The organism is Streptomyces sp. NPDC001100, from assembly GCF_053598575.1.
In genome coordinates, this window is record NZ_JBSFKO010000001.1 from 338119 (window position 1) to 453461 (window position 115343).

The following is a 115343-nucleotide window of genomic DNA, read 5'->3' on the forward strand; positions in this document are numbered from 1 at the left end:
GTGAGGTGAGGTGAGACCTGGACCGGCGGTCGGCCGTCAGCCGCGCCGGTCCACGTACTCGTAGACCGTCCCGTCCGGATGGACCGCGATCAGGTTGCGGCCCACCGGTGTCGCCAGCGGGCCCGCGACGACCCGGGCACCGAGTTCGGTGAGGAGGGTGTGCGCCTCGTCGACGTCCTTGACGGCGATGGTCGCCGAGACCTTGCGCAACACCTCCAACTCCGCCTCGGGCCCGCTCATCAGCAGGAAGAACCCGACCGCGGCCACCGACACCCCGCCGCGCTCGAAACGGAGCGCCGAGGCGCCCGTGAGGCGTTCGTAGAAGGGGACGGCGGTCTCCAGGTCGTCGACGCAGATACGCAGCGTGGCTCCCAGAATGTCCATACGGACGAGCCTAGTTGGGACGGCCGGGCCGTGGTGATCCTTTCGGACGATCCCGGCCCGGTCGCCCCGTCAGACGGGCTTGCGGCAGAGGATCTCGCCGTGCAGCACGGCGAACCAGCCGTCGTCCTGCTTCCCCCACTCCCGCCAGGCGTCGGCGATGGCGCGCAACTGCTCGGTGGTCGCGTGGCCGCCCTCGGTCGCGACCGCCGCGTACGAGGACGCGACCGTGCGGTCCGCCCACAGACCGCTCCACCAGGCCCGCTCGTCCGGAGTGTGGAACGTCCAGGTGCTCGACGTGGCCGTGATGTGGCTCAGCCCCGCCCGCATCGCCCACGATTTGAGACGGCGTCCGGCATCCGGCTCGCCCCCGTTGGCGCGGGCCACCCGCCGGTACAGCTCCAGCCAGTTCTCCAGCCCCGGTACCTCCGGGTACCAGGTCATCACCGCGTAGTCCCCGTCCCGGGCGGCGATGAACCCGCCCGGCTTGGTCACCCGCACCATCTCCCGCAGCGCCTGCACCGGATCGCCCACGTGCTGGAGCACCTGATGGGCGTGGACCACGCAGAACGTGTCGTCGGGGTAGTCCAGGGCGTGGACGTCGGCGACCGCGAAGTCGACGTTGGTCAGGCCGCGTCCTTCGGCGGTGGCCCGGGCCTGGTCCAGGATGCCCGGTTCGCGGTCGACGCCCGTGACGGAGCCGTCCGGGACCAGGGCCGCCAGGTCCGCGGTGATGGTGCCCGGACCGCAGCCGATGTCCAGGATCTTCATGTGGGGCTTCAGCGAACCGAGCAGGTAGGCGGCGGAGTTGGCGGCGGTTCGCTGGGTGTGCGAGCGCAGTACGGACTCGTGGTGCCCGTGCGTGTAGACGGCGGTCTCCTGTGGCTTCGGCATGTCTCTACCTACCCCTTCGCGTCTTCTTCGGCGTAGGCAGAACGGTACGCGCGCATGTCGAATGATGAGATCTGCGTTTTACGATGTGGACTGACGGGTGATCAGGGATTCGGTGAGCGGCCGGTACACCGTCAGCCCCTCCGGCAACTCCTTCAACGTCAACTCGCCCTCCACGTCCGTGACTTCACCGTCGTAGGCGAGGAGCGTGCCGGGCGACAGGCCGGTCAGGCGCAGGCGGTGGACCTGGGCCGCCGCGTGGGCGGGGGATCGGGTGAAGGGGCCGGCGAGGGCCGCCGCGAGGAGGCGCAGCGCGGGCCTGCGTCCGCCGTGCACGATCCGGACGTCGAGGCGGCCGTCCGCCAGGTCCACCCGGCGGCCCGAGGCGATCCCCTTCCGGTGGTAGGTGCCGTTGCCGGCGAACAGCATCCACAACGGGCGGGTGCGGCCGCCGAGTTCGGCCTCCAGCGGATGCCGGTCCGCGCGCAGCACCCACAGCGCCGCCAGCACGCCCGCCGGCCAGCCGCCGATCCGCGGTGCCCAGCGCTCCCGCTCGCGCACCAGCTCCGGGTAGACGCCCAGGCTCAGCGTGTTGAGGAAGACGCCCCGGGTGGTGCCGGACGTGAAGCGGCCGACGTCCACCCGGACGGCGTCGCCCTGCCTGACCGCCCGGCCCAGATCCCGGGGACCCTCCACACCGAGGTCGTAGGCGAAGTGGTTGAGGGTGCCGCCGGGGAGGACCGCGAGAGGCAGGCCGTGACGCAGGGCGACCTCGGCCGCCGCGTTCACCGTGCCGTCGCCGCCGCACACCCCGAGGACCCGGGCACGGGCCGCCGCCTTCTCCAACTCGCCATGGATGTCGGCCGGTTGACAGGCCACGACCTCCGCGCCGGGCAGCACGTCGGTCAGTGCGTCCGCCTTGTCCGCGGTGCCCGACGCCGAGTTGACCACCATGACCAGCCCCGCACCGTCCTCCAGCGCAGGCACCTCCGCACGGGCCCGGGCCGGCGGCACGATCCGCCCACGGGTCGGCACCATCGCGCGCACCGCGAACGCCGCGCACGCCCCCAGCGCGGCCCCGGCCAGCACATCGCTCGGGAAGTGGACACCGGTGTAGACGCGGGACAGGGCGACCGACACGGCGACCGGGGCCACCACCGCGCCCCAGGCCGGTGACTCCAGCGCCACCCCGGTCGCGAAGGCCGCCGCCGACGCCGCGTGACCGGACGGGAACGACGTGGTGATCGGCTGCCGCTTCAGCCGGCGTACCAGGGGCACGGGGTCCAGGGCGGGCCGGTGGCGGCGCACGAACCGCTTGCCGATGGTGTTGACGGCGAGGGAGGCGGCGCTCAGCGAGGCGATGCCCCGGGCGGCTGCCCGTCGGGCCCGCGGAGTGCGGCTCGCGGCCACCGCGGCGGCCGTCGCGAACCACAGCACACCGTGATTGGCACTCCGGCTCAGTCGGGGCAGCACGGGCTCACCCGCGGGCCAGTTCCGCTCGGCCGCGGCCTCGAAGAGACGGGAGTCCACGGAGTGCAGCCATGCGCGCAGGGCGTGGCGGCCGGGAAGGGGGACCGTGAGGTCGACGTCGGGGCTCATGCGGTGCCGGGTACCCTGAAACGGCCGTTCGCTGCCCGGCGGACCGTCGGCGAACCGGTCTCACCGTCGGTGGACCGTTCCATCGGAGGAACCCCCGTATGCGCCTGCTCCTCGTCCGCCACGGTCAGACCACGGCCAACGTGGACTTCCTCCTCGATACGGCGATCCCGGGCGCGGGGCTGACCGACCTCGGCCGCCGACAGGCCGCGGCCCTCCCCGCCGCCGTGGCCGGCGAGGACATCGAGGCCCTCTACGCCTCCACCCTGATCCGCACCCAGCACACCGCCGCCCCGCTGGCCGCCGCCCGTGGCCTCGACGTCCGCGTCCGGGACGGCATCCGCGAGCTGACCGCCGGTGACCTGGAGATGCTGCCCGGCGACCGGGAACCCGGCCACGAGTACATGCGGATCGTGTTCGCCTGGGCGTCCGGTGACACGGAGCTGCGGATGCCCGGCGGCGAGAACGGCGTGGAGGCCCTCGCCCGCTACGACGGCGTCGTCGCCGAGGCCGCCGACAGCGGCGCCCGCACCGTCGCCATGGTCAGCCACGGCGCCGCGATCCGGATGTGGACGGCCGCCCGCGCCGACAACGTCGACGTGGACTTCGCCGCCGCCCGCCCCCTCGACAACACCGGCATCGTCGTCCTGGACGGCTCACCGGCCGACGGCTGGAAGGTGCTGTCCTGGGCGGGCGCGGCGGTGGAGACGCCCGGGCCGGACACGGACGCGGGTCCGACCGGACAGCCGCTCGACGAGGACCAGAAGCCGTAACGAGGCCCCCGCGGGCACAATAAGGGTTTGCCCGGCCGCGAGGCCGCCCCACAGAATGCGTGGTCATGGGACATCTGGAAGCCGCACACCTCGAGTACTACCTCCCCGACGGGAGGCCGCTCCTGGGCGATGTGTCCTTTCGGGTCGGCGAAGGCGCCGTGGTCGCCCTGGTCGGGCCCAACGGCGCCGGCAAGACGACCCTGCTCCGGCTGATCTCCGGCGAGCTGAAACCGCACGGCGGCACGGTCACCGTGAGCGGCGGCCTGGGCGTGATGCGCCAGTTCGTGGGCTCCGTACGCGACGAGAGCACCGTACGGGATCTGCTGGTGTCGGTGGCCCCGCCCCGCATCCGCGCGGTCGCCGCCGAGGTCGACAAGGCCGAGCACGCCATCATGACCGTCGACGACGAGGCGGCCCAACTCGCCTACGCGCAGGCCCTGTCCGACTGGGCCGAGGTGCACGGCTACGAGTTCGAGACCCTCTGGGACATGTGCACCACGGCCGCGCTCGGAGTGCCGTACGACAAGGCGCAGTTCAGGCAGGTCAGCACGTTGTCCGGCGGTGAGCAGAAGCGGCTCGTGCTGGAGGCGCTGCTGCGCGGGAGCGACGAGGTGCTGCTGCTCGACGAGCCCGACAACTACCTCGACGTACCCGGCAAGCGCTGGCTGGAGGAGCGGCTCAAGGAGACCCGCAAGACGGTCCTGTTCGTCTCCCACGACCGTGAACTCCTCGCCCGCGCCGCCGAGAAGATCGTCTCCGTCGAGCCCTCGCCGACCGGCGCCGACGCCTGGGTGCACGGCGGCGGCTTCGCCACCTACCACGAGGCCCGGCGCGAACGCTTCGCCCGATTCGAGGAGTTGCGCCGCCGCTGGGACGAGAAGCACGCCCAGCTGAAGAAGCTCGTCCTGAACCTCCGTCAGGCCGCGTCCATCTCCCACGAGTTGGCCTCCCGCTACCAGGCCGCCCAGACCCGCCTGCGCAAGTTCGAGGAGGCGGGCCCGCCCCCCGAGCCGCCCCGCGAACAGGACATCACCATGCGCATCAAGGGCGGCCGCACCGGAGTAAGGGCCGTCACCTGCAAGGGACTTGAACTGACGGGGCTGATGAAACCCTTCGATCTGGAGGTCTTCTACGGCGAACGCGTCGCCGTCCTCGGCTCCAACGGCTCGGGCAAGTCGCACTTCCTGCGCCTGCTCGCCGGCGACGACGTCCAGCACACGGGGGAGTGGAAGCTCGGCGCGCGCGTCGTGGCGGGACACTTCGCGCAGACCCACGCGCACCCCGAACTCCAGGGCCGCACCCTCCTCGACATCCTGTGGAAGGAGCACGCCCAGGCCCAGGGCCCCGCCATGTCCCGGCTGCGCCGCTACGAGCTCACCGGCCAGGCCGAGCAGAGCTTCGACCGGCTCTCCGGCGGCCAGCAGGCCCGCTTCCAGATCCTCCTCCTGGAACTCCAGGGCGTCACCGCCCTGCTCCTCGACGAGCCCACCGACAACCTCGACCTGGAGTCCGCGGAAGCCCTCCAGGAAGGCCTTGAGGCCTTCGACGGCACGGTCCTCTCCGTCACCCACGACCGCTGGTTCGCCCGCTCCTTCGACCGCTATCTGGTCTTCGGCAGCGACGGCAGGGTCCGCGAGAGCACCGAGCCCGTGTGGGACGAGCGGCGGGTGGAGCGCGCACGGTAGGTCCGTGCAGTGCGGAGGCCGCGGGGCCCGAATGTTCGTAGAGTGGTCTCAGGACCGTGAGACTCGACGAGCGGGGCACACCATGACCGGAGTCGACCCTGCGCGCCTGGACGACTCCCAGCTCATGAAGGAGCTGGAGACCATCCACCGCACGCGCCACGACACCCTGCTGTACGGCTCGAACGACGCGCTGCGCGCCCACAACGACCGCATGGCCCGGCTGGAGGGCGAGTACCTGCGCCGCCATCCGCGCCGCCTCGTGGCCCCCGGCCGCACCCGGCAGGGGGCACGCGAGCGGGAGTGACGCGGGTTTGTGCCTTGAGGTCGGGGGCAGGCGAACCACCAGCGCTGGATCGCAAACGCGTTCCCACCGGTGACCGTCCAACCCGGAGCATGCTCAAGGGAGTTGTGACGCACCATGCCCACTCGCATCAACAGCAGGCGACGTTCCCACCCCGACACACCCGACACCGCGGAGGCGTTCCGCACCCTGGTCACGCTGCCGCCCGGCCCGCAGCACGACACCGTCCGCGAACACATCGTGGAGGCCTGGCTGCCCATGGCCGACCGGCTCGCCGGACGGTTCCGCAACCGGGGCGAGAACACCGAGGACTTACGACAGGTCGCCGCCCTCGGCCTGGTCAAGGCCGTCGACCGCTACGACCCCGGGCGCGGCAACGCTTTCGAGAGCTACGCCGTACCGACCATCACCGGCGAGATCAAACGGCACTTCCGCGACCACATGTGGACGCTGCACGTGCCGCGCCGGGTGCAGGATCTGCGGAACCGGGTCCGGGTCGCCGGGCAGGAACTGGCGCAGACGGTGCCGGGGCGGCGGCCGACCGTGACGGAACTCGCCGCGCACGCGTGCCTCTCCGAGGAGGACGTGCGGGCCGGTCTGGAGGCGCTGGAGAGTTTCAGCGCCTTGTCGTTGGACGCGGAGGCCTCCGGCGGTACGGACGGGTGGGCGTTGGGGGACGTACTCGGGTCCGCCGATCCGGCGTTGGACGTCGTGGTGGACCGCGAGGCCGTGAAGCCGCGGTTGGCCGCGCTGCCCGAGCGGGAGCGGGAGATTCTGTACCTGAGGTTCTTCGGGGACATGACGCAGAGTCGGATCGCGGAGGAGTTCGGGATCTCGCAGATGCACGTGTCCCGCTTGATCAGCCGGTGTTGTCGGCGGATTCGGGAACAGGTTCTTGAGGACGCCGCGTAGGGGTTGTGCGTCGGCTGCAGGGCTGTGGGGGCCGGTCGCGCAGTTCCTCGCGCCCCTGTACGAACTCGCCCGGTGTTCACTCGCTCGGGTCTCGCCGCGCGCGGCTCTCTCCTGACCGGGCTTCGATGGTGTTGCCGCCGTCCTCGGTCTAAGGAGCACCGCTCATGCGCCGCACCGCACTCGCCCTGTCCGTCGTCGCTCTTGTCGGGGGCGCCGCCGGACCGGTCGTGGCCGCCGATCCGGCCGCCGAGGTCAGTCCGAGCAGCGTGCGGGCGGGTGGGAGCGTCACCGTCTCCGTCACCTGCGAGGGGATCGGGGGGACCGCGGCCGACACCGTCGACGCCACGTCCCAGGGTTTCGACGGCGGGACCGTCCAGCTGCAACGCGTGCCCGGCAACGACGACCGGGCCGCCGGAGCCGCTTACCGGGGGACCGCACGGATCTCCACGGACGGGGTCGAGCGCGACGCCGCGTGGACCGTCGACGGGACCTGTCCGGCGCCGCCCGGCGGCCAGGGCAAGCCGTGGAGTGCGACCTTCAGTGTCGAACACGGTGGCGGGGACGGACAGCGGCCGTGTCAGGAACCCCGGGGCGATTCCTGCGCCGGTGCCGCCGTGATCGAGCGCGGGGTGCGGGCCGGGGAGGGCGGCACCTTCACCGACTCCGTGCCGGCGCTGGTCGCCGGCGGTGTGCTGATCGCGGGCGCGCTCGGCGGCGCCGTGTACCGGCTGCGCAGGCGGACGCCGGGACACTGAGGGCACGACGAGGTCACGGCACGGCACCAGGGACTTGCGCGGAGGCACCATGCGGCAGGCGGACGCGGTAGGCCAGGGACCCGTCCGCTACGGGCCGGTGCTCCCCGACGACGGACTGCCCGTCCTGCCGGAACTGGCCGCCGTCCTCGCCGCCGCCGCGAGCCGCACCGAGGAACAGCCGGTCGGCGGAGCCCCCGCACTGCTGGAGGCCGCCGGCGGCTACTTCGAACGCCGGGGCCTGCCCGCCGAGCCCGCCCGCCTGGCCGCCGCCCCGGGCGCCCCCGCACTGCTGGTCGCGCTGACCGCAGCCCTCGGCGGCGACGTCCTGGTGCCCAGACCCTGCGCCGCCTGGTGGGCGCCGTACGCCCGGCTGCTGGGCAGACCCGTGTTCCATGTGGGCACTCCGGCCGAGTGCGGCGGGGTGCCCGACCCGTACGCCCTGCTGGAGACCGTGCGCAGGGTCCGGGACGAGGGCGGTGACCCGCGGCTGCTGGTGCTGTCGGTCGCCGACGATCCCACCGCCACCGTGGCGCCGCCCGAGGTCATGCACGAGACCGTCGAGGCCGCCGCGGGCGAGGGCCTGCACCTGGTCAGCGACGAGACCTGGCGCGACACCCTGCACGCGCCCCGGCGCACCATGCTGCTCAGCCCCGCCGAGATGCTGCCCGAGCGGGTCACCGTCGTCACCGACCTCGCCGGCGCGCTCCTCCCGTCCGGCTGGCCCGCCGCCGTCGCCCGCTTCCCCGCCGGCCGCGCCGGGAACGCGCTCCACGCGCGCGTGCTCGACGTCCTCACCGCACTCGGCGCCCGGGTCGCCGCACCCGTCGCCGCCGCGGCCGCCCACGCCCTCGGCGAACCCGCACCCGTCGTCGCCCGCCGCGACACCGCCGTAGCCCTGCACGCGCGCGTGGCCGCCGCCGCGCACGCCGCCGTCACCGGGGCGGGCGCGTTCTCCCGGCCGCCGCAGGCGGGACGCCATCTGTACGTCGATCTCGGGCCGTTGCGCCACGCGCTCACCCCGCAGGGGGTGGGCGACGCGCAGGACCTGGAGGAGTTCCTCACCGCCCGGCTCGGCATGCCCGCGCCGGGCGGCCACCGCTTCGGCGACGACCTGGGCGCGCTGCGGGTACGGCTGTCCACCGGACCACTGCTGGGCCGAACCGACGAGGAACGCGCGGAATGCCTCATGTCACCCGTGCCGTTGGAACTGCCACACGTGCAACGCGCGTTGATGTCCTTGAGGTCGATCTTCGACGATCTCCGCGACGACGCTCAGCGATGGGAGCCTCCTCGATGACGCAGCAGTCCGAGTCGACCACGACGAGTACGACGACCCCGGACGCCGACCGTACGGCGCCCCTGTCCCCCTTCACCCCCTCGTCCCCGCCGCTCGCCGAGCCCCGCCCCCTCGGCGAGCGGCGCGTGTGGCCCCGGACCTTCCACGACCGGCTCACCGCCCCGCTGCCCGGCCTCAAGGCGATCGCCCGCTTCGCCCGCGAGGGCTCCGTAAGGCCCCGCCCCGAGGGGCTCGCCGACATCCCCCGACTCCCGTTCGCCCCCGAGCCGTTGCCCCGGGTCGACTCCCTGACCGTCGCCGTCACCTGGGCGGGACACGCCAGTTGGGTGGTGCAGATCGGCGGCCTGACGATCCTCACCGACCCGGTCTGGTCCCGCCGCATCCTCGGCACCCCGGCCCGCATCACCCCCGTCGGCGTCGCCTGGGAATCACTCCCGCCGATCGACGCCGTCGTCATCAGCCACAACCACTACGACCACCTCGACGCCCCCACCCTGCGCCGACTCCCGCGCCACACCCCGGTGTTCGCCCCGGCCGGCCTCGGCAGCTGGTTCCGGCGCCGCAGATTCACCCGCGTCACCGAACTCGACTGGTGGGAGGCGGCCCGACTCGACGGCGTACGGCTCGACTTCGTCCCCGCCCACCACTGGTCCAAGCGCAGCCTCACCGACACCTGCCACTCCCTGTGGGGCGGCTGGGTGATGACGGCACCGGACGGACAGCGCGTCTACTTCGCGGGCGACACGGGCTACGGCCACTGGTTCTCGCGTATCGGCCGCCGCTATCCGGGAATCGACCTGGCCCTGCTGCCCATCGGGGCCTACGACCCGCGCTGGTGGCTGAGCGACGTCCACTGCGATCCGGAGGAGGCGGTGCGGGCGGCCCAGGACTTGGGCGCGCGCCGGATGGCCCCGATGCACTGGGGCACGTTCGTCCTGTCGGCGGAGCCGGTGCTGGAGCCGCTGACGCGGGTCAGGGCGGCTTGGGAGAAAGCCGAGTTGGCCCGAGAAGACCTGTGGGATCTACCGGTGGGCTCTTCAAGAGTCCTGGGATGAGGTGCTTTTGGGGGCGCGGGGAACTGCGTGACCAGCCCCCACCGGCCCGCACCCCGCAACGAACCCTCACCCGGCAGCCCGAACCCGCTTCCAGACACCGGGCGCCGCGCTGATCACCACGGTCAGCGCGACCGCCGCCACCACACCCTCCCAAGGCTCGGGGAACAGGGAGCCCCCGAGGATGCCGATCAGCTGGTACGTCACGGCCCAGGCCAGACACGCGGGCGCGTTGCCGCGGGCGAACCGGCGGATCGGCCACTCGGCCAGCAGACAGGCCAGCATCACCGGGATGCGGCCGGCCGGCACCATTCGGGACAGGATCAGCACCGTCACCCCGTGGTCGGCCAGCTTCTTCTGGGCCTGCTCAAGACGGTCCTCCGGAGCCCGCGCGCGGAGCGCCTCCAGCCAGCGCGAGCCGTTCTTCGACCCCATCCCGCGCCGCCCCAGCCAGTACAGCGTGATGTCCCCGAGGAACGCGGCCAGCGAGGCCGTCACGAACACCAGCGCCAGCGCGAACGGCGCCGTCTGGTGGAACGCGACCACGGCCGCCGAACTCACCAGCGCCCCCGTCGGGATCACCGGCACCAGCGCCCCGAACAGCACCAGCAGGAACAACGTCGGGTAGCCGATGGCCTGTTGAGTGGACTCGGGCGAGGTCGTCGTGGTCGCGGACAGCGCGTCCGCGAGCCAGCTCACCGGGCGACCTGCGGACGTACGCTCTCGCCGTGCCCGAGCCGGTGCACGGCCACAGCGGGCGCCACTTGGGCCGCGATCCGCACGAACTCGTCGCCCGGCGTGTGGAATTCGTGCGGGCGCACCGCGTCCATCCCGATCGGCCAGTACGTGCCGTAGTGCACCGGCACCGCACTGCGCGGCGCGAGCCGCACCAGCGCCTGGGCCGCGCGCCCCGCGTCCAGATGCCCCTCGCCGAGATAGGGTCCCCAGCCGCCGACCGGCAGCAGCGCCACGTCGACCGGCCCGACCTCCTTGGCCATGTCGTCGAACAGCCCGGTGTCCCCGGCGAAGTAGGTGCGCGCCTCGCCCTCGACGACGTAGCCCAGCGCGGGGGAGCGGTGCGGACCGACGGGCAGCCGCCGCCCGTCGTGCCGCGCGGGTACGGCCCGTACCACCAGGTCACCGACCATCGTCCGGTCGCCCGGGGACACCTCGTCGATCCGCAGCTGCCGGAGCCGGCGCAACCCGGGCACCGCGCGGAGTGCGCCCCGGGGCACGAGCAGGCGCGTGCCCGGGGCGAGGGCGGCGAGCGAGGGAAGGTGCAGGTGGTCGGCGTGCAGATGGGAGACGAGCGCCAGGTCCGCGCGGTGGGCCCCGGGCGGCGGCACCGCGCCCCGGCGGCGTCGTAGGTGCGCGAGCCGGCGGGCGAACAGGGGGTCGGTGAGGACGCGTATGTCCGAGTCCTCGATCGTGCAGGTGGCGTGACCCCACCAGGTGATCTCCACCGGCACCTTCTTTGCCTCCTTCGCGCGACTCCCCCGAAGCCTACGGGCAGGAGTAGGGTCGGCGGCGAAACCCGGAGGTGAGGGGGACGCCATGGGACAGGTACGCGGTGCCTCCGGTATGCCCTCGCGGGTCAGGGTCACGGCGATCGCCAGCCTGACACCGCTGGAGGAACTGGACGAGGACCCCTTCCTGGTCGACTCGCGCAGCCAGCACGCCATGTGCGCGCGCTGGGCCGCCGACCACGGCTATGTGATCGCCCGCGAACTCCTGGTGCGTAAACTGCGCCCTGACCACTGCGCCCTGTGGGACGGCGTCCGCCCCGGCCTCGACCTGTTCGTCGCCCCCAGCCGCCGGGTCCTGGAGAGCGCGCTGTCCTCCGTGGAGGAGTTCACCGACGAGTGCGCGCGCCGCGGGGTGCGGATCGAGACGGTGGGCAGCGCGGAACCCTCCTACGACGCCCAGGCCAAGGCCCGCGTCCACCGGCGGCTGTCGATGCCCACGGCCGGCTACGACGGCCGCTGACCCAGGGGTCCCCGCGTCCCGTATGACAGGCTGGGGACAGGCCCGCCAGGTCGACGGGCCCGGGACGTGAGGTGTACGGGGCGTGGGCGGAGGGCGTTGGCGGCGGCTCGCCAGTCAGGTCGGGCGGAGCATCGCGGTGTGGGCCGTCTCCACGGTCACCATGCTGGTGCTCGCCGGGATCCTGCCGGACTTCCAGCTCCAGTCCGCGGACGGCGACAGCGCCACCCGGATCGCGGTCACGGCCGCGCTCGGCGCCGGTGCCTTCGGTGTGCTGTCGGCCCTGGTCTGGCCGCTGCTGGTACGCCTGTTGCTGCTGGTGCCCGCACTCGTCCTCGGCCTCCTGGTCTTCGTCCTCAACGGGTCGCTGCTGCTGATCGCCCTGCGCATCAATCCGGACGGCGGCCTGCGCGGCCAGGTCGCCCCCGAGACCGCCGTGGTCGTCGCCGCCGTGATGTCCGCCGTGGCTTCGGCGACCGGCGGTGCCCTGGCCGTCCGCGACGACGACGCCTACCGCCGCCGCCTCTACCGCCTCGCCGACCGCCGCCGCAGAGCCCTCCCGCCCGGCCCCTCCTCGCCCGGCACCGTCTTCCTCCAGCTCGACGGCGTCGGCCACGACGTCCTGCTCGACGCGATGGAGAAGGGGCTGATGCCCACGGTCGCGCGGCTCCTCGGCGGCCCCCGCCCCACCCACCGCCTCACCCCCTGGCGCACCGACTGGTCCAGCCAGACCGGCGCCAGCCAGCTCGGCATCCTGCACGGCTCCAACCACGACATCCCCGCGTTCCGCTGGTACGAGAAGGACACCGGCGAGGTGATGGTCTGCAACCGCCCGACCAGCGCCGCCGAGCTCCAGCGCCGCGCCATCGAGCACACCGGTGACGGCGGCCTCCTCACCGTGGACGGTGCCAGCCGCGGCAACCTGTTCAGCGGCGGCGCCGACGAACAGGCCCTCGTGCTGTCCATCGCGATCCGCCGCCGGGGCCGGGAGAACCGTTCCCGCGCGGGCTACTTCGCCTACTTCTCCGACCCCGCCAACGCCGTCCGCACCGCGATGTCCTTCGTCGCCGAGGTCGGCCGCGAGATCGGCCAGTCCACCCGCTCCCGCCTCACCAGGCAGCGCCCCCGCGTCAAGCGCGGCGGCCTCTACCCCCTCGTCCGCGCCTTCGCGACCGTCGTGGAACGGGACGTCGTCGTCGCCGCGGTCATGGGCGACATGCTGGCCGGCCGCACCGCCGTCTACGCCGACCTCGTGGCCTACGACGAGGTCGCCCACCACTCGGGACCGCACAGCCGCGACGCCGCCAAGGTCCTCCAACGCCTGGACCGTTCCATCGCGTTGATCGAGAACGTCGCCGAGCACGCCCCGCGGCCGTACCGCATCGTCGTCCTCTCCGACCACGGCCAGAGCCCCGGCGAAACCTTCCAGGGCCGCTACGGCCTCACCCTCGGCGACCTCGTGCGCGCGGGCTGCGGGCTGCCCGTGCCGCGCCGGGCCCGCCGCACCCACAGCGGCGCCGAGGCCCGCGCCGCCGTCCGCGCGGCGCTGCGCAGGCCCGCCAAGGACGGCGACGAGCGGCAGGTCCACTCCGGTCGGCACTCGGAGCCGATCGTGCTGGCCTCCGGCAACCTGGGCCTGGTCTCCTTCCCGGACGTGCCGCACCGCATGACCAAGGAGGAGATCGACGCCCGCCACCCGGCACTCCTCACCACCCTCGCCAACCACCCCGGTGTCGGCTTCGTCCTGGTGCGCAGCGCGGAGCACGGCGGAGTCGTCCTCGGCGCGCACGGCGCGGAGCTGCCGGTGGCCGAACTCGACGACAAACAGGACCCGTTGGCGGACTTCGGCCCCGGCGTCGCGGACGCCGTCCGGCGCACCCACTCCTTCCCGCACACCGCCGACATCATGGTCAACTCCTGGTACGACCCGGCCGAGGGCGAAGTCCTTGCCTTCGAGGAGCAGATCGGCTCGCACGGCGGCCTCGGCGGCTGCCAGGGCAGGCCGTTCCTGCTGTCGCCGCGCACCCTCTCCGCACCGGTCGAGGACGGCGAGGACCTCGTCGGCGCCGAGCACGTGCACCGCGTACTGCGGCGCTGGCTGCGGGAGTTGAACGGCCCCCAGGTGCCGCTGGCGGCGGGGCCGGAGGAGCGGGTCGCCTGAAAATGGGCTGCGGCGGGCGGTTCGTGAGCACACACTGTTCGAGTCTCCCCACCCCGAACCTCCTTCAGGAGCCGCTGCCTTGCAGGCTGCCGTCACCGTCACTCCCGCCCGGATCCCCGAACTGCTGCTGGGTCTCGCGACCGTCCGCCCCGTCTTCCTCTGGGGCGCGCCCGGCATCGGAAAGTCCTCCCTGGTAAGGGAGTTCGCCCAGTCGCTGGGACTGGAGTGCGTCAGCCTGCTGGGCACCCAGCTCGCACCCGAGGACCTGATCGGCGTACCGCAGATCCGTGACGGACGGTCGGTGTTCTGCCCGCCGGAGGCCATCGCGCGCGACGAGCCGTACTGCCTGTTCCTGGACGAACTCAACGCGGCCACACCGGATGTGCAGAAGGCGTTCTACTCGCTGATCCTGGACCGCCGCATCGGCACCTACGAACTCCCCAAGGGCTCCATCGTGATCGGCGCCGGCAACCGCGCGACCGACAACGCGCTGGCCCGCCCGATCGCCTCCGCGCTGGTCAACCGGCTCACCCACGTCCACCTGGAGGCGTCCCCGAAGGACTGGCTCACGTGGGCCGCAGCCAACGGCATCCACCCGTGGATCCTCGACCACCTCACCGACCGCCCCGATCACCTGTGGTCCAAGCCGCCGAAGACCGAGGAGCCCTTCTCCACGCCCCGCTCCTGGCACATGCTCTCCGACGCGCTCGGCTCCTTCGGGCCCGACCTCGACGAGGACACCCTCAAGGTCGTCGCGCACGGCACCCTGACGCCCGCGCACGCGGTCGCGTTCTGCGGCTACGTCAAGATCGTTCGCAGCCGCTTCGGCATCGAGGCCGTCCTCAAGGGCGACGCCCGCTGGCCCGGCCGCACCGAGGACCGCGACCTCCTCTACTACCTCGCCGAGTCCTTCCGGGGCCGCCTCATCAAGGAACTCCCCGCCAGCAAGGACCACTTGTCGGCGAACGGCCGGCAGACCGCGTACCGCGCCAAGTCCCTCCTCGTCCAACTCGCCGAGATCTCCGTCGAGGTGGCCCAGAGCGTCATCGCCTCGGACGACGACGGCAACCCGGTCCTCCCGGCCTGGTTCCTGGTGGAGGCGGCCCGGGACATGCCCCGGCTGGTGGAGGCACGCCGGTGACACACGTACCTGGACTGGCGTTGCGGGCACCGGAGTTCGGCGCCGCACAGATGCCGGAGGCCGGCCCGTGAGCCGCACCCGCAAGAAGGACCCCGAGAAGAAGAAGCCCGACCCGGCGACCGAGGCCTTCACCGCCGGGCTGAAGCTCGTGTGGGCCAACCCCGCGCTCGCCGCGATCGACTTCGAGCTGTGCCGGGAGGAGGACTGCCGGGCCGCGCCCCGCGACGGACTCGTGCTCGTCAACTCCAACGGGTATCTCCACGCGCACCCCACCCGCCTCGCCGAACCCGCCGAATGGGCCTGGGCGATCGCGCACGCGCTCATCCATCTCGGCTTCGGCCACGTCCCCGGCGCCAACGGCGAGCGCGAACAGCCCGACCGCTTCGACCTCGCCGCCCGCTGCGTCGTCGTCAACCGCTTCCTGCTCACCTTCCCCATCGGCCGCACCCCCGAGGACCTGCCCGCCGCCTACCCCTCGGGCGACGAGGAACAACTCGCCGCCCGCTGGCGCCGCGACGGCATCCCGGCCGCCTACGAACACTGCGGTACGGCAGGCGGCGCCCCCGACCAGCGGCTCGTACCGTGGCAGGGCTGGCCCGGGAACCCCGTCGACTGGCAGATCGCCTTCGCCGGCGCCCTCACCCGCACCATGTCCGTCGCCATGGACCTCGCCGGCGGCCGCCGCGACTCGATGTACGGCGGCCCCACCCGGCTGCAGCCCTGGGAACGCGCCCTGAGCTGGTTCGTCTCCCACTACCCGCTGCTCGGCGGCATCGCGGCCGGGATCACCCTCGTCGCCGACGCCGAACTCGCCCGCGCCCACGGCATCTCGGTCGCCGCCGTCGACACCGAGGCCGCCGAGATCTACATCAACCCGCTGCGCCAGTTCGACGCCGAGGAATGGCGGTTCGTCCTCGCCCACGAGATGCTGCACGCCGCCCTGCGCCACGGCGACCGCTGCGGCACCCGCGACCCGTTCCTCTTCAACGTCGCCGCCGACTACGTCGTCAACGGCTGGCTGCGCGAGATGGACATCGGCACGATGCCCGAAGGCCTGCTGTACGACCCGGAGTTGAAGGACCTCTCCGCCGAGGAGGTCTACGACCGCATCACCGCCGACCTGCGCCGCACCCGCCGCCTGGCCACCCTGCGCGGCAAGGGCACCGGCGACATCCTCGGCGGGCCGCTCGGCAGCGCCCGCGACTACGTCGACCTCGACGAGTTCTACCGGCGCGGCCTCGCCCGCGGCCTGGACCTGCACCAGCAGCACGAACGCGGCTTCCTGCCCGGCGGGTTGGTCGAGGAGATCCGCGCCCTCAGCCACCCGCCCCTGCCCTGGGACGCCCAACTCGCCCGCTGGTTCGACGAGTTCGTGCCCAGACCGGAACCCGTACGGTCGTACGCCCGTCCCTCGCGCCGCCAGTCCTCCACCCCCGACATCCCGCGCGCCGGCCACTATTTCCCGCCCGAGGAGGTCGCCCGCTGCACCTTCGGCGTCGTCCTCGACACCTCCGGCTCCATGAACCACAGCCTCCTCGGCAAGGCACTGGGCGCGATCGCCTCGTACGCCGAGGCCCGTGACGTACCGGCCGCCCGGGTCGTGTTCTGCGACGCGGCCCCGCACGACGCGGGCTACGTGCCGGTCACCGACATCGCCGGCCGGGTGCGTGTGCACGGGCGCGGCGGGACCGTACTGCAGCCCGGAATCGACCTGTTGCACCGCGCCGACGACTTCCCGCCGGCGGCGCCCGTCCTCGTCATCACCGACGGCTGGTGCGACGTACTGAGGGTGCGGCGCGAGCACGCCTATCTGATTCCGCAAGGTGCTCGCCTGCCGTTCACCCCCCGTGGACCGGTCTTCCGGGTGCGCTGAACCTGAATGTGATCGGATGGCTCCGAACGACATCCGCTTCGAAAGGAATCACCGTGGCAACCACGCGCACCGCACACACCGTCTGGGAAGGCGAACTCATCAAGGGCAGCGGCGAGGTCACCTTCGACTCGTCAGGCATCGGTGTGCAGCCGGTGACGTGGGCGTCGCGCGCCGAGCAGGCCAACGGCAAGACCAGCCCCGAGGAACTGATCGCCGCCGCCCACTCCAGCTGCTTCTCCATGGCGCTGTCGCACGGCCTCACCGGCGCGGGCACCCCGCCCACCCGCCTGGAGACCAAGGCCGACGTCACCTTCCAGCCCGGCGAGGGCATCACCGGCATCCACCTCACCGTCCGTGGCGAGGTCCCCGGCCTGGACGCGGCCGGCTTCGCGGCCGCCGCCGAGGACGCCAAGAAGAACTGCCCGGTCAGCCAGGCGCTCGCGGGTACGACGATCACGCTGACGGTCGAATCCGCCTGACCCCGGCCCCCCTCGCGCACCTCGATGCCGCACCCGGAAAACGGGTGCGGCATTGACTTTCCGCCACTCAAGTTTTGTGCTGGAGATCGGGCAGCGCCTGGCGGAAGGGGACGGCTATGGGACGAGCGGTCGGGATCGATCTGGGGACCACGAACTCGGTGGTCGCGGTGCTGGAGGGCGGGGAGGCGACGGTCGTCGCCAACGCCGAGGGAGCGAGGACCACACCCTCGGTGGTGGCCTTCGCCAAGAACGGCGAGGTATTGGTCGGCGAGGTCGCCAAACGGCAGGCCGTGACCAACATCGAGCGCACCGCGCGCTCGGTGAAGCGCCACATGGGCAACACCGACTGGCGCTTCCCGGACACGGGCGCCATCGACGGAACGCGGTACCGCGCCCAGGAGCTGTCCGCGCGCGTGCTGCAGAAACTGAAGCGGGACACGGAGGCCTATCTCGGCGAGGACGTCACCGACGCGGTGATCACCGTCCCCGCCTACTTCGACGACTCCCAGCGCCAGGCGACCAAGGAGGCCGGCGAGATCGCGGGCCTCAAGGTCCTGCGGATCATCAACGAACCGACCGCCGCCGCCCTCGCCTACGGCCTCGACCGCGGCGAGGAACAGACCGTCCTCGTCTTCGACCTCGGCGGCGGCACCTTCGACGTCTCCCTCCTGGAGATCGGCGACGGCGTCATCGAGGTCAAGGCCACCAACGGCGACACCCACCTCGGCGGCGACGACTGGGACCAGCGGGTCATGGAGTACCTGGTCAAGAAGTTCCAGGGCCAGTACGGCATCGACCTCGGCAAGGACAAGATGGCGCTCCAGCGGCTGCGCGAGGGCGCGGAGAAGGCGAAGATCGAACTCTCCTCGGCCGCCGAGACGACGATCAACCTGCCCTACATCACCGCCTCCGCCGACGGCCCGCTGCACCTCGACGAGAAGCTGACCCGCGCCCAGTTCCAGGAACTCACCGCCGATCTCCTCGACCGCTGCAAGACCCCCTTCCACCAGGCGGTCAAGGACGCCGGCGTCAAACTCTCCGCCGTCGACCACGTCATCCTCGTCGGCGGCTCGACCCGGATGCCCGCCGTCACCGACCTCGTCAAGGAACTCACCGGCAAGGACCCGCACAAGGGCGTCAACCCCGACGAGGTCGTGGCCGTCGGCGCCGCCCTCCAGGCCGGAGTCATCCGCGGCGACGTCAAGGACGTCCTGCTCCTCGACGTCACCCCGCTGTCCCTGGGCATCGAGACCAAGGGCGGCATCATGACCAAGCTCATCGAACGCAACACGACCATCCCGACCCGGCGTTCGGAGATCTTCACCACCGCCACCGACAACCAGCCCTCGGTCGGCATCCAGGTCTACCAGGGCGAACGCGAAATCGCCGCGTACAACAAGAAGTTGGGCGTCTTCGACCTCACCGGCCTGCCGCCCGCCCCGCGCGGTGTCCCGCAGATCGAGGTCGCCTTCGACATCGACGCCAACGGAATCATGCACGTCTCGGCCAAGGACCTGGCGACCGGCCGCGAACAGAAGATGACCGTCACCGGCGGCTCCGCGCTCCCCAAGGACGACATCGACCGCATGATGCGCGACGCCGAACAGTACGCGGACGAGGACCGCAGGCGCCGCGAGGCCGCCGAGACCCGCAACCAGGCCGAACAACTCGTCTACCAGACCGAGAAGTTCGTCCGCGAGAACGAGGAACGCATCCCGGCCGACACCCGGTCCGAGGTCGCGGCGGCGGCCACCCAGGTCAAGACCCTCCTGGAAGGCGAGTCCGACACCGCGGAGCTGCGCACCGCCGTCGAGAACCTCGCCACCGTCAGCCAGCGCATGGGCCAGGCGATGTACGCCCAGGCCGGCCAGCAGTCCCCGACGGAGCAGACGGGGCAGACGGAGACCCCCACGGAACACACCTCACCCCAGGAGGAGGAAGGCGTCGTGGACGCGGAGATCGTCGACGACGAACGAGAGGCGAAGGGCGGCGCGGCGTAGACGCTCCGCCGGAGGAGCAGCCCGGGCCGTCGCTCGCCTGCGGCATCGTCGTGGCCGGTCGCGCAGTTCCCCGCGCCCCTTCGGGGCGCTGCTCAGAGGTCCGTCTTCTCCCATTCCTGCCGCTCCGGCCGCGGCAGGGTGACGCACACGGCGTCCAGGACGGAGGCGTACGGCGTACCGAAGTCGGCCAGCCGGGCACGGAGTCGATCCAGCGCGGTGCGGTACTCGGTGAGCAGGTCGAGGTTGCCGGTGCGGGACGTGAACTCCAGGACCGCGGGCAGGAAGTCGGGCAGCTCCACACCGGTGAACTCCAGCCCGTGGGCGCGGTACAGCTCCCGGAAGCCGACCAGGGACATACCGTGCCCACGGCTGTCGCCGCCGTGCCACCGGCTCAGGTGCAGGCTGTGCCGGTTCTCGGAGCCGAAGACCTCGACATAGTGCGCGGCCAGCTCCCGCGGCGGCGTGAGGGCCGCGTGGTCGGCGAACTCCCGCAGTTGCGGCGCGGCTTCGCGCAGCAGCGGGAGCCGGGCGCGGAAGTCCTCGTCCGGGTAGGTCAGGCAGAGCGCGGCGGCCTGGTACAGCACGGCGTCCGAGGGCATCAGGCCTCCAGCGCGTGGACATGTGCGGCGGCGAGTCCGATGCCCCCGGCCCGGGAGGCTACAGGATCCTGTATACGATATTCCGCGGCTGTCTCACGGCCCCTGTCCGGCCCGGCGGCCGGTATCCACGTGTCCGTCACCTGCGCTCCCTTGCTCGCCCGTGGTGTCGAACCTAGGGCGGGGCAGGGGAGCGCACCCGTTCACGGCAGCCGTACGGGTCAGAACCCGCAGACGTACGGGTCGTGGCTCTCGGGTGGCACGGGCCGTACGGGTCAGCCCTTGCGGGCGACCCCGCCGTAGACCGGCACGATGCCCTCCGCCTGGGCGGCCACGTCCTCCGCCTCCGGGCGCCAGCCGTAGACGGCGATCACGCCCGGCCCGAGCAGCTCCAGGCCGTCGAAGAAACGTGAGAACTCGGCCAGCGAGCGCGGGTAGAACGGGGTGCCGCTGCGCCGGAAGTGCTCGGCCGCCTTGGCGATGGCCTCGGGGCTGAGATCGGGGGTGACCTGCGACAGGGTCAGGTAGCTGCCCGGGGCGAGGACGTCGACGTACCGCTTGATCAGGCCGTACACGTCGTCGCCGGCGGTGTCGTCGCCCAGGTAGTGGGTGAGCGCGACCAGCGACAGCGCGACCGGCCGCGTGAAGTCGAGGGTCTCGCCGGCCAGCCGAAGGATGGTGTCCGGGTCGCGGACGTCGGCGTGCACGTACTCGGTGCTGCCCTCGGGCGCGCCGTGCAGCAGCGCCTCCGCGTGCCGCAGCACGATCGGGTCGTTGTCCGCGTACACGACCTTCGCGTCCGGGGCGACACTCTGCGCCACCTGGTGGAGGTTCGGCTCGGTGGGGATACCGGTGCCGATGTCCAGGAACTGGCTTATCCCGGCCTCGGCGGCGTTCCGCGTCGCCCGGTGCATGAACCGGCGGTTGGCCCGCGCCCCGCGCACCGCCGTGCCGTCCGAGGCGAGGATCCGGCGCGCCAGCTCCTCGTCCACCGGGTAGTTGTCCTTGCCGCCGAGCCACCAGTCGTACACCCGCGCCGGATGCGGCCGGCTGGTGTCGATACGGGTGGGCGCGGCTTCGGATCCGGTCATGCGGTGTCGTCTCCTCGGGAGTTCGGGTCGGTGTGCCGGGCCGCGCTGTGCCGGGAACGTCAGTGCCGGGAACGTGCTGGGTGCGGGCCGTGCTCAGAAGGTCTCGCGGTACTCCCGCAGGATCTCCTTGGTGCGCTGTGCGGACGCGGCGTGCGCCGTCATGTGGTCGAGGACCTCCAGATGCGCGGACACCTCGGTACGGGAGTCCAGATACAGGGCGCCGGTCAGGTACTCGGTGAACACCATGTCGGGCAGCTCCGGTTCGGCGAAACGGAACAGCGAGAACGGGGCGTACGTCCCCGGGTGCGGGCCGTTCTCGAACTCCGCGACCTGGAGCGTGACCCGGTCGCGCTCGCCGAACTCCAGGAGCTTGTCCAGCTGTTCGCGCATCACCTCGCCGCGCATGCTCACCGGACGCCGCAACACCGTCTCGTCCATGATCACCCACAGGTGCGGCGGACTGTCCCGCTCCAACAGCCCCTGGCGCGCCATCCGCAGGGACACATGCCGCTCGATGGTCTCCGGACCGGTCTGCCCGATCGTCCCGGCCTCCATCACGGCACGCGCGTACTCCTCGGTCTGCAACAGGCCGGGCACGAAGTGCGGTTCGTACGAACGGATCAGCCCGGCCGCGCCCTCCAGGCTCACATAGAGGCTGAACCACTCCGGCAGCACGTCGTGGAACCGCTGCCACCAACCCGGCTGGTTCGCCTCCTCGGTGAGCGCGACGAACGAGTCCGCCTCCTCGTCGGAGACCCCGTACGTGGTCAACAGCATCTGTACGTACGGCACTTTCAGCGCGACCTCGGCCATCTCCATCCGCCGTACGGTCGCCGGAGCCACCCGCAGGACCTGCGCGGCCTCCTCGCGTTTGATGCCGGCCGCCTCGCGCAACTCCTGGAGCCTTCTGCCCAGCACTACTTGACCCACGGTGGGCGCGGGCCGCCGCTCACTCACGCCACGCCTCCCCATACGCGCCGAAGTCTGGAGGCAGTGTGCCATGTTCCGGCCATTGTCTCAGCGGTTCGGGGATGATCATCCGTCAGTCTCCCCGCCCGCGCAGGTACTTGGCCGTCGCCGGATCGGCCGGGAGGAACGTCTCGATCGCCAGCTCCGAGACCGTCACGTCCATCGGAGTGTTGAACGTGGAGATCGAGGAGACGAACGACAGCACCCGGCCCTCGTGCTCGATCCGCATCGGCAGCGCGAAGTACGGTACGGAAGTGGCCGGTTCGGCGTCGTCGCCGGCCGCCTCCGGCACCGGATACGCGGCGACCTCCTCGTACAGCGCCCGCAGCGGCTCGGACCGGTGCAGGGCGATCTGCCGCTCCATCTGTGCGAGGAGATGCCCGCGCCACTCACCCAGATTGCGGATGCGCGGCGCCAGCCCCTCGGGGTGCAGTGTCAACCGCATGGCGTTCAGCGGCGGTTGGAGCAGCAACTCCGGTACGCCGTCCAGCAGCATGGTGATGCCCCGGTTGGCCGCCACGACGTCGTACACGGCGTCCACCACCAGCGCCGGATACGGCTCGTAGCCCTGGATCAGCCGCTCCAGACCCTCGCGCAACGCGCCCAACGCCGGGTCGTCCAACGGGGTTTCCGGATAACGAGGGGCGTAACCGGCGGCCAGGAGCAGGGAGTTGCGCTCCCGCACCGGCACCTCCAGATGCTCGGCCAGCCGCAGCACCATCTCCTCGCTCGGCCGCGACCGCCCCGTCTCGACGAAGCTGATGTGCCGCGCCGAGGAATCGGCCCGCAACGCCAGCTCCAGCTGACTGACCCGCCGCCGCTCCCGCCAGGCACGCAGCAACGGGCCGACACCTTTGCCCGCGGAGGTGCCGGTGCCGGTACCGGTTGCGACGATGGTCATACGCACGACCGTAGTCGAAGCGGCCCGCCCGTGAGCGGACCGAGGAACCCGTCCGGGGGAGCCGCCCACCGGACTCACCCGGGGGCACTCGTCTGACCAGGCACGCAACCGGCCGTCTGTGGCACGCTGAAGTGGCCGAAGAGGAACCCGACCTCCAGGAAGGACCGAGGCCATGCCCGTCGCACCGCTGTCGCAGAAGGAGATCGAGGACCGCCTCGCGGAACTCCCGGGCTGGTCCGCCGACGCCGACCGCCTCACCCGCACCTACCGGCTCGGCACCCACTTCGCGGCCACCGCGATGGTCGTCCACATCGCCCAGGTCCAGGAGGAACTCGACCACCACTCCGACCTCACCCTCGGCTACAACACCGTCTCCCTCACCGTGAACACCCACAGCGTCGGCGGCGCGATCACCGACCTGGACTTCCAACTCGCCCACAGAGTTCAGGACTTGGCCCCGGGCCACGGCGCTGCCTGACCGCACGGGACAGGTGGGGGTGACAGCGCGTGCTCGACTACGACAAGGAAGCCGACGCCTACGACGCGACACGCGGCGGCGAGCCCCGTGCCGCCGCCGCCGCGGAAGCCGTACTCGGCCTCGTCCCGCAGGCTGCCCGCGCCCTGCTCGACGTGGCCTGCGGCACCGGCATCGTCACCCGCCGCCTGGCCGCCGCCCGCCCCGGCCTGCGGGTCACCGGCCTGGACACCGCACCCGCCATGGCCCGCACGGCGGCGACCCGGCTCCCCGGCGCCGTACTCCTCGCCGACAGCCGCGAACTCCCTTTCCCCGACGGGGCGTTCGACGTCGTCACCACGATCTGGCTGCTGCACCTCGTGGCGGGCCCCGAGGACGCCAGGGCGATCATCGCGGAGTGCGCGCGGGTGCTGCGACCGGGCGGCGTGTACATCACCACGGTCGACAAGGCCGCCGCCCACGACGTCGGCAGCGACATCGACGCCGTCCTCGCCCCCCGCCCACGCCGCCCCGCCCAGGACAGGACGGACCACGTCCGCGCCCACGCCACCGAGCAGGGCCTGCACCCGGCGGGCACGGCCCGTTTCCGCGGCCACGGCCAGGGCCGCAGCCCCCGCAGCACCACCGCGGACCTGCGACGCGGCTGGTTCACCATGCTGCCGCCCGGCGAACCGCTCACCGAACGGTTCGCCGAGCGACTGGAATCGCTGCCCGACCAGGAACTACCGCGCGCGGACCCCGAGTTCACCGTCCTGGCCTTCAGGAAGCCCGCGGCCGGGTGAAGTCCATCGTCCAGTTCGTCACCCAACTCGCCCCGCCGTCCACCGAGAACGCCTGCTCCCAGCGCGCGCCGCTCGCGGAGACCCCCGACCACACGAACCGCACCCGCACCTCCTTCCCGTCGTGCGTGTCGTCGCCGTAGAACTCGCCCCGGTCGCCCTCGAACCGGCCCGTCACCGGCGGGAACAGCTTCCCGCTGCGGCTCGACGACCAGTTCAGGGACCACAGTTCGGTCTCCCGGTCGAAGAGCCGCAGGGTCAGCCCCTTCGACCCCAGATACGGCATGTCGATCTCGTCGACGTTCGCCGCGCCGTCGAACAGCGGCCGGCAGTGACTGACCCCGGTGAACTCCTCCCAGCCGCTGCCGGGTTGGAGGAAGTCGGTGAGACGACGGTTCACGACCTCCCACTCGCCGTGCAGGAAGTCGAAGTCGCGCGGGCTGCTCATGAGCGGTCTCCCGTGGTTCCGGCGGGCAGGGTGTCCGCCAAGTAGGCGTCGAGGTCCGGGACTTCGGGCGCGAGCAGATGTCGTACCCAGGCGTCCCGCTCGTGCAGGATCGGCGGCAGTTCCCAGACACAGCCGATCCACGGCAGTTCGGGAGTGACGAAGTGGGTGGGGTCCAGATCGGGACAGCCGAGCACCGGCTGGCCCGCCGACGCGCCCCGGAAGTGCAGGACGTTGTCCCACACCCAGCTGTACGCGTTCAGATAGGCACCGTCGTCACCGCCCCGGTGCAGCACGACGAACGTGGCAGGGGGAGTGCCGGCCGGCTCGGGCAGCAGCTTCGGCAGGATCGCGTACGCCGCCGCCTCCACCTCGGGCGCGATCCCGGCCGGGTCGGCGGTGACGTGGTAGCGCTTGACGCGCCGCCCGGCCACCTCGATCGGCGGTGGCACGGTCAGCAGTTTCTCCGTGAAAGGCATGACAGGACGCTAGGACCGCTTCACTGACATCCTGTGTCAGTGAAGTCCAGCAGACTCCTCTCGATCCTGCTCCTGCTCCAGACCAGGGGGAGGATGACCGCCGCCCAGCTCGCCGAGGCCCTGGAGGTCTCGGTCCGCACGGTCTACCGGGACGTCGAGGCCCTGAGCGCGGCCGGTGTCCCGCTGTACGGCGACGCGGGCCACGACGGCGGCTACCGCCTCCTCGACGGCTACCGCACCCGCCTGACCGGCCTCACCACGGACGAGGCCGAGGCCCTGTTCCTCGCGGGGGTGCCGGGACCGGCCGCCGAGCTGGGCCTGGGTCCGGTCCTGGCCGCCGCCCAGCTGAAGGTCCGCGCGGCCCTGCCGGCCGAACTGCGCGAGCACGCCGACCGGATCAGCGGCCGGTTCCATCTGGACGCGCCGGGCTGGTACGCGGACGCCGACGACACACCGTTCCTGCATACAGTCGCCGACGCCGTATGGCACAACCGCGTTCTGTATGCGATCTACCGCCGCTGGCGCGAGCCGACCGACGTGGAACGCCGACTGGAGCCGTACGGACTCGTACTGAAGGCGGGCCGCTGGTACGTCGTGGCCGGCCCCGGCCCGCGCACCTTCCGCGTCGACCAGATCCTCGCCCTCACCACCTCCGACTCGGCCGAGGAGTTCACCCGCCCCGACGACTTCGACCTCGCCGCGTACTGGACCGCCCACCAGCAGGACTTCCACGACCGCCTCTACCGCGGCGAGGCGGTGGTCCGGCTGGCACCCGGCGCGACCCTCGCCCGGGCGGTCCCCCTCGACGGACAGCCGGAACAGGACGGTTGGACCCTGATGTCGGTCCCCATCGAGTCCGTGGACCACGCGCACGGAGAGTTCCTGCGCCTCGGCGCGGACATCGAGGTCCTCTCGCCACCCGAACTCCGCGACCGGATCGCCCGCACGGTCGCCGAACTGGCCGAAAGATACGGCAACCTGCTCACCGGCAGCGGCGACTGAGGGCACGGAACCCGTCCGTCCTCCCAGGAGGTACGTCGCGTGAGCTACCCGCACCCGCACATGCGCCCGCACCCGCAAGTCCGCCCGCATCCGCGCCCGCCGCACCGGTCCCGCGGACGAAGGGCCGTACTCTCCGCACTCACCGCCGCCGCGGCCCTGGTCCTCGCCGGACTCACCAGCGGCACAACCGCCCAGGCCGCCACCGCCCGCCAGGTCGAGGCCCTCGACCGCGGGGTCGTCAGCGTCCACACCGACAGCGGCAACCTGGTCAGCTGGCGCTGGCTCGGCACCGACCCCGACACCGTCTCCTTCAACGTCTACCGCGCCGGCACGAAGGTCAACTCCGCCCCGATCACCGGCTCCACGAACTACTTCCACGCCGGCGCGCCCGCCCAGGCCGACTACACGGTCCGCTCGATCGTCGGCGGCGTCGAACAGACCGACTCCGTCCACGCCGTCCAGTTCCGCACCGGCTACAAGGACGTCCCCATCACCCCGCCCGCCGGCGGCACCACTCCCGACGGAGTCGCCTACACCTACGAGGCCAACGACGCCTCCGTCGGCGACCTCGACGGCGACGGCCGGCTCGACTTCGTCCTCAAATGGCAGCCCACCAACGCCAAGGACAACTCCCAGTCCGGCTACACAGGCGACACGATCCTCGACGGGATCACCCTCGACGGCACCCGCCTGTGGCGCATCGACCTGGGCCGCAACATCCGCTCCGGCGCGCACTACACGCAGTTCCAGGTGTACGACTACGACGGCGACGGCAAGGCCGAGGTCGCCATGAAGACGGCCGACGGCACGGTCGACGGAACAGGCACGGTCATCGGCAACTCCTCGGCGGACTACCGCAGTTCAAGCGGCTACGTACTGTCGGGCCCCGAGTACCTGACCATGTTCAACGGCCTCACCGGGGCGGCGATGAGCACCGTCGACTACGTCCCGGCCCGCGGCACGGTCTCCTCCTGGGGCGACTCCTACGGCAACCGCGTCGACCGATTCCTCGCCGGCACCGCCTACTTGGACGGCAGCCGCCCCTCCCTGATCATGGCCCGCGGCTACTACACGCGCACCGTGATCGCCGCCTGGGACTGGCGGGGCGGCGTCTTCACCCGCCGGTGGACCTTCGACACCAACTCCTCCACCAACACCGGCAAGGGCTACGACGCCCAGGGCAACCATCAGTTGGCGATCGCCGACGTCGACGAGGACGGCAAGGACGAGATCGTGTACGGCTCGATGGCCGTCGACGACAACGGCGCCGGCCTGTGGACCACGAAGAACGGCCACGGCGACGCCATGCACGTCGGCGACCTCGACCCGTCCCGCCCGGGCCTGGAGGAGTTCAAGGTCGACGAGGACTCCTCGAAACCGTCCTCCTGGATGGCGGACTCGAGGACCGGCGCGATCATCTGGTCCACACCCGCCAACGGCGACAACGGCCGTGGCGTCTCCGGGGACATCTGGGCGGGCAGCCCCGGCGCCGAGTCCTGGTCGGCGTCGGAGAGCGGCGTCCGCAACCCCCAGGGCACCGTCGTGTCCACCCGCAAACCCTCCAGCACCAACTTCCTGTCCTGGTGGGACGCCGACCCGGTACGCGAACTCCTCGACTCCACCCACATCGACAAGTACGGCACGACCGCCGACACCCGCCTCCTGACCGGCGCCGACGTCCACTCCAACAACAGCACCAAGGCGACCCCGACCCTCTCCGGTGACATCCTCGGCGACTGGCGGGAAGAGGTCGTCTGGCCCACCACGGACAACACGGCCCTACGGATCTACTCCACGCCGTACGAGACGACCACCAGGATCACGACGCTGCTCCACGACACCCAGTACCGCACCGCCCTGGCCTGGCAGAACACTGCATACAATCAACCGCCCCACCCGAGCTTCTACATCGGCGACGGGATGCCCACGGCACCCCGGCCGACTGTCTACACCCCATGAGACAGGCGGCTGCGCGCCGAGTGCGCGCAGCTGCCCTCTCCGCCTCCCTCAGGCGACCGTGCAGGCTTGGTCGCCCACTTTGAACGACGCCGGCCTCGTATTCACCCCCGACCAACTCCCCGTGAACCCGAACCCCACCGACGAACCGGCCGCCACCGTCCCGTTCCAGCTCACGTTCTTCGCCGTCACCGCCGCACCCGACTGCGTGTAGTCGGCGTTCCACAACTGGCCGATCTGCTGCCCGTCCGTGAAGGACCAGCCAAGTGACCAACTGCTCCAGGCGGTCGAGCCGGTGTTCGTGAGCTGCACGTCGGCCTGGAAGCCGCCCGTCCACTGGTTCGTGATCCTGTACGTGACGGAGCAGGCACCGGTCGGCGTCGGATCGGTACCCCCACCGCCGCCCCCGCCACTGCCGGCGTCGGAGGAGTCGCCGTAGACGATCCCGCGGCCGTTCGTCGACACATACACCCGGCCGTACACCCGCGGGTCACCGGTGATCGCCGCACCCGTCCAACCCCACTGGTGCGCATCATCGTTGATCCGCGTCCAGCTCGCCCCCTTGTCGGTCGAACGGAAGATGCCCCGCACACCGCCGATCTTCGCGCTGGTGTAGAGCGTCTGGTACGAGGCACCGGTCGCCGCCTTGCCGAAGCCGATCGTGTCGGCCTGGTCGACGTTCGCGAGCCTGGTGAAGGTGGCGCCGCCGTCCGTGGAATGCCACAGCCCGTACGCCCCGTCGCTCGCCCCGCCCGCCAGCCAGACGTCTCCCTTCGTCCCGGGCAGCGCCTTGAACCGCACGCTGTCACCGCTGGGCAGCGCGGTCGCCGCCGATGCGGTGAAGGTCGCCCCGCCGTCCGAACTGACGTAGAACTTCCCGGACTTGAAACCGTAGAAGGTCTTCGCGTCGGCCCGGTCCGACTCGACGACCGCGCCCGCCGGGATACCGCTGGACGCCGACCACGACGAACCGAATCCGGCCGTGTACTGCACCCCCGCGCCCGCCGGACTCCACACGAACCGGCTCCCGTCGGCCGCCGCGGCCACCGTCCCGCCACCGCTCACGCCCGAAGGGTCGCTCCCCGCGAACCAGTTGGCGCCGTTGTCCGTCGAGAACGCGATGTGCGGCCCCGAGTCCAGATTGCCGACGCGCACCACCGTGTTCGGGTTGGTCTCCGCGAAGTCCAGACTCGTGGTCGTCGTGAAGTTCGGCGAAGTGAACATCATCGAGGGGACCTTGGTCAGATCCGTGTGCCGGAACCCGCCGATGTCGCCCAGCGCACTGAGGAGTTGGGCCCCGCCGGACGGGGGAGCGGCGAGGTCCTCGACGGCCGTCTCCTCCAGCCCCTGCACCATGGGCTTCACGGTGAACTGGCCGCCGCTGTCCCAGTTCGTCAGGTTCTCCGTTCCGTAGAGCGTCGCGCCCGTCCCGTACATCATCCGGTTCGAGTCGAACGGGTCGATCTCCAGCGACTCGGTCATCCAGCCGAGTTTCGGGGCCTGTTCGGGCGGCGACGGATTCGCCCCGAAGGTCAGCCAGGGCGAGGACGAGACATCGATCGTGTAGCGGTTCGACCGGTTGGGATACGACGTGTAGTCCCAGGCCTTCGTCCAGGTGCCCCCGCTGTCCGTGGAGCGGAAGATCTGCGTGTCCGGCCACCAGGAGCTGTACGCCGTCGCCATCACGGTCCCCGGATGCTGCCGGTCGACGGTCAGACCGCTGAAACCGTAGTAGGTGTCGGCCTCCGCGACCGGGCTGACGTTCGTCCACGTGCCGGTCGCGGTCGAGTACCGCCACACCTGACCCTTGCCGCCGTCGTACGGACCGCCCTTGTCGCTGTATGCGATGTACAGATAACCGTTGACCGCATCCAGTACACCCTTGTGCGCCAGATACCCCGTCGGCTGCCCGGCCACCCGGCTCCAGGTCGCCCCCGCGTCCGTCGACCGGTACACGGCGTTGGCCTGGTCGGCGACACCGACATAGATCGTCTTCGTCGCGCTGCCGGACGTACCCGTCGACTCGTCGAAGGTGACCCACACAATGCCCTGGTTGTCGTTGGCGTAGCCGCTCGTGTCGGTCGGATCCTGTACGTAGTTCCCGACGTTGGGGAAGTTCGTCACCTGCGACCAGGTGACCCCGGAGTCCGTGGACCGCCACAGCCCCTTGCCGCTGGGCGCGCCCAGATACAGCACACTGTCCTTGTTCGGATCGACCGCCAGCCGCTCGCCCATGCCGCGCCCCGGCATGTTCCCGCCGAGCTTGAACGGCAGATCGGTCTTCTGCCAACTCGCGCCCCGGTCACCGGACCTGAGCACGGCCCCGTTCGTGGAATCCCAACTGTTCGTGTACGTACCGACGGCCGCGTACACCTTGTTCGGATCGACCGAGTCGGACGCGAGACTCACCACACCGGTGTGCCCCCACTCGTCCCACCCGACCGAGTCCAGCAACGGCGTCCAGGTCTTGGTCGCCTCCTGCCACCGATAGGCACCGCCGATGTCGGTACGGGCGTAGGCGAGGTTCTTCTCCTTCCTGCTGAAGACGATGCCGGGCACGAACCCGCCACCGTCGATGCGGGCGTTGTGCCAGGTGTAGGTGTCGGCCGCGAGTGTGGTTCTCGGCGCACTCGCGGCGAGGGCGAACGGGCTGCCCGCCAACAGGCCTGCGGCGAGGGCGAGTACGGCCGTGAGGATGCGGGTTCTTCGCACGAGGGAGTCCTCTCCTTGCGGGGTGGAAAGGCGCGAGGACCGGGCGACCCCCAGTGCGGGTGGGGGCCGCCCGGCCGGTGGGTCCCGTCGTCAGGTGACGGGACCACGCACGCGGAGCCTTCAGGCGGTTCCGTGGAAACACGGGCGGCTACAGCGCCCCGACAGGGGCGCTGGGAACTGCGCGACCAGCCACAACGGACCCGCAGCCGAAGTTCCGCCCAACCCGCGGAGCGCCTCGCGGGGACTATTCGAGAAGCTCCGCGTACGAACCCATGGCCAAGGCGACATCCGCCTGCGCCCAGAACCGGTGATACGTGAAGACGGGCGCGGCCCCGCCCGCCAGATAGCTCTGGATCTTCGACCACGCCGGATCGTTCTTGTAGAAGGACCGCAGCGAGGCGAACGTGGAAGCGGAGTTGACCGCGTCCCCGTTCGGCATCGTCCCGCTCCACCCGCTCGGCACATACACGCTGTCGTCGAACCGGTTGTAGTCCGCGCGGGTCTCCGGCACGGCGATGCCCAGGCTGTCCTGGTAGTTGCTCCACATGCCGTCGAGCAGCGCCTTCGCCGTCGTCTTCGCCGCGGCGGAACCGGACTTCGCGGCGTAGTACGTCAACGTCTTGGCATAGGCGGCGGCCACGCCGACGTCATTGGTGTAGTCGGCGACCGTGACGTGAAGTCCCGCATTGGCACCGGGACTTGACGCGTTCCAGGTGTCGGGCTGCCCCGACCACTGCAGCGTCGAGGGGATCAGATACGTGCCGTCCGGGTTGATGGTGGTCTTGGACAGCGCCCACGCGACCCACTTGTCGAGGACCGCCTTCGCGCTCGCGTTCCCCGTCTGCTGGTAGTACTCGGCGACCCGCTCCATCGACCACGCCTGGAAGCCGAACCACTGGTTGGACGGCGGGTCGTGGTAGACGGGCTGCTGGTCGTAGTACATGCCGTAGAACGTCGACGTCCCGGCCGGCGGACTCGCGTACCGGCCCTGCCAACTGTTCGTCGCCCCACCGGCGATGGCGCCCTCGCTCGACTGCAGCCAGCGGTAGAACTCCAGCTGCCGGGTCAGCGAGGTACCCCAATCCGCCGCACCCGTCGCGGACTTGGGCTTCAGATCCGCGTACGAACTCAACGCGTAGGCGGCCAGGGGGTTTTGATAGCCCCCGTGCACATGGCTGGACCCGATGCGCCACGCCCAGCCCGCGCTGGTGTCGTTGGCGCCGCCCCACGCGTAGTACCAGGACAGCAGATAGTCCGAGGCGTCCTTGCCGGTACCGGCCGGACAGGTGGACGGTCCGACACAGTTGCCGATCTTCTTGAAGTACTTGTCGTACATGGCGTAGCGCAGATAGTCGCCCATCTTGGCCGCCTTGCCGACGGTCGCGGAGACGTCGGCACCCTTGCCCTGTTCCTTGGCCCAGGTGTCCGCCCAGTACGCGGCCTGCACGGCCCGCGCGTCGGCGTCCGGGGCGTCCGTGTACTTCCACTGCTTGGCGTACGAGGAGTCACCGGTGAAGAGGTCCAGGTACCCGTTCGTACCGCCGTACTTGAAGGCGTCGCAGGTCGGCTGCGGCACCGTTTCCCACACGGACTCCTGCGGTCCGCGCTGGAAGGTGTTGATGTACGACGGCCCGCTCGCCGTCGGCCCCGCCTCGCACCCGCCGCCCGGCGTATCGCCGTAGCCGTAGGTGTTGTCGACATCCTCCAGCCAGTGCATACCGTAGACATCGTCCGTACCGTATGCGGTCTTCAGTTCACCGGCGATCGGATCCGATCCCACCGCCACCGAGGTGTCGAGCTTCGCCGGATACTCGTTCGGGGTGTCCAGCTCGGGCGCGTACGTCGCCGGTTTCGAGGCGTTGTAGAAGGAGTTCGTCGGCTGGTCGGCGTGGGTGGGGATCATGTACTTCTCCATGAGGGCCCAGGCGCCGTTGAACTTCGACCAGTCGCCCGTCACCTTGCCGTACATCGCCTGCAGCCACAGCAGATAGCTGTACGCCTCCGACGTCGTCTCGTGCCCCTGGTCCGGCGCCTCGACGATCAGGGTCTCCACCGAGTGGTAGGGGATGCCCTGCGGCGAGAAGTAGCCGTTCGCCGGGTTGGTGATCTTCCCGTAGAGGTCCAGGAAGCGGGCGTCGTACGCGTTCGCCGCCGCCAGCTCCGTCGCCGTGACCGTCGCCTTGGTGAACCCCGTCGCCGTCGAGTCGAAGGACGCCGAACCGGTGCCCGACGCGTCGGCCGTGAGGGTCACCGTCTGCGCGGTGTTCCAGTTCGACGGCGTGAACGTGAGCGACGCGCCGCCGGTGACCGACAGACCCGTGTTGCCGCTCGCGCGGGCCGTCGCGACCGTCACGTTCGACGACGGCTGAGAGGACAGCGACACCGCGTACGTGCCCGACTTCCCCTGCTGGACGCCCAGTTGGGTCGGCGAGGCCACGATCGCGGGTCCCGAGGCGACCGTGATGCCGACCGGCGTGGACGCACCCGACGCCCCCAGGCTGTCGTACGCCTTCGCCACCAGCGAATGACTGCCCACGGTCAATCCAGAGGCCGAGAGCGAGTACGGCGCACTCGTGTCCGTGCCGAGCAGCGTGGTGTCGTCGTAGAACTCGACCTTGCTGATCGTCGCGTTGTCGGCCGCCGCCGCGGTCGCCGCGAGCGGGACCGCGGCCCCCTGTGTGTAGATCGCGCCCGCGCTCGGGCTGGTCAGCACGGTGATCGGCGGCTGATGGGCGCCGGCGCAGGTGGTGCCGTTGATCGCGAACGAGGTGGGCGCGGTGTTGGTGCCGCTGTAGCTGAACTGCGCGCCGGTCGAGACGGCCGCGCCCGCGGCAATCGTCCCGTTGTACGACGCGTTCGTCACCGTGACCGCGCTGCCGGACTGGGACCAGGTGCCGTTCCAGCCGTTGCTGAGTTTCTGATTGCCCGTGTAGGCGTACGTCAGGGTCCAGCCGTTGATCGCGTCCGTACCCCGGTTGGTGAGGGTCAGATCCGCGGTGAAGCCGGAGCCCCAGTCATTGGTCTTGTAGTCCACGCTGCACTGAACTGTCGCCGCCTGAGCGGGAGTTGTGCCCGTCGCGAGCATCGAGACGGGAAGCGCGAGGGCCGCCACGACGGCGGTCCACAGTCGCCGCGTCAAACGGCGTCTCCTTCTGGGGTGCATGTGCTGGTTCCTCCTTGCGGCTCGGAGAGGTGGGGGCGGAGCAGCAACAAGCCTTGAACCAGTGGGAGCGCTCCCATCGTGGGGACGGGGGTGAGAGCCGTCAAGGTGCTTACGGAGTCGAAAAGATTTCGACAGGCGTGGGGTGAGGGAAAGTCGGCGAAAGTCTGTGACTCCCCTGTCCTTTACCGTCACTTGGCGCTACCTTCCTGGACACCAGTGGGAGCGAATCCGTCAGTCGACGCGTCCGTGCGACGCGTCCGAGCTGCAAGGACTCGCTCATGCGACACCCCCCGCGTTCAATCCTTTTAGCCGTCGCCGGCGCGACCGCCCTTGTCGGGGCCATGGTCGTTCCGGTCGTCACGGCATCCGGCGCCACCCCCGCGTGCACGGTGGAGTACTCGGTCACCAGCCAGTGGGACACCGGATTCCAGGGCGCAGTGCAGATCACCAACAACATGGCACCGGTGAGCAGTTGGAGCCTGAGCTTCGACTTCGCCGGCGGCCAGAAGGTCACCCAGGGCTGGAACGCCAAGTGGTCCCAGTCCGGCACGACGGTCACCGCGACCAACGAGAGCTGGAACGGCTCGCTCGGCGCCGGCGCGAGCGTCGGCGCCGGCTTCCTCGCCAACTGGTCGGGGAGCAACGCCGTACCGTCCGCGTTCAAGCTCAACGGCACCACCTGCAACGTCGATGCGGAGCCGACACCACCCACGTCGCCGCCACCGACCTCACCGCCGACCGGCGGCACCGCACCCGCGCTGCACGTCTCCGGGAACAAGCTCGTGGACGCCGCAGGCGCCAACCGCCGTCTGCTCGGCGTCAACCGGTCCGGCGGCGAGTTCATGTGCGTGCAGGGCTATGGCATCTGGGACGGCCCGGTGGACGACGCGGCCGTCGCGGCGATCGCCGACTGGAAGGCGAACGTGGTCCGCATTCCGCTCAACGAGGAGTGCTGGCTGGGTCTTTCGAACATCAAGCCCGAGTACGCGGGCGCCAACTACATCGCCGCCGTCAAGGACCTGGTGGCGAAGGTCGAGGCGCACGGCATGACCCCGATCGTCGAACTGCACTGGACCTACGGCCAGTACACCGGCAACTCGGCGGGCTGCTCCGACGTGCACGCCACCTGCCAGAAGCCGATGCCGGACGCGCAGTACACCCCGTCGTTCTGGTCCTCGGTCGCCAGCACCTTCAAGGGCGACCAGGCCGTCGCGTTCGACCTGTTCAACGAGCCCTACCCGGACCGTGCCACCTCCACGACCACCCAGGCGTGGCAGTGCTGGCGCGACGGCGGCACGTGTCCCGGCATCGGGTACGAGGTCGCCGGTATGCAGGATCTCGTCGACTCCGTACGGTCGACCGGCGCCAAGAACGTCATCATGGCCGGCGGGCTCGCGTACTCGAACGACCTGAGCCAGTGGCTGGCCTACAAGCCCACCGACCCGACCGGCAATCTCGTCGCCGCATACCACGTGTACAACTTCAACACCTGCGCGAGCGAGAGCTGCTGGAACTCCACACTCGCCCCCGTCGCGGCCCAAGTGCCCTTGGTGGCGGGGGAGATGGGCGAGAACACCTGCTCGCACGCCTTCGTCGACCAGGTCATGAAGTGGTTCGACGACCGCGGGCTCTCGTATCTCGGCTGGACCTGGAACACCTGGGACTGCTCCGCCGGTCCGTCCCTGATCTCCGACTACACCGGTACGCCCACCGCGTACGGCATCGGGCTGCGCGACCACCTGCGCGCCCTCAACGGATAGGCGCCCCACGCACCAACAGCGCACACCGAACAACGCACTTCACAGCACCCGCAACCAACTTCCTTACCAGACAAGGAAACCCGCACTCATGAGCCGTACCAGAACAGCGTTGCTCGCTGCCTTGGTGCTCGTCGCCGGGGCCTCGGGGACGGCGGTCGCCGCCACCCCCTCCGCGGACGCGGGCATCGCCGCGATCCCCTGCAGCGTCGACTACAAGGTGCAGAACCAGTGGGACACCGGTTTCACCGCCGCCGTCACAATCACCAACAACTCGGCAGCCAAGTCGAGTTGGGCCGTGAAGTGGTCGTACGCCGGCAACCAGAAGGTCACCAGCGGCTGGAACGCGAAGATCAGCCAGAGCGGTGCCGCCGTCACGGCGGCCAATGAGACCTACAACGGGAGCCTGGCGACCGGGGGTTCGGTCAGCTTCGGCTTCAACGCCTCCTACAGCGGCACCAACGCGCTCCCGACCGCCTTCACCCTCGACGGCGTGGCCTGCAACGTCGACGACGGCAGCGGTGGGGGAGGCGGCGGTGGCGGCACCGATCCCAGCGGACGGGTCGACAACCCGTACGCGGGCGCCAAGGTGTACGTGAACCCGGAGTGGTCGGCGAAGGCCGCCGCCGAGACCGGCGGCAGCCGCGTCTCCAACCAGCCCACCGGCGTCTGGCTCGACCGTATCGCCGCCATCAACGGTGTCAACGGCGGCATGGGCCTGCGCGCCCACCTCGACGCGGCGCTCGCCCAGAAGGGCAGCGGTCAAGAGGTCGTCCAACTCGTCGTCTACGACCTGCCCGGGCGCGACTGCGCGGCCCTCGCCTCCAACGGCGAACTCGGCCCGACCGAAATCGGCCGCTACGAAAGCGAGTTCATCGACCCGATCGCCGCGATCCTCGCCGACAGCAAGTACGCCTCGCTGCGGATCGTCACCACGATCGAGATCGACTCGCTGCCCAACCTCGTGACCAACACCGGCAGCAAGGCCACCGCCACCCCGCAGTGCGACACGATGCTCGCCAACGGCAACTACGTGAAGGGCGTCGGCTACGCGCTGAACAAGCTCGGCGCGATCCCCAACGTCTACAACTACATCGACGCCGGACACCACGGCTGGCTCGGCTGGGACGACAACTTCGCCCCCTCCGCGAACCTCCTCTACCAGGCCGCCAACGCCGAGGGCGCGACCGTCAACGACGTGGCCGGCTTCATCACCAACACGGCCAACTACAGCGCCCTGAAGGAGAACAACTTCACCATCAACGACAGCGTGAACGGCGTCTCGGTGCGCCAGTCCAAGTGGGTCGACTGGAACCGCTACGTGGACGAGCTGTCGTACGCCCAGGCGTTCCGCAACCAGTTGGTGTCGGTGGGCTTCAACTCCGGTATCGGCATGCTGATCGACACGTCCAGGAACGGCTGGGGCGGGTCCGCCAGACCGACGGGCCCGGGAGCGACGACCAGTGTGGACACCTACGTCGACGGCGGACGCTACGACCGCCGCATCCAGGTCGGGAACTGGTGCAACCAGTCCGGCGCCGGTCTCGGCGAGCGTCCGCAGGCCGCCCCCGCGACCGGGATCGACGCCTATGTGTGGATGAAGCCGCCGGGCGAGTCCGACGGCTCCAGCACCGCCATCGCCAACGACGAGGGCAAGGGCTTCGACCGGATGTGCGACCCGACGTACACGGGCAACGCCCGCAACGGCAACAACATGTCGGGCGCGCTGCCGAACGCCCCGCTGTCCGGGCACTGGTTCTCGGCCCAGTTCCAGCAGCTCATGGCGAACGCGTACCCGCCCCTGTAGATCGCATACGGAAAGCGTCCACAGTAGACGCAGACGGTGATCGCGTAACGCATCGCACATGGCATACAGCCCTCCCCCGCGCCCGCAACCCAGAGCAGGGCGCGGGGGTCCGCCGGGATCAGCCCTTCCCCGCCAGCCCCCGACGGATCGCGAACTCCACCGCCGAGTAGTCGCCGTCCGGACGGTCCAGCTCGAAGGGGACCGCAGGATCCAGCGGTGGCTGTGCCAGGAAACGTGGCCGGGTGCCGTGGTTCGGCTGGGCCGCGTGGACCAGGAAGGGATGGCACAGGTACACGTCACCGGGGCTGCCGGTGGCGTACGCGAGCGGGCGGTGGGCGGTGGCCTCGACCAGTTGCGGGGCGATCTCCAGACCGGACACCCCCGCCTCGCCGTACGGTTCCAGGAGCGGTGGCACATCGAGGTGGGAGCCGACACGGATGCGGGTCGGGGCGTTGTCCTCGGCCACCTCGGTGAACAGGAACAGCATCAGCAGTGCCCGGTCCCGGGAGCGCAGGTTGACGTACCCCCAGGTCTCGCCCTCGGGGGTGTAGCTCCCGTCGATGTGCCAGCCGGCGTCGTCGGGTTCGTCCTCGTGCGGGAAACGCAGCGGGAAGGCGCCCAGGCCGTAGCGCGTCGCCCAGCGTCCCTCGCCGACCAGGAGGTCGAACGCCTCGTGCAGGGCGGGGGAGTTGGCGGCCGCGGCGAACGGGCCCTGCCCCATGCCCGGTACCCAGACCACGGGGTCCTTCCAGGTGCCCGGGTGGTCGGGGTCGTAGCCCGTCTCCCGCCACAGCAGCCGCGCGCAGTCGGCGGCGACGCGCGGCGGGAAGGCGCCCTCGATCTTCACGAACCCGTCTTCGACGAAGCGTTCCAGCAGCAGGTCGTCCATACGGGCATGCTCGGCGACCGACGACCCCCGCCGCACCCCATTTTCGGTGCCCCACCTTTTGCCGCTTCGGCAACGGATGTGGCCCTCGGACGGTGCGTCGGCGCAGGCTGACGGCACCCGGACGAGAGGCTGACCACCATGGCGCACGAGCACGATCACGACCACAAGTCCTGCCAGAACCCGGACCATCGGAACGACCACGACCACGACCACGACCACGACCACGACCACGACCACGACCACGACCACGAGCAGGACCGCGGGCCCGGCGTGGGGCAGGACCACGAGCCCGGCCCGGGCTACCACCGCCACGACCACACCGACATCGACTGGGCCGTCATGGGCCCGCTGCTGGAGTCGCAGGCGGAGCTGTTCGCGCCGCTGTACGAGCGGGCCATGGCCTGGCTGGCGAAGGAGCGGACCGATCCGGGGCTGATCGTCGACGTGGGCAGCGGGCCGGGTGTGGTCGCGTGTCTGTTCGCGGAGACGTTCCCGGGCGCCCGGGTCGTGGCCGTCGACGGTTCCGCACCCCTCCTGGAACGGGCCCGTGCCCGCGCCGAGCGGCTGGGCCACGGTGACCGCTTCGGCACGTTGACCGGTGAACTGCCCGATGTCCTCGGCGAGTTGGAGTACCCGGCGGATCTGCTGTGGGCCAGCCGCAGCCTGCATCACCTCGGTGACCAGCGCGCCGGTCTCGCCGCGTTCGCGCAGCGGCTCGCCCCGGGAGGCACCCTCGCGATCATGGAGGGCGGGCTGCCCTCCCGGTTCCTGCCGCGCGACTTCGGCATCGGCCGCCCGGGCCTGGAGGCGCGGATCGACGCGATCGAGGCCGAGTGGTTCGCACAGATGCGTGCCGACCTCCCCGGCGCCGTCACCGAGACCGAGGACTGGTCGGCCCTGCTGACCTCCGCGGGCCTGAAGTACACCGGCAGTCGCAGCTTCCTCCTCGACCTGCCCGCCCCGGCCCCGGACCGGGTCCGCGCCTATGTCGCGGCCTGGCTGACCCGGGTCCGTGACGTCTACGGCGACGCCCTGGGCGCCGAGGACCGGGCCACCCTCGACCGGCTGGTCGACCCGCAGGACCCGGCCGGTGTGCACCGGCGCGCCGATGTGTTCGTGCTCGCCGCGCACACCGTGCACACAGCGGTGCGGCCGGTGTGAACGGCCTGTGATCTCGGCGGCTTGACTTCGAGAGTGCTCAAGATGATGAACTGCACCTCCGGAAACGCGGAGTTCACCGAACCACGGGGGGCCTCATCACCATGAACGACAACTCTCACGTCGCGCTCATAACCGGCGGCGGCAGCGGGATCGGCGCGGCCGTCGCGAGACAACTCCTCAGCGCGGGCGGCCGGGTGGCCGTCACCGGCCGCAGCGAGCAGCGGCTGCATGCCTTCGCCGGTCAACTGGGACACCCCGCCGGCCTGTTGACGATTCCCGGCAGCGCCTCCGAGTACGACCAGGTGCAGGCCGCCGTGGAGACGACGCTGAAACAGTTCGGGCGGCTCGACGCGGTCGTCGCCAACGCCGGTGTCGCCACGCACGATTCGGTCGCCGAGGGCGACCCGGCGGGGTGGACCGAGATGGTGCTGACCAACGTTCTCGGGCCCGCCCTCCTGATCCGGGCGTCCGTCGACGCGCTGAAGCAGACGCACGGCCGGATCGTGCTGATCGGCAGCGTCGCCGGGTTCGTGCACACGCCCGGCAACATCTACGGTGCCACCAAGTGGGCGATGACGGGTCTCGCCGAGAACACCCGGCGCGAGGTCACGGAGTTCGGCATCGGGGTGACGCTGATCGCCCCGGGCCGGGTGGAGACCCCGTTCTGGGACGGCAACGGCAGCCCGCCGCCCGGCCGTCTGCTGACCGCCGACCACATCGCCGACACGATCCTGTGGGCGATCCGCCAGCCCGCCGGCGTCGACATCAACACCGTCGTCGTACGGCCGATCGGACAGCCCAACTGACGTAACGGCGGCAACCCGCCCACGAGCAGGGCCCGTTGCCGAGACCGACCATCGCGGCAACGGGCCTTGCGGCAACGGGCGCGAGCCGCACGCTAGTTGTTCTGCAGGAACTGCTTCGCCAGCTGGTCGCCGAGCGAGACCGCCGCGCTGTGGCTCTCGATGGGGGAGACCGTCGAGTTCTTGAACAGGATGTACGTGACGCCGGAGTCGGCGCCGCCGGTCGCCGGGTCGGGGTCGATGCCGAGGGCCTTGGCGGTGGCGTAGGAAGCCTCGCCGATGATGTTGGTGGGGCCGGTGTCGCCGACGACGGCGTACTCGACCTTGTTGTTGTAGATCACGGCGACCACACCGCCGCCCTTGATGCCGTAGCTGGAGTACTTCCAGATGCTGCTGGAGCTGGGCACCACGATGTAGGGCAGCGAATCCGCCTTCAGGGGCTTGCCGTTGGACTGGTGGAACGCGGTGTCGTCCTGGTACCAGGGGTCGGCGTTCTCGTTGCAGTTGGCGGTGCGCTGGCCGTCGCAGTCGATGTCCATGTCGGCCTTCCAGAACACGGCGCCGTTCTTGCCGCAGACCGGGATGGTGGCCGAGGTCTCGTCGTCGGTGCGGTACTTGCCGTTAGATATCTGCGAGCAGGACGTCACCTTGGAGAGCAGGTCGGCCGCGCTGACCGTGCCCTCCTGGGCGGACTTGGGGGTGGCGCCGGAGGCGCTCGCGGGGAGCACTCCGGCGGCGAGCAGGGCGGCGCCTGAGGCCGCGGCGAGGGTCAGTGTTCGGATGCGCACTGTGGGGGACCCTTCTGTTAGGAAAGTTTCCTTACCGGGTGCGCAACAAGGTGGCCCCATAGGCGTGCTCGCGTCAAGACCCTGGTACGAACCAAGTGGGCCGCGACGGAAAAACGATGCGCCCCGGAAGCCGCAGGCTCCGGGGCGCTCGAACTGCCTTGGAATCAGGCCGCGTTGAACGTCGACGGGTCGGGACCCAGGCGCCGGTCCTCGTTGAGCGCGCTGATCGCCGCGAGGTCCTCGGTGTCCAGGCTGAAGTCGAAGACCTGGATGTTCTCCTTGATCCGCGACGGCGTCACGGACTTGGGGATCACCACGTTGCCGAGCTGGATGTGCCAGCGCAGCACGATCTGGGCCGGGGTGCGGCCGTGCTTCTGCGCGATGGCGACGATCGCCGGGACCTCCAGCAGACCGCGGCCCGAGCCGAGCGGCGACCAGGCCTCGGTCGCGATGCCCTGCTCCGCGTGGTACTCGCGCCCGGCCCGCTGCTGGAGCTGCGGGTGCAGCTCGATCTGGTCGACCGCCGGGATGACCGAGGTCTCGGCGATCAGCCGCTCCAGGTGGTCGGGTTCGAAGTTGGAGACGCCGATGGCGCGCACCCGGCCGTCCGCGTGCAGCTTCTCGAACGCCTTGTAGCTGTCGACGTACTTGTCCCGGGCCGGGGTGGGCCAGTGGATCAGATACAGATCCAGGTACTCCAGGCCGAGCTTCTCCAGCGACACGTCGAAGGCGCGCAGGGTCGCGTCGTACCCCTGGTCGGTGTTCCAGAGCTTGGTGGTGACGAAGAGCTCCTCGCGCGGGACGCCGGAGGAGGCGATGGCCTTTCCGGTGCCCTCTTCGTTGCCGTAGATCGCAGCCGTGTCGATGCTGCGGTACCCGGTCTCCAGTGCCGTGGCCACCGCCCGCTCCGCCTCGTCGTCCGGCACCTGCCAGACGCCGAAGCCCAGCTGGGGCATCTCGACACCGTTGTTGAGGATGATCGGGGGGACCTTGCTGCTCACGAGCTCTCGATCCTTCAGTCGTCGGGTGGGTACTCCCCATCGTCAACGATCACGGGCCGTGGTGCATTCCTGACCGCGAAATCCGTCCGGACCCACCGGTGGATCGGTACGCTCGGCCGAAGATTGGCGAGAAATGCATCCGACCTTTTTCGGTCCGGACCATTGACCGCGGACCGTCGTGCCGCAACCCTGAAACACGCCGCCGGACGTGTCCGTGAACGTGATATGTACATGTGAACGCTGGCGCCTTTTCGGGACTCCGAGACCCCCCAGTCCTCAGGAGAGCAGGTATGTGCACGCCAGTAGCCCACTGCCCAGGTTTCTGTAGACAGCGCGCCGTATGCAGGAAACATCGGATGAAAAGGTGTGGTGAAGGCATCGCCGACCACGGCCGCGCACGGCACGCGGACCGGCGACGGCGGGCGGGTGTCTCTTCGCTCGAACCGACTGATCAGTCGGTCAATAGACCACGAACAGATCAGTTGGTCAACAGCCCAGGAAAGGGAGGATCATGAGACGCCGACGACTGCGAGCGGCCCTGACCGCGGCAGCCCTCGCCACCGCCACCCTGACCGGAGCGGCCCCGCCGCTCGAAACGGCGGTGGCGGCGAGCCGCCCGGCCACCGCGCCCGACTGGTCCGCGGCCGTCGTCGACTCCACAACGGCCCGCTACACGCCGAGCACCATCGGCGGCTGGTCCTACCCGGTCGGTCTCTACCTCTACGGCCAGTACCTCACGTACGAGCGCACCCACGACGCCCGCTACCTGACCTACATCAAGAACTACGTCGACCGTTTCGTGAAGAGCGACGGCTCGATCGACCAGTCCTTCAACAGCCTCGACAGCATGCAGGCCGGCCGCCTCCTGGTGATCCTGCACCACGAGACCGGCCAGGACCGCTACCGCAAGGCCGCCAAGAAGATCCGCGACCGCCTCGACACCTACCCGCGCACGAGCGACGGCGGCTTCTGGCACGCCGACAGCAGCAGCCGCGCCCATCAACTCTGGGCGGACGGCGTCTACATGGTGAACCCGTTCCTCGTCGAGTACGGCAAGGAGTTCGGCGACAGCGCCTACACGAACGACGAGGCCTCCAAACAGCTCTACGTCTACGGCAGCCATCTCCAGGTCGCGAACGGCCTGTTGAAGCACGCCTACGACGAGTCGCGCACCGCGAGCTGGGCCGACCCCGCGACCGGACTCGCGCCGGAGCACTGGTGCCGCGCGGTCGGCTGGTACGCGATGGCGATCACCAATGTCCTCGACGCACTCCCCGCCGACCATCCGCGGCGGCCCCAACTCCTCGCCATCTTCCGCCGGTTGGCGGCCGGACTCGAGAAGTACCAGGACCCGGCGACCGGCCGCTGGTTCCAGGTCGTGGACAAGGGCGCCCGCAGCGACAACTGGACCGAGACGTCCTGTTCCAGCATGTTCACGTACGCCCTCTCGCGCGGTGCCCAACAGGGCTATCTCGACCGGCACTTCGCCGACGTCGCCCGGCGCGGCTACGAGGGCGTCCTCGCGCGCCTCTCGGTCGGCACCGACGGCCGCACCGAACTCTCGGACATCTCCGTCGGCACCAACGTCGGCGACTACGCCTACTACGTCGGCCGCACCCGGGCCACCAACGACTTCCACGGCCTGGGCGCCTTTTTGATCATGAACGAACAACTGCGAGGTGATTAGTGTCATGAGCACGTCCAGAAGGGCGGTTCTCGGAACCGCCCTCGGCGGAGTCGCCGGCGCGGCGGTCGGCCTGTCCGCCGCCCCCGCGACAGCCGCCTCCTGGCAGCAGAAGTGGGCGCCGACCGCGAGCGGCGACGGCCTCGGCGCCTTCGAGACCGTCGAGGACGACCGCGCCGACTCGCACCCGGCCGGGCACCCGCACATCTACGCCACCGGGAACAACTGGCGCTTCAACATGCATACGGTCGACCGCGACACGTCGACGGACCGCCAGCGGCAAGAGGTCACCGGGCTGCGCACCGGCAGCAGCAGCTACTTCAAGTGGACCCAGGGGCAGACCTGGCGGATCACGTATTCCATGTACATCCCCAGCTCCCTGAAGGCGACCACGACCTTCACGCACATCATGCAGATGAAGCAGCCCGGCAACGGCACCTCGCCGATCGTCGTCCAGTCCCTGCGGCGCGTGAACGGTGTGCAGACCATCGAGCTGAACCTGCCGATCGCCGGTGTCCTCGTCGGCCGTACCGGCCTCGATCCGCTGCACGACCGCTGGACCGACGTCGACTTCCAGCTCAAGGTCGGCAACGGCACGGCCGGTTCGGTCCGCTGGATCCTCAAGTCCGGCTCCACGACCGTGATCGACGAGTCGAGGACCGGAGTCGACACCTTCCTCGCCGACCGGGTCCGCCCCAAGTGGGGCATCTACCGCTCCCTCGGCGACACCTCCGGGTCCCTGCAGGACACCTACCTCCTGCTCACCGATCTCCGCGGCTACCAACTCGTGTGAGGAGCCCGTTCCGTGAAACCCCCCACGAAGTCCCGCATGAAACCACCCATGTACAGACGGAGTTGGGCGGCGAGCGTGTTCTTCGCGTTCGCCGTCGTCCTCGGCCTCGCCCACCCCTCGGCCCTCGCGGCGGCACCTTCCACGACACCGAGTCGTTCCGCCGCCGTCTACGACGTCCGCGACTACGGCGCCAAGGGCGACGGCTCCGCCAACGACACCCCCGCCGTCAACAAGGCCATCACGGCGGCCAATTCGGCCGGCGGCGGCACGGTCCGGTTCCCCGCCGGTACCTACAAGTCCAAGAACACCATCCACATGAAGAGCAACGTGACGCTCCAGGTCGACACCGGCGCCACGATCCAGGGCTCGTCCGCCGACACCTACGACGCCCCCGAGGCCAACCCGAACGACCAGTACCAGGACTACGGGCACAGCCACTTCCACAACGCGATGATCTACGGCGACCGGCTCACGAACATCGGCTTCGTCGGCGGCGGGGTCATCGACGGGCTCGGCAACCTGATCACCGGTAACCCCAAGTCCGGCGAGGCCGACAAGATCCTGTCGCTGACACGCTGCGACGGACTCCGGATCGGCGACGGCCTCACCCTGCGCCGGGGCGGCCACTTCGCCGCGCTCATCAACGGCTGCACGAACGTCACCTCGGACCGGCTGACCATCGACACCGCGAGCGACCGCGACGGCTGGAACATCATCTCCACGACGAACGTCACCGTCACCAACGCCAGCATCAAGGCGAACGACGACGCCCTCGTCTTCAAGAGCGACTACGCGCTCGGCGCCAAACTCCCCAACGGCCATGTGCGGGTGAGCGATTCGTATCTGTCGGCCAAGTGCTGCAACGCGCTGATGTTCGGCTCCGAGACCTGCGGCGACTTCTCGGACTACCAGTTCCAGAAGATCCGGATCGAGGGCGCCGACAAGTCCGGCCTCGGCATGGTCTCCATGGACGGCGCGAAGATCTCAGACGTCCACTACCGCGACATCACCATGACCGGGGTCCACTCACCGATCATGGAGAAGATCGGCACACGGAAGCGCTGCGGCAACAGTCCTGGCGTCGGTTCGATCAGCGACGTCACCTACGACAACATCACGGCCACCGGCAACAGCCCCTCCTTCAGCCCGACCCTGTGGGGCGAGGCCGGCCACCGGATCAGCGGGATCACCTTCACGAACGTCGACATCACCGTCCCGGGCGGCAACGGCACCATGTCCACCGGCGTACCGGGCAACGACCCCAAGGACTACAACCCGAAGGCCATCGGCACCCGGCCGTCCTACGGCTGGTATCTGCACAACGCCGACAACGTCCAATTCACCGACAGCTCCGTGAAGTTCGCCGCGAACGACGGCCGGCCCGCCGTCATCGCCAACGCGGCGAGCGGCATCCGCTTCACCGGCTTCACCGCACAGCGGGGCACCGACTCGCCCTACGACCTGGGCTTCCAGGACGTGACCGGCTACTGCGTCAGCGGCGCCGGCGCACCACGCGTCTCCAGCACCGGCTCCACCGAGAACTGCGCGACCAGCGCGGTCGGCGCGGCCACGCGCACCCGCCCGCCCGGTGCCGCCGCCCGCCCGCTCGACCTGGAGAACCCCCGCCAGGACTTCCTCCGCGGCTCCGTCGGCGGCCTCTTCCTGCACTGGGGCCTGCGCACCGCGCCCGCCCACACCAGTTGCACCGCCTGGGAGAACGACGTCACGGGCGGCGGCTGGACCCCGGACTACTGGATCAACGAGGCCCGGAAACTGCATACGCAATACCTCGTACTGGCTACGTTCCACAGCCGCCTCGGCTACGCCCGCCCCTGGCCGTCGAAGATCCCCGGATCCTGCTCCACCAAGCGGGACTTCCTCGGCGAGCTGATCACCGCCGCGAAGGCCAAGGGCATGAAGGTCGTCCTCTACATGACCGACGACCCGCAGTGGCACGCCGACGGCGGCCACGAGTGGCTCGACTCGGCCGCCTACTCCGCCTACAAGGGCAAGAACGTCGACCTGACCACCCGCGACGGCTTCGGGCAGTTCAGCTACGACAACTTCTTCGAGGTCATGGACCGCTATCCCGACCTCGGCGGTTTCTGGATCGACAACGACAACGCGTACTGGGAGAGCCACGACCTCTACCAGCAGATCTACCAGAAGCGCCCCGACTACACGCTCAGCAACAACAACGAAGACACGCCGGTCATGGACATGATCAGCAATGAGCAGAAGACGGGAATGTCGCCCGCATACGACTACCCGCAGGCTGTGTACACCGCACAACCCCGCCTGACGGAAGCCGACTTCAAGCTCCCGTCGACCGGCGCCTGGTGGTACGACGGCTCCGACCCGTCCGTCGACCGGATGCTCACCCTCGGCCGCCTCGTCACCAACACGGGCTCCTCGGTGAAGGCGCTGATGGCGGAAACCGCCCAGGTCAACGGCAAGTTCCCAGCCAACCAGGCCGCCTTCAACAACTTCGCGAACTCCTACCTCGACCCGATCTGGGAATCCCTGCACGGCACCGAGGGCGGCGGCTACATGTACGGCGGCCTCAAACCCGGCTTCTGGAACGACGGCGCCCACGGCGTCACCACGATCAGCCGGACCGACCCCGACCTCCAGTACATCCACGTCCTGACCCCGCCCACCACCAGCACCCTGCGCATCCGCGACAACGGCTACCGCATCGCCTCCGTCACCAACCTCCGTACCGGAGCGGCGATTTCGTGGTCCCAGTCCGGCGGAGTGCTCACCCTCGGCGGCCTCGGCGGCTGGGACCCCTACGACACCGTCTTCAAGGTCACCACCGCCGGCCGCCAGGGCATCCTGTCCGGCGTCACCGTGAGCGCGAGCGCCTCGGCGAGCGGCCACGCGGGATCGGCCGCGGGGGACGGGAATTACCTCACCTACTGGGACAACGGCAAGACCCTGCCCGTCAACCTCACCTTCGACCTGGGCAGTTCGAAGAAGGTGCAGTACATCGGGCTCAACCAGCGCGAGGACTCCGTGGCCTACGCCCGCTCCGACACCGAGCAGTCGGCACGGATCAGGGCGTACAAGGTGTTTCTCAGCGACGACGGCACCAACTGGGGGAGCGCCGTCAAGACCGGCGAGCTGCCAAGTCGGCGCGGAATCCAGGGCATCGACCTCACCGCGGCCAACGCCCGCTACGTCCGCGTCGAAGTCGACTCCACCTGGGCCGCGTCGACCGACACCACCCGCTACAAGCGGCTGCGGATCGACGAGGCCTGGATCGGCACGTCCTACGCGACCCCCGGGGGATCGTCATGACACACATCGGACCCAGACCGTTCGTGGCGGCGCTCGCCGGACTGCTGGCCGCCTCCGCGCTTCCTCTCCTGAGCGGCCCGACCTCGGCCGCGGCCTCCGACAACGGCCAGTCCACCCGGCCGGCCATGGGCTGGAGCAGCTGGAGCTACGTCCGCCGCACCCCCACCGAGGCGAAGATCAAGGCCCAGGCCGACGCCCTGGTGGCGAGCGGACTCGACAACCACGGCTTCGTCTACGTCAACCTCGACGACTTCTGGCAGAAGTGCGACTCCAACGGCTTCACCGTCGACTCCTACGGCCGCTGGGCCGTCGATACGGCCAAGTTCCCCTCCGGGATCAAGGCGTTGGCCGACTACATCCACTCCAAGGGACTGAAGTTCGGCTTCTACGTCACCCCGGGCATCGCCAAGAACGCGGTCACCGCGAACACGCCGATCGAGGGCACGCCGTATCACGCGAAGGACATCGCGGACACGACCAGGACCGAGAAGAACTACAACTGCAAGAACATGTACTACATCGACTACGGGAAGCCGGGCGCGCAGGAGTTCGTGAACTCGTGGGCGAAGCAGTTCGCTTCCTGGGGCGTCGACTACCTGAAGATCGACGGCGTGGGCAGCGCCGACATCCCCGACGTCCAGGCCTGGGACAAGGCCCTGCGCGCGACGGGCCGTCCCATCAACTTCGCGCTCTCCAACAACCTTCCGATCGCGGACGCCGCCACCTGGCGTCAGTACGCCAACAGTTGGCGCACCCAGGGCGACGTCGAGTGCTACTGCGGCCCCGGCGCAAACGGCAGCGGCTATCCGCTCACCGACTGGTCGCACGTCTCGGCGCGCTTCAACACCGCCGCGTCCTGGCAGCCGTACGCGGGGCCGGGCGGCTGGAACGACCTGGACTCGCTGGAGGTCGGCAACGGCGACCAGGTGGGTCTGACGGCCGACCAGCGGCGCTCGCACTTCACCCTGTGGGCGATGGCGGGCTCGCCCCTGCTGCTCGGCACCGACCTCACCCACCTCGACACCGTCGACAAGGCGATGCTCACCAACGACCGACTCATCGGTGTCGACCAGGACGGCGTCGCCGCGAAACGCGTGGTGAACAGCGGTGCGAAGCAGGTCTGGAGCAAGCGCGAGAGCGACGGCGCCTACGTGGTCGCGCTGTTCAACACCGGTACGTCCGGCAGCGCCACGGTCTCCGTGAACTGGTCGCAGGTCGGCTTCACCGGCTCCGGTGACGTCACCGACCTCTGGTCCGGCTCCCACAAGGGCACGATCGCGGACTCGTACAGCGCGACGCTACGACCGGGCGAGACCCGGCTGATCCGGGTGAACCCGATCGACGACGGACTGAGGGGACAGTCATGAAACGCGACAGAATCCTGGCGTGGGGCCTCTCCCTGGCCCTCGCCGTGCCGCTCGCGGGTCTCACCGGCGCCACCGCGCACGCGGCGACCACCGACTACCAGGCCGAGGACGCCACCGTCGTCCAGGGCACCGTGGCCACCAACCACACCGGCTACACGGGCACAGGCTTCGTCGACTACACCAACGTCACCGGTTCCTATGTGGAGTTCACGGTGAGCGCCGCCGCCACCGGCACCGCGTCGGTCGCCCTGCGCTACGCCAACGGCACCACGGTCGACCGCCCGTTGGACATCTCCGTCAACGGTACGGTCGTCGCGCCCGCCGTCTCCTTCCCGGCCACCGCCGACTGGAACACCTGGGCGACGAAGACCGTGAACGTCCCGCTGACGGCCGGCACCGACAAGATCAGGGCGACCGCGACCACCGCGAACGGCGGCCCCAACCTCGACCGGATCGGTGTGGGCTCCGCGACCGACGCGCAGGCCCCGACCCGCCCCGGTCAGCCGAGTTGCTCGGACATCGGCGAGGACGGCCTCACCCTTGCCTGGGGCGCCTCGACCGACAACGTCGGCGTCACGGCGTACGACCTCTACGAGCACGGCAACAAGATCGGTGAGGCGCCCGGCAGTTCGACCAGCAAGGCCCTCACCGGGCTCGCCCCGAACACCACCTACGACCTCACCGTCATCGCCCGGGACGCGGCTGGGAACACCTCGCCCGCCAGCCCGGTCGTCGACTGCACGACGAAACCCAGCTCCGACACCACCCCGCCCACCGCGCCCGGTACTTTGTCGACCGCCGACATCACATCGAATACGGTCGACCTCGCCTGGGGCGCCTCCACCGACGACCGATCGGTTGTCGCATACGACATCCGCAGCGGGGACACCGTCTACAAGACGGTCACCACCGGCACCTCCACCACCCTCACCGGCCTCGCCTGCGACAGCCCGTACACGCTGAACGTCGTCGCCCGGGACGCGGCCGGCAACCTCTCCGCGCCGAGCAACACGGTCACCTTCACCACCAAGGCCTGCGCGGGCGACGGCGGTGTCCCCTCCTCCATCGCGACACTCTCCACCGGCTGGACCATCCCGTGGGGCACGTACTGGATGCCCGACGGCCAGAGCGCCCTCGTCACCGAGCGGGACGACTTCCGGGTCTGGAAGACGGCCAAGGACGGCACCCGGACCCAGGTCGGCACGGTGCCGAACGCGGTCACCACCAACGGAGAGGGCGGCCTCCTCGGCGTCGCCGTCGACCCGAAGTGGGCCACCAACCACTACGTCTACTTCATGCACACCGCGTCCGAGGGCAACCGCGTCGTCCGTATGACGTACAACGGCACCACCCTCACCGACTACACCGTCCTCCTCCAGGGCATCAAGAAGAATCGCTACCACAACGGCGGCCGCCTCGCCTTCGGCCCCGACGGCTACCTCTACGTCTCCACCGGCGAGGCCCAGACCCCCGACCTCGCCCAGGACAAGACCTCCCTCAACGGCAAGATCCTGCGCATGACGACGGACGGAAAACCGGCCCCCGGCAACCCGTTCGGCAACTACGTCTACTCCTATGGCCACCGCAACCCGCAGGGCCTCGCCTTCGACCGCAACGGCCGCCTGTGGGAAGCGGAGTTCGGCAACAGCTCCAAGGACGAACTCAACCTCATCAAGCCGGGTGCGAACTACGGCTGGCCCACCTGCGAAGGGACGTGCAGCGTCGCCGGCATGACCAACCCGAAGGCCACCTGGAACGTCAACGAGGCGTCCCCCAGCGGGATCGCGATCGTCCGCAACGTCGTCTACATGGCGTCCCTGCGCGGCGAACGCCTGTGGCGCATCCCGATCAACGGCGACACCGAGAACGTCGGCACCCCGACGGCGTACTACGTCGGAACCTACGGCCGCCTGCGCACGGTCACCAAGGTCCCCGGCGCCGACCAGCTGTGGCTGTCGACCACCAACTGCGACAACAACGGCAACCAGCCGGCCGGTTCCGACAAGCTCTTCCGCGTCAACATCGGTTAGGAGAAAGGGAGTTCAGGCCCGGTACAGCGCCTCGACCTCGTTGGCGTAGGTGCTCTCGATGGCCTTGCGCTTCAGCTTCAGGGACGGGGTCAGCAGACCGTGTTCCTCGGTGAAGGGCTGGGCCAGAATCCGGAAGGTGCGGATCGACTCGGCCTGGGAGACCAGGGTGTTGGCGGCCACCACCGCGCGCCGCACCTCGGTCTCCAGGTCGGCGTCCCGCACCAGCTCGGCCGGTGTCATCCGGGGTTTGCCCCGCATGGTGAGCCAGTGCTCGACGGCCTCGTGGTCGAGGGTGACGAGGGCGGCGATGTAGGGGCGGTCGTTGCCGACGACGATGCACTGCGAGACGAGCGGATGGTCGCGCACCCGTTCCTCCAGCAGCCCCGGCGCGACACTCTTGCCCCCCGAGGTCACCAGGATCTCCTTCTTGCGCCCGGTGATGGTGAGGTAGCCGTCCTCGTCGAGGGAGCCCAGGTCACCGGTGGCGAGCCAGCCGTCGTGCAGGGTCTCGTCGGTCGCCTTCTGGTTGTTCAGGTAGCCCTGGAAGACGTTGGGGCCGTTCAGCCAGATCTCGCCGTCGTCCGCGATGTGCACGGTCACACCCGGGATCGCCTGGCCGACCGTGCCGTAGCGGGTGCGCTCGGGCGGGTTGGCGGTCGCGGCGGCCGTCGACTCGGTGAGGCCGTAGCCCTCGTAGATCTGCACGCCCGCCCCGGCGAAGAAGAGACCGAGCCGCCGGTCCATGGCCGACCCGCCGGACATGGCGTTGCGGATCCGGCCGCCCATGGCGGCCCGCACCTTGGAGTAGACGAGTTTGTCGAAGAGCTGGTGCTGCATCCGCAGCCCGGCGGAGGGGCCCGGGCCGATGCCCCAGGCCTTCTCCTCGACCGCGTCCGCGTACTTCACCGCGACCTCGACGGCCTTCTCGAACGGCCCGGACCTGCCGTCCTTCTCGGCCTTGCGGCGGGCCGCGTTGAAGACCTTCTCGAAGATGTACGGCACGGCCAGGATGAACGTCGGCCTGAACGCGACCAGGTCGGGCAGCAGGGCGGCGGCGTTGAGCTGCGGCTGGTGGCCGAAACGCACCCCGCCGCGGATCGCCGCGACCTCCACCATCCGCCCGAAGACGTGCGCCAGCGGCAGGAACAGCAGGGTCGCCGCCTCGTCGCCCTTCTTCGAGTGGAAGACGGACTCCCAGCGGTCGATGACCGTGTCCGCCTCGTACATGAAGTTGCCGTGCGAGATGACACAGCCCTTGGGTCTGCCCGTGGTGCCCGAGGTGTAGATGATCGTCGCGGTCGAGTCCGGGGTGACGGCCTGGCGGTGCCGGTGCACCACCTCGTCCTCGATGTGCGCGCCGGCGTCGTACAGCTCCTGCACGGCGCCCGTGTCCAGCTGCCACAGCTGGTGCAGCGCGGGGAGGCGGTCGATGACGGTGGCGATGGTCATCGCGTGGTCCTCGTGCTCGACCATGGCCGCGGAGACCTGCGCGTCGTGCAGCATCCAGAAGCACTGCTCGGCCGACGAGGTGGGGTAGACCGGCACGACCTGGGCGCCGATCGTCCACAGCGCGAAGTCGAACAGCGTCCACTCGTAGCGGGTGCGGGACATGATCGCGACCCGGTCGCCGAAGCGGATGCCCCGGGCCAGCAGCCCCTTGGCGAGGGCGAGGACCTCGTCGCGGAACTCGGCGGCGGTCACGTCCCGCCACCGGTCCTGCTCGTCCTTGCGGCCGAGGGACACGTGGAGGGGGTCTTCCTGGGCACGCTCGAACACGACGTCGGCCAGACCGCCCACCGGCGGCGCCAACGCCAACGGAGGGTTGGTGAACTCGCGCAAACCCCGCTCCCCGCTCTCGTCGACGCTCCCCACAGCGCGGTGAAAGCTACCCCACCGGGCGGAAGGGCGGGAGGGGGCCGGAACCAGAGCAGTCCTCACGTACGCACAGGTCAGCGCCGGAAAATACCCTCACAAGGGGAAGGGTCGGACAGAAATCCTTACGGTTCCGTAGGTTTCGGCCCCGTAATCTCCACTGAATCTGTACGACCCGGCCACTCCCGCCGTCCCGCCCGCGCGACGTCACCCGGACGACGCCGTCTCCTCCTCGCTCAGCGCCCGCGCGCCCGATTCCGTCACTCCGCCCCGCTCCGCGCGACCGGCCCCGACCAGCACGAGGACCAGCGTGCCCGCCGCCGTCCCGACGAAACCGGCCGTCACGAACGCCCTGTCGAGCCCCGACGCGAACGCGGCCCGCAGCACGTGCTCGGAGAACGCCCCGCGCAACGCCCCCGCCCCGCCGCCCGCCAGCGTGTGCGCCGCGTCGTGCGGGAGCGTGTCCCGCATCCGGGACGTGAGGACGGTCCCCGACACGGCGACACCGAGCGCGTACCCCAACTGCCGTACGGTGTTCACCGCACCGCCCGCCATGCCCGCCCGTTCCGCCGGCACCGCAGCGAGCGCCGCACCCGCGAGCCCCGGCGCCACCAGCCCCGTACCGACACCCACCAGAACAAGCCCCGGCACCAGCGCCGTCCAGTCCGAACCGGCGCCCAGCACGGCCTGGCAGAAGCAGCCCGTGCCGATCAGCAGCAGCCCGCCGCCGATCGTCAGCCGGGCCGGCACCCCGTGCAGCAGCTTCCCGGCGAGCACCGACACCACGACCGCCGCGCCCGTCAGCGGCAGCAGCGTCAGCCCGCCGCGCACCGGGCTCATCCCCAGCACGGTCTGCAGCCAGATCGACAGATACGGCGTTCCGCCGAACGCCACCCCGTTGAAGGCCAGCCCGCCCGCCATCACCCCCACGAAGGCGGGCTTCCGCAGCAGCGCCGGATCGAGCAGCGGATGCGCCACCCGCCGCTCCACCAGCACGAAGCAAAGCAACGCCAGGGATGCGAGCGCGAAGGACACGAGCGTCGGCGTCGCGCCCCAGCCGTCCTCCCCGGCCCGCACCACCCCGTACGTCACCCCGCCCGCGAAGGCGGCGAACGCGACCGTCCCCAGCCAGTCGATGCTCCCCCACGCTCGGCTTCGCCCGCGCGGGGGAACCCCCACCCCGCGCGGCCCCTGCGACTCCGGCACCACCCGCAGCGTCAGCCACACCGCGGCCACGCTCACCGGCAGGTTCACGAAGAAGATCCACCGCCAGCCCGGCCCCTCGGTCAGCACCCCGCCCAGCACCGGTCCGACCGCCGCGGCCCCGCCGCTGACCGCGCCCCACACCCCGAGCGCCACCGACCGCCGCCGCCCCTGGTACACCGAGCCGAGCAACGGCAGCGTGGTCGCGAGCATCGCCGCCGCCCCCACCCCCTGCACGGCCCGCGCGGCCACCAGCGTGCCCGGACCGCCCGCGAGCCCGCACAGCAGCGACGCCGTGGCGAACACCACCAGACCCGCCACATGCACCCGCCGCCGCCCCAGAACGTCGGCGGCGGCCCCGAACCCCAGCAGCAGCGCGGCCAACGCCAGCGCGTACCCGTCGACCACCCACTGCAGATCACTCAACGACGCGTGCAACGACCGCGCCACGTCCGGCAGTGCGACCACCACGATCGTCACATCCAGCAACAACATGAACGTGCCCAGGCACACCGCCGTCAGCGGCCCCCATGTACGCATGCCCTCAACTCCCCTGTCCCGGATACGCGGTTCTCCGTACGATGAGCCCCGCCCGGACGATCGCCGCCGAACGGGGCGTCCCATCGCCGGAATCCGACAGGAGCAGCCGTGCTGGAGATGGAATCCGACACCCTCGACCGGCTCGACATGGAACTCCTCACCGCGCTGGAGATCAACGGCCGCGCCTCCTTCAGCCGCCTCGGCGCGGTTCTCGGCGCCTCCGACCAGACCGTCGCCCGCCGCTTCCGCCGACTCACCGCCGAGGCCGGCCTGCGCGTCGTCGCCATCCGCGACGCCGAACGCCTCGGTCAGGACCAGTGGATGCTGCGCCTGCGCTGCGCCCCCGACAACGCCCTCAACATCGCCGACGCCCTCGCCAAGCGCCCCGACACCGCCTGGATCGGCCTCGCCTCCGGCGGCACCGAGATCGTCTGCCTGACCCGCCCGCGCACCCCCGGCGACTACGACGACCTCCTGCTCGGAAAACTCCCGCGCACCCCCAGCGTCCTGGACATCCGCGCCCACCAGATGCTGCACCGCTTCTACGGCGGCCCCACGGGCTGGCTCCGCCGTTTCGACGTGCTGGCGGACGACCAGATCGCCGCCCTGCTCCCCGAACCGGCGCCGACCCCGGGCCCCGCCCGCATCGAACCGGACGACGAGGCCCTGATCGCCGTACTCGAACGCGACGGACGCGCCACCTACCCCGAACTCCAGCGCGCCACCGGCCGCTCCGAGTCCGCCGTCAAACGCCGCCTCGCCGCGCTGATCGGCTCCGGAGCGGTGTACATCGACATCGAGTACGACTCCGAGGTCTTCGGATACATGCGTGCCGCCGTGCTGTGGATCACGGCGACCCCCGCGGCACTCCACTCGGTCGGCGAGGCACTGGCCACGCACGACCAGATCGCCTACGCGTCCGCCACGGCCGGCACGTCCAACATCGTCGTGACGGCCGTCGTGAAGGACACGGCCGGGCTCTACGACTACCTCAGCGGACCCCTCGGACAACTCGACGGGGTGCGGCACGTGGAGGCGAGCCCGTTCCTGCGCCGGGTCAAACAACTGACGTACCGGACGCTTCCGCTCAACTCGCCCTCAACTCGCGCTCCCTCAAAGTAAGTTCAAGATAAATCATGCTCAACGCCAAGCACTCGGAGGCGTGAATCACAGTGTTCGGCGATCGAATGTGGCTCGTCCAAAGCGATGCCGCGGGGATTTCCGGAAAGATCTTTTCCGGGGCCGGAAAAAATCATCGGAAGTCCTCAGGGCGAGACCCCTGAAGGGAATATCGAATTGAAGACCAAAAACGCTCACCGCAGGTCCCTGGGACGGCACAGGAAGGTGGTGGGGGCCCTGGCCGCGGCGACGGCCCTCCTCGGCGGCGGGCTCTACGCGACCGCGAACGCCGCATCCGTCCAGTCCGACCCGTCCAGCAGCGCCTCCGCCCCGGACTCCGGATCCCCATCCCCATCCTCGTCCCGGACCACCCCCGGATCCACCTCCCCGTCCACATCCGGATCCGCCCGCCCGTCCGCCGTCGTGCCCTCGAACTCCGCCGGGACCGGCACCTCCGTCTCGGACGTCGTCGACGCGGCCAACACCTTCCTCGACACCCTCGACGACGACCAACAGGCCGACGTACTCCTCGACTTCACCCAGGCCAACGCCGTCGCCTGGTCCAACCTCTCCTGCGGTGCGACCTGCCGGGTCGGCATCGAACTCGGCTCCCTCGGCGACACCCAGCTCGCCGCGGCCAAGGCGGTCGTCGAGGCCGCCACGGGCACCGGCAGCGACACCGGCTACGACCAGATCTCCCAGATCCTCGCGGCCGACGACGTCCTCGGCGAGACCGACAGCAGCTACGGCAGCGGCAACTACTACCTCGCCTTCCTGGGCACCCCCAGCACCACTGGCACCTGGCAACTGCACTTCGGCGGCGACCAGTTGGCCGTCAACCTCACCTACAAGGACGGAGAGGTCGTCGGCGCCACCCCGTACTTCGCCGGCGTCGAACCCGTCAGCTGGACCGACGACGACACCACCTACGCACCCCTGTCCGGGATGCACGACGGCCTGGTCTCGATGCTCGAAGGCCTGACCGACGACGAACTGACCGAGGCGCAGCTCACCGACACCACCACCGACGTCGTGCTCGGCCCGGACGGCGACGGCGCCTTCCCCACCACCAAGGAAGGCATCGCGGGCAGCGAACTCACCGACGACCAGCAGCAGTTGATCCTCGACGCCATCACCCCCTGGGTCGAGGCCGCCGACGACACGACCGCCGCCGCCACCCTGAGCACCTACAAGTCGGAACTCGACGACACCTACATCTCCTACTCCGGCACCACCGACCTGGACACCGCCGGCGACTACGTACGCATCGACGGCCCCGGCGTCTGGATCGAGTTCGCGGTCGAGAACGGCGTCGTCGACACCAGCGAACTCGGCTACAGCAGCGTCTACCGCGACCACGACACCGACTACGGAGGAGAGTTCTCGTTCTCCTGATCCCCATGAGCGGGCGGCGCTGCTCCTGACCGACAGCGCCGCCCGCCGTCGCATGTTCTCTCGGTCGGTATTTCTTCTACGACGTCATTTCTCGCCCTCGCGGAATTCGGCATCGGCATCGCCCCGCAATAGAGCGCCGATACCGCCGATACCGCCGATATTACGGACCGCGCCGATGCAGCCGATCCCCACCCGCCAGAATTGCCGCCGCCAGCGCGTCCGCCGCCCCCTGTGCGGAAACCCTGCGCCGCCCGTGCACGAGTACGAAATCGACCTCGCCCAATTCCGGCAACCCCGCCCGCTCCGGCACCCGTACGAGTCCCGGCGGCACCAGCCCCTTCGAGTGCGCCATCACCCCGAGTCCCGCCCGGGCGGCGGCGATCAGCCCGTTGAGACTGCCGCTCGTACAGGCGATGCGCCAGGCCCGCCCCTGCCGCTCAAGTGCCTCCATGGCCAGGGCCCGAGTGATCCCAGGCGGCGGATAGACGATCAGCGGCACCGGACGGTCCGCGTCCAGGCGCAGCCGCTCCGCGCCGATCCACACCAGCTTGTCGTGCCACACCAGTTCACCGCGGGGATCCTCGGCCCGCCGCTTCGCCAGCACCAGGTCCAGCTTCCCGGCCGCCAGTTGCTCGTGCAGCGTCCCGGACAGCTCCACCGTCAGTTCCAGGTCGACCTCGGGATGGTCGTGGCGGAAGCCCTCCAGGATCTCCGGCAGCCGGGTCAGCACGAAGTCCTCGGACGCCCCGAAGCGCAGCCGGCCGCGCAGCCGGGTGCCGGTGAAGAACGCCGACGCCTGCTCCTGCACCTCCAGGATCCGGCGCGCGAAACCCAGCATCGCCTCGCCGTCCTCGGTCAGTTCCACGGAGTGCGTGTCCCGGGTGAACAACTGCCGTCCCGTCGCGTCCTCCAGCCGCCGCACATGCTGGCTCACCGTCGACTGGCGCAGCCCGAGCCGCCGCGCGGCCTGCGTGAAACTCAGCGTCTGGGACACCGCGAGGAATGTCCGCAGGTGAGAGAGGTCGTACATGGCATACACCATGGCATACACGGTATCCGGTCATCGCGAAACGTGATGGCAGTCAGAGCGGTATGACGGATTCCCGATCAAGCGGCGGAAGAGGACGATGGGGAGGGCACCAGTCCGCGCCGGACGGGCGGACGTACAGCGAGACGGTGGAGCACAGTGAAACGCCTGCGATGGCCCAGTCGGATGCCGATCGACCCCTACATCCTCCTGCTCCTCGGGACGGTCGGTATCGCCGCACTCCTCCCCGCCAGGGGCACCGGCGCCGACATCGCCTCGGGCGCCTCCACGGCCGCCATCGCCTTCCTCTTCTTCCTCTACGGCGCCCGCCTCTCCACCCGCGAGGCACTCGACGGCCTCAAGCACTGGCGCCTGCACACCACCGTCCTGGCCTGCACCTTCGTCGTCTTCCCGCTGCTCGGCCTGGCCGCCCGCGGCCTCGTCCCGGTGCTCCTGACCCACCCCCTCTACCAGGGGCTCCTCTTCCTCACCCTCGTCCCCTCGACCGTCCAGTCCTCGATCGCGTTCACCTCGATCGCACGCGGCAACGTGCCCGCCGCGATCTGCGCCGGCTCCTTCTCCTCCCTCGCCGGCATCGTCATCACCCCGCTGCTGGCCGCCGCCCTGCTCGGCGGCAACGCGGGCGGCTTCTCCGCCGACTCCGTCGTCAAGATCGTGCTGCAGCTCCTCGTGCCGTTCCTCGCCGGGCAGCTGCTGCGACGCTGGATCGGCGGGTTCATCACCCGGCACAAGAAGGTCCTCGGCTACGTCGACCGCGCCTCGATCCTCCTCGTCGTCTACACCGCGTTCAGCGAGGGCATGGTCCAGGGCATCTGGCACCAGGTCAGCGCCCTGCGCCTGGCCGGACTGCTCGCCGTCGAGGCGGTCGTCCTCGCCGTGATGCTCACCCTGACCTGGTACGGCGGCAAGGCGCTGCGCTTCGGCCGGGAGGACCGGATCGCCATCCAGTTCGCCGGCTCGAAGAAGTCCCTCGCCTCCGGACTCCCCATGGCCAGCGTCCTGTTCGGCGCCCACGCCTCCCTCGCCGTACTGCCGCTGATGCTCTTCCACCAGATGCAGCTCATGGTGTGCGCCGTCATCGCCAAGCGCCGCGCCCGCGATCCGCAGCCCGAGGTCACCGGGACGGCGGCCCCAACCGCAGGGTCACGAAGCGCGGTCGGTACAGCGACACGTTCCGGCTGAGGTTCCAGGCCGCCGAAGTGGCCGTCGCGTCCAGCCAGTTGACGTCATAGCTGAGCACGATCCGCCCGTCGCCGCCGAGCGCCGGATGCGTCTGCGGGTTGTACGCGGCGACCTGCCCGGCCGGCAGCGGCGGACTGAATCCCCGGGCCGGCCCGTGCCACGGCCCGACGGGCGAACAGGCCCAGTACGAGGTCACGGTGGTCAGCCCCCGGCTGCCCGCCGCCATCGTGAACAGGACGTACGTCGCCCCGTCCCGCACCACCGAGAACGCGCTCCCCACACCGATGTGGTGACCGTCCCCGAGCACCGGCCGCGGCCCGGCCCGGGCCGTCCACGCCGAACCGTCCCAGTACTCCCAGGCACCCGGCTCCCCGAGCCGCCCCTCCGGCACCCGCGCCACATACGCCGAGGACGTCGGCCGGGCCGCCGCCTGCGCGTCGTTCCCGCCGAAGACATACGTCCACCCGCCCGCCGCGACCAGCGTCGTCCCGAACTGCACCCGCCGGGACGGATCTTGGACCAAGTGCTGGTCGAAGACCTTCACGATCGACTCCACCCGCAGATCCGGCAGCGACAGCGTGGCCACCTCCGTCGCGGTCGGCACCCCGTAGATCCACGGATACGCCCCCGCCGTCCGCGTCCACAGCAGCACCCGTACGACCGACTCGGCCGAGCCGGGGGAGCGGGGCTCGACACGGGCCGCGACCGGCCAACGCCACTCGTTCGGGCCCGGATCGGGGAACAGCGGTGCGGGGAGCGTGAGTCGGGGGTGTCCGTCGCGCATCACCACCGCCGAGTTCCGCACCAGCGGCGCCGCGGTGTCCCGCCAGACGTACGACTCGCCCACCGGGTTGGGCGGGCCGTGGACCTGGCCGAGATAGGTGTCGGAGAACAGCCACAGCACCCGCCCGTCCGGCAGCCGCACCGAGTGGGTGCCGTCGCCGCCGGTCCAGTCGTCGGTGCGGGTCGCGTCGTCGCCGTACGCGGCAAAGGAGTTCGTGAGCTTCGTGTCGGCCGACCAGGAGCGCACCGTACGGGCCGTGCACGCGCCGCCGCCCTCCCGGTCGCGGTCCTTCGGGAGGGCGGTGAGCAGCACGGCCGCGAGAGCCAGGGTCAGCAGCAGGCCGACCCCGACTCCCGTCCGCTGTCGCGCGCGCCGGTCCTCGGGCACGCCCGGGACGTTAGTGGCTGCCGCTCACGCGGTCCATGGGCAGCCACAGCACGGTCCCGGCGGCCGGCGGATCCTGTGCGGCCAGCTCGTCGTCCGTCAACAGCCGGTCCCACACGTGGACTTCGTCGAGGGAGCCGGTGAAGTACACCAGACTGTCCACGCGTTGACCGAGGTGCACGCCGAACGGCGAGTTGCGGCTGACGGACCCCACGACGTCCGCCGTGCTCACCGTCGTTCCGTCCACGGACAGCGTCAACTGCCCACCGCCGCGCCGTACAACCGCATGATGCCACTGCCCGTCGTTGTAGGCACCGGCGGTCACCACGGAGGTGGTGTGGACGGCCGTCGCACCGTCCCGGGTGGTGATCAGCGCCCGCACGTGGTTGCCGGCGGGCTCGCCACGCAGCCACACCTGCGGCTGGCTGGTGCCGACCCCGCCCATCCACAGGAACGGCTGGTCGCCGGTCGTCGCGGTGTAGCGGAACCAGAGGGAGACCGTGAAGTCCTTTGTCCCCAGGGGCAGTCGGTCGCTGTAGGGCAGTCGTACGGCGTCGTCGACACCGTCGAAGGACAGGGCGCCGCCCGACACGCCGTCCGTCTCCTGGGCGCCGCCGAGCACGGCCGCGCTCCTGGCGTGCGGGGCGAGGTCGGCGGTCGTCGGGTCCGGGCCCCGACGCGGTTGCAGCCAGGCCTCGTTGAAGCGGGCTAAACGGATCTCGTCGGTCGCCGACACCGCGCCGCCCTCGTAGAGCAGGCCCACCGTGTCCCCGTCGATGCGCGCCATGTCCGAGTAACCGGACCAGTCCCTCGTCACCACCGTGCCGCGGTCCACGCTGTCCCAGGTGCGCCCGCCGTCGTAGGAGGAGCGGATCATCATCGTCCGGCGGCGGTCGGGGTCCGCGTCGCAGGACAGCAGGATGCGGGAGCCGAGGCCGAGGGTGGCGCACTGGACCTGCGGGGCGTACAGGTCGGGCAGGTCGCGGAAGGGCGCGGTGAAGCTGTCGCCGCCGTCGCGGCTGACCGCCTGGGTGCGGTGGCCGAGGTCGGTGCCGTCCTGTTCCCGCCCGCTGACCAGGATGGAGCCGTCGGTGCGTTCGGTCATCGTCAGCTCGGACGGTTTCTGCCGCCAGGTCCCGTCGGCCGCGATCGGGTACGAGTCGGTGGCGCCGATCCTCCAGTGGTCGCCGCCGTCGTCGCTCACGATCAGTGCCGCGTTGTTCGCGGTGACCCGACTCCCGTCCCAGGTCTCGGTGTTGACGCCGAACACGAGCCGTCCCCTGTGCTTGCCGCGGGTGAGCTGGATGCCGTGCACGGGGCCGGTGGCGTACCAGGAGTTCCAGTTCGGGGGCAGGATCTCGTCGCTCAGGTCACGCGGCTGCGACCAGGTGAGGCCGTCGTCGTCGCTGTACTGCAGATGCGGGGTGCGGTCGCAGGGGACCGAGCAACTGGCGCTGTCCATACGGCCCGTGTTGTACGTCTCGGCGAGCAGGACGCGGCCGGTCCTCCGGTCCACGACAGGCGCCGGGTTGCCGTGGGTGTCGCCGCCGCCGTGGTTGACGACCTGCAGCGGGCTCCAGGTGGCGCCGTCGTCGGTGGAGCGCTTGACGACGATGTCGATGTCGGCGGCGTCACCGCAGTTGAGGACCCGGCCCTCGGCGAACGCGAGCAGCGTCCCGTCGTTCGTCCTGACGACGGCCGGGATCCGGAAGCAGGCGTAGCCCGGATCCCGGGACGCCTTGAAGAGGGCCTGCTGGTCGAACTCGGGGGTGGGGGAGGTGGTTTGGGTGGCGGCGTGCGCCGGGCTCGGGAGTATGAGCAGCGCGGCCAGGGTGAGTGCGGCGGTGAGGGTGGATCTCAGACGTGCGCGAAGACTTGACGGCATGGTGATGCGACCTGCCCTTCATTCGTCTTTACATCCGGACATCCCACGTCCAACGGGCACGCCACAGACGTTAGTTGGGGCATCCGGGGCCTCACAAGAAGCGTGCAGCGGTCGGCGTCACGGAAGTCGACGGTGACGAGAGCGCTGGGGAGGGGCCGACGTCTCAGGGACGCAGCACGACCTTGCCCAGATTGCCCCGCGACTCGATCACCTCGTGGGCCTTCGCCGCATCCGCGAACCCGAACTCCCCGTGCACGAAAGGCTTCAGGGCGCCCTCGGCGAACAGCCGCCACAGCTCCCGCCGCCACCGCTCGTACAACTCCGGCCTCCCGCGCGCGATCCGCGCCATCTGGAACCCGATCACGGACTTGGCGCCCACGAGAAGGTCGTACGCCCGGATCGTCCCGCCGCCCGAGCTGTACGCCACGAGCCGCCCGCCCGGGACCAGCGCGGCGACGGCCGGGGTGAGCAACTCGCCGCCCACCGCGTCGAGGACGCAGTCGACGGGCTCGACCGAGCCCAACTCCTCGTAGGTGATCACCTCGTCGGCACCCAGGGCGCGCACGAAGTCGCCCTTCGCCGGATCGGAGACCGCGCCCACCACCCGCCCCGCACCCCGCACCTTCGCCAACTGCACGGCGAGATGGCCCACTCCGCTCGCCGCCGCCGTGATCAGTACGGCCTCGCCGGGCTCGGGCCGGGCCGCGTCCAGCGCGCCGAGGGCCACCAGGCCGCTGCGGACGAGCGCGACCGCGTCGACGGCGGAGGCGTCGCCGGGCACGGGGGAGACCATGGCCTCGTGGAGGACGGCGAAGTCGGCGTAACCGTGCCCGAAACACAGCCCCGTCACGCGGTCGCCCACCCCGAAGCGGGCCACGCCCTCTCCTGCGGCGACCACCTCGCCCGCGATCTCGCCGCCCAGCGGGATCGGCTCGGCCGCCTCGGAGACCTTGCGGACGACGGGCAGGGTGACCCCGACAGCCTCGGTGCGCACGAGGAGCTCGCCGGGGCCCGGCGCGGGGACGGGGGCCTCCTCCAGGAACAGCGGGCCGTCGGTGGACTCGTACCGGACGCGACGCATCGCACCTCCAGAAATCGTTGGGAGCCCCAATGGTATTCACGATTTCATGGGGACGCCCAACGATTTCCGGATAGGCTGCACACATGGCCGAAGCACCCCTCCCCGCGATCCGCTCCCTCCCCAGCTGGCTCCTCGGTCGAGCCGCCGCCCGCGGCCGGGCCCTGGTCGCCGAGGCCCTCGCCGCCGAAGGCCTGAAGATGTGGCACCACGTGGTCCTCTCCGCCGTCCGTGACCTCGCCCCCGTCGCCCAGGCCGACCTCGGCCGCGGTGTCGGACTCGACCCCAAGGACCTCGTCGGCGTCCTCAACGACCTCCAGGCCGCCCACCTGGTCGTCCGCGAACCGGACCCGACGGACCGCCGCAAGAACGCCGTGTCGCTCACCGCGGAGGGCGCACGGCTGCTGAAGCGGTGCGAGAAGGCGGCCCGCGAGGCCAACAACCGGCTCCTCGCTCCACTGACGGTGGCCGAACGCGACCGGTTCATGGACCTGTTGATCCGGATCTCCGGTACGGACGGCTGACGGGAGCTAACGTTCCGTCATGACCCCACCGCAGACTCCCGAACCCCGGCTCGCCCTCGACCCCGCGCGCACCGCCCTGGTCCTCGTCGACCTGATGGACCGCATCGTCGCGCTGCCGCTCGAACCGTACAAGGGCACCGAAGTCCTCGCCGTGGCCGAGGAGTTGGCCGCCGCCTTCCGCTCCGCCGGAGCGCTCGTCGTACTGATCAGGGTCGAACGCCCCGGCATCACCGAACAGCCCTCCGGCAGCGGACTCGCCGCCGGACTGGCAAAGGAGGGCGACCTGGAGATCGTGAAACGGACGATCGGCGGCTTCCAGGGCACGGGACTTGACGAGCGCCTGCGCCAACGGGGCGTCGACACCCTGGTGTTCGGCGGGATCGCCACCAACCTCGGCGTGGAGTCCACCGCCCGCGCCGCCGGCGACCTCGGCTACGACCTCGTCTTCGTCGAGGACGCGATGAGCGCGTTCACCGCGGCCGAGCACCAGGCGTCGGTCAAGCTCGACTTCCCACGGCTGGGGTCGGTCGTGACGGCGGCGGAGGTGGGCCTCACGCAGAGAGGCTGAGACACCCTTGCGCCCAAGGCGGTTGAGAAGTGCGGCCCGGCCCGTCAGACGAGGACGGTGCCGCCGTCCACGACCACCGTCGAACCCGTGCTGTAGCCGCCGCGCATCAGATACAGATACGCCTCGGCCACATCGGCCGGCTCGCCGATCCGGCCGACCGGAAGCGACCCGGCGACGGACTCGAACAGTCCGTCCCGGTCCTCCTCACCCAACTCCCGCCACAACTCCGTACGGACCACACCCGGCGCGACCACATTGACCCGCAGCGGCGCCAGCTCCAGGGCCAGCGCCCGGGTCAGCGACTCCATCGCCCCGCACAACGCGGCCGCGACGGACGTACCGGACATCGGCCTGCGCCCGACGGTACCCGTGGTCAGCACCACCGAACCGCCGGCCCGGATCGACCCGGCACCGTACTTCACCGCCGTGTACGCACCCCACAACCGGGTGTCCAGGAACGCCCTGGACCGCCCGAGGTCGGACTCCGCCACGCTCTCCATCAGCAGCGACTCACCCGCCGTGTACACCAGGTGGTCGTAGCCGCCGAGCTCCGCGAAGAAGTCCCGCACCGCGTCCTCGTCGCTCGCGTCGAGCACCCGGCCCTCCGCGTCGTCCGGGAGCCGCTTCAACGCCGCGTCCACACTCTCCTGCCGACGCGAGGCGACCACCACCTGGGCGCCCTGCCGCCCGGCCGCCTCCGCGACCGCCAGCCCGATGCCCGCCGTACCGCCGATGACGACGATCCGCTGTCCTCGCACTCCCATGACCTGCCCCTTTCGTGCTGCTGTGACGTCGTCCAGCCTGCGGTCGCCACCACCCCGCCGTCCAAGACCTCTTCCGGCTACGGCGATACCCTGAAGGCATCGCCGACGGCGACAGCGACGGCAATGGCAGCGGCAGGGAGGCAGCGGGACCCATGGACCTCGACCTGCGGAAGGTCCGTTACTTCGTGGCGGTGGCCGAACTGCTCCACTTCGGACGCGCGGCCGAACAACTGCACATCGCGCAACCCGTGTTGAGCCGTCAGATCCGGGCCCTGGAAAAGGACTTGGACGCCACCCTCTTCGAACGCGACAGCCACGGCGCGACCTTGACCGCGGCCGGACGCCAACTCCTCGACGAAGGGCGAACCTTGCTCGACTCCGCGAACGCCACCCGCCGCAGGGTGCAGCGCGCCGCACACGGGCCGCACCGCCTCGTCGTCGGCTTCCGCGCCGGAGTCGTCATCACCCCCGCGCTGCGCGCCTTCACCGCCGCCCACCCCGACGCCGAGGTCAAGGCCCGCCGGGTCGAATGGGACGACCAGGAGCAGCTCATCCTCGACGGCACCGTCGACCTCGCCTACCTGCGCCGCCCCGTCCGCGAACAGGGCCTCACCCTGCTTCCGCTGTTCACCGAGCCCCGGGTGGCCATGCTCCCCGCCGAACACCGGCTCGCCGGCAAACCCGACCTCGTCCTCGCCGACCTCGACGGCGAGACCTGGCTGCGCTACCTCAACCCCCACCCCGACCCCGACGACGTACCGATCCGCAGCATCGAGGAGAAGTTCGAGAACGTCGCCTCCGGAGCGGGCATCACCCTCGTCCCCGTCTCCGTCGCCCAGCAGTACTCCCGGCCCGACATCACCTACGTCCCCGTCACCGACGCCGAACCCGACGAGGTGATCCTCGCCTGGGAGACGACCCACCGCTCACCCCTCGTCACGGCGTTCGTACGGGCCGCACAGGGCGTCGAGGACCGGGACTGAGGCGGGGCCCCTGCGGCGCAGGGGGCGCTCCCCGCCGGCCGGGGCCCCGCCGCCGTGCCGCGGGACGAGGGCGTCAGCCCTGGGCGGCCGCGGCCCGCAGGGCGATGCGGTCCTCGCCCGCGTACACGTTCATGTTGCTGCCCCGCAGAAAACCCACCAGGGTCAGACCCGTCTCCGCCGCCAGGTCCACGGCCAGCGACGAGGGCGCCGACACCGCCGCCAGCACCGGGATCCCGGCCATCACGGCCTTCTGCGCCAGCTCGAACGAGGCCCGGCCGGAGACGAGCAGGATCACCCGGGACAGCGGCAGGTCCCCGTTCTGCAGGGCACGGCCGACCAGCTTGTCGACCGCGTTGTGCCGGCCCACGTCCTCCCGTACGTCCAGCAGCTCGCCCTCCTCGCTGAACAGGGCCGCCGCGTGCAGACCCCCGGTCCGGTCGAAGACCCGCTGGGCCGCCCGCAGCCGGTCGGGGAGGCTCGCCAGCAGCGCGGGCTCGACACGGACCGGGGGAGTGTCGGCGATCGGCCAGCGGGTCGTCGTACGGACCGCGTCCAGGCTCGCCTTGCCGCACAGACCGCACGACGACGTCGTGTACACGTTCCGCTCCAGCGTGATGTCCGGAATCACCACGTCCGGGGCGGTCCGCACGTCGACGACGTTGTAGGTGTTCGTGCCGTCGACCGTCGCCCCCGCGCAGTACACGATGTTCCGCAGATCGTATGCAGTCGCCAGTACGCCTTCGCTGACCAGGAACCCGGCCGCGAGCGCGAAGTCGTCGCCCGGCGTCCGCATGGTGATCGCGAGCGGCTTGCCGTTGAGCCGGATCTCCAGGGGCTCCTCGGCGACGAGCGTGTCCGGCCGGCTGGAGACCACGCCGTCGCGGATCCGGATCACCTTGCGTCGTTCCGTGACTCGTCCCATGTCCTGATCAGCCCCGGTTCTGTACGTGTCTGTGCGTGCTGGTGGCCGAAACGGCCCTTGATGCGGAGGTGGCCCTCCCGCTCTCATTGTCCTGCACGTGCCGAGTGCGGGTGCGGCCCGTCCTCGTTCCCTCGCGCGGCGCTCCCCAGCGCGAGCAGGTCCGAGATGGCGTGCACGGTGCGCAGGGTGGGCACCTCCACCCCCGTGATGCCGGCCAACTCGACGACGGCCGCGAGCAGTACGTCGAGTTCGAGCGGCTTGCCGCGCTCCAGGTCCTGGAGCGTCGAGGTGCGGTGGTCGCCGACACGCTCCGCGCCCGCGAGCCGCCGCTCGATGGAGACGCCGACCTCGCAGCCCAGGGCCTCGGCGACCGAGAGCGTCTCGGCCATCATGATCTCGATGACCCTGCGGGTACCGCCGTGCAGACACATCTGCCGCATGGTGGCGCGGGCCAGCGCGCTGATCGGGTTGAAGGAGATGTTGCCGAGCAGCTTGAGCCATATGTCGTTGCGCAGCTCCGGCTCGACCGGACACTTCAGCCCGCCGGCCCGCATGGCCTCGCTCAGCGCTAGACAGCGCGCCGAGACACTCCGGTCGGGCTCCCCGATCGAGAACCGGGTGCCTTCGAGATGACGCACAACTCCCGGGCCCGCGAGCTCCGTTGCCGCGTAGACGACACAGCCCACGGCCCGCTCGGGCGCGAGCACCGCACTGACCGCACCGCCCGGGTCCACGCTCTCGACGCGCTGCCCGTCGTAGGGGCCACCGTGCGCGTGGAAGTACCACCACGGGATGCCGTTCTGGGCCGCCACCACCGCCGTGGTGTCGTGCAGCAGGGGCTCGATGAGCGGCCCGCACGCCGCGTACGAGTTGGCCTTCAGACCGAGGAGGACGAAGTCGACCGGGCCGATCTCCGCCGGGTCGTCGGTGGCATGGGCGCGGGCGGTGAAGTCGCCGCGCGGACTGAGGACTTGGACGCCGTGCTGCCTCATGGCCGCGAGATGCGGTCCACGGGCGACGAGATGTACTTCGGCGCCCGCACGGTGGAGCGCGGCGCCGACGTAGGCGCCGATCGCACCGGCGCCGAGGACTGCGACTTTCACTGGGACTCTCCGTTCGGTCGAGGGAGTACCGCGGAGGTGGCTGCCGTTGCTGCCGTGGCTGCCGTCCGGCCAGTGCGGACGGCGTCGAGCGGCGACGAACAGTGTAGACGAAATATTGTCTACAGTATGGAGTCGAGGGTCGGCAAGGGTTCGGACAGCGACCGTTGCGTCAACGACCGTTGTGGCGGCGACCGTTCGGCGCACTCTGCATACCGCTCATCGCACACGGTCGACGCGCCGCCTTCTCAACTCCCTTGCCACTCCCTACCGTCCGGGATCATGAGTCCCCCAGTAGCACCCCCGGCGTGGAGCCGCTGGCTGGTTCCCCCCGCCGCCCTCTCGGTGCACCTCTCCATCGGCCAGGCCTACGCCTGGAGCGTCTTCAAGCCGCCGCTCGAATCCTCACTGAACCTCAGCGGCACGCAGAGCGCGCTGCCCTTCCAGCTCGCCATCGTCATGCTCGGCCTCTCGGCCGCGTTCGGCGGCACCCTCGTCGAACGCAACGGACCGCGCTGGGCGATGACCGTCGCCCTGATCTGCTTCTCCTCCGGCTTCCTGATCTCCGCACTGGGCGCGGAGACGAAGCAGTTCTGGCTGATCGTCCTCGGCTACGGCTTCGTCGGCGGGATCGGCCTCGGCATCGGCTACATCTCACCGGTCTCGACCCTGATCAAGTGGTTCCCGGACCGGCCCGGCATGGCCACCGGCATCGCCATCATGGGCTTCGGCGGCGGCGCGCTCATCGCCTCCCCGTGGTCCGCCCAGATGCTGAAGTCGTTCGGCTCCGACAACACCGGCATCGCGCAGACGTTCCTCGTCCTCGGTCTTTCGTATGCGGTCTTCATGACACTCGGCGTGCTGCTCGTACGGGTGCCGCGCACCGAGGGTGTTCAGGACCCGGCGAACGCGCCCGGCGCCCCCGCTCTCACCGGTGTGCAGGTCTCCGCCAACAGTGCCGTGCGCACCCCGCAGTTCTGGTGCCTGTGGGTCGTCCTGTGCATGAACGTGACCGCGGGCATCGGCATCCTGGAGAAGGCCGCCCCGATGATCACGGACTTCTTCGCGGACACCTCCGCATCGGTCTCGGTGTCGGCCGCCGCCGGCTTCGTCGCGCTGCTCTCCGCGGCCAACATGGCGGGCCGTATCGGCTGGTCGTCGACCTCCGACCTGATCGGCCGCAAGAACATCTACCGCGTCTACCTGGGCGTCGGCGCGATCATGTACGCGCTCATCGCGCTGTTCGGCGATTCCTCGAAACCGCTGTTCATCCTGTGCGCGCTGGTGATCCTCTCCTTCTACGGCGGCGGCTTCGCGACCGTACCCGCGTACCTGAAGGACCTCTTCGGGACCTACCAGGTCGGCGCTATCCACGGCCGGCTCCTCACCGCCTGGTCCCTCGCCGGCGTTCTCGGACCACTGATCGTGAACTGGATCGCCGACCACCAGAAGGCCGCCGGCAAACACGGCGCGTCCCTCTACGACACCTCCTTCGTCATCATGATCGGGCTGCTCGTCATCGGCTTCGTCGCCAACGAACTGGTCCGCCCCGTCAACGCCCGCCACCACATCCCCGCCCCGAGGAAGGCCGCCGATGTCGAACGACAGCAGTCAGAGCCCGCCTGACCGACGACCGCTGATCGCCTTCGCCTGGCTCTGGGTCGGCGCACCCCTCGTCTACGGCCTCTACGAACTGATCCTCAAGGCGAAGCAGCTGTTCACCGGCTGAATGTTCGGTGCATACCGTCGACCACAGGACGGATGACAGAAGCCGACAACCCGGACGGCAGTTTCCTGTGGCATCACCTGCCGTCGTACCCGCGAGTCACTGGCAAGACTGGTGGATCCCGCTACCCAAGGCAACGAGGGGGACCACCCAATGAACGGCACGCGGATCGCCGCCGTCGGCCACTACCAGCCCGCCAAGGTACTCACCAACGAGGACCTGGCGGGCATGGTCGACACCAGCCACGAGTGGATCACCTCCCGGGTCGGCATCAGGACCCGCCACATCGCCGGACCCGACGAACCCGTCGACGAGCTGGCCGCGCACGCCGCCGCCAAGGCACTCGCCGCCGCCGGCCTGACCCCCGGGGACATCGACCTCGTCCTGGTCGCCACCTCCACGGCCATCGACCGCTCCCCGAACATGGCCGCCCGCGTCGCCGCCCGCCTCGGCATCCCCTCGCCCGCCGCCATGGACGTCAACGTCGTGTGCGCCGGCTTCACCCACGCCCTGGCCACAGCCGACCACGCCGTCCGCGCGGGAGCGGCCGTACGGGCCCTGGTCATCGGCGCCGACAAGATGTCCGAGGTCACCGACTGGACCGACCGCACGACCTGCGTCCTCGTCGGCGACGGAGCGGGAGCCGCCGTCGTCGAGGCCGCCGATGAACCCGGCATCGGACCGGTCCTGTGGGGATCCGTGCCCGAGATGGGCCACGCGGTACGGATCGAGGGCACACCACCGCGGTTCGCGCAGGAGGGCCAGAGCGTCTACCGCTGGGCCACCACCCAGCTCCCGCCCATCGCCCGCAAGGCCTGCGAGAAGGCCGGCCTCACCCCCGCCGACCTCGCCGGCGTCGTCCTGCACCAGGCGAACCTGCGGATCATCGAGCCCCTCGCCGAGAAGATCGGCGCCGTCAACGCCGTCGTCGCCCGCGATGTCGTCCAATCGGGCAACACCTCCGCCGCCAGCATCCCCCTCGCGTTCTCGAAACTCGTCGAACAGGGAGCCGTCCGTACCGGCGACCCCGTCCTGCTGTTCGGCTTCGGCGGGAATCTGTCGTACGCCGGCCAGGTCGTGCGGTGCCCGTGACCTGCGCACACGCCCCGACGTGTCTTCGGCTGCACCCTCGGATGTGACGAGGCCGACTCCCACCGCTCCTGGCTACTGTGCACCGTAGACTGTAGACGAAAGACAATCGATACTTGGTCGTACGGCTACTGTCTGCGAAATGCCGGTGCTGCCCAGGAGGGGACCGTGATGTTGTCCGCAGGACTGCCACAGGGAGCGGTGCCCAAGCTCGAACGCCCGGGCCCGCTGCGCGACCGTGTCTACGAGGCGCTGCTCGAACTCATCACCACGCGCGCCCTGCAGCCCGGCCAGCATCTCGTCGAGAGCGAACTCGCCGGGCACCTCGGAGTGTCGCGGCAGCCCGTGCGGGAGGCGCTGCAGCGGCTCAACACCGAGGGCTGGGTCGATTTGCGGCCCGCCCAGGGTGCGTTCGTGCACGAGCCGACGGAGGAGGAGGCCGACCAACTCCTCACCGTACGCACCCTGTTGGAGGCCGAGGCCGCCCGGCTCGCCGCCGCCAACGCGGGCAAGGCGGGCATCGCCGTCCTGGAGGAGCTGTGCGCGGAGGGCGAGCGCGCCGTCGACGCCGACGACGTGGACGCCGCCGTCACCCTGAACGCCCGCTTCCACGCCAAGGTCATGGAACTGGCCGGCAACGCCGTCCTCGCCGAGCTCGCCGCGCAGGTCGACCGCCGAGTCCGCTGGTACTACACGCCGGTGGCCCGGCAGCGCGGCCTGACGTCCTGGATCGAGCACCGCCACCTGATCGACGCGATCGCCGCCCGCGACGAACTGCGCGCGAGCCTGCTGATGCGCGAACACACCGAGCACACCCGGCGGTCGTACCACGAGCGCGAGAAGTCCTGAGCCCCACAACGCTCCTGACGTACCGACAGATGCCGAACGCGATGGCCCTCCCGCATCGAGGAGGGCCATCGGGTGGGTCCGGCTAAGTAGGTCGGTGCCGATGCCGATGCCGGTGACGGTGACGCGGGGCGAACTGTCAGGCGGCGGGCTGTGGTTGGGGAACGGGCGCCGACTCCCGGTCCCCGCGCCCCGGTTGGCGCAGCAGCAGCGCGATCGCCGCCGCCACCATCGAGACGCCGCCGGCCAGTGCGTACGCCCCGTTGTAGCCCCAGGCCGCGACCACCATCGAGCCGAGGCCGCCGCCGAACAGGCCGCTGATGAGCTTGCCGCTGTACACCAGGCCGTAGTTGGTGGCGTTGAAGTTCTCGCCGAAGTAGTCCGGGGTCAGGGCGGCGAACATCGGGTAGAAGGCGCCGCCGCCGAAACCGGACAGGAACGCGAAGAACAGGAACAGCCACTCGCTGCGCAGATGACCGGCCCAGATCACGCCGAACTGGGCGAGGCCCAGGACGACGATGACGAAGACCAGGGTGAGTTTGCGGCCCCACAGGTCGGACAGCCAGCCGACCACCGCGCGGCCGATGCCGTTGATGACGGCCATGACGCCCATCGACGAGGCCGCCACCAACGGGCCGAAACCCACGTCCTTCGCGAAGTCGACCTGGAAGGAGATCCCGAAGATCGACACCCCGGCGGTCAGCACGATCGACAGCCACATCAACGGCAGCATGCCGGTGCGGATGGCCTCCTTCGGGGTGAACTGCCGTACAGCGGGCGGGTTCTTGGCGAGGCTCGTCGCGCTCTTGTCGTTGCCGCCGTAGGTCAGCGGATCGATGTCGGCGGGCCACCAGTTCCTCGGCGGGTCCTTGAAGAAGAACGCGCACCCGAACACCACGACAAGGATGTAACAGCCGATCAGATCCAGGACCCGGTGGTAATTCCCGGTGTCGAAGGCGTAGTTGAAGATGAAGATGAACGGCAGCGAACCGTACGCGAAGCCGCCGTTGACGAACCCGGTCCGGGCGCCCCGCCGTTCGGGGAACCACTTGCCGACCATGTTGATGCACGTCGCGTAGACCAGACCGGCGCCGATGCCGCCGATCACGCCGAAGCCGATGATCGCCAGCCACACGTTGTCCAGGTGGGACAGCGCGAGGAAACCGACGACACACAGCACCGAGCCGGTGTACATCGCCTTGCGTGCCGTCAGGATGCCCTTCTCCCGCAGCCAGCCCGCCGGGAAGGCGATGCCGGCCTGGAAGAAGACCCAGACACTCAGGATCCAGAAGGTGTTGCTCTGCGTCCAGCCGTGCGCGCTGGACAGGGTGTCCTCCGCCGAGCCGTACGCGTACTCGAAGACACTGATCGCCATCATGGCGATCCACGGCAGATAGATCATGATCTTGCGCGAGTGGCCGAGGATGTCCCGGTCGGTCTCACCGACGCGGTACACGCGGCCGTTGGCGTCGGTCACTTCACGGTAGGGACGGTTCGCGGCGCCGGATTCGTTCGTGGTGATGGGATCTGCGGTCATGTCACGCCATCTCCTCGCCGAGCGGGTGCGGGTTGGGGACGATACGCCGGGTGCTGGGCCTGCCCGGAGCCTTGAGGAAGAGCGCCAGCACCGCTGAGGCCAGGCCCACGGAACCGGCCAGCACGAACGCGCCGTGGTAGTCCCACTCACCGACGACGACCGCGCCCAGACCGGAACCCACGAGCCCCGAGATCAGCTTCGAGCTGTAGACGAGCCCGTAGTTGCCGGCGTTGTGGTTCTCACCGAAGTAGTCGGCCGTCATGGCCGCGAACAGCGGGAAGATCGCCCCGCCGCCGAAACCCGAGACCATGGAGCAGAACAGGAAGAACGGCATGCTGCCCAGCTGGCCCGAGACCAGCACACCGAACTGGGCGGTACCCAGCACAATGCATACAATGATCAGCGTGTGACGGCGGCCGTAGCGGTCGGAGATCCAGCCGATGACCCCGCGCCCGGTGCCGTTGACGATCGCCTTGAGGGACATCGCCGTGGCCACGATCCCGCCCGCGAAGCCCATGTCCTTGCCGAACGGCACCTGGAAGGCGATGCCGAAGATGTTGATGCCGGCCGTGCACAGCAGACAGAACCACATCATCCAGAGCACGGGCGTGCGGGCGGCCTCCCTGGGTGTGTACTGCTTGACCGCCGGCGGGTTCTTCTCCAACGCCCGCCGGATCCTGGGGTCCTGAGCCGTCTTCAGCGGATCGACGTGCGCGGGCCACCAGTTCTTCGGCGGATCGCGGAAGAACCAGCCCGCCGAGGCCACCACCAGGCACAGCCCGACGCCGACCAGGCTGAGCAGCAGCCTGTAGTTGCCCAGGTCGAGCACCGAGGTGAACAGGAACACGAACGGTACGGAGCCGTAGGCGAATCCGCCGTTGACGAAGCCCGTCTTGCCGCCCCTGCGCTCCGGATACCACTTGCCGACCATGTTCACGCAGGTCGCGTACACAAGACCGGCGCCGATGCCGCTGCACATACCGAATCCCAGATACGCGACGAGCACGTTCGGCGCGAACGCCAGCGCCAGATAGCCCAGCAGTGTGCCGAGCGCGCCGATCAACATGGCCGTACGGGCCGGAAGTCGGCCGCTCTCCCGCAACTGCCCGGCCGGAAAGGCCACGGCCGCCTGGAAGAACACCCAGACGCCCATCAGCCAGAAGATGTGCCCACTGCTCCACAGATGCGCGTCGTGGAGCGTGTCCTCCGCCGACGTGAACGCGTACTCGGCGGAACTGATGCCCATCATGCCCACCCAGGGCAGGACGACCATCCACCTGCGCTTCCGGCCCATGATGTCCACATCGGATTCGCCGATGCGGTACACGCGGCCGTGACGGTCCGTCACCTCCCTGAAAGGGACGGACGTCGAACAGTCCGTTGTTGCCATCGCTCAGTGCCCCTTGCGTCGAAAGTTCTGGCCAGCGCCCCCTGTCCATTGCCTTTCGTGTGCGCACGGGTCCCCGGGGCCGGCCGACCGCACTGTCGGCCGGCCCCGCGTCGGCTCACGTCATGAACCACCGCCCAACAGCCCCGCCGCACGCGCCCATTGGTACTTCGCGCCGAGCACGGCCACCGGCTTCTCCGTCGTGTACGGGTACGCCACCACCCCGCGCTCGTACAGGTACTGGCAGGCCTCCTCGACCTCCACGTCACCCGCGAGCGACGCCACCACCGGCTTCTCGATGCCGCGCTCCCTGAACTCGGCCACCACGCGCGCGGTCAGCTCCGCGAAGACCATCGGGGGAGTGACGATCGTGTGCCAGTAACCGAGGACCAGCGCGTGGATGCGCGGATCCTCCAGCCCGAGCCGGATCGTCGCCTCGTACGTCGACGGCGGCTCGCCCCCGGTGATGTCCACCGGGTTGCCCGCGGCCCCGAAGGGCGGGATGAACTCCCGGAAGGACGCGTCCAGATCCGGCGGGATCTCCATCAGGGAAAGGCCGTTGTCGGTCACGGCGTCCGAGAGGAGCACACCGCTGCCGCCGGCGCCCGTGATGATAACTACGTTGTCACCCTTGGGAGTTGGCAGCACCGGCAGCCCGCGCGCGTACTCCAGCATGTCGTTGAGCCCGGGGGCCCGGATGACACCGGCCTGCTTCAGGACGTCCGTGTATATGGCGTCGTCGCCGGCCAGCGCGCCCGTGTGCGACCCGGCGGCCTTCGCGCCCGCCGCCGTACGCCCCGCCTTCAGCACCACAACCGGCTTGCGCGGTACGGTCTTTCGCGCCGCCTCGACGAACGCGCGCCCGTCCTTGAGATCCTCCAGATGCATCGCGATGCACTCTGTGTGCGGGTCCTCGCCGAACCAGGTCAGCAGGTCGTCCTCGTCCAGGTCCGACTTGTTGCCGAGCCCCACGATCGCCGACACCCCCGTCTTCGTGGTCCGCGCGAACCCCAGGATGGCCATCCCGATGCCACCGGACTGCGAGGTCAGCGCCACCCCGCCCTTCACGTCGTACGGCGTGCAGAACGTGGCGCACAGGTCCTGCCAGGTCGAGTAGTAGCCGTAGATGTTCGGGCCGAGGAGGCGGACGCCGTAGCGCTCGGCTATCTCCACTATTTCTTCCTGGAGTTGGACCTCACCGGTCTCCGCGAACCCGGACGGGATGAGGACGGCGTTGGGGATGTTCTTGCGGCCCACCTCCTCCAGCGCCGCTGCCACGAACTTGGCGGGAATGGCGAAGACGGCCACATCCACCTCACCGGGAACGTCCGTGACACTCTTGTACGCCTTGCGGCCGAGGATGTCATCGGCCTTGGGGTTCACCGGATGGATCTCGCCGGCGAAGCCGCCGTCGACGAGGTTGCGCATCACCGAATTGCCGATCTTGCCCTGCTCGTTGGAGGCACCGATCACGGCGACGGAGGTCGGCTCCATGAGACGGCGCATGGTCGTCAGGATCTCGTCGCGTGTATACCGTCGACGGGGTACCGGCTGCGACTCGGCGAGGATGACACGGATGTCGGCCGCGACCGCGCCCTCCGGAGTCGCGATCACCGGATTGAGGTCCACCTCGGCGATCTCCGGGAAGTCCGCGACCAGTTGGGACACCCGGCGGATCTGTTCGGCGATCGCCCACCGGTCGACGGCCGGTGCGCCGCGCACCCCGCGCAGGATCTCCGCCGCCCGGATCGAGTCCAGCATGGACAACGCCTCGTCCGCGCTCACGGGTGCCAGCCGGAACGTCACGTCCTTCAGCACCTCGACGAGCACCCCGCCGAGCCCGAACGCGACCACCTTCCCGAACGTCGGATCGGTCACCGCGCCGACGATGACCTCCTGCCCCTGCGGCAGCAACTCCTGCACCTGGACGCCCTCGATACGGGCGTCGGCGTCGTACGCCCGAGCGTTGTCGACGATCCTGTGGAACGCGGCCCGTACGTCCGCCGCGCCCTCGACCCCGACGATCACGCCTCCCGCGTCGGTCTTGTGCAGGATGTCGGGCGAGACGATCTTCATCACCACCGGTCCGCCGAACCGCGCCGCGTACGCCACCGCCTCGTCGACGTCCGTCGCCAACTCCTCACCCGGTACGGCGATCCCGTACGCGTCGGCGATCACCTTGCCCTCGGGCGCGGTCAGCGCGAACCGTCCCTCGGTCCGCACGGAGTTGAGCAGCGCCCGCACCTTCAGGACCCGGTCCTCCGCCATCACGTCAGATCACCCCGTTCGACTTGAGGAGGCGCAACTCTTCGTCGCCCAGGCCGAGTTCGCCCATGTAGACCTCTTCGTTGTGCTCGCCGAGCAGCGGTGAACTGGTCACGTCCACAGGGGAGTCGGAGAGCTTCAGCGGGCTGCCGACGGTGACGAACTCGCCGCGCTCGGGATGCGGCACCGTCACGACCATCTCGTTGGCGACCAGCGAGGCGTCCTCGATGATCTCCCTGGTCGACAGGATCGGCCCGCACGGGATGTTGTGGGAGTTGAGCTGCTCCAGCACCTCCCACTTGGGCAGGGTGGCGGACCACTCCTCGATCAGCTGGAACATCTTGGCGAGCTGCGGCAACCGGGCCTCCGGCGTCGCCCACTCGGGGGCCTCGGCCAGTTCCGGCCGGCCGATCAGCTCGGTCAGCGGCTTCCAGCCGACGGGCTGCACGATGACGTACACGTAGTCGTTCGGGCCGCCCGGCGCGCACTTGACCGCCCAGCCGGGCTGTCCGCCGCCGGACGCGTTGCCCGAGCGGGGCACCTCGTCGCCGAAGTCCTCGTTCGGGTACTCGGCGAGCGGCCCGTGCGCCAGCCGCTGCTGGTCGCGCAACTTCACCCGGCACAGGTTCAGCACGGCGTGCTGCATGGCCACGTTGACGCGCTGACCCCGGCCGGTGCTCTCCCGCTGGAACAGTGCCGCCAGTATCCCGGCCACTGTATGCACTCCTGTGCCCGAGTCGCCGATCTGAGCGCCCGTGGCCAGCGGCGGCCCGTCCTCGAAGCCGGTGGTCGACATCGACCCGCCCATGGCCTGCGCGACGACCTCGTACGCCTTGAAGTTGGTGTACGGTCCGTCCCCGAAACCCTTGATGGACGCATACACGATGCGGGGATTGATCTCCTGTATGCGATCCCAGGTGAACCCCATACGGTCGACCGCGCCCGGCCCGAAGTTCTCGACCATGACGTCGGAGCGCCGGATCAGCTCGGTGAGGATCTCCTTGCCGCGCTCGGTCTTGGTGTTGAGGGTGATGCTGCGCTTGTTGCAGTTGAGCATCGTGAAGTAGAGGGAGTCGACGTCCGGGAGGTCGCGCAGCTGCTTGCGCGTGATGTCGCCGGTCGGTGCCTCCAGCTTGACGACGTCGGCGCCGAGCCAGGCGAGGAGCTGGGTGGCGGAGGGGCCGGACTGGACGTGCGTCATGTCGAGGACGCGGATGCCCTCAAGTGCCCTGGCGGTCATGGCCGTTCACCTCACTTGTACATCGTCTGGTTCATGGTTCCGGGGGCGTACGCGTCCGGGTCGACCCAGACGTTGATCAGCGACGGCTTGCCCGACTCCCGGGCGCGCCGCAGTGCGGGTGCGATGTCGGCGGGGTCGCGCACCTCCTCGCCGTAACCGCCCAGCATCTGGGCGAACTTGTCGTAGTGGACGTCACCGAGGGTGTTGCCGACCCGCTCGCGTTCAAGGCCGTACTTGGCGGCCTGGCCGTAACGGATCTGGTTCATCGAAGAGTTGTTGCCGACGATGCCGACGAAGGGGAGGTCGTAGCGGACGAGCGTCTCGAAGTCCCAGCCGGTGAGGGAGAACGCGCCGTCGCCGAAGAGCGCGACGACCTCCTTGTCCGGCCGCGCCTGCTTTGCCGCGAGGACGAAGGGGATGCCGACGCCGAGAGTCCCCAGCGGGCCCGGATCCATCCAGTGGCCGGGCGACTTGGGCTGCACGACCTGCCCGGAGAAGGTGACGATGTCGCCGCCGTCGCCGATGTAGATGGAGTCCTCGGTGAGGAAGTCGTTGATCTCGCCGACCAGACGGTACGGGTGGATCGGTGAGGCGTCCGACTTCAGACTCGGCAACCGCTTCTCGATCGCGGCCTGCTCGACGGCCCGCAGCTCGTCGAGCCACTCCTTGCGCCGCGACGCACCGCCGTCGAGACGTCCCGAGGCGGCCTCGCCGACCGACTTCAGGACGAGCCCCGCGTCGCCGACGATGCCGAGGTCGATGTCGCGGTTCTTGCCGACGGTGCGGTAGTCGAGGTCGATCTGCACGACGGTCGCGTCGGGGGAGAGGCGCTTGCCGTAGCCCATGCGGAAGTCGAAGGGCGTGCCGACGATGACGACGACGTCGGCGTGGGAGAACGCGTACCGGCGCGAGAGCTGGAAGTGGTGCGGGTCGCCGGGCGGGAGGGTGCCGCGGCCCGCGCCGTTCATGTACGCGGGGATGTTGAGCGTGCGGACGAGATCAACGGCCGCCTCCGTGCCGCGAGTTGTCCACACCTGGCTGCCCAACAGGATCGCCGGCTTCTCGGCGTGCACCAGCAGGTCGGCGAGCCTCTCGATCGCGGCGGGGTCGCCGGCCGAGCGGGTCGAGGCACGGTAGGCGCCGGTCCTGGGCACCCGTGCCCTGCTCACCGGCACCTTGGCGTCGAGGACGTCGCGCGGGATCTCCAGGAAGGAGGGTCCGGGCGCGCCGTGGTAGCACTCTCGGAACGCCATCGACACCATGTCGGCGGCCCGCGCCGTGTCCGGCACGGTCGCCGCGAACTTGGTGATCGGCGTCATCATGTCGACGTGCGGCAGGTCCTGCAAAGACCCCATCTTGTGCTGGGTGAGGGCTCCTTGACCGCCGATCAGCAGCATCGGGGACTCGGCGCGGAAGGCGTTGGCGACACCGGTCACGGCGTCGGTCGTACCGGGACCCGCGGTGACGACCGCGCACCCGGGCCTGCCGGTGATGCGTGCGTAGCCGTCCGCCGCGTGGGCCGCCACCTGCTCGTGGCGTACGTCGACGACTTCTATGCCCTCGTCGACGCAGCCGTCGTAGATGTCGATGATGTGGCCGCCGCAGAGGGTGTAGATGCGGTCGACCCCCTCGGCCTTCAGGGCTTTGGCGACGAGATGACCACCGGAAATCACGTCCTGGGTGTCGTCGGGCATGGCGAAGTCCTGTCCCTTCGTAGGGGGTTGGAAGGCTCTCGCGGTACATTGCATACAGTCGACGAATACTGTATGAAGCTTGTTATCCCGCATCCGGTGGGTGGTGTCCAGGGGGCGTGCGGCACTTTTAAGTGGGAGCCGAGAGGGAGCCGAGATGGACCTGTACGAACACCAGGCAAGGGAACTCTTCGAGGAACACGGCATCCTGGTGCCCCGGGCCGAGGTCACCTCCTCGTCCAAGGAGGCACGCGCGATCGCCCGCCGGCTGGGCGGCCGAGTGGTGGTGAAAGCCCAGGTGAAGACCGGTGGACGAGGTAAAGCGGGCGGGGTGAGGTTCGCCGCGGACCCGGCCGCCGCCGAGCTGACCGCACGGCAGATCCTCGGCATGGACATCAAGGGGCACACGGTCGGCACGGTGATGCTGGCCCAACCCGTCGACATCGAGAGCGAGTTCTACGTCTCCTACGTCCTCGACCGCGCGGCGGGCCGTTTCCTCGCGATCGCGTCCGCGGAGGGCGGCACGGAGATCGAGGAGATCGCCGCCCGTCGACCGGATGCGGTCGCCCGTATCCACATCGATCCGGCCGAGGGCGTCACCTCGGCGAAGGCGGACGAGATCGCCGAGGCGGCCGGACTCCCGCCGCAGACCGTCGACGTCCTCGTGCGGCTCTGGGAGGTGCTGGTCCGCGAGGACGCTGTCCTCGTCGAGGTCAACCCGCTCGTGCGCACCCGGCAGGGGCAGATCCTCGCCCTCGACGGCAAGGTCACCCTCGACGGCAACGCCCGCTTCCGGCAGGCCCGTTGGGGAGCCGAGGGCCCGGCGCACGACGATCCGCTGGAGGCCGCGGCAGCCAGGAAGGGACTCAACTACGTCAAGCTCGACGGCGAGGTCGGTGTCATCGGCAACGGCGCCGGCCTGGTCATGTCGACGCTCGACGTGGTGGCCGGGTGCGGTGCCCGCCCCGCAAACTTCCTGGACATCGGGGGCGGGGCATCGGCCCAGACCATGGCCGACGGACTCTCCGTCATCCTCTCCGACCCGGCCGTGAAGTCGGTCTTCGTGAACGTCTTCGGCGGGATCACCGCATGCGACGCGGTGGCCGACGGCATCGTGCGGGCCCTGGACACTGTCCGGTTGACCAAGCCGCTGGTCGTCCGGCTCGACGGCAACAACGCGGCCCGCGGCCGGGCGATCCTCGACGGACACGCGCATCCACTGGTCCAGCAGTCCACCACCATGGACGGCGCCGCCCGCCGCGCCGCCGACCTCGCCGACGCACGCTGAGGAGCCGGGACATGGCGATCTACCTCACCAAGGAGAGCAAGGTCCTCGTCCAGGGCATGACCGGCGGCGAGGGCATGAAGCACACCCGCCGGATGCTCGCCGCCGGCACGAACATCGTCGGCGGAGTCAACCCGCGCAAGGCCGGCCGCACCGTCGACTTCGATGTCCCCCAGTGCCTGAACGGCCCGGGAGGAGCCCCCACGGCCGTCCCCGTCTTCGGGTCGGTCGCCGACGGTATGCGGTCGACGGAAGCCGATGTCACCGTCGTGTTCGTACCGCCCGCCTTCGCCAGGGCCGCCGTGACCGAGGCCGTCGACGCGGGCATCGGCCTCGCCGTCGTCATCACCGAGGGCATCCCCGTCCACGACTCGGTCGCCTTCACGGCCTACGCCAGGTCGAAGGGCACCCGGATCATCGGCCCCAACTGCCCCGGCCTCATCACCCCGGGCCAGGCGAACGCGGGCATCGTCCCCGCCGACATCACCAAGCCGGGCCGCATCGGCCTGGTGTCCAAGTCCGGCACGCTCACCTACCAACTCATGTACGAGCTGCGGGACATCGGCTTCTCGACCTGCGTCGGCATCGGCGGCGACCCCGTCGTCGGCACGAGCCACATCGACTGCCTCGCCGCGTTCCAGGACGACCCCGAAACCGAACTCGTCGTGCTCATCGGGGAGATCGGCGGCGACGCGGAGGAGCGGGCCGCCGCGTACATCCGCGACCACGTCACCAAACCCGTCGTCGGCTACATCGCCGGCTTCACCGCGCCCGAGGGCAGGACGATGGGCCACGCCGGCGCCATCGTGTCCGGCTCCTCCGGTACGGCGGCGGCGAAGAAGGAGGCGCTGGAGGCCGTAGGAGTCAGTGTCGGTCGTACGCCGACGGAGACCGCGCGGCTGGTGCTGGACCGCCTGGAGGGGGTGCGGGAGCCGGCGAGTGATGTCACTCATAGTTGATGTGACGTCACTGTCGGGCTCCTCGGAGCGCAACTAGCTTCATCTGTACGACGGTTCGCGCGTTGGACCGTTCCTGCCTCACCCCGCCCCGACTGTGCACCGAGAGCGGAGCAGAAGCATGGCATCAACCCTCACGTCCGGTTCCACTCCCACTTCCACCCCCGCCCCCACTCATCGCCCCCCGACCCTCAAGGCGGGCACGTCCTGGAGCGACGCCTGGCGGCGTTGTCTCGCCGTCGCGCCCGAGGCGTTCCAGGACGACCGTGTCCTCAACCTCTGGAACGCCGCCTGGCAGCGGGACGGCCGGGCCCTGCCCGCCACCACCCCCGTCGACGGCAGCCCCATCGCCGGACCGCCCCGACTGGACCGGTCCACCGCCCATCAGGCCGTTCGGGCCTCCCTCGACCAGCACCGGGCCTGGCGGCACGTCCCGCTCGACGAGCGGCGGGCCCGCGTCGCCGCCACGCTGGACGCCCTCACCGAGCACCGCGAACTCCTCGCGCTGCTGCTGGTGTGGGAGATCGGCAAGCCCTGGCGGCTCGCGCAGGCCGACGTGGACCGGTCCATCGACGGTGTGCGCTGGTACGTCGACGGAATCGAACCGATGCTCGTCGGCCGCACCCCGCTGGACGGCCCGGTGTCGAACATCGCGAGCTGGAACTATCCGATGAGCGTGCTCGTCCACGCCATGCTGGTCCAGGCGCTGGCGGGCAACGCGGTCATCGCCAAGACCCCGACCGACGGCGGCGTCGCCTGCCTCACCCTGGCCTGCGCGCTCGCCGCACGCGAGGGCATCCCCGTCACCCTCGTCAGCGGCAGCGGCGGCGAACTGTCCGAGGCGCTGGTCCGGGCGCCCGAGATCGGCTGCGTCTCCTTCGTCGGCGGGCGCGACACCGGGGCGGCGGTGGCCACGGCAGTCGCCGACCTCGGCAAACGGCACGTACTGGAGCAGGAAGGACTCAACACCTGGGGCATCTGGAACCACACGGACTGGGACACCCTCACCGCCGTCATCCCCAAGCTCTTCGACTACGGCAAGCAGCGCTGCACCGCGTATCCCCGCTTCGTCGTCCAGCGCGAGCTGTTCGACGAGTTCCTCGCCGCCTACCTCCCCGCGGTCCGAACTCTGCGCGTCGGTCACCCCCTTGCCGTCCAGCGCGCCGAAGACCCTTACCCCGAGCTGGACTTCGGCCCGGTGATCAACGCGGCCAAGGCCAAGGAACTCCACGACCAGGTGGCCGAGGCGATCGACCGCGGTGCCGTACCGCTGCACCGCGGCAGGCTCTCCGAGGCCGACTTCCTTCCCGGGCAGGACACTTCGGCGTACGTCCGCCCCGTCACGCTGCTCAACCCGCCACCGTCGTCCCCGCTGCACCACGCGGAGCCGTTCGGCCCGGTCGACACCATCGTCCTGGTCGACACGGAGGCGGAGCTGCTGGCCGCGATGAACGCGTCCAACGGCGCGCTGGTCGCCACCCTCTCCACCGACGACCGGGCTACCTACGACCGACTGGCCCCGCAGATAAGGGCATTCAAGGTCGGGCACGGCACACCGCGTTCCCGGGGTGACCGCGACGAGTTGTTCGGCGGGTTCGGCGCCTCCTGGCGCGGTGCCTTCGTCGGCGGCGAACTCCTCGTCCGCGCGGTGACACACGGACCGGTGGGGGAGCGGCTGCCCGGCAACTTCCCGGAGTACCAGCTCATGCCGTGACCGGCCCCCGCCGGTTCACGCGGTGATCCGCGGCCGGGCGGCACTCGCGTCCGTCGAGTGCCGCCCGGCGATGATCTCGGCGGCCAGCCAGCGGGCCACACCCCGCGGATACGGGCGCGGCAGGTTCAGCACGATGTGGTTCATCCCGGCGTCGACGAGCCGGCCGACCGTCTCCCGGGTCGTGGTCGGCTCGTCGTACGACACCAGGACCTGCACCGAACGCGTGATGTCGGCCGGGTCGCGGCCCAGCTCGGCGCAGTGCGCGTCGAGGACGCGGGCGCGCTCGGCGACGTACTGGACGGTGTTGTGCGGCGGCCCTGGAACGTTCCACAGGTCCGCGTGCTCGGCCACCAGCCGCAGCAGCCGGGTGCCCCAGCCACCGATCAGCAGCGGGGGACCGGGCCGCTGCACGGGCTTGGGTTCGCAGCGCGTCCCCCGCAGCCGGTAGTGGCGGCCCTGGAAGTCGAGGACGTCCCGGGTCCACATCCCCTTCAGGATCGCGACGGTCTCCGCGAGCCGCTCGATGCCCTCGCCCGGCGGGACGAGCGAGAGGCCGTAGGCCGCGTACTCCGCGATCGCCGGATTGGCGCCCGGGATTCCCCCGGCGCCGGGCGGCTGCCGCGTCCCGCCGACGCCCAGCCCGAGCACGAGACGTCCGCCCGAGATCACGTCCACGGTGCACGCCATCTTGCCGAGCAGGGCCGGTGGCCGGAGGCGGTTGCTGGTGACGAGGAGGCCGAGCCGCAGCCGCTCCGTCTGGGCGGCGAGTGCGCTGAGCAGCGTCCACCCCTCGTGTATCTGTCCGTCCTCCGGTCCGGCGACCGGCAGCAGGTGGTCCCAGAGCCAGGCGTCCGCGATCTCCGGAACGGCGTCCGCCTCCAACCAGACCCGACGGATGTCCTCGTACGACACATGCATGGGTGTGGTCTTGATCCCGAAGCGCACAGTGGTCTCGTCCGTCATGACCGTCAGCCTACTAAATCATCAGCGCGGCTGACGATCAGATGAGGGATGCATGCCGGGATACAGTCGAGGAATGTCCAACGATCAGTCGCCCGGCCCCCTGGAGTCCCGGCTCGGCTACCTCCTCAAGCACGCCCAGGCGAAGTTGGCCAGGGCGTCCGCCGAGGCGCTCGCCCCGCACGGCGTCGACGGTCATGAGCTGGCCGTACTGGTGGTGCTCGCGGCAGGGGAGCCGTTGTCGCAGGTCGAGGCCGCCGGACGGCTCGGGGTCGACCGCACCACGATGGTGTCGCTGATCGACGGCCTGGAGGACCACGGCCTGGTGGTGCGGCGGCGCAGCCCGCAGGACCGCCGCAAGAACATCGTCGAACTGACGCCCGAGGGGCAGGACTGCCTGCGTCGGGCGGAGACGGCCCGACGAGCGGCGGAACGGCGATTTCTGGCACCGCTGGACGAGGCGGGGGCGGCAGCGCTCGTACGGGCGTTGCAGACCCTGGTGCTCGACGGGCGGGAGCCGGAATCCGGTGCGCGTCCGTAGCGGTTCGTTCACCCGTCGTGGCGGAGTACCCGCAGGTGGCAGGCCTCGCGCGACTGGTTTCGCGGAGGCGGATATGCAGGTGAAAGGCACTCCGAAAGCTTGGTATTGTTGTCCATGTCGCCGCGGGGAACACCCCCGGCCAGGCGGCGGACACCTCGTCCGGGTGGCGGAATGGCAGACGCGCTAGCTTGAGGTGCTAGTGCCCTTTATCGGGCGTGGGGGTTCAAGTCCCCCCTCGGACACCAGCGGAGACCCCACTTCACGTGGGGTTTTCTGCTTGCCAGGGCCGTCGTGCGGTTGGCCCGCAGACGACATCTCACCTACCGGGCGGGCCCGGCGAGGTTTGCAGCGATGTCGACGTATCCTTCTTGAGGTCTACGGCGTCAAATAGTGGGCGCCGAAAATGGAGGCAACACCCCGTGCTCATTGCTCAGCGTCCGTCCCTGACCGAAGAGGTCGTCGACGAGTTCCGTTCCCGGTTCGTGATCGAGCCGCTGGAGCCCGGCTTCGGCTACACCCTCGGCAACTCCCTCCGCCGTACGCTCCTCTCCTCGATCCCGGGTGCGGCGGTCACGTCCATCCGCATCGACGGTGTCCTGCACGAGTTCACCACCGTGCCGGGCGTCAAGGAGGACGTCACCGACCTGATCCTCAACATCAAGCAGCTCGTCGTCAGCAGCGAGCAGGACGAGCCCGTGGTGATGTACCTGCGCAAGCAGGGCCCCGGTCTGGTCACCGCCGCCGACATCGCGCCCCCGGCCGGTGTCGAGGTGCACAACCCCGACCTCGTCCTCGCCACGCTCAACGGCAAGGGCAAGCTGGAGATGGAGCTGACCGTCGAGCGCGGTCGCGGCTACGTCTCCGCCGTGCAGAACAAGCAGGTCGGCCAGGAGATCGGCCGTATCCCGGTCGACTCGATCTACTCGCCGGTGCTGAAGGTCACGTACAAGGTCGAGGCGACGCGTGTCGAGCAGCGCACCGACTTCGACAAGCTGATCGTCGACGTCGAGACCAAGCAGGCGATGCGTCCCCGTGACGCGATGGCGTCGGCCGGCAAGACCCTGGTGGAGCTGTTCGGTCTCGCGCGCGAGCTGAACATCGACGCCGAAGGCATCGACATGGGCCCGTCCCCCACGGACGCCGCCCTGGCCGCCGACCTGGCGCTGCCGATCGAGGAGCTGGAGCTCACGGTCCGCTCCTACAACTGCCTCAAGCGCGAGGGCGTCCACTCCGTGGGCGAACTGCTGGCACGCTCCGAGGCCGACCTGATGGACATCCGCAACTTCGGTGCGAAGTCCATCGACGAGGTCAAGGCGAAGCTGGCCGGTCTGGGTCTGGGCCTGAAGGACAGCCCGCCCGGATTCGACCCGACCGCCGCGGTCGACACCTTCGCCGCCAACGACGCGGACACGCGGTTCGTGGAGACCGAGCAGTACTAGGCAGTACTGGAACGCCGCAAGTGGTAGGCCCCGGCGCCCCGGTCAGGCAACAGCCCGACCGGGGCGCCGTGCTGTACCGGGCCTCAAGGAGTACATCCCGAGGCTGACAGGCCGTCCGGAAATCCGCCAAGGGCCGGATGCCGCCCCGCCGTTCGCGCAGCAGGGTGGCGGGCATGCGTGAAACCGGAGAACTGACGAAGCGTCACAGACGCTTGTTATCAGGCAGGTCGGCGGTCCTCGGGGCCGTCCTCTGTCTCACCTCGGCCACCATGGCCCTGCTGCCCGCCCCCGCGCCCGCCGCCACGACGGTGGCCGACGGCGGGCACACGGTCCGGATCAGCCGGACCGAGTACGGCGTACCGCACATCCTGGCCCAGGACTTCGACGGGCTCGGCTACGGCTACGGATACGCGTTCGCGCAGGACAACGTGTGCGAACTCGCCGACCAGGTCGTGACGTTGCGGGGCGAGCGGTCCCGGTTCTTCGGACCCGACGGGGACTCCGGCACGGGCGCCGACCTCGCGAGCGACACCTACTACGGCGGACAGCTGCGCGCCGGGACCGTACGCCAACTGCTCGACAAGAAGGCGCCGTTGGGACCGACGGCGGAACTGCGGCGGATGGTCGAGGGGTACGCCGCCGGATACAACCGCTATCTCCGAGACACCGGAGTCGACCGGCTCCCGGACGCGCGCTGCAAGGGCAGGCCCTGGGTGCGGCCGATCACCGCGCTCGACCTGTGGAACGTCGTCTACGACGTCAACAGGGTGACCACAACAGTGCCGTTGGCCCCGGACATCGGCGACGCACATCCCCCGACGGCCACCCCCGCCCGGACGGCAGCGACAACCCCCTCCCCGGACAGGCTCGTCGGTCTCGGCCTCGCCACCGTCGACGTCGGCAGCAACGGCTGGGCGCTGGGCCGGGACGCCACCCGCACCGGCAACGCGATGGTGCTCGCCAACCCGCACCTGCCCTGGGCCGAGGGCAACTTCCGCTTCTACCAAGTGCAGTTGACGATCCCCGGCACCCTGGACGTGTCCGGCGCCGGCCTCTACGGCACCCCGCTGGTGGAGATCGGCCACAACAGCACCCTCGCCTGGACCCACACGGCGAGCGACGCCCAGCACGGCTCCTTCTACGCCCTCAAGCTGGTGCCCGGCGACCCGACCAGCTATCTGCTCGACGGCAAGGCCGTGGCGATGGAGCGCCGTACGGTCCCGGTCGCCGTACGGGGCGCGGACGGTGGCGTGTCGACCGTCGAACGGACGCTGTACACCTCGCGCTTCGGCCCCGTCCTGTCGTCCGGCTGGACCGCGACCACCGCCTACGCGATCCGCGACGCCAACGCCGACAACCTGCGCTCCATGAACACCTGGCTGGCCATGGGGAAGGCGCGCACCCTCGGCCAACTCCGCGCCGCCCAGGACACCTACCAGGGAGTTCCCTGGACCTACACCCTCGCGGCCGACACCGGCGGTGCCACGTACTTCACCGACTCCTCGGCCGTACCGCACCTCACCGACGAGCAGGTGAAGCGCTGCACCGTCGCGGCCGACGAAGGGCCCACCGCCCTGGACGGTTCGACGTCCGCCTGCGCCTGGGGCAGCGACCCCGACGCGCTCGTGCCCGGCCTCTACGGGCCCTCCCACCAGCCGAAGCAGGTCCGCACCGACTATGTCGCCAACTCCAACAACGGTCCCCAGTACGCCAATCCGCAGGCGCCGATCACGGGACTCCCGGGCGTGTACGACACCGATCCCCACCTCGACGGGCGGGCCCAGCTCGGACTCCGCATGATCGCCGAACGCCGGGACGGCACCGACGGGCTGGGCGCCCCCGGTTTCACCGAGGCCACCCTGCGCGCCTCGATGCTCGGCAACCGTGTCCTGTCGGCCGAGACGGGCCGCGCCGACATCGTCGCCATGTGCCGCGCCCACCCGAGCCTGACGGCCACCGACGGCACGGAGGTCGACGTGACGCGGGCCTGCGCGGCACTCGCCCGCTGGGACACCCGCGCCGACACCACCAGCCGGGGCATCGTGCTCTGGAGCACGTTCTACAACCGCCTCCTCGACGGCGGCCCGCCCGACACCTGGCGCCGTGTCCCCTACGACCCCGCCCAACCCCTCACCACACCAAGGGGATTCAACGGCGAGGACCCGCGCGTCCGACGCGCCCTGGCCGACGCCGTCCAGGAGCTCGCCGCCCGTGACCTCTCGGTCGACGTAGAGCTCGGCGCCGTACAGAAATGGGCCGGTATCCCGCTGCCAGGCTGCGACGCGGGCTGTTTCGACGTCGTGGAAGCGGGTCCCGACTCGGGCACCGGCACCCCGACCGCCGGCGCCTTCGGCAGCAGCTTCCTGATGACCGTCGAGCTGACCCCCGACGGCCCCCGAGCCCACACCCTCCTCACCTACGGGGAGTCGGCCAACCCGACGTCACCCCACTTCTCGGACCAGACCCGCCTCTTCTCGCGCAAGCAGTGGGTCACCGAACGCTTCACCGGGGCGGAGATCGCCGGCGCCCCGGGCCTGGAGGTGACGACTCTGCGCAGGTGACGGGGGCCTCCGTAGCGCGGGCCGGTCGCAACTGGGCTGCCCGGATGAGGGGTTGACTGGTCTATACCCTTGACTGGTACATACCAATGCGGTTCAGTGAGTGGCATCATCCCCCACCACGGCCGCCCCCCCACGTCGTGACCGGTCCGACCGGCCCGTGCGCACAAAGGCTCCGCTTCGCCCTGCCCTTGGCGGGGTACGGCCGTGCTCCACAGAGGAGTTGAACCCTGTGTCGAGACGCCGCATCGCCGCAGTACTGACCGCACTTGTCCTCGGTAGCCTTACGCCCGTGGTCCTCCCCGCCGCCGGCGCGTCCGCCGCGTCCTGTTCCAGCTATCCCAACTGGGTGGCCGGGCAGTCGTACGTCACCGGCCAGATCGTCCGCTACACCGACGGCAACGCCTACATCGCCGAGCACGACAACCCGGGCTACGACCCGGTCATCAGCACCTGGTTCTGGGAGCCGTACGCCTGTGACGGCGGTTCGACCACGCCCGTCGGCACCTTCGTCGTCAGCGAGGCGCAGTTCAACCAGATGTTCCCGAGCCGGAACTCCTTCTACACGTACAGCGGTCTCACCGCCGCCCTCAGCGCCTACCCCGGCTTCGCCAACACCGGCAGCGACACCACGAAGAAGCAGGAGGCCGCCGCCTTCCTCGCCAACGTCAGCCACGAGACGGGCGGGCTGGTGTACATAGTCGAGCAGAACACCGCGAACTACCCGACGTACTGCAACTGGAACGAGCCCTACGGCTGCCCGGCCGGTCAGTCCGCCTACTACGGGCGCGGTCCGCTGCAGATCAGCTGGAACTTCAACTACAAGGCCGCGGGCGACGCGTTGGGCATCGATCTGCTCAACAATCCCTGGCTGGTGCAGAACGACTCGGCCGTGGCCTGGAAGACCGCGCTCTGGTACTGGAACACCCAGAGCGGCCCCGGCTCCATGACCCCGCACAACGCGATGGTCAACGGCGCCGGTTTCGGCCAGACCATCCGCTCCATCAACGGCTCCGTGGAGTGCGACGGCAAGAACCCCGCCCAGGTGCAGAGCCGCGTGGACGCCTACCAGCGGTTCACGTCGGTTCTCGGGACCAGTACGGGGGCCAACCTCTACTGCTGAGCATGCGGCACGGGCACCGGCGGGACCGGTCCAACGGCCGGTGCCCGTCCCGTCCACGCGTTCCAGGGAGGGTACGTTCCCGCAGGTCAGCCCCTGAGTGAGCGTTCCAGCTTCCCGTTTCCCCCGACTGTCCTGGCGGCTGGGACGGATCGCCGCGCAAGCTGCGGTTGTTCGCAGCGAGACCCACCACGAACCGGGTGGCTCGCCTTCCAGCACCGCACTCACGGGGAGCCCGATCATGTCCAACACCGTCTTCCGCCGCCGCACGGCACTCCTCACCGCCGGCTTCGCCGCGGCCGCCTCACTCGCACTGACCGCCTGCGGAACCGGCCAGGACACGGGGGCCAAGAACACCCCGACCACCGTCGCCGACAGCCGTGTCTCCTCGACCGCGACGCCCAAGGGGAACACCGGGGGCACCGAGACGGGCGCCTCCGGCACGCACACGGCCGAGACCGTCTCGAAGTCGGGCCGCGGCAGCACCACCTCCAAGGCCACCGGATCCAAGGGATCCCAGGCGACCGCGGGCGGAGTCACCTGCACCGCCGCCAACACCAAGATCACCGCGCAGACCGTGGCACGTCCGCTGGACCACCTGCTGCTGACCGCCAAGAACACCGGCTCCAAGACCTGCTACCTGTACGGCTACCCGGCCCTCAACTTCCAGGACGCCCAGTCCGTACCCCCGGTCGACAAGGACTCGCAGCCGCAGGCGGTCACCACGCTCCGCCCCGGACAGTCGGGTTACGCGGGAGTGAACCTCTCCAGCGCCGACGGCAGCGGCTCGGGCGGCTACACCGCGAAGACGCTCTCGGTGATCCTCCAGAACCGCGCGCTCGACTTCGTGGGCTCCGGCGTCAAGGTCCCGCTGCCCGCCAAGGGCGTCTGGATCGACAGCTCCCTGAACACCACCTACTGGCTGACCGACATCTCGGACGCCCTCTACTAGGCAGTCCGTGCCGCGAAGTTCCCTGCCGAGCAGAAAGGACGCAGGTGTGTCCCGTACATCGAACGACGTGGACCGGCGGCCCGACCCCGGGGTGCCCGCGCACGAGCACTTCGAGGTGGTGTGGCACACCTCGTCCGACGGCGCGTTCAGGAGAGCGGGCGTGCTGGTCTGGGAGATCATCGGCATCGCGGTGGGCCTGCACTCGGCGGACGAGGTACAGCCGAGCGGAATCGAGATCCACGCGTTCGGGGGCCCGCTCGTCGTCAGGTTCGCCTACGGCGACGATCACGAACTCGCCCGCCGGCACACGGCGTTGGTGGAACGCCGGCTCTGGAGCTGCACGGTGGGGGAGTTCCTCGCCTTTCTCCGCGAGACGGCCGCCGACCCGGCGACGCAACCCGGACCGCCGGATTTACCTCTCCTGGATTGCGCGTAACCGGGCCGGTCCGGGCCGCATCAACCACTTCAACCACCTGAACCACCTGAATCACCTGAACCGCTTGAACCAGTCGAGGAGACATCCCCCCATGTTCGACAGCCCCCTTGCCGGGAGCCGACGCCCGATCCGCCGTGCCACGGCGCTCGCCGTGGCCGGTGCGGCCCTCGCGCTCGCGGTCCCCGTCTCGGCCACGGCCGTCTCCGGCGCCGGCCGCGCCGCCGCCGCTGCGCCCGACCCGGTGTCCTCCTTCGGGTTCACCGCCCAGGAACGCAAGGACGCCCTCGCCTACTGGACGCCGGCCCGGATCAAGGCCGTGGGGAAGTCCGTGGACCTCGGGCCGACCGGGCCCAAGACCAAGACATGGACCGGTCCACAGCTGAAGACCGTGGGGCGGCTCTTCATGGTCAACGCCGCAGGGGCCGACACCTGGTGCACGGCCACCGCCGTGACGAGCGCCAACCGGTCCGTCGTGATGACGGCGGGGCACTGCGTCCGCCGTGCCGCCTCGCCCGACAACACCAACATGTCGATGGTGTTCGTCCCGGCCTACAGCAAGGGCAGGCAGCCGTACGGCGCCTTCGCGGTCCGTACCGTCCTGACGCCGCGCACCTTCGCCCAGGAGGGCACGAACGACGTGGCCGCGATGGTGGTCGACGCGAACAAGAGCGGTCGTAGGCTCACGGACGTCGTGGGTGGAACGCCGATCGCCTTCAACCGCGCGGTCGGCGGCAGGATCTCCTCCTTCGGCTACCCCGCCACCCACCCGCAGCTCGGCGAGGAACTCCTGCGCTGCGTGGGTACGGAGAAGAAGGAGAACGGCCAGCAGGTGATCCCCTGCGACATGACCGGCGGCTCCAGCGGCGGACCCTGGCTCGCCGGTTTCGACGAGGCCACCGGGAAGGGCACCCTCGTCTCGGTCAACAGCGCGCTGGACGGCTTCACCCCGACCAAGATGTACGGCGAGATCCTGGGCGCCACCGCCAAGACGATGTACGAGCGGGCCGGCCGCGGCTGACCGACGGTGTCCGAGGGCTGCCCCCGCCGACAGGGGCAGCCCCATGTGAGTACCGCCAGGGGAGGTGCGGTGACGGGCGCCTTGCCATGACAGCCGTGGGGTTGACCAACACTGCCGGCGCCCGCGACGTTCCGTTCCCCTGGCGGTGCGACCAGTCTGCGGGGTTGCGTGGGTGCGGGGGGCGCGAACCCCGGGAGATCCGTGCACCCAGTCGCGGCCAGGGGCTTCGCCGGGGATACCTAGGTATGCGGAGATCCCCCGAGGCACCGGGATACCTACGCCGTCGAGGTGCCCTCCGCCTGCGCCGGGGCAAGGATCTCGGTACGGGAGGTGATCCCCAGCTTGGCGAGGATGTGCTCCACGTGGGCGTCCACGGTGCGTTTGGAGATGACGAGGCGTTCGGCGATCTCCCGGTTGGACAGGCCCCGGGTCACCAGTGCGGCGACCTCGCGTTCCCGACGGGTGAGGGGATCGGCGGAACGGCCGTCCGCGGTGCCGGGGCGGGCCGCGGGGACACCGGGCGGTTCGTCGGCGTCCGCCCTTACGGCGTCCAGGAGTTCCCGGCCCGACATCCGGGCCCCCGTCTCCCGCCACCGCTCGTGGAGTTCGTCGCCCAGCGCCGCGCGCACGGCCCGCTGCTGTGCCTCCTGCTCCTCCAGCAGCCTCGGCAACATGCCCACCGGGTCGCCGCCGAGCCGGCGGGCATGCTCCGCGTAGCCCAGCAGCCAGCAGGCCCTGACGTACCGCTGCTGTCCTGCCGCGTGCCAGGCGAGCCCCAGGGAGGCGAGCGCCGCGACGAGGACCTCGCCGATCTCGCTCGCCGCCTCCAGGCCCCGGCGCAGCGCCACCGCGCTCTCCTCGGGCCGCCCGACGAGCCACAGGATGACGCCCTGGACGGTGAGCGTGGACCCGTACAACTGGCGCTCGCCCCGGCCCTCCAGATACTCCAGCCCAGCCTCGCACCACTCCAGGGCCAGGTCCGGGAAGCCCAACGCCCCGTACAACAGGGCCCCTTCGTAGTGCACGACGCCGATGCCCAGCGCGTCGTCCGCCGCGACCATCCGCGCGCGGACCGCGTCCAGCGCCGCCATCCCCTCCTCTAATGCCCCGCCGAGCACCGTCAGGGCGGCCAGATATCCCTCGCTGAACAGCTCCACCCGGCTCTCGCCGACCCGCCGTGCCATGTCGAGGGCGCGCGGGAACCGGTCCAACGCCGTCTCCAGATCCGCCGTCCACACCCCGAACACGCCGGTCATGAACAGCGCCCAGGCCCGCACGGAGGAGTCCTGCTGGACCGGTCCAAGCCCCTTGTCGATCCAGTACCGACCCTCGGACAGCGTCCCCGCCGCCCGCCAGTACGCCCCGAGCCGGGTCGCCAGCCACAGCGCGTCCGCGGCCCGGCCCTCGGTCGCGCAGCCGTACTCCAGTGCGGCCCGTACGTCGGCGATCTCCGTGCGCACCGCGTGGTGCAGCGTGACCTGCGCCGGGCCCACCAGGCCGTCCCAGAAACGGCCGACGAGTTCGTCGTAGTGGGCGAAGTGCCGCCGCCGTACGGCCTCTGCGTCCTCGCTCTCCGCGAGCCGCCCGGCCCCGTACTCGCGGATGGTGTCCAGGAGCCTGTAGCGGGCCCCGTCCTCGCCGAGGCGCTGGACGACCGACTTGTCGACCAGGCCGATCAGCGCCTCGACGACCTCCTCGCCGCCGAGGTCGCCCGCACCGCCCGCGCACACTCGCTCGGCGGCGGTCAGTCCGAAGGAGCCGGCGAACACCGACAGCCGCGCCCACAGCAGTTGTTCCTGGGGTGTGCACAGGTCGTAGGACCAGTCGACGGCCGCGCGCAGGGTCTGGTGCCGGGTCAGGGCCGTGCGCCGGCCGCCCGTCAGGACCTCGCAGTGGCGGTCCAGGCGGGCGACGAGTTCGGAGAGGGGCACGGCCCGCAGCCGTACCGCCGCCAGTTCGAGCGCGAGGGGGATGCCGTCGAGGCGGTCGACGAGCGCGAGGGCGTGTTCCCGGTCGGCGCCGTCGAGTGCGGGGCCGCCGGTGACGGCGGCGGCCCGCTGGGCGAACAGGTCGACGGCGTCGGCGCGGGCCAGCGGGGCGATCGGCAGACAGCGCTCACCCGGCACGTCGAGCGGCTGCCGGCTGGTCGCGAGCACGCTCAGCCCGGGAGCCTCGCGCAGCAGGACGTCGCAGAGCATCGCGCACGCATCGACCAGATGCTCGCAGGTGTCGAGGACGATCAACATCCGCCGCCCGCGCAGGTGTTCCACGATCGCGTCCAGCGGCGTCATCCCGGACTGCTCGGGCAGTTCCAGTACGCCCGCGAGGGTCGACGGCACCAACTCCGGGTCGTGCAGGGCGGAGAGTTCCACCAGCCGCACCCCGTCGGCGAACCGGTCCGTGGCCGCGCGAGCCGCCCGCAGCGCCGTACGGCTCTTGCCGACACCGCCCGGACCGACCAGCGTGACCAGCCGCGAACGCGCCAACTCGGCGTGCAGCGCGGCGAGTTCGCCGGTGCGTCCGACGAAGCTGGTCAACTCGACGGGGAGTTGACCGCCGCGCCGCTGTCCGAAGCCGTAACCCATGCCGCCCCCATACCCGTCCGCCAACCGGTCACCACAGCGTAGGCGAGTGACTCCCGAGCGTGAACGGTAGTCGAGTCGGGCGGGTGGACGCGAGATCGCGCCGGTGGCTCAGTGCGGGGGCGTGCGGGGCGACCGGAGTGTGCGCCCCGCACGCCGGGCTCAAGCGGGTGTTTCTCTATGCCGGACTCGCCCAGCCGCCGCTCTCGACGCTGCGCACCATGGCGTCCAGAACCGCCGCGCTGTGCACGGCGTCCGGGAGGGTGGCGCCGTACGGCTTGCCCTCGGCGACGGAGCGCAGGAAGCGGTAGGCCTCGATCACCTTGAGGTCGTCGTAGCCCATCGCGTTGGCCGCGCCCGGCTGGAAGGCGCCGAACTCGCCGTCGCCCGGGCCGACATACACCGTGGTGACGGGCTGGTCCTGGTACGTGGTGCCGCGGCTGACCGCCAGTTCGTTCATCCGGCGGAAGTCCCAGAACACCGCGCCCTTGGTGCCGTGCACCTCGAAGCCGTAGTTGTTCTGCTCGCCGACCGAGACCCGGCACGCCTCCAGGACACCCCGGGCGCCGGAGGCGAAGCGCAGCAGGCAGTTGACGTAGTCCTCGTTCTCGACCGGGCCCAACTCCCCGCCGGTGGCGAGCGCGTGGCCCGCGGTCGCGCCGGTGGGGCGGGCCCGCTGCGGCAGGAAGATCGCGGTGTCGGCGGCGAGGGAGGTGATGTCGCCGAGGAGGAAGCGGGCGAGGTCGGCGCCGTGCGAGGCCAGGTCGCCGAGGACTCCGTGGCCGCCGCGCTCCAGCTCGTAGCGCCAGGTCAGGGCGCCGTCCGGGTGGGCGGCGTAGTCGCTGAAGAGGCGGACGCGGATGTGGGTGACCGTGCCCAGCTCGCCGGCGGCGATCAGGTCGCGGGCGGCCTCCACGGCGGGCGCGTTGCGGTAGTTGAAGCCGACCGCGCCCTGCACGCCGGCCTTGGTGACCGCGTCGGTGACGGCGGAGGCGTCGGCGGTCGACAGGCCCACCGGCTTCTCGATCCAGATGTGCTTGCCGGCCTCGGCCATCGCGACGCCGATCTCGCGGTGCAGGAAGTTCGGCGCGGTGATGCTGACCGCCTGCACGCGCGGGTCGGCGACCACCTCGCGCCAGTCGCGGGTGGTGGAGGCGAAGCCGAACTGCTCGGCGGCCTGCTCGGCCCGCCCCGGCACGTCCTCGGCGACCGACACGAGCTGCGGCCGCACGCCCAGCTGCGGAAAGTGGTGCGGGACACGGGCGTACGCCTGGGTGTGCACCCGCCCCATCCACCCGAAGCCCACGACGGCTACACCGAGCGAGGTCACCATGACTGCCCTTCTTTTGGACCGGTCCATAAACTGTCTCGGCCACAGTGGAACCCGTTCGTCCTGATGTCAATACGTGGACGTCAACACCGAGTGTCCGCGCCTTTGACAGGGGGCGCGACCCCGTGGAACGGTCCAGCCATGAGCGCTCCGACCATCCGCGATGTCGCCGAGCGGGCCGGTGTGTCGAAATCCCTGGTCTCCCTGGTGCTGCGCGGCTCCGAGCAGGTCCGACCGGAGAAACGGCAGGCCGTGCTGGCCGCGGTGGAGGAACTCGGCTACCGCCCGAACGCCGCCGCCCGCAGCCTCAGCGAACGCCGCACCCGCTCGGTCGGCGTCCTGCTGAACGACCTGCGCAACCCCTGGTTCGTGGAACTCCTCGACGGCCTGGGCTCCCGCCTGCACGAGAACGGCCTGCACATGATGCTGGCCGACGGCCGCCTCAACCGCCACCTCGGCGAGGACCTCACCCGCATCTTCACGGAACTCCGCGTCGACGGCCTGATCGCGGTGGGCACCCTCCCCGGCTCCGACGAACTCCTCGCCTCCGCGACCCACATCCCCACGGTGGTCGCGGGCGCCGTCGAGCCGGTCCTGCCCCACGTCGACGTCGTGGCCGGCGACGACTCCCACGGCGCCCGCCTGGCCACCGAACACCTCGTCGACCTCGGCCACCGCCGTATCGCCCACATCGCCGGCCAGGGCGTCGCCGGCGAACTCCGCCGCACGGCCTTCGAAGAGGTCATGCGCGAACACGGCCTGACCGACCTCGCGACGGTCGAACAGGGGGACCACACGGAGGAGGGCGGTTACCGCGCGATGGTCCGCCTGCTCACCGCCCCGCAACGCCCCACGGCCGTCCTCGCCTTCAACGACATCGCGTGCGTCGGCGCGCTCTCGGCGGCCGAGGAACTGGGCCTCCAGGTGCCTCGGGACCTGTCCCTCGTCGGTTACGACAACACGTACCTCGCGCGCCTGCGACACCTCTGGCTCACCTCCGTCGACAACGGCAGCCACGACCTCGGCCGCCGCGCCGCGCAGCTTCTCGTCGACCGGATGAGGAATCCGAAGCGGACGGCGGAGACGGTGTTGTCGCAGCCGCGACTCGAGGTGCGGGGGAGCACGGGGCCGCCCTCGACGGCGTAGCTCCGACGCGGGCATGATCCGTACGGTGTCGAACGAATCCACGGAAGCGCCCCGCCCGCCCCTCCTCTGGGAACAGCACTGCTGCCTGGCCCTGGAGAAGACCGCCGACATCGGTGAACTCGCCCGCTACCGCAGACCCGGCGGCAGCTTCGTCTCGGTCAATGTCGGCTACGTGCCGCATGGCGCCGACGACGTCACCGGCCTGGTGGCGAGCTGGCGGGAGCGGATCGCCGCGGACGACCGGCTGCGGCTGATCGCGACCGTCGGCGACATCGACGACGCGGTGCGTGCGGGGGAGGTGGCGGTCGCCTTCGACCTGGAGGACTCCGGGCCGCTGGAAGGGGACTTGGACCGGGTCCGGCACTTCTACGACCTCGGTGTACGCACCATGCTGCCGAGCTACAACACCCGCAACGCGGCCGGTGGCGGCTGCCTCGACGCGGTCGACGAGGGACTGACCGGCTACGGGCGGGCGCTGGTACGGGAGTTGAACGCCGTCGGCATGGTCGCGGACGGCTCGCACTGCGGGGCCCGTACCGGCCTCGACCTGTGCGAGGTGTCCCGACTCCCCGTCGTCTACAGCCACTCGGGCATGCGCGCGGTGTGGGACCACCCCCGCAACATCACCGACGAGCAGGCCAGGGAGTGCGCGGCCACGGGCGGGGTCGTCGGCATCACCAGCGTCGGTATCTTCCTCGGCCCCAACGACGCCTCCGTGGACGCCCTCGTACGGCACATCGACCACGCCGTCGACCTCGTTGGACCGGAACACGTCGGGGTGTCCACCGACTACCCGTTCGACGAAGGGGACTTCAACGCGATGCTCGCCCGGAGCCCGGAGCTGTACCCCGAGTGCTACACCCGCTGGGGCGCCATCGAATTCATGCCGCCGGAAGGCCTGTTGACCGTCGAGGGCGCGCTGCGTGCCCGGGGATATCCCGAGGACGCCGTCGCCGCGATCCTCGGCGGCAACTTCCGGCGGGTGGCGGAGCGGGTGTGGCGGTAGTGGGCAACCGGAGCTCGGGACAGGGCAGTTGTGAGGCCGTGAGCGAGCGCGGCGCCTTCATGACCATCGCCCGGGCCGCCGCACCGCTGTACGTGACCATGCTCGCCTCCTCAGCCGGCTCGCTCGTAGACACCGCTCTGCTGGGCCGGCACGCCACCGTGTCGCTGGCCGCGTTCGCCGTGACGATCGCGGTGTTCGGCCCGGCCACCGCCACCGTGGCGGGCGCGCTGCGCGGGGTGATGCCGTTCGTCGCACCGCACCGGGACGACCCGGAGGGACTGCTGCCGCTGGTGCGTGCCGGGATGTGGCTGGCCTTCGCGGTGGGCGGGGTCTGCGCGGCGGCGGTCGCGGCGGTGCCGCTGCTCGGCGGGGCGTTCGGCGTCCCGGACGGCATCCTCGGCGAACTGGGCCTGTTTCCCTGGATGTTGGCGGGCAGTGTGCTGCTGATCGCCGTGAACTCCTCGGCCTCGTCCGTCCTCGTCGCGCTCGGACGGTCGGCGCAGGTGATGCGGTCAGGGCTCGTCGGCACCGCCGTGTCCGTGACGCTGTCGGTGCTGCTGGTCGGGGGACCGGGACCGCTGCCCGGCTTCGGACTGACGGGGGCGGGGCTGGCCATGCTCGCCTCCAGCCTGATCGCGGCCGGTCTCAACCAGTACGCGCTGCGCCGCCGTACGGTGCTTGCCGGCCGCCCGATCCGGCCCGGGCGGCCCGATGCGCGCCAGGTGCTGAGGCTGGCCCGGGTAGGGCTGCCGCTCGGCGCCACCGTGCTGGTGAAGTTCTCGGTGCTGGGCGTGCTGACCTTCGCCGCCGCCCGCGTCGGCACCGGCAGCGCCGCCGTGCACAGCGTCGCCGAGTCCCTGGTGAACGTCGTCTTCACCGCCGCGGTGGCGGTCGGCCAGGCCACGGTGCCGCTGATCGCGGGCTACGCAGAGGAGCGCGACCTCGCCCGCGTCCGGCGCGCGGTGGACGCCGGGTTCGCGGTCGCCCTTGGCGCGGTCGTCGTCCTCGGCGGTGCCCTGGTCGTGCTGCGCGGGCCGGTGATCGACCGGTTCACCAGGAGCTCGGACCTCGCCGACCAGGTCGTCCACCTGCTGCCGCTGATCCTGGCGGTGGTGGTCGGTGACGCACTTCAGGCCGTGGCGGGCTTCGGGCTCGTCGGGCTGCGGCGCACCCTGCCGAGCCTGGTGTCCACGGCGGTGTGGTTCGGCGTGCTGGCGGCGCTCGCCGTGCCGATCGCCGACGCCACCGGCCTGCGCGGGCTTTGGACCGCTCTGGCCTGCGCGAACCTGCTCCAGGCCGGGACCAAGTTCGTCTCCTTCCGGCGGCACAGCGCCCGGATCGTGGCCGCGTCCGCCCCGGCGCCCGTCCAGGGCCTGACGGAGGCCTGACTTTGGACCGGTCCAGACGGACCACCCCGAGATGTGATGTCAGAAGGCGCGCCCATTACGTTCGTAGGGACGACGGCAACGCCGGAAGAGGAACAGCATGAGCAGCCGCAGCACGGGCGGGATCACGCGCGTCGAGGATGCGGCGCTCACCCTGGCCGCACAGGCCTGTGACGTCGCCTCCCTCGGGCTGCTGCTGGAGCGGCACCGGGCCGGGATGCGGGCGGCGGGGATGTCGCCCGGCGTGTGAATGCCGGTCGCCGCAACGATGTCGAGGTCGACCTGCGCGTTCACCCGGGCCACGCGCGCCACATCGCGGCCGAGTCCTATCACCGTGCAGTCGACGAGCGTGGAGACGCCGGCCGCGGCGAGGGCCTTCAGCCGGGTCACCGCGTCGTCGACGCGCTCCTGCTCGTCCCAGGTCTCCGGGAGGCTCCGCCGGAGTTCCTCGCCGACGACGAAGACGTGCTCGTGGATCAGGACGGTGCCGAGGTCGCCCACCGCCGCGGGGCCGCGGACGGTCTGCACCTGGGGGTTCGAGGTCATGCTCATCCTTTGTCGCCGGTCCGGACACCGACGCCGGTGACCGCTCGCCACCACGTTCCGCACCGGTTCCGCATGCTTGGCCCCGACTCTGCCGAGCACCCGCCGACATGGTCTTTCGCCCCGGCGCGCAGTCCTTTCGCGTGGGCGCGAAGTCGCGCCGCACCGGCTCGCTCCCCGGGGCGCGCCGGTCATGTCGTGAATGGCGTGCTACGTCATCCTCTGCCCCGCGCTGGTACGTTGCTCGGGCGTCGGAGCGATCCGCCGCCCACGCACCCGGGAAGAAGGAGAGGCGTCCAGTGGCCCCGCACGGGACGCGCCGCAGCCTGCCGGCCCTGTTCACCGCCGCCCTCGCGCTCGTCCTGCTGGCCGGACCGGCCTGCGTACCCGGCGGCGAGCCCCCGCCCCGGCCCGCACGGTCGGCACCCGCACAGGCGTCCGGCCCGCCGACGGCCTACGGCGCCTACGTCGGCTACGGCCCCGAAGCCGTCCGCCGGGTCGCGGAGTTCGGCGCCTGGCTCGGCCGCCCCGAACCCCGGGTCGGCCACGCGTATCTGCCCGGCGACACCTGGACCGGTATCGAGGGCGCCACCGGCGACCTGGACCAGTGGGCCGAGTGGCGCCGGGCCCGCCAGGACCGCCTGCTGGTCCTCAACGTCCCGATGCTGGACCGCAACGAGGCCCACCTGCCCGACGACGTGGTCCGCGGCGAACTGGGGGAGGGGGCGGCCGGCCGCTACGACGACCACTTCCGCGCGCTCGCCCGCCGTCTGGTCCAACTGGGCGCCCCCGACACCGAGATCGTCCTCGGCTGGGAGATGAACGGCACCACCTACAGCCACCGCTGCGCGCCCGACCCCGCGGCCTGGAAGCAGTACTGGACGCGCATCGTCACCGCGATGCGGTCCGTCCCCGGCCAGCGTCTCCGCTTCGACTTCACCCCGAACCGCGGCCACGACGCGATCCCCTGGACCGACTGCTACCCCGGCGACGCCTACGTCGACGTCATCGGCATGGACGCCTACGACGCCCCCCGGGACCTGTCCTTCTCCGGCCAACTGACGGAACCGTACGGCCTGTTGGCGCAGGCCGACTTCGCCCGCGCCCACCACAAGCCCATTGCCTACCCGGAGTGGGGCCTGTTCGACAACGGCGACGACCCCACCTACGTGCGGGGCATGCTCACCTGGATGGCGGCGCGGCATCCGCTCTACCAGACCATCAGCGACTACTGCCCGCACGGCGTGTGGCGCTGCCGCGCGAACCCCAAGTCGGCGGCCGTGTACCGTGCGCTGACGGGTCATCAGCCCCGAACGCCCTGAACGCGGAGAACGGCACCGCCCGGGGAATCGGGCGGTGCCGTTCGGGCGAGCCGTCGAACTACCGGGCTAAGCCGTCCACTTCACGTTCGGATTGACCTGGCCGGTCCAGTTGAAGATCGCCATGTTGTCCCAACCGTCCCCGCTGGTGGCGATGTTGGCCGGGTCCCAGCCGTTGCCGGTGACCGCGTACCAGGTCGGCTCCCAGTAGAAGACGCCGATCGCCCCCGCACTGCGCGCCGTGTTCTGCACAGCGGTGAACTCCGCGCCCTGGCCCGCCCAGGTCAGCGGATAACCCGAGCAGCCCGAGGTGACCGAGTTCGCCGTACTGTCCGCGTCGGACGTCGTGAACGGATAGGCCGTCTCGGCGATGATGACGTCCTTGCCGTAGCGGGACTTCATGTCGGAGACGACGCTGCCCATGTTGGCCAGCGTGCCGTGCCACATGCAGTAGTAACTGAGCCCGGTGATGTCCCAGTTGACGCCCTGCGCCTTGATGCCGTCGTAGAACCAGCGGGCGTTGGAGTCGCTGTCCGCGTCGGCGGTGTGGATGATCACCTGGGTGGAGCTGTTGCAGGCCTTGGTCGCGTTGTAGCCCGACTTCAGCAGCAGACCGAGGTTGGTGAAGTTGTTGTTGACGACCTTGCCGTCGTCCCACAGCATGCCGACGTTGATCTCGTTGCCGATCTGCACGCTGTCCGGGGTGGTGCCCTGGGACTTGAGGCTGTTGCAGACGTCGTAGGTGTAGTTGTAGACGTCGGTCTGCAGGGCGCTGATGCCGTGGCTCGACCAGGCCGCGGGCTTGTACTGCTTGCCCGGGTCGGCCCAGGTGTCGGAGTAGTGGAAGTCGATCAGCAGCTTGAGGCCCTTGGCCTTGACCTGCTTCGCGTAGGCCAGCACCTTCGCCTTGTTGTTGTAGCCGCTGGCGGGGTTGTTCCAGATCCGCAGGCGGACGTAGTTGACGCCGGCGCCCTTGAGGATGTCGAGGGGATCCTTGGCGGTCCCGCTGGAGTCGTAGTACTTGGCGCCGAGGTCGATCGCGCGCTGTGCGGACGAGACGTCGGCGCCGAGCATGGTGAGCGAGTTCGCGGCGGCGGCGTCGGTGGGGGTGAGCATCGCCGCCGGCAGGGCGACTGCGGCCAGCAGCAAGGCGGCCTTCACTATGCGGCCCGGGATTTTCACGGGGTACCCGACCTCCTTGGGTCGACTGACATGCGCATGCGGGTTGGTTCTGAGAACGTTCACAGTAGGAGAGGTAACAGGCGCTGTAAATATGCGTGTCGGTTGTATTTCCCGCAGTTGGTAGACGTGAATCCCGTGTGAATGGAGTGGGAACGTACACAACGCGCAGCATGCAGTCGTACCGCGGTACTACGCCCGCCCCCGCAACGGCCCCTCGGTACGACGGGTTTCGGGCCCCCGCCTCCTAGCGTTGCCGGTGTCCAGTCGGGGCAGTGGCACGTGAGCGTGAGGGATGGCGATGATCGAGGCGCAACAGCTGACGAAGCGGTACGGGGAGAAGACGGCGGTCGACCGGCTCGACTTCGTCGTCAAGCCGGGCACGGTCACCGGCTTCCTGGGCCCGAACGGTGCCGGGAAGTCCACCACGATGCGCATGATCGTCGGCCTGGACGCCCCCACCGCGGGCACCGTCACGGTCAACGGCAGGCCCTACGCCGAGCACATTGCACCGCTCCAAGAGGTCGGCGCGCTCCTGGAGGCCAAGTCGATCCACCCGGGCCGCTCCGCGTTCGACCACCTGATGGCGCAGGCCTACACGCACGGCATCCCGCGCCGCCGCGTCGACGAGGTCATCGAACTGACCGGGCTCCAGTCCGTGGCGAAGAAAAGGGCCGGGGCCTTCTCCCTCGGCATGGGGCAGCGGCTCGGCATCGCCGCCGCGCTGCTCGGCGACCCGGCGACCGTGATGCTCGACGAACCCGTCAACGGCCTTGATCCAGAAGGCGTGTTGTGGATCCGCAACCTGCTGACCGGGCTCGCCGCGGACGGCCGTACCGTCTTCGTCTCCTCGCACCTGATGAGCGAGATGGCGCTGGTCGCCGACCACCTGATCGTCGTCGGACGGGGGCGGCTGCTGGCCGACACCACCGTGCGGGACCTGGTCCGCACGGCCGGCGGCGACACCGTCACCGTGGCCTCCGAGCAGCCCGCCCGGCTGCGCGAGGTCCTCGCCGGTCCCGGCGTGGAGATCACCGGCGAGATCGGTTCCGAGGAACTGCACGTCACCGGGCTGACCGCGCGCGCCATCGGCATCAGGGCCGCCGAGCACCGCATCCCGCTCTTCGAACTCAGCGCGCGGACCGTCTCCCTGGAGCAGGCCTTCATGGACCTGACCCGGGACGCCGTCGAGTACCACGGCACCACCACCGTCGAGACCCCCGGGAGGGCCGCGTGAGCACCGCGACCGCCACCGACAGCGCCGCACCCGCAGCCGTACGGCCGGCCCGTCCGCCGTACAAGGTCACCGGGCGCCGCGTGCTGCGCTCCGAGTGGGCCAAGCTCTGGTCCCTGCGCTCCACCTGGATCACCCTGGGCCTGGGCCTGCTGTTCCTGATCGCGTTCGGCCTGATCGCCGCCGCGCACTACAAGTCCTCCTACGACGGCGGGAATCTGCGGCCCGACGACGCCAACTCCACCGCGCTCGACATCTCCCTCTTCGGCACGAACTTCGCGCAGCTCGCCCTCGGCGTGCTGGGCGTCCTGGTCACCGCGGGCGAGTACTCGACCGGCATGATCCGCTCCACGCTGGCCGCCGTCCCGCGCCGGCTGCCGGTGCTGTGGTCCAAGGCCCTCGTGTTCGGCGTGGTCGCGCTCGGCATCTCGCTCGTCGGGGTGTTCGTGGCGTTCCCGATCGCCGGCGGCATCGTCTCCGGCACGCCGGCGGCGCTCTCCTTCTCGCACGCCGGAGTCGTCCGCAGCCTGTTCGGCGCCGCTCTCTACCTCGGCCTGGTCGGCGTGATCGGCACCGCGCTGGGCGCGTGGCTCCGCTCGGTCGCCGGCGGCATCTCGGTACTGGTCGCCTCCCTGATGCTGGTGCCCGGACTGATCTCGCTGCTGCCCAGCTCCTGGCAGGACAACATCAGCCCCTATCTGCCGAGCAACGCGGGCGAGGCGATGTTCTCGCTCACCCACGACTCGACGACCCTCTCGCCCGGCGCCGGACTCCTCGTCTTCCTCGCCTGGACGGCGCTCGCGCTGGGCGGGGCCGCCTACCGGCTGCTCAAGACCGACGCCTGAGCCGATTCCCCCCGCGGCCACGGCGCGGCATCCGGCCTGTTCACGGGCCTGGTGCCGCGCCGGTGGTTCCCGCGGGGCGGCCCCACAATGGACAGGTGACCCCCATGGACCCGGACCAGTGGCACCGATGAGCCCCGACGACCCCGCCCACGTGCTGTTCGCGGAGACGGACCTCCCGTGGAGCCACCCCGTGGCAGGCGGGCTGTCCCGGTTCGGCCGCCGGATCAAGCAGGGCGACCGGCGGCACCCCTGGGTGCTGGACACGGCACTGATCGTCGTGGTCGTGCTGATGTTCTGTCTGCCGGACACGCTGGACGGCGACGACGGCCGGCGGCGCGGCTTCGACAACAGCTTCATCCACCTCCCCTGGCCGGCGACCATCGCCCTGCAGCTCGGCCTGGTGCTGCCCCTGCTGTGGCGGCGCCGACGGCCGACCCTGGCCTTCGCCCTGATCGCCGCGGTGTTCTTCGTCCAGGCCGGACTGGGGGTCTGGCTGCGCGCGGACGTCGCCCTGCTGATCTCCCTCTACAGCCTGGTCCTGCACGGGCAGTTGCGCCGCCTGCCCGCCGCCTGCGCGGTCACCCTCGCCGCCCTGGGACTGTTCGCGCTGCGGCTGCCGTCCCAAGTGCCGGTCCTGGACGCCCTGTTCGTTCTGTTCAGCACCATCACCGCGGCCGTGGCACTCGGCTTCGTGGTCCGTATCCGGCGCGCCCAGCTCGCCGTGCTGCGCGACCGCGCCGCCCGCCTGGAGGTGGAACGCGACCAGCGCTCCAAACTCGCCGCCGCCACCGAACGCACCCGTGTGGCACGGGAGATGCACGACATCATCGGCCACAACCTCTCCGTCATCATCACCCTCGCCGACGGCGGCGCCTACGCCACCGACCTCGCCCCCGAACGCGGCAAGCAGGCCCTGCTCCTCATCGGCGACACCGGCCGCCAGGCGCTCGGTGAACTCCGGCGCATGCTGGGCGTGTTGCGCGTGCAGGGCCCCGCCCCGGACGCCCCCGAACTCAGCCCCCAGCCGGGCGTCGCCGACCTCGACGCCCTGTGCGCCCGGATCCGCGCGGCCGGCCCGCAGGTCGTGTACCGCACCGGCGGCGATCCCGCCGCCCTGGACCGGGGGGTCCAGCTCACCGTGTACCGCATCGTGCAGGAGGCCCTCACCAACGCCCTCAAGCACGCGGGCCACGACACCCGCGTCGAACTGACCGTGCACGTCGAGGACGCCCGGGTGCGCATCGACTGCCACGACACCGGCCCGGCCGGGACCGGTCCAGGACCAGCACCGAGCCACGACGAAGGACACGGACTCGCCGGCATGAGAGAACGCGCCGCCCTCTACCACGGCACCGTCACCGCGGGCCCCGCCCCCGGCGGCGGCTGGACGGTACGGGCCACCCTCGACCTCACCCCGCTCGACGCGATCGGGGGAGCGGCATGACGACCGTGCTCATCGTGGACGACCAGCCCCTCCAACGCCTCGGATTCCGCATGCTGTTGGAGGCCAACCCCGACACCGAGGTGGTCGGCGAGGCCGGGCACGGCGGCGAGGCGGTGCGGATGGCCGCCGAACTGCGGCCCGACGTGATCCTGATGGACGTACGGATGCCCGGCATGGACGGCATCGAGGCCACCCGCCGGATCGTCGCGGCCGGCGACCGCTCCCGCGTCCTGATCCTCACCACCTTCGACCTCGACGAGTACGCCCACGAGGCGCTGCGCGCGGGAGCCAGCGGCTTCCTCCTCAAGGACGCCCACCCCGAGGAACTCCTCGCCGGCATCCGCGCGGTGGCCTCCGGCGACGCCGTCATCGCCCCCGCCCTCACCCGCCGCCTGCTCGACGCCTACGCCCAGCACCTGCCGAAACACTCACCGGAAGGCCCCGCGGCGACCGCGACGGCGGACGATCCCCGCATCCGCTCCCTCACCGAGCGCGAGCGCGAGATCCTGCTCGCCATCGGCCAGGGCTGGACCAACGGAGAGATCGCCGAGCGCCTCTTCGTCTCCGAGTCCACGGTGAAGACCCATGTCGGCCGCGTCCTGGCGAAGGTCGGCGCCCGCGACCGCATCCAGGCCGTGATCCTCGCCTACGACCTCGGCCTCGCCCGCCCCAACGCCCCCGACCAGTAGGCGGGTCGAGCGTGCGGATCGCGAAAGCTCAGCTTGCGCGGCCCGCACGCACAGCTTCGTACGCGCTGTGGACGGCCGCGCGCATCGCGACAACTGTTGCTTCCCACGGCCGGGATCAAAGGGGCTGTGTCCCGCAGAACGATATTGGGCGCCATGACGGCGACCGCGACCGCGGCGACCGCGCCGCTGGCCGTCGGAGCGCGGCGCGCCGAAGCCACTCCACGGGCGAGACCCGACCTGCTCTACGTCGGCAGCTGGAACGGCGGGCAGGTCCATGGGGTCCGGTTCGACCCCGTTGACGGAGTCCTGACGTCCAACGGGCCGGTGGCACAGGTCAGTTCGGGCTGGGTGACGGCACATCCGGACCGCCCGCTGCTCTACGTCGGCGGCCGGCTGAACGGCGGAATCGTCACCGCCTTCGCCGTCGACCGCACGACCGGCGCGCTCGCACAGCTCGGCCGGGTGAGGACGGACGGCGGAGCCACGGCCGGCGGCGGCCTGTCGTACCTCGGCGTGGACCGGTCCTCGCGCACTCTCCTGGTCGCCAACTTCGAGGCGGGCCTCACCACTTCGCTCCCGATCCACCGGGACGGCACACTCGGCGAACCCTTGTCGGTCGTGGTCGACACCGGATCGGGGCCCAGCCCCCGCCAGTCGGGCCCGCACCCGCACCAGGTCGTCGTCGCACCCGGCCGCCCGCCGGCGCGAGACCGCCGTCGTGGTGGTCCTGCGTCTCGCGGTGATCGCGCTCTGCCTGCTCCTCTGGCAGGTGATGAGCGGCCCGGTCGTCCCGGAGTACGCCGTCAGCAAACCGGCCGACGTGTCGCATGCCCTGTGGAAGTTGCTCGGCTCCTCCTCCGGGTGGACCGACATCAGGGTGACGTCGATCGAGATCGCCGCCGGATTCGCCATCGGCGTGGTCCTCGGCACGGTGATGGGCCTGGTCCTGGGCTCCTTCCCGCTCGCGGGCCGGGTCCCTGAACCCCTGATGGCCGCCGTCAACGGCATCCCCAAGATCGCCCTCGCCCCGCTCTTCCCGCTGTTCTTCGGCATCGGCCCCTGGTCGAAGATCAACATCGCGGTGACGGGCGTGTCCTTCGTCGTCTCCTGCAACGTCTACCTCGGCCTGCGCCTGTGGGAACGCGAACTCGTCGAGATCGTCCAGGTGATGGGCGGCCGCCGCCACGTCCTCGGCTACGTCACCATCCCCACCGTGGCCGCCCCCCTTCTTCGCGGCCCTGAAGACCGGCGGCCCGCTCGCGATCCTCGGCGTCATCGGCGGCGAGTTCGTCGCCTCCTCCGAGGGCGTCGGCCATGAACTCTTCACCTCGGCCATGAACCTCGACGCCGCGACCGAGTTCGCCGGCCTCATCGTCCTGGTGGTGATGACCCTCGTCCTCAGCGGCCTGTTGAGCCGGCTGGACAACTACGCGCTGAAGCGACTGGGACTGGGCCCACGACGGCCGACCGAGCGACTCGCCGGTTGACCGCCGACCCGCAAACCCCCTGCTCACCCCGGGTTTCCCGGTCGTCCCCAGGACGGGCAACAGGAAACCCGTCGACCCCGGGAGTCCCTCGGGTCAGGCTGATCTCCGACAGCACCGAGCACGGCCTGCGACACCGCAGGAGACCCGCTAGGGGGAAGCATGCGCAAGACGTTCCGCGCCGCCGCCGTATTCGCCACCGCGGCCACCGCACTGGTGGCGATGAGCGGGGCAGCCCAGGCAAAGCCCGCCGGCACCGTCCCCTGGGACGGATGTCCGTCCGGGGCGGTCTGCATCTACGGCGAGGGAGTGGTCCCGAAGGACAACCCGCACCCGACCGACGTGTACTACAGCTACGGCGCCCACAACCTCAGCAACCAGGTCGGCAAGCACTGGATCCTCAACAACCAGTACGGCGGCGCGTCCGTGAGCCTGTGCAACGGGTACAACGGCACGAACTGCACCGAGACGATCGCCGAGAACAACGGCCTCCTCCGCGACTTCACGCCCATCAACTCCATCACCCTCAACAGGCCGTAGCGGGATCCTTCACCACGGGGGAGCACTGCCGGGACCGGTCCACCCCGGTCCCGGCAGTTCCGTTTCCGCCACTCCGGGTGAAGTCCTGTCTCCCTGTCGGACCCCCGCAGTAACCTGGGCATCCGCCGTCTCACGATCCGGACGGGTCATGACCAGGGGGACGACTTGGGGGATCAGCACCACGAACACGCGGGCGCCGACCGGACCGACCACCCGGAAAGCCCCGCGCAGACCACACCGTCCTTTCCGGTGCAGCTCAGACGGCTGCGCCGGGAACGCGGGCTGTCGCTCTCCGACCTCGCGCACCGGACGCACTACAGCAAGGGCTATCTCAGCAAGATCGAGACCGGCGTCAAGCGCGCGACCCTCGACGTCGCCCGCCAGTGCGACCACATCCTGCGCGCCGAGGGCGAGTTGCTTCGGCTGGTGGAACAACCGGGCCGGGAGCGGGGCAACGATGTCACCGCTCCCACCTGCCCCTACCGCGGCCTCTCGGCGTTCACCCCCGAGGACGCGGGCTGGTTCTTCGGCCGGGAGCGGGCCACGGCCGCGCTGGTCGAGCGGGTCTTCCAACGCCTGGGCGGCGGACCGCTGTTGCTCGTCGCCCCGTCCGGCGCCGGCAAGTCCTCCCTGCTCAGCGCCGGCCTCGTACCGGCCCTGCGCCGCCCCGGCGGCTTCCCGATGCCGGGCGCCGACCGCTGGCCCGTGATCGCCCTCACCCCCACCGCCCGTCCGCTGGACGAACTCCTCGAACGGACGGCGAAGGTCCTCGGCAGCGATCTCGACCTCACCGCACGGCAGTTGGCCGAGAGCCCCGACACGTTCCTGGAAGCCGTCCGCGCCCGCTCGGACGGCCCGCCGCCCGGCCCCGACGGCCGCCGCCCGCCACCGGTCCGGCCGGTGCTGCTGGTCGACCAGTTCGAGGAACTGTTCACCCTCTGCTCCGACGAGCAGGAGAGACGGACCTTCGTACGAGTCCTGCGCGCGCTGTCCACCGGCCCGGACCCCGCCGTCGTCGTCCTCGGCGTCCGCGCCGACTTCTCCGGCCGCTGCCTCGAACTGCCCGAACTCGCCCCGGTGTTCACCGACGGCCTGTTCGTCCTGCTCCCCATGTCCGTCGCGGAACTGCGCGAATCCATCACCCGCCCAGCCGAACTCGCCGGCATCACCCTCGAACCCGGCCTGGTCCCGCTCCTGTTGCGCGACGCCGGCCTGCGCGACGAGACCGGCACCACGACCCGCGCCGCCACCCCCGACGCCACCCCGTCCGGCGCCCTGCCCCTCGTCTCCCACGCCCTCCTCGCCACCTGGCAGCAACGCGAGGACACCACCCTCACCGTCGCCGGATACGAACGCACCGGAGGCATCCAGGGCGCCGTCGCCCGCACCGCCGAGACCGTGTTCGCCCAGCTCTACCCGGCCGAGCAGAAGACCATCCGGCGGATCCTGTCCCGGCTCGTCCACGTCTCCGACGAGGGGACCGCGGCGACCCGGCGCCGAGCCGGCCGCAGCGCGTTGACGGAACAACTCGCCGACGCGGACGCCGCGTCGGCCGCCCTCGACGTGTTCGTGCGGGCCCGCCTCGTCACCGTGGACCGCGACACCGTCGAGATCACCCACGAAGCCCTGCTGCACGCCTGGCCCCGGCTGCGCGACTGGATCCACGCCGACCGGGCCGGACTCCTCCTCCACCAGCAACTCGCCCACGCCGCCGCCGAATGGGAGCGCGAGCACCGCGACCCGTCCGCCCTCTACCGGGGCACCCGCCTCGACACCGTCCGCGCCTGGGCCGACGAACTCGACGGCCGCAGCCGCCTCGGCCCCCGCGAAGAGGCCTTCCTGCGCGCCAGCCAGGCCGAGGAGGACACCCGGGTACAGCTGGCGAGGCGTCAGATCCGGTTCCGGCAGGCCCTGTTCGCCACCCTCGCCGTCCTCCTCGGCCTCGCCGTCACCGCCGGCGGCCTCGCCTACCAGCAGCGCGCCGGCGCCCTCGACCAGGAACGCGTCGCCCGCTCCCAGGCCCTCGCCGTCCAGTCCACCTCCCTGGCCGGCGGCCGGCCCGAGGCGTCGATGCTGCTCGCCGAGGAGGCCTACCGCACCGACGCCACCCCCGAGGCACGCGGCGCCCTGCTGAGCACCCAGGCCCAGGCCTTCTCCGCCCGCCTCGTCGGCCGGCACGGCCCGGTCAACGCCGTCGCCTTCAACCCCGACGGCACACTGCTGGCGACGGCCGGCGCACATGGAGCGGTCCAACTGCGGCGGACGAGCGACCACCGTACGACCGCCACGCTCCCCGTTCCCGGCCGCGTGCGGTCGGTCGCCTTCAGCCCCGACGGGACCGTGCTCGCGGCAACCTCCTCGGACGGGCCGGTCCGGATCTGGGGCACCGCCGACCACCGGCTGCGGACCCTCCTCCCCGCCGGCACCAGGGGCGCCCGCGCGCTCGCCTTCGACCCGCGCGGTCGTACCCTCGCGATCGCCGCCGACGACGGAACGGTCCAACTCTGGGACACCGGGGGCAGCCACCCCTCCGGGATCCGGCTCGTCGGGCACACCGGCCGGGTCGACACGCTGGCCTACGCCCGCGACGGACGGACCCTCGCCTCGGGCGGCTCCGACCGGACCGTGCGGCTGTGGGACACCGACCGGGCCCGCCCCCTCGCCGTCCTCAGGGGGCACACCGACGAAGTGCTCGGGGTGGCGTTCGCCCCGGACGGGCGGAGCCTGGCCTCCGGCGGCGTCGACCGGACCGTACGGCTGTGGGACGTGGCCTCGCACCGGTCCACCGCGACCCTGACCGGACACAGCGACGACATCAACGCCGTCGCCTACACGCCCGACGGCGCCACCGTCGTCAGCGCGGGCGGCGACGGCACGACCCGGCTGTGGGACGTGCGCACCGGACGGACGGCCGCGATCCTCACCGGGCACACCGACTACGTGATGTCCGTCGCCGTGAACGCGAGCGGGACGACGCTGGCCACCGGCGGGTTCGACCAGTCCGTGGTGCTGTGGGACCTGCGCGGCCCGGTGCTGACCCCGCGCCCCTTCACCGAGGTCTCGCAGTCCGCGTACAGCCCGGACGGAAGACTTCTCGCGACCGCCGACGCCGACCACACCGTACGGCTGTGGGACGTGGCCCGGCGCCGGGTCGTGACCACGTTCACCGGCCACCGCGAGAGCGTCTTCTCGGTGGCGTTCGCGCCCGACGGCCGCACCCTCGCGTCGGCCGGCTCCGACGGCACGATCCGGCTCTGGAACGTTCCGGGGCGGCGCGCGCTCGCCACGCTCACCGGACACACCGGGGACGTCTTCTCGGTCGCGTTCGCGCCCGACGGCCGCACCCTCGCCTCCGCGGGTGCCGACCGCACGGTTCGCCTCTGGGACCTCGCGACCCACCGGCGCCTCGCCGTCCTGGAGGGCCACACGGACTCCGTCAACGACATCGCCTTCAGCCCCGACGGCCGCACCCTGGCCAGCGCGGGCGACGACCTGACCGTACGGCTGTGGGACACGGCCACGCGCCGCCGGCTCGCCACCCTGACCGGACACACCGGCGCCGTCAGGGGAGTGGCCTTCAGCCCCGACGGCAACACCCTCGCGAGCGGCGGCAACGACGGCACCGTCCGCCTGTGGGACGTCCGCCACCGCCGTCCCGCGGCCTCCCTGAGCGGCCACACCGGATCGGTCCGCGGCATCGCCTTCTCACCGGACGGCCGCCTCCTCGCCAGCAGCGGCAGCGACCGTACGGTCCGCCTGTGGGACGTGTCCGGAAGGCGGCCGTGGGCCGCGCTCACCGGGCACACCAACGCGGTGTGGGGCGTCGTGTTCGCCCCGGACGGGCGGACCCTGGCGAGCAGCAGCAACGACGGCACCGTCCGTCTGTGGGACCTGGACCCCGGCGCGCGCCTCGCCCGGATCTGCCGGCTGCGCAGGGCACTCGGCCCGCGCGAGCGCGGCGAGTTGATGCCGGGACTGCCCGTGTCCCGCGCCTCCGGCTGTGCGAAGCCCTGAGGACGGAGCATCAAGTGCCGCTGGTGGGAGGGGGTTTCCCAAGGGTTTCCCGTTGCCCTTCGGGGTGGGGTGCGGCCGGACTCTCGACCGGCCGGGCCCTGCTCGGCAGGCTGGGGGACGACCACTCACGGACCACAGGAAACGGGGGTCCCGGCATGCTCCGGCGGACCGGAATCATCGGCACACTCATCGGGCTCTTCGCCCTCCTCCTCTGGACACCCGCGGCCGTCGCCGCCCCGGCCGCCCCGGCGGCGAGCGGCTGCGCAGTCCTCGCCCCCGGCGGCTCGGCCGCTGCCGAGCGCGCGATCGCCGCCGCCTGCGCCCAGGTCGACGCGGGCACCTGGTACACGTGGGGCGGCGGCCACGGCGACCGGCCCGGCGCCACCTACGGCCAGGTCGACCCCACCGACCCGGCCAGCGAACACGACCCGGAGCGGCTCGGTTTCGACTGCTCGGGCCTGGTCCGCTACGCCTACGCGCAGGCCGCCGGCTCCGACATCCTGAACGGCGACGCGAGCCGGCAGTACTACACCACCCGCGCGGCGGCCCGCTTCACCGCCGCCCAGGGCACGGCCCCGCTGCTCCCCGGCGACCTGCTCGCCTACGGCACCTCGGCGGACCTGCACCACATCGCGATCTACCTCGGCGCGGGCAAGATGGTCGAGGCGAAGCAGTCCGGCACCCATCTGATGGTCAGTGACGTCCGCCTGGGCGGCGACTACTTCGGCGCCGTCCGCGTCAACACCGGTGCCGTCACCGGGCATGTCTTCCAGACCTGGGGCACCGGCGTCTGGACCAAGACGGCGCCCTCCGTCGGTGCCGGACGCGTCTACGCGTTCCCGGACTCGACCACCATCCGCGTCGAGTGCCAGAAGCACGCCGAGGTCGTCACCGCCGACGGCTACACCAACGACGCCTGGGCCTATCTGCCCGACTACAAGGCATGGATGACCAACATCTACATCCAGGGCCCGGCGTGGCTCGACGGAGTGCCTACCTGCGCCTGACCGCCCGCTCCCCGATAAATCGCATGCCCCACCACCCCGGGCTTCCCTACACTCGCCACATCCGTTGACGAGTGAGGGGAGCCCGCCGTGCGTGACCGCACCGCCGTTCTGCTCCTGTCCTCGTCCCTCCGGTACCCGCCGCGCGGTCGGTACCGGACACCCGTGACGAGCAGCTGAGTACCTGACTTCACGTCAACTCCCTTTTCTCGTACGGGAATCGCGCCGCCCTGCACGGAATCACTCTCGAAAGGCCA

General features: G+C 70.5%; 94 protein-coding genes, 1 tRNA gene and 1 pseudogene. 61 read left to right on the forward strand and 35 right to left on the reverse strand.

Annotation, left to right across the window (positions count from 1 at the left end):
- Nucleotides 1-36 precede the first annotated feature (36 nt).
- The 3 genes from ACWDEW_RS01540 to ACWDEW_RS01550 all read right to left on the reverse strand — a co-directional run bounded on the left by ACWDEW_RS01540 (nt 37) and on the right by ACWDEW_RS01550 (nt 2871).
- Nucleotides 37-384: a VOC family protein gene (locus ACWDEW_RS01540; RefSeq protein ID WP_019071338.1), complete on the reverse strand. Its 348-nt coding sequence runs from the start codon at nt 382-384 to the stop codon at nt 37-39.
- A gap of 69 nt (nt 385-453) precedes the next feature.
- Nucleotides 454-1275: a class I SAM-dependent methyltransferase gene (locus tag ACWDEW_RS01545; protein ID WP_450508499.1), complete on the reverse strand. Its 822-nt coding sequence runs from the start codon at nt 1273-1275 to the stop codon at nt 454-456.
- Nucleotides 1276-1353: 78 nt separating this feature from the next.
- Nucleotides 1354-2871, reverse strand: coding sequence for a phosphatase PAP2 family protein (locus ACWDEW_RS01550; protein ID WP_450508501.1), 1518 nt, complete (start codon nt 2869-2871; stop codon nt 1354-1356).
- 98 nt (nt 2872-2969) lie between these two features.
- Here ACWDEW_RS01550 and ACWDEW_RS01555 point away from each other — a divergent pair, with 98 nt between their 5' ends.
- The 7 genes from ACWDEW_RS01555 to ACWDEW_RS01585 all read left to right on the forward strand — a co-directional run bounded on the left by ACWDEW_RS01555 (nt 2970) and on the right by ACWDEW_RS01585 (nt 9646).
- Complete coding sequence (locus ACWDEW_RS01555; protein WP_450508503.1) at nt 2970-3641, forward strand: histidine phosphatase family protein; 672 nt, start codon at nt 2970-2972, stop codon at nt 3639-3641.
- A 65-nt stretch (nt 3642-3706) separates the two neighbouring features.
- Nucleotides 3707-5326, forward strand: a complete 1620-nt coding sequence (locus tag ACWDEW_RS01560) for an ABC-F family ATP-binding cassette domain-containing protein (protein ID WP_450508504.1) — start codon at nt 3707-3709, stop codon at nt 5324-5326.
- Between the two features lie 31 nt (nt 5327-5357).
- Nucleotides 5358-5630, forward strand: a complete 273-nt coding sequence (locus ACWDEW_RS01565; protein WP_406452334.1) for a DUF6158 family protein — start codon at nt 5358-5360, stop codon at nt 5628-5630.
- 114 nt (nt 5631-5744) lie between these two features.
- Nucleotides 5745-6539 carry an RNA polymerase sigma factor SigF gene (locus tag ACWDEW_RS01570; protein ID WP_450508507.1) on the forward strand — a complete coding sequence of 265 codons (795 nt, stop codon included), beginning with the start codon at nt 5745-5747 and terminating at the stop codon, nt 6537-6539.
- 164 nt (nt 6540-6703) lie between these two features.
- Complete coding sequence (locus tag ACWDEW_RS01575) at nt 6704-7294, forward strand: hypothetical protein (RefSeq protein WP_450508509.1); 591 nt, start codon at nt 6704-6706, stop codon at nt 7292-7294.
- Between the two features lie 49 nt (nt 7295-7343).
- The gene (locus ACWDEW_RS01580) at nt 7344-8591 is read left to right on the forward strand and encodes an aminotransferase class I/II-fold pyridoxal phosphate-dependent enzyme (protein WP_450508511.1); all 1248 of its coding nucleotides are present in this window, start codon (nt 7344-7346) and stop codon (nt 8589-8591) included.
- Entirely contained in the window at nt 8588-9646 is a 1059-nt protein-coding gene (locus ACWDEW_RS01585) for an MBL fold metallo-hydrolase (RefSeq protein WP_450508513.1), read from the forward strand. Before ACWDEW_RS01580 ends, ACWDEW_RS01585 begins: the two co-directional genes overlap by 4 nt.
- A 66-nt stretch (nt 9647-9712) precedes the next feature.
- Here ACWDEW_RS01585 and ACWDEW_RS01590 read toward each other — a convergent pair whose 3' ends face one another.
- Both ACWDEW_RS01590 and ACWDEW_RS01595 read right to left on the reverse strand, forming a co-directional pair.
- A complete protein-coding gene (locus tag ACWDEW_RS01590) occupies nt 9713-10342 on the reverse strand; it encodes a DedA family protein (RefSeq protein WP_450508515.1) in 630 nt (209 codons plus the stop codon).
- A complete protein-coding gene (locus ACWDEW_RS01595; RefSeq protein ID WP_450508517.1) occupies nt 10339-11112 on the reverse strand; it encodes an MBL fold metallo-hydrolase in 774 nt (257 codons plus the stop codon). Before ACWDEW_RS01595 ends, ACWDEW_RS01590 begins: the two co-directional genes overlap by 4 nt.
- 85 nt (nt 11113-11197) lie before the next feature.
- On the opposite strand from ACWDEW_RS01595, the gene ACWDEW_RS01600 reads away from it, so the two are divergent.
- The 6 genes from ACWDEW_RS01600 (at nt 11198) to dnaK (ending at nt 19280) form a co-directional block, all read left to right on the forward strand.
- Nucleotides 11198-11629: a hypothetical protein gene (locus ACWDEW_RS01600; RefSeq protein WP_450508518.1), complete on the forward strand. Its 432-nt coding sequence runs from the start codon at nt 11198-11200 to the stop codon at nt 11627-11629.
- An 82-nt stretch (nt 11630-11711) separates the two neighbouring features.
- Entirely contained in the window at nt 11712-13787 is a 2076-nt protein-coding gene (locus tag ACWDEW_RS01605) for an alkaline phosphatase family protein (protein ID WP_450508520.1), read from the forward strand.
- A gap of 79 nt (nt 13788-13866) precedes the next feature.
- Nucleotides 13867-14928, forward strand: coding sequence for an ATP-binding protein (locus ACWDEW_RS01610; protein WP_450508522.1), 1062 nt, complete (start codon nt 13867-13869; stop codon nt 14926-14928).
- Between the two features lie 67 nt (nt 14929-14995).
- On the forward strand, nt 14996-16801 hold the full coding sequence (locus ACWDEW_RS01615) for a vWA domain-containing protein (protein ID WP_450508524.1): 1806 nt from the start codon (nt 14996-14998) through the stop codon (nt 16799-16801).
- Nucleotides 16802-16854: 53 nt separating this feature from the next.
- On the forward strand, nt 16855-17280 hold the full coding sequence (locus ACWDEW_RS01620) for an OsmC family peroxiredoxin (protein WP_450508526.1): 426 nt from the start codon (nt 16855-16857) through the stop codon (nt 17278-17280).
- Between the two features lie 116 nt (nt 17281-17396).
- Nucleotides 17397-19280: a molecular chaperone DnaK gene (gene dnaK, locus ACWDEW_RS01625; RefSeq protein ID WP_450508528.1), complete on the forward strand. Its 1884-nt coding sequence runs from the start codon at nt 17397-17399 to the stop codon at nt 19278-19280.
- A gap of 92 nt (nt 19281-19372) precedes the next feature.
- Here dnaK and narJ read toward each other — a convergent pair whose 3' ends face one another.
- The 4 genes from narJ to ACWDEW_RS01645 form a co-directional block, all read right to left on the reverse strand.
- Nucleotides 19373-19879, reverse strand: a complete 507-nt coding sequence (gene narJ / locus ACWDEW_RS01630) for a nitrate reductase molybdenum cofactor assembly chaperone (RefSeq protein ID WP_450508530.1) — start codon at nt 19877-19879, stop codon at nt 19373-19375.
- A gap of 272 nt (nt 19880-20151) precedes the next feature.
- Nucleotides 20152-20967, reverse strand: coding sequence for an SAM-dependent methyltransferase (locus ACWDEW_RS01635; protein WP_450508532.1), 816 nt, complete (start codon nt 20965-20967; stop codon nt 20152-20154).
- Between the two features lie 93 nt (nt 20968-21060).
- Complete coding sequence (locus tag ACWDEW_RS01640; protein WP_450508533.1) at nt 21061-21924, reverse strand: helix-turn-helix domain-containing protein; 864 nt, start codon at nt 21922-21924, stop codon at nt 21061-21063.
- Between the two features lie 85 nt (nt 21925-22009).
- Nucleotides 22010-22837, reverse strand: coding sequence for a helix-turn-helix domain-containing protein (locus ACWDEW_RS01645; protein ID WP_450508535.1), 828 nt, complete (start codon nt 22835-22837; stop codon nt 22010-22012).
- Nucleotides 22838-23009: 172 nt separating this feature from the next.
- Between ACWDEW_RS01645 and ACWDEW_RS01650 the strand changes: the two genes are divergently transcribed.
- Nucleotides 23010-23315, forward strand: coding sequence for a 4a-hydroxytetrahydrobiopterin dehydratase (locus ACWDEW_RS01650; protein ID WP_450508537.1), 306 nt, complete (start codon nt 23010-23012; stop codon nt 23313-23315).
- 29 nt (nt 23316-23344) lie between these two features.
- Nucleotides 23345-24094, forward strand: coding sequence for a class I SAM-dependent methyltransferase (locus tag ACWDEW_RS01655; protein WP_450508539.1), 750 nt, complete (start codon nt 23345-23347; stop codon nt 24092-24094).
- On the opposite strand, the gene ACWDEW_RS01660 is transcribed toward ACWDEW_RS01655, so the two are convergent.
- Both ACWDEW_RS01660 and ACWDEW_RS01665 read right to left on the reverse strand, forming a co-directional pair.
- Nucleotides 24072-24539, reverse strand: coding sequence for a hypothetical protein (locus ACWDEW_RS01660; protein ID WP_450508541.1), 468 nt, complete (start codon nt 24537-24539; stop codon nt 24072-24074). The two genes, ACWDEW_RS01655 and ACWDEW_RS01660, sit on opposite strands and share 23 nt — an antisense overlap.
- Nucleotides 24536-25015, reverse strand: a complete 480-nt coding sequence (locus ACWDEW_RS01665; RefSeq protein WP_450508543.1) for a hypothetical protein — start codon at nt 25013-25015, stop codon at nt 24536-24538. Before ACWDEW_RS01665 ends, ACWDEW_RS01660 begins: the two co-directional genes overlap by 4 nt.
- A 39-nt stretch (nt 25016-25054) precedes the next feature.
- On the opposite strand from ACWDEW_RS01665, the gene ACWDEW_RS01670 reads away from it, so the two are divergent.
- Both ACWDEW_RS01670 and ACWDEW_RS01675 read left to right on the forward strand, forming a co-directional pair.
- The gene (locus ACWDEW_RS01670; protein ID WP_450508545.1) at nt 25055-26017 is read left to right on the forward strand and encodes a helix-turn-helix transcriptional regulator; all 963 of its coding nucleotides are present in this window, start codon (nt 25055-25057) and stop codon (nt 26015-26017) included.
- A gap of 60 nt (nt 26018-26077) precedes the next feature.
- Nucleotides 26078-27976: a rhamnogalacturonan lyase gene (locus ACWDEW_RS01675; protein ID WP_450508750.1), complete on the forward strand. Its 1899-nt coding sequence runs from the start codon at nt 26078-26080 to the stop codon at nt 27974-27976.
- Between the two features lie 48 nt (nt 27977-28024).
- On the opposite strand, the gene ACWDEW_RS01680 is transcribed toward ACWDEW_RS01675, so the two are convergent.
- On the reverse strand, nt 28025-30685 hold the full coding sequence (locus ACWDEW_RS01680) for a cellulose binding domain-containing protein (protein WP_450508547.1): 2661 nt from the start codon (nt 30683-30685) through the stop codon (nt 28025-28027).
- Nucleotides 30686-30929: 244 nt separating this feature from the next.
- Entirely contained in the window at nt 30930-33848 is a 2919-nt protein-coding gene (locus ACWDEW_RS01685) for a glycoside hydrolase family 48 protein (RefSeq protein ID WP_450508549.1), read from the reverse strand.
- 278 nt (nt 33849-34126) lie between these two features.
- Between ACWDEW_RS01685 and ACWDEW_RS01690 the strand changes: the two genes are divergently transcribed.
- Together ACWDEW_RS01690 and ACWDEW_RS01695 are read left to right on the forward strand one after the other, a co-directional pair.
- Entirely contained in the window at nt 34127-35608 is a 1482-nt protein-coding gene (locus ACWDEW_RS01690) for a cellulase family glycosylhydrolase (protein WP_450508550.1), read from the forward strand.
- 88 nt (nt 35609-35696) lie between these two features.
- The gene (locus ACWDEW_RS01695; protein WP_450508552.1) at nt 35697-37412 is read left to right on the forward strand and encodes a glycoside hydrolase family 6 protein; all 1716 of its coding nucleotides are present in this window, start codon (nt 35697-35699) and stop codon (nt 37410-37412) included.
- Between the two features lie 118 nt (nt 37413-37530).
- On the opposite strand, the gene ACWDEW_RS01700 is transcribed toward ACWDEW_RS01695, so the two are convergent.
- A complete protein-coding gene (locus ACWDEW_RS01700) occupies nt 37531-38301 on the reverse strand; it encodes a phytanoyl-CoA dioxygenase family protein (protein WP_450508554.1) in 771 nt (256 codons plus the stop codon).
- 138 nt (nt 38302-38439) lie between these two features.
- Here ACWDEW_RS01700 and ACWDEW_RS01705 point away from each other — a divergent pair, with 138 nt between their 5' ends.
- Together ACWDEW_RS01705 and ACWDEW_RS01710 are read left to right on the forward strand one after the other, a co-directional pair.
- Nucleotides 38440-39462 (forward strand): class I SAM-dependent methyltransferase, encoded by a 1023-nt coding sequence (locus tag ACWDEW_RS01705; protein ID WP_450508556.1) that lies wholly within the window; start codon nt 38440-38442, stop codon nt 39460-39462.
- A gap of 101 nt (nt 39463-39563) precedes the next feature.
- The gene (locus ACWDEW_RS01710) at nt 39564-40268 is read left to right on the forward strand and encodes an SDR family oxidoreductase (protein ID WP_019073098.1); all 705 of its coding nucleotides are present in this window, start codon (nt 39564-39566) and stop codon (nt 40266-40268) included.
- A 92-nt stretch (nt 40269-40360) separates the two neighbouring features.
- On the opposite strand, the gene ACWDEW_RS01715 is transcribed toward ACWDEW_RS01710, so the two are convergent.
- A complete protein-coding gene (locus ACWDEW_RS01715; RefSeq protein ID WP_450508558.1) occupies nt 40361-41053 on the reverse strand; it encodes a glycoside hydrolase family 75 protein in 693 nt (230 codons plus the stop codon).
- A gap of 164 nt (nt 41054-41217) precedes the next feature.
- Nucleotides 41218-42054, reverse strand: coding sequence for an aldo/keto reductase (locus tag ACWDEW_RS01720; protein ID WP_450508560.1), 837 nt, complete (start codon nt 42052-42054; stop codon nt 41218-41220).
- A 511-nt stretch (nt 42055-42565) separates the two neighbouring features.
- Here ACWDEW_RS01720 and ACWDEW_RS01725 point away from each other — a divergent pair.
- Genes ACWDEW_RS01725 through ACWDEW_RS01745 form a run of 5 tightly spaced genes read left to right on the forward strand, consistent with a single transcriptional unit; the run spans nt 42566 to nt 51231 of the window.
- On the forward strand, nt 42566-43741 hold the full coding sequence (locus tag ACWDEW_RS01725) for a glycoside hydrolase family 88/105 protein (RefSeq protein ID WP_450508562.1): 1176 nt from the start codon (nt 42566-42568) through the stop codon (nt 43739-43741).
- 4 nt (nt 43742-43745) lie between these two features.
- Complete coding sequence (locus ACWDEW_RS01730) at nt 43746-44531, forward strand: Tat pathway signal sequence domain protein (RefSeq protein WP_450508564.1); 786 nt, start codon at nt 43746-43748, stop codon at nt 44529-44531.
- 48 nt (nt 44532-44579) lie between these two features.
- Nucleotides 44580-47834, forward strand: coding sequence for a glycosyl hydrolase family 28 protein (locus tag ACWDEW_RS01735; protein WP_450508566.1), 3255 nt, complete (start codon nt 44580-44582; stop codon nt 47832-47834).
- Nucleotides 47831-49201 carry a glycoside hydrolase family 27 protein gene (locus ACWDEW_RS01740; protein WP_450508568.1) on the forward strand — a complete coding sequence of 457 codons (1371 nt, stop codon included), beginning with the start codon at nt 47831-47833 and terminating at the stop codon, nt 49199-49201. Before ACWDEW_RS01735 ends, ACWDEW_RS01740 begins: the two co-directional genes overlap by 4 nt.
- Nucleotides 49198-51231 carry a PQQ-dependent sugar dehydrogenase gene (locus ACWDEW_RS01745; RefSeq protein ID WP_450508570.1) on the forward strand — a complete coding sequence of 678 codons (2034 nt, stop codon included), beginning with the start codon at nt 49198-49200 and terminating at the stop codon, nt 51229-51231. The genes ACWDEW_RS01740 and ACWDEW_RS01745 overlap by 4 nt, the downstream gene beginning before the upstream one ends.
- Nucleotides 51232-51243: 12 nt before the next feature.
- On the opposite strand, the gene ACWDEW_RS01750 is transcribed toward ACWDEW_RS01745, so the two are convergent.
- Both ACWDEW_RS01750 and ACWDEW_RS01755 read right to left on the reverse strand, forming a co-directional pair.
- Nucleotides 51244-53070, reverse strand: a complete 1827-nt coding sequence (locus tag ACWDEW_RS01750) for an AMP-dependent synthetase/ligase (protein ID WP_450508752.1) — start codon at nt 53068-53070, stop codon at nt 51244-51246.
- Between the two features lie 240 nt (nt 53071-53310).
- Nucleotides 53311-54846 carry an MFS transporter gene (locus ACWDEW_RS01755; RefSeq protein ID WP_450508572.1) on the reverse strand — a complete coding sequence of 512 codons (1536 nt, stop codon included), beginning with the start codon at nt 54844-54846 and terminating at the stop codon, nt 53311-53313.
- A gap of 117 nt (nt 54847-54963) precedes the next feature.
- Here ACWDEW_RS01755 and ACWDEW_RS01760 point away from each other — a divergent pair, with 117 nt between their 5' ends.
- Both ACWDEW_RS01760 and ACWDEW_RS01765 read left to right on the forward strand, forming a co-directional pair.
- Nucleotides 54964-55968, forward strand: coding sequence for an Lrp/AsnC family transcriptional regulator (locus tag ACWDEW_RS01760; RefSeq protein WP_450508754.1), 1005 nt, complete (start codon nt 54964-54966; stop codon nt 55966-55968).
- 225 nt (nt 55969-56193) lie between these two features.
- Nucleotides 56194-57360: a DUF3500 domain-containing protein gene (locus tag ACWDEW_RS01765; RefSeq protein ID WP_450508574.1), complete on the forward strand. Its 1167-nt coding sequence runs from the start codon at nt 56194-56196 to the stop codon at nt 57358-57360.
- Nucleotides 57361-57520: 160 nt separating this feature from the next.
- On the opposite strand, the gene ACWDEW_RS01770 is transcribed toward ACWDEW_RS01765, so the two are convergent.
- Entirely contained in the window at nt 57521-58390 is an 870-nt protein-coding gene (locus ACWDEW_RS01770; protein ID WP_450508756.1) for a LysR substrate-binding domain-containing protein, read from the reverse strand.
- 183 nt (nt 58391-58573) lie between these two features.
- Here ACWDEW_RS01770 and ACWDEW_RS01775 point away from each other — a divergent pair, with 183 nt between their 5' ends.
- Nucleotides 58574-59590, forward strand: coding sequence for a bile acid:sodium symporter family protein (locus ACWDEW_RS01775; RefSeq protein WP_450508576.1), 1017 nt, complete (start codon nt 58574-58576; stop codon nt 59588-59590).
- On the opposite strand, the gene ACWDEW_RS01780 is transcribed toward ACWDEW_RS01775, so the two are convergent.
- The 3 genes from ACWDEW_RS01780 to ACWDEW_RS01790 form a co-directional block, all read right to left on the reverse strand.
- On the reverse strand, nt 59523-60761 hold the full coding sequence (locus ACWDEW_RS01780; protein WP_450508577.1) for a DUF4185 domain-containing protein: 1239 nt from the start codon (nt 60759-60761) through the stop codon (nt 59523-59525). The genes ACWDEW_RS01775 and ACWDEW_RS01780 overlap by 68 nt on opposite strands.
- 10 nt (nt 60762-60771) lie before the next feature.
- Nucleotides 60772-62643: an exo-alpha-sialidase gene (locus ACWDEW_RS01785; RefSeq protein ID WP_450508579.1), complete on the reverse strand. Its 1872-nt coding sequence runs from the start codon at nt 62641-62643 to the stop codon at nt 60772-60774.
- Nucleotides 62644-62806: 163 nt separating this feature from the next.
- Nucleotides 62807-63724 carry a quinone oxidoreductase family protein gene (locus ACWDEW_RS01790; protein WP_450508581.1) on the reverse strand — a complete coding sequence of 306 codons (918 nt, stop codon included), beginning with the start codon at nt 63722-63724 and terminating at the stop codon, nt 62807-62809.
- 83 nt (nt 63725-63807) lie between these two features.
- Here ACWDEW_RS01790 and ACWDEW_RS01795 point away from each other — a divergent pair, with 83 nt between their 5' ends.
- Nucleotides 63808-64245, forward strand: a complete 438-nt coding sequence (locus ACWDEW_RS01795; RefSeq protein WP_450508583.1) for a MarR family winged helix-turn-helix transcriptional regulator — start codon at nt 63808-63810, stop codon at nt 64243-64245.
- A 19-nt stretch (nt 64246-64264) separates the two neighbouring features.
- Nucleotides 64265-64813, forward strand: coding sequence for an isochorismatase family protein (locus ACWDEW_RS01800; RefSeq protein WP_450508585.1), 549 nt, complete (start codon nt 64265-64267; stop codon nt 64811-64813).
- 44 nt (nt 64814-64857) lie between these two features.
- On the opposite strand, the gene ACWDEW_RS01805 is transcribed toward ACWDEW_RS01800, so the two are convergent.
- A complete protein-coding gene (locus ACWDEW_RS01805; protein ID WP_450508587.1) occupies nt 64858-65577 on the reverse strand; it encodes an SDR family oxidoreductase in 720 nt (239 codons plus the stop codon).
- Between the two features lie 152 nt (nt 65578-65729).
- On the opposite strand from ACWDEW_RS01805, the gene ACWDEW_RS01810 reads away from it, so the two are divergent.
- Nucleotides 65730-66560: a LysR family transcriptional regulator gene (locus ACWDEW_RS01810; protein WP_450508589.1), complete on the forward strand. Its 831-nt coding sequence runs from the start codon at nt 65730-65732 to the stop codon at nt 66558-66560.
- 73 nt (nt 66561-66633) lie between these two features.
- Here the strand turns inward: ACWDEW_RS01810 and fdhD are convergent, their stop codons facing one another.
- Complete coding sequence (gene fdhD / locus ACWDEW_RS01815; RefSeq protein ID WP_450508590.1) at nt 66634-67482, reverse strand: formate dehydrogenase accessory sulfurtransferase FdhD; 849 nt, start codon at nt 67480-67482, stop codon at nt 66634-66636.
- Nucleotides 67483-67565: 83 nt separating this feature from the next.
- Nucleotides 67566-68585, reverse strand: a complete 1020-nt coding sequence (locus tag ACWDEW_RS01820; protein ID WP_450508592.1) for a 2-dehydropantoate 2-reductase — start codon at nt 68583-68585, stop codon at nt 67566-67568.
- 279 nt (nt 68586-68864) lie between these two features.
- Here ACWDEW_RS01820 and ACWDEW_RS01825 point away from each other — a divergent pair, with 279 nt between their 5' ends.
- The 4 genes from ACWDEW_RS01825 (at nt 68865) to ACWDEW_RS01840 (ending at nt 72246) form a co-directional block, all read left to right on the forward strand.
- Nucleotides 68865-70208 (forward strand): OFA family MFS transporter, encoded by a 1344-nt coding sequence (locus tag ACWDEW_RS01825; protein ID WP_450508593.1) that lies wholly within the window; start codon nt 68865-68867, stop codon nt 70206-70208.
- Nucleotides 70177-70311: an MFS transporter small subunit gene (locus ACWDEW_RS01830; protein ID WP_019073074.1), complete on the forward strand. Its 135-nt coding sequence runs from the start codon at nt 70177-70179 to the stop codon at nt 70309-70311. The genes ACWDEW_RS01825 and ACWDEW_RS01830 overlap by 32 nt, the downstream gene beginning before the upstream one ends.
- A gap of 150 nt (nt 70312-70461) precedes the next feature.
- A complete protein-coding gene (locus tag ACWDEW_RS01835) occupies nt 70462-71400 on the forward strand; it encodes a beta-ketoacyl-ACP synthase III (protein ID WP_450508595.1) in 939 nt (312 codons plus the stop codon).
- A gap of 168 nt (nt 71401-71568) precedes the next feature.
- On the forward strand, nt 71569-72246 hold the full coding sequence (locus ACWDEW_RS01840) for a GntR family transcriptional regulator (protein WP_450508758.1): 678 nt from the start codon (nt 71569-71571) through the stop codon (nt 72244-72246).
- Nucleotides 72247-72382: 136 nt separating this feature from the next.
- On the opposite strand, the gene ACWDEW_RS01845 is transcribed toward ACWDEW_RS01840, so the two are convergent.
- The 5 genes from ACWDEW_RS01845 to ACWDEW_RS01865 form a co-directional block, all read right to left on the reverse strand.
- Nucleotides 72383-73780: an OFA family MFS transporter gene (locus ACWDEW_RS01845; RefSeq protein WP_450508597.1), complete on the reverse strand. Its 1398-nt coding sequence runs from the start codon at nt 73778-73780 to the stop codon at nt 72383-72385.
- Nucleotide 73781: 1 nt separating this feature from the next.
- Nucleotides 73782-75170 (reverse strand): OFA family MFS transporter, encoded by a 1389-nt coding sequence (locus ACWDEW_RS01850; protein WP_450508599.1) that lies wholly within the window; start codon nt 75168-75170, stop codon nt 73782-73784.
- 120 nt (nt 75171-75290) lie between these two features.
- Nucleotides 75291-77435, reverse strand: coding sequence for an acetate--CoA ligase family protein (locus ACWDEW_RS01855; protein WP_450508601.1), 2145 nt, complete (start codon nt 77433-77435; stop codon nt 75291-75293).
- A gap of 4 nt (nt 77436-77439) precedes the next feature.
- A complete protein-coding gene (frc, locus tag ACWDEW_RS01860) occupies nt 77440-78672 on the reverse strand; it encodes a formyl-CoA transferase (protein ID WP_450508603.1) in 1233 nt (410 codons plus the stop codon).
- 11 nt (nt 78673-78683) lie between these two features.
- Nucleotides 78684-80366 (reverse strand): thiamine pyrophosphate-binding protein, encoded by a 1683-nt coding sequence (locus ACWDEW_RS01865; protein WP_450508604.1) that lies wholly within the window; start codon nt 80364-80366, stop codon nt 78684-78686.
- Nucleotides 80367-80520: 154 nt separating this feature from the next.
- Here ACWDEW_RS01865 and sucC point away from each other — a divergent pair, with 154 nt between their 5' ends.
- The 3 genes from sucC to ACWDEW_RS01880 all read left to right on the forward strand — a co-directional run bounded on the left by sucC (nt 80521) and on the right by ACWDEW_RS01880 (nt 84318).
- Complete coding sequence (gene sucC, locus ACWDEW_RS01870; RefSeq protein WP_450508605.1) at nt 80521-81651, forward strand: ADP-forming succinate--CoA ligase subunit beta; 1131 nt, start codon at nt 80521-80523, stop codon at nt 81649-81651.
- An 11-nt stretch (nt 81652-81662) separates the two neighbouring features.
- Entirely contained in the window at nt 81663-82607 is a 945-nt protein-coding gene (gene sucD, locus ACWDEW_RS01875; protein ID WP_450508607.1) for a succinate--CoA ligase subunit alpha, read from the forward strand.
- 118 nt (nt 82608-82725) lie between these two features.
- A complete protein-coding gene (locus tag ACWDEW_RS01880) occupies nt 82726-84318 on the forward strand; it encodes an aldehyde dehydrogenase family protein (RefSeq protein WP_450508608.1) in 1593 nt (530 codons plus the stop codon).
- Nucleotides 84319-84333: 15 nt separating this feature from the next.
- Here ACWDEW_RS01880 and ACWDEW_RS01885 read toward each other — a convergent pair whose 3' ends face one another.
- Nucleotides 84334-85281, reverse strand: coding sequence for an LLM class flavin-dependent oxidoreductase (locus ACWDEW_RS01885; protein ID WP_450508610.1), 948 nt, complete (start codon nt 85279-85281; stop codon nt 84334-84336).
- Nucleotides 85282-85354: 73 nt separating this feature from the next.
- On the opposite strand from ACWDEW_RS01885, the gene ACWDEW_RS01890 reads away from it, so the two are divergent.
- The 8 genes from ACWDEW_RS01890 to ACWDEW_RS01925 all read left to right on the forward strand — a co-directional run bounded on the left by ACWDEW_RS01890 (nt 85355) and on the right by ACWDEW_RS01925 (nt 93342).
- Complete coding sequence (locus ACWDEW_RS01890) at nt 85355-85819, forward strand: MarR family winged helix-turn-helix transcriptional regulator (RefSeq protein ID WP_450508612.1); 465 nt, start codon at nt 85355-85357, stop codon at nt 85817-85819.
- A 157-nt stretch (nt 85820-85976) separates the two neighbouring features.
- Nucleotides 85977-86064: transfer RNA gene (locus ACWDEW_RS01895), tRNA-Leu, on the forward strand.
- A 174-nt stretch (nt 86065-86238) separates the two neighbouring features.
- The gene (locus tag ACWDEW_RS01900) at nt 86239-87258 is read left to right on the forward strand and encodes a DNA-directed RNA polymerase subunit alpha (RefSeq protein WP_403643108.1); all 1020 of its coding nucleotides are present in this window, start codon (nt 86239-86241) and stop codon (nt 87256-87258) included.
- A gap of 269 nt (nt 87259-87527) precedes the next feature.
- Nucleotides 87528-89819 (forward strand): penicillin acylase family protein, encoded by a 2292-nt coding sequence (locus ACWDEW_RS01905; RefSeq protein ID WP_450508614.1) that lies wholly within the window; start codon nt 87528-87530, stop codon nt 89817-89819.
- A 229-nt stretch (nt 89820-90048) separates the two neighbouring features.
- Entirely contained in the window at nt 90049-90939 is an 891-nt protein-coding gene (locus tag ACWDEW_RS01910) for a glycoside hydrolase family 19 protein (protein WP_450508616.1), read from the forward strand.
- Nucleotides 90940-91177: 238 nt separating this feature from the next.
- The gene (locus ACWDEW_RS01915; RefSeq protein ID WP_450508618.1) at nt 91178-91888 is read left to right on the forward strand and encodes a DUF4232 domain-containing protein; all 711 of its coding nucleotides are present in this window, start codon (nt 91178-91180) and stop codon (nt 91886-91888) included.
- A 46-nt stretch (nt 91889-91934) separates the two neighbouring features.
- Nucleotides 91935-92324 (forward strand): hypothetical protein, encoded by a 390-nt coding sequence (locus tag ACWDEW_RS01920; RefSeq protein ID WP_450508620.1) that lies wholly within the window; start codon nt 91935-91937, stop codon nt 92322-92324.
- A gap of 91 nt (nt 92325-92415) precedes the next feature.
- On the forward strand, nt 92416-93342 hold the full coding sequence (locus ACWDEW_RS01925) for a trypsin-like serine peptidase (RefSeq protein WP_450508622.1): 927 nt from the start codon (nt 92416-92418) through the stop codon (nt 93340-93342).
- Between the two features lie 275 nt (nt 93343-93617).
- On the opposite strand, the gene ACWDEW_RS01930 is transcribed toward ACWDEW_RS01925, so the two are convergent.
- Together ACWDEW_RS01930 and ACWDEW_RS01935 are read right to left on the reverse strand one after the other, a co-directional pair.
- Nucleotides 93618-95927, reverse strand: coding sequence for a LuxR C-terminal-related transcriptional regulator (locus ACWDEW_RS01930; protein WP_450508624.1), 2310 nt, complete (start codon nt 95925-95927; stop codon nt 93618-93620).
- A 175-nt stretch (nt 95928-96102) separates the two neighbouring features.
- Nucleotides 96103-97257: a Gfo/Idh/MocA family protein gene (locus tag ACWDEW_RS01935; protein WP_450508626.1), complete on the reverse strand. Its 1155-nt coding sequence runs from the start codon at nt 97255-97257 to the stop codon at nt 96103-96105.
- A 138-nt stretch (nt 97258-97395) separates the two neighbouring features.
- On the opposite strand from ACWDEW_RS01935, the gene ACWDEW_RS01940 reads away from it, so the two are divergent.
- From ACWDEW_RS01940 to ACWDEW_RS01950, 3 genes are read left to right on the forward strand one after another with little or no spacing between them, the layout of a single operon-like run.
- Complete coding sequence (locus ACWDEW_RS01940; protein ID WP_450508628.1) at nt 97396-98400, forward strand: LacI family DNA-binding transcriptional regulator; 1005 nt, start codon at nt 97396-97398, stop codon at nt 98398-98400.
- A gap of 25 nt (nt 98401-98425) precedes the next feature.
- The gene (locus ACWDEW_RS01945; RefSeq protein ID WP_450508630.1) at nt 98426-99406 is read left to right on the forward strand and encodes a dipeptidase; all 981 of its coding nucleotides are present in this window, start codon (nt 98426-98428) and stop codon (nt 99404-99406) included.
- Nucleotides 99407-99444: 38 nt separating this feature from the next.
- A complete protein-coding gene (locus ACWDEW_RS01950) occupies nt 99445-100794 on the forward strand; it encodes an MATE family efflux transporter (protein WP_450508632.1) in 1350 nt (449 codons plus the stop codon).
- Nucleotides 100795-100833: 39 nt separating this feature from the next.
- Here ACWDEW_RS01950 and ACWDEW_RS01955 read toward each other — a convergent pair whose 3' ends face one another.
- Complete coding sequence (locus ACWDEW_RS01955) at nt 100834-101337, reverse strand: phosphotriesterase family protein (RefSeq protein WP_450508634.1); 504 nt, start codon at nt 101335-101337, stop codon at nt 100834-100836.
- A gap of 296 nt (nt 101338-101633) precedes the next feature.
- Between ACWDEW_RS01955 and ACWDEW_RS01960 the strand changes: the two genes are divergently transcribed.
- A complete protein-coding gene (locus tag ACWDEW_RS01960; protein WP_450508635.1) occupies nt 101634-102656 on the forward strand; it encodes a glycoside hydrolase family 26 protein in 1023 nt (340 codons plus the stop codon).
- Nucleotides 102657-102722: 66 nt separating this feature from the next.
- Here ACWDEW_RS01960 and ACWDEW_RS01965 read toward each other — a convergent pair whose 3' ends face one another.
- Nucleotides 102723-103835: a glycoside hydrolase family 53 protein gene (locus tag ACWDEW_RS01965; RefSeq protein ID WP_450508637.1), complete on the reverse strand. Its 1113-nt coding sequence runs from the start codon at nt 103833-103835 to the stop codon at nt 102723-102725.
- A gap of 298 nt (nt 103836-104133) precedes the next feature.
- On the opposite strand from ACWDEW_RS01965, the gene ACWDEW_RS01970 reads away from it, so the two are divergent.
- The 10 genes and pseudogenes from ACWDEW_RS01970 (at nt 104134) to ACWDEW_RS02015 (ending at nt 115089) form a co-directional block, all read left to right on the forward strand.
- Nucleotides 104134-105069 (forward strand): ABC transporter ATP-binding protein, encoded by a 936-nt coding sequence (locus ACWDEW_RS01970; RefSeq protein WP_450508639.1) that lies wholly within the window; start codon nt 104134-104136, stop codon nt 105067-105069.
- Nucleotides 105066-105911, forward strand: coding sequence for an ABC transporter permease (locus tag ACWDEW_RS01975; protein ID WP_450508641.1), 846 nt, complete (start codon nt 105066-105068; stop codon nt 105909-105911). The genes ACWDEW_RS01970 and ACWDEW_RS01975 overlap by 4 nt, the downstream gene beginning before the upstream one ends.
- Nucleotides 105912-106038: 127 nt before the next feature.
- A complete protein-coding gene (locus ACWDEW_RS01980; RefSeq protein ID WP_450508643.1) occupies nt 106039-107355 on the forward strand; it encodes a sensor histidine kinase in 1317 nt (438 codons plus the stop codon).
- A complete protein-coding gene (locus tag ACWDEW_RS01985) occupies nt 107352-108044 on the forward strand; it encodes a response regulator (RefSeq protein ID WP_450508645.1) in 693 nt (230 codons plus the stop codon). The genes ACWDEW_RS01980 and ACWDEW_RS01985 overlap by 4 nt, the downstream gene beginning before the upstream one ends.
- A 153-nt stretch (nt 108045-108197) precedes the next feature.
- Nucleotides 108198-108674 (forward strand): annotated as a pseudogene (locus tag ACWDEW_RS01990) (lactonase family protein); the annotation flags it as partial.
- Between the two features lie 88 nt (nt 108675-108762).
- Nucleotides 108763-109362 (forward strand): ABC transporter permease, encoded by a 600-nt coding sequence (locus ACWDEW_RS01995; RefSeq protein ID WP_450508760.1) that lies wholly within the window; start codon nt 108763-108765, stop codon nt 109360-109362.
- Nucleotides 109363-109378: 16 nt separating this feature from the next.
- Entirely contained in the window at nt 109379-109531 is a 153-nt protein-coding gene (locus tag ACWDEW_RS02000) for a hypothetical protein (protein WP_450508647.1), read from the forward strand.
- A 159-nt stretch (nt 109532-109690) separates the two neighbouring features.
- On the forward strand, nt 109691-110068 hold the full coding sequence (locus ACWDEW_RS02005) for a hypothetical protein (protein ID WP_450508649.1): 378 nt from the start codon (nt 109691-109693) through the stop codon (nt 110066-110068).
- Between the two features lie 165 nt (nt 110069-110233).
- Nucleotides 110234-114082, forward strand: coding sequence for a WD40 repeat domain-containing protein (locus tag ACWDEW_RS02010; RefSeq protein WP_450508651.1), 3849 nt, complete (start codon nt 110234-110236; stop codon nt 114080-114082).
- Nucleotides 114083-114237: 155 nt separating this feature from the next.
- Nucleotides 114238-115089, forward strand: coding sequence for an NlpC/P60 family protein (locus ACWDEW_RS02015; protein ID WP_450508653.1), 852 nt, complete (start codon nt 114238-114240; stop codon nt 115087-115089).
- Nucleotides 115090-115343 lie beyond the last annotated feature (254 nt).

What these genes read in the sequence shown, in the direction of transcription:
- ACWDEW_RS01540 (WP_019071338.1), bottom strand. Translation starts at nt 384, where the DNA reads ATGGACATTCTGGGAGCCACGCTGCGTATCTGCGTCGACGACCTGGAG.
- ACWDEW_RS01545 (WP_450508499.1), bottom strand. Translation starts at nt 1,275, where the DNA reads ATGCCGAAGCCACAGGAGACCGCCGTCTACACGCACGGGCACCACGAG.
- ACWDEW_RS01550 (WP_450508501.1), bottom strand. Translation starts at nt 2,871, where the DNA reads ATGAGCCCCGACGTCGACCTCACGGTCCCCCTTCCCGGCCGCCACGCC.
- ACWDEW_RS01555 (WP_450508503.1), top strand. Translation starts at nt 2,970, where the DNA reads ATGCGCCTGCTCCTCGTCCGCCACGGTCAGACCACGGCCAACGTGGAC.
- ACWDEW_RS01560 (WP_450508504.1), top strand. Translation starts at nt 3,707, where the DNA reads ATGGGACATCTGGAAGCCGCACACCTCGAGTACTACCTCCCCGACGGG.
- ACWDEW_RS01565 (WP_406452334.1), top strand. Translation starts at nt 5,358, where the DNA reads ATGTTCGTAGAGTGGTCTCAGGACCGTGAGACTCGACGAGCGGGGCAC.
- ACWDEW_RS01570 (WP_450508507.1), top strand. Translation starts at nt 5,745, where the DNA reads ATGCCCACTCGCATCAACAGCAGGCGACGTTCCCACCCCGACACACCC.
- ACWDEW_RS01575 (WP_450508509.1), top strand. Translation starts at nt 6,704, where the DNA reads ATGCGCCGCACCGCACTCGCCCTGTCCGTCGTCGCTCTTGTCGGGGGC.
- ACWDEW_RS01580 (WP_450508511.1), top strand. Translation starts at nt 7,344, where the DNA reads ATGCGGCAGGCGGACGCGGTAGGCCAGGGACCCGTCCGCTACGGGCCG.
- ACWDEW_RS01585 (WP_450508513.1), top strand. Translation starts at nt 8,588, where the DNA reads ATGACGCAGCAGTCCGAGTCGACCACGACGAGTACGACGACCCCGGAC.
- ACWDEW_RS01600 (WP_450508518.1), top strand. Translation starts at nt 11,198, where the DNA reads ATGGGACAGGTACGCGGTGCCTCCGGTATGCCCTCGCGGGTCAGGGTC.
- dnaK (WP_450508528.1), top strand. Translation starts at nt 17,397, where the DNA reads ATGGGACGAGCGGTCGGGATCGATCTGGGGACCACGAACTCGGTGGTC.
- narJ (WP_450508530.1), bottom strand. Translation starts at nt 19,879, where the DNA reads ATGCCCTCGGACGCCGTGCTGTACCAGGCCGCCGCGCTCTGCCTGACC.
- ACWDEW_RS01635 (WP_450508532.1), bottom strand. Translation starts at nt 20,967, where the DNA reads ATGACCGGATCCGAAGCCGCGCCCACCCGTATCGACACCAGCCGGCCG.
- ACWDEW_RS01645 (WP_450508535.1), bottom strand. Translation starts at nt 22,837, where the DNA reads ATGACCATCGTCGCAACCGGTACCGGCACCGGCACCTCCGCGGGCAAA.
- ACWDEW_RS01650 (WP_450508537.1), top strand. Translation starts at nt 23,010, where the DNA reads ATGCCCGTCGCACCGCTGTCGCAGAAGGAGATCGAGGACCGCCTCGCG.
- ACWDEW_RS01660 (WP_450508541.1), bottom strand. Translation starts at nt 24,539, where the DNA reads ATGAGCAGCCCGCGCGACTTCGACTTCCTGCACGGCGAGTGGGAGGTC.
- ACWDEW_RS01665 (WP_450508543.1), bottom strand. Translation starts at nt 25,015, where the DNA reads ATGCCTTTCACGGAGAAACTGCTGACCGTGCCACCGCCGATCGAGGTG.
- ACWDEW_RS01675 (WP_450508750.1), top strand. Translation starts at nt 26,078, where the DNA reads ATGCGCCCGCACCCGCAAGTCCGCCCGCATCCGCGCCCGCCGCACCGG.
- ACWDEW_RS01685 (WP_450508549.1), bottom strand. Translation starts at nt 33,848, where the DNA reads ATGCACCCCAGAAGGAGACGCCGTTTGACGCGGCGACTGTGGACCGCC.
- ACWDEW_RS01690 (WP_450508550.1), top strand. Translation starts at nt 34,127, where the DNA reads ATGCGACACCCCCCGCGTTCAATCCTTTTAGCCGTCGCCGGCGCGACC.
- ACWDEW_RS01695 (WP_450508552.1), top strand. Translation starts at nt 35,697, where the DNA reads ATGAGCCGTACCAGAACAGCGTTGCTCGCTGCCTTGGTGCTCGTCGCC.
- ACWDEW_RS01700 (WP_450508554.1), bottom strand. Translation starts at nt 38,301, where the DNA reads ATGGACGACCTGCTGCTGGAACGCTTCGTCGAAGACGGGTTCGTGAAG.
- ACWDEW_RS01705 (WP_450508556.1), top strand. Translation starts at nt 38,440, where the DNA reads ATGGCGCACGAGCACGATCACGACCACAAGTCCTGCCAGAACCCGGAC.
- ACWDEW_RS01710 (WP_019073098.1), top strand. Translation starts at nt 39,564, where the DNA reads ATGAACGACAACTCTCACGTCGCGCTCATAACCGGCGGCGGCAGCGGG.
- ACWDEW_RS01725 (WP_450508562.1), top strand. Translation starts at nt 42,566, where the DNA reads ATGAGACGCCGACGACTGCGAGCGGCCCTGACCGCGGCAGCCCTCGCC.
- ACWDEW_RS01730 (WP_450508564.1), top strand. Translation starts at nt 43,746, where the DNA reads ATGAGCACGTCCAGAAGGGCGGTTCTCGGAACCGCCCTCGGCGGAGTC.
- ACWDEW_RS01735 (WP_450508566.1), top strand. Translation starts at nt 44,580, where the DNA reads ATGTACAGACGGAGTTGGGCGGCGAGCGTGTTCTTCGCGTTCGCCGTC.
- ACWDEW_RS01740 (WP_450508568.1), top strand. Translation starts at nt 47,831, where the DNA reads ATGACACACATCGGACCCAGACCGTTCGTGGCGGCGCTCGCCGGACTG.
- ACWDEW_RS01745 (WP_450508570.1), top strand. Translation starts at nt 49,198, where the DNA reads ATGAAACGCGACAGAATCCTGGCGTGGGGCCTCTCCCTGGCCCTCGCC.
- ACWDEW_RS01755 (WP_450508572.1), bottom strand. Translation starts at nt 54,846, where the DNA reads ATGCGTACATGGGGGCCGCTGACGGCGGTGTGCCTGGGCACGTTCATG.
- ACWDEW_RS01760 (WP_450508754.1), top strand. Translation starts at nt 54,964, where the DNA reads ATGGAATCCGACACCCTCGACCGGCTCGACATGGAACTCCTCACCGCG.
- ACWDEW_RS01770 (WP_450508756.1), bottom strand. Translation starts at nt 58,390, where the DNA reads ATGTACGACCTCTCTCACCTGCGGACATTCCTCGCGGTGTCCCAGACG.
- ACWDEW_RS01775 (WP_450508576.1), top strand. Translation starts at nt 58,574, where the DNA reads ATGCCGATCGACCCCTACATCCTCCTGCTCCTCGGGACGGTCGGTATC.
- ACWDEW_RS01785 (WP_450508579.1), bottom strand. Translation starts at nt 62,643, where the DNA reads ATGCCGTCAAGTCTTCGCGCACGTCTGAGATCCACCCTCACCGCCGCA.
- ACWDEW_RS01790 (WP_450508581.1), bottom strand. Translation starts at nt 63,724, where the DNA reads ATGCGTCGCGTCCGGTACGAGTCCACCGACGGCCCGCTGTTCCTGGAG.
- ACWDEW_RS01795 (WP_450508583.1), top strand. Translation starts at nt 63,808, where the DNA reads ATGGCCGAAGCACCCCTCCCCGCGATCCGCTCCCTCCCCAGCTGGCTC.
- ACWDEW_RS01800 (WP_450508585.1), top strand. Translation starts at nt 64,265, where the DNA reads ATGACCCCACCGCAGACTCCCGAACCCCGGCTCGCCCTCGACCCCGCG.
- ACWDEW_RS01805 (WP_450508587.1), bottom strand. Translation starts at nt 65,577, where the DNA reads ATGGGAGTGCGAGGACAGCGGATCGTCGTCATCGGCGGTACGGCGGGC.
- ACWDEW_RS01810 (WP_450508589.1), top strand. Translation starts at nt 65,730, where the DNA reads ATGGACCTCGACCTGCGGAAGGTCCGTTACTTCGTGGCGGTGGCCGAA.
- fdhD (WP_450508590.1), bottom strand. Translation starts at nt 67,482, where the DNA reads ATGGGACGAGTCACGGAACGACGCAAGGTGATCCGGATCCGCGACGGC.
- ACWDEW_RS01825 (WP_450508593.1), top strand. Translation starts at nt 68,865, where the DNA reads ATGAGTCCCCCAGTAGCACCCCCGGCGTGGAGCCGCTGGCTGGTTCCC.
- ACWDEW_RS01830 (WP_019073074.1), top strand. Translation starts at nt 70,177, where the DNA reads ATGTCGAACGACAGCAGTCAGAGCCCGCCTGACCGACGACCGCTGATC.
- ACWDEW_RS01835 (WP_450508595.1), top strand. Translation starts at nt 70,462, where the DNA reads ATGAACGGCACGCGGATCGCCGCCGTCGGCCACTACCAGCCCGCCAAG.
- ACWDEW_RS01840 (WP_450508758.1), top strand. Translation starts at nt 71,569, where the DNA reads ATGTTGTCCGCAGGACTGCCACAGGGAGCGGTGCCCAAGCTCGAACGC.
- ACWDEW_RS01845 (WP_450508597.1), bottom strand. Translation starts at nt 73,780, where the DNA reads ATGACCGCAGATCCCATCACCACGAACGAATCCGGCGCCGCGAACCGT.
- ACWDEW_RS01850 (WP_450508599.1), bottom strand. Translation starts at nt 75,170, where the DNA reads ATGGCAACAACGGACTGTTCGACGTCCGTCCCTTTCAGGGAGGTGACG.
- ACWDEW_RS01855 (WP_450508601.1), bottom strand. Translation starts at nt 77,435, where the DNA reads ATGGCGGAGGACCGGGTCCTGAAGGTGCGGGCGCTGCTCAACTCCGTG.
- frc (WP_450508603.1), bottom strand. Translation starts at nt 78,672, where the DNA reads ATGACCGCCAGGGCACTTGAGGGCATCCGCGTCCTCGACATGACGCAC.
- ACWDEW_RS01865 (WP_450508604.1), bottom strand. Translation starts at nt 80,366, where the DNA reads ATGCCCGACGACACCCAGGACGTGATTTCCGGTGGTCATCTCGTCGCC.
- sucC (WP_450508605.1), top strand. Translation starts at nt 80,521, where the DNA reads ATGGACCTGTACGAACACCAGGCAAGGGAACTCTTCGAGGAACACGGC.
- sucD (WP_450508607.1), top strand. Translation starts at nt 81,663, where the DNA reads ATGGCGATCTACCTCACCAAGGAGAGCAAGGTCCTCGTCCAGGGCATG.
- ACWDEW_RS01880 (WP_450508608.1), top strand. Translation starts at nt 82,726, where the DNA reads ATGGCATCAACCCTCACGTCCGGTTCCACTCCCACTTCCACCCCCGCC.
- ACWDEW_RS01885 (WP_450508610.1), bottom strand. Translation starts at nt 85,281, where the DNA reads ATGACGGACGAGACCACTGTGCGCTTCGGGATCAAGACCACACCCATG.
- ACWDEW_RS01890 (WP_450508612.1), top strand. Translation starts at nt 85,355, where the DNA reads ATGTCCAACGATCAGTCGCCCGGCCCCCTGGAGTCCCGGCTCGGCTAC.
- ACWDEW_RS01905 (WP_450508614.1), top strand. Translation starts at nt 87,528, where the DNA reads ATGGCCCTGCTGCCCGCCCCCGCGCCCGCCGCCACGACGGTGGCCGAC.
- ACWDEW_RS01915 (WP_450508618.1), top strand. Translation starts at nt 91,178, where the DNA reads ATGTCCAACACCGTCTTCCGCCGCCGCACGGCACTCCTCACCGCCGGC.
- ACWDEW_RS01925 (WP_450508622.1), top strand. Translation starts at nt 92,416, where the DNA reads ATGTTCGACAGCCCCCTTGCCGGGAGCCGACGCCCGATCCGCCGTGCC.
- ACWDEW_RS01930 (WP_450508624.1), bottom strand. Translation starts at nt 95,927, where the DNA reads ATGGGTTACGGCTTCGGACAGCGGCGCGGCGGTCAACTCCCCGTCGAG.
- ACWDEW_RS01935 (WP_450508626.1), bottom strand. Translation starts at nt 97,257, where the DNA reads ATGGTGACCTCGCTCGGTGTAGCCGTCGTGGGCTTCGGGTGGATGGGG.
- ACWDEW_RS01940 (WP_450508628.1), top strand. Translation starts at nt 97,396, where the DNA reads ATGAGCGCTCCGACCATCCGCGATGTCGCCGAGCGGGCCGGTGTGTCG.
- ACWDEW_RS01955 (WP_450508634.1), bottom strand. Translation starts at nt 101,337, where the DNA reads ATGACCTCGAACCCCCAGGTGCAGACCGTCCGCGGCCCCGCGGCGGTG.
- ACWDEW_RS01970 (WP_450508639.1), top strand. Translation starts at nt 104,134, where the DNA reads ATGATCGAGGCGCAACAGCTGACGAAGCGGTACGGGGAGAAGACGGCG.
- ACWDEW_RS01980 (WP_450508643.1), top strand. Translation starts at nt 106,039, where the DNA reads ATGAGCCCCGACGACCCCGCCCACGTGCTGTTCGCGGAGACGGACCTC.
- ACWDEW_RS01985 (WP_450508645.1), top strand. Translation starts at nt 107,352, where the DNA reads ATGACGACCGTGCTCATCGTGGACGACCAGCCCCTCCAACGCCTCGGA.
- ACWDEW_RS02000 (WP_450508647.1), top strand. Translation starts at nt 109,379, where the DNA reads ATGAACCTCGACGCCGCGACCGAGTTCGCCGGCCTCATCGTCCTGGTG.
- ACWDEW_RS02005 (WP_450508649.1), top strand. Translation starts at nt 109,691, where the DNA reads ATGCGCAAGACGTTCCGCGCCGCCGCCGTATTCGCCACCGCGGCCACC.
- ACWDEW_RS02015 (WP_450508653.1), top strand. Translation starts at nt 114,238, where the DNA reads ATGCTCCGGCGGACCGGAATCATCGGCACACTCATCGGGCTCTTCGCC.